Genomic DNA, 95,455 nt, shown 5'->3' on the forward strand with positions numbered 1-95,455 from the left:
AGAAGATATTCAAAGCGTTTTCCACCGTGACCCGGCGGCGCGCAATGCCTTCGAGGTTCTGACCTGCTACCCCGGCATGCATGCCATCTGGCTGCATCGTGGGGCGCACAAGCTGTGGCGTGCTGACTGCAAGCTGCTGGCGCGCATGGTTTCCAACTTCAGTCGCTGGCTGACCGGCATCGAGATTCACCCGGGGGCGAAGATCGGTCGGCGTTTCTTCATCGATCATGGGATGGGCATCGTGATTGGCGAAACGGCCGAGATTGGCGATGACGTGACCCTGTATCAAGGGGTTACTCTGGGCGGCACCAGCTGGAATGCCGGCAAGCGTCATCCGACGCTGGAAAATGGTGTGGTGGTCGGTGCCGGTGCCAAGGTGCTGGGGCCGTTTACGGTCGGGGCAGGGGCCAAAATCGGTTCCAATGCGGTGGTCACCAAGGCGGTGCCGGCCGGCGCGACGGCGGTGGGTATTCCGGGGCGGGTCATCGCCAAGCCAGACGATGAGACAGAGGCCAAGCGCAAGGCCATGGCTGAAAAGCTCGGCTTCGATGCTTATGGTGTCAGCCAGGATATGCCGGACCCGGTGGCGCGAGCGATCGGTCAGTTGCTCGATCACTTGCAGGCGGTCGACGTGCGCCTTGAGGGCATGTGTGGTGCGCTGAACAAGCTGGGCAGCGACTACTGCGCCGGTGAATTGCCGGAGTTGCGCGATGAGGTGTTCGACTGCGTCAAGGACAATCCGGCAAAGGCCAGCGCTTGAAATGTGTCATTGCAGTGCCATGTTTGCTATCATCCCGCCCGCTATTTCGCTGTAAGTCCGACTATTTTGCTCGGTTTTATAGTTGACTCAAATACTCGGGAATAGCATACTTGCACCTATTCTGAACCACCGCGGTACATGTCATGCGTCTGACTACCAAAGGCCGATACGCTGTCACAGCCATGCTGGATCTGGCATTGCATGCGCAGCACGGGCCAGTGTCACTGGCTGATATTTCTGAGCGTCAAGGCATTTCTCTGTCTTATCTCGAGCAGCTGTTCGCCAAACTGCGTCGCGGCAACCTGGTTTCCAGTGTGCGCGGGCCGGGTGGCGGCTACCAGCTCTCACGCGACATGCAGGGTATCCAGGTCGCTCAGGTGGTCGACGCGGTCAACGAATCGGTCGATGCCACCCGTTGCCAGGGGCTGGGTGACTGCCACGCCGGCGACACCTGTCTGACTCACCATTTGTGGTGCGACCTCAGTCAGCAGATCCACGAGTTTTTAAGCGGTATCAGCCTGGCGGATCTTGTCACTCGCCGTGAGGTACAAGAAGTCGCTCAGCGCCAGGATCAGCGTCGCTGCTCGAACACGAGCAACGTGTCGCAACTGGGTAAGATTGAAACGTCCGCCGTTGAATGAACGCAGATGAATGAGCGGTGCGCCTGCCTGATAGGAGATATGCAATGAAGTTGCCGATTTACCTCGATTATTCCGCGACGACCCCGGTCGATCCGCGTGTCGCCCAGAAAATGATGGATTGCCTGACGCTGGACGGCAACTTCGGTAACCCGGCTTCGCGCTCCCACGTGTTCGGCTGGAAAGCCGAAGAAGCGGTCGAGAACGCCCGCCGTCAGGTCGCCGATCTGGTTGGTGCCGACCCGCGTGAAATCGTCTGGACTTCCGGTGCCACCGAGTCCGACAACCTGGCACTCAAAGGTGTTGCGCACTTCTATCACACCAAAGGCAAGCACATCATTACCTCCAAGATCGAGCACAAGGCGATCCTGGACACCGCTCGCCAGCTGGAGCGCGAAGGCTTCGAAGTCACTTATCTGGAACCGGGCGAAGACGGCATCGTTACCCCGGCCATGATCGAAGCCGCACTGCGTGAAGACACCATTCTGGTTTCGATCATGCACGTCAACAACGAAGTCGGCACCATCACCGACATCGCCGCCATTGGTGAGCTGACCCGCTCGCGCGGCGTACTGTTCCACGTTGACGCCGCCCAGTCGCCAGGCAAGGTCGAGATCGACCTGTCGAAGCTGAAGGTCGACCTGATGTCGTTTTCGGCTCACAAGGCCTACGGTCCAAAAGGTATTGGCGCGCTGTACGTCAGCCGCAAACCGCGTGTGCGCCTCGAAGCGGCCATGCACGGTGGCGGTCACGAGCGCGGTATGCGTTCGGGCACCCTGCCAACCCACCAGATCGTCGGCATGGGTGAAGCCTTCCGCATCGCCAAAGAAGAGATGGCCGCCGAGAACGTGCGCATCAAGGCTTTGAGCGATCGCTTCTACAAACAGGTCGAGGACCTCGAAGAGCTGTACGTCAATGGCAGCCTGACCGCCCGTATCCCGCACAACCTGAACCTGAGCTTCAACTACGTTGAAGGCGAGTCGCTGATCATGGCGCTCAAGGATCTGGCGGTGTCGTCCGGTTCGGCCTGTACTTCGGCCTCGCTGGAGCCTTCCTACGTGTTGCGTGCCCTGGGCCGTAACGATGAGCTGGCGCACAGTTCGATCCGTTTCACCTTCGGTCGCTTCAGCACCGAAGAAGAAGTCGATTACGCGGCACAAAAAGTTCGTGAAGCGGTCACCAAGCTGCGTGCGCTTTCGCCGCTGTGGGACATGTACAAAGACGGTGTCGACATCTCCAAGATCGAGTGGGCGGCGCACTAATTTAAAGTCGCCCCCGGACAGGCCGCCATGCTGCGGCCTGTAGAGCGACTCCCTGATGTGAGAGGAACAGAATCATGGCTTACAGCGAAAAGGTCATCGACCACTACGAAAACCCACGCAACGTCGGCAAGATGGACGCTGAAGACCCGGACGTAGGCACCGGCATGGTCGGCGCTCCGGCGTGCGGCGACGTGATGCGTCTGCAGATCAAGGTCAACGAGCAAGGCGTGATCGAAGACGCCAAATTCAAGACCTACGGTTGCGGTTCTGCCATCGCTTCCAGCTCCCTGGCCACCGAGTGGATGAAGGGCAAGACGCTGGACGAAGCTGAAACCATCAAGAACACCCAGCTGGCCGAAGAGCTGGCCTTGCCACCTGTCAAGATCCACTGCTCGGTTCTGGCCGAAGACGCGATCAAGGCTGCAGTGCGTGACTACAAGCAGAAGAAAGGTCTGCTGTAAGTCGTCGCGGTCTATCGCTGGCGAAAACCAACCGGGACAATCCAAGGAGCTCCGATGTCTATCAGCATGACAGAAGCCGCGGCCAAACACGTGCGTCGCTCCCTCGACGGGCGTGGCAAGGGTGAGGGCATTCGCCTGGGTGTGCGTACCACGGGCTGTTCGGGTCTGGCCTATGTGCTGGAATTCGTCGATGCGACCGAGCCTGACGACACCGTGTTCGAATCCCATGGCGTGAAGGTCATCATCGACCCGAAGAGCCTGGTCTATCTCGACGGTACCGAGCTGGACTTCGTCCGCGAAGGGTTGAACGAAGGCTTCAAGTTCACCAACCCCAATTCGCGCGGTGAGTGCGGCTGTGGCGAAAGCTTCAACGTCTAAGGCGGGTGATCGTGGGTACTCCTTGTCATTTCGCGCTGTTTGATCTCAAACCGGATTTCGTCATCGATTCCGAGCAACTGGCGGGCCGCTACCGTGAGCTGGCGCGCAGTGTGCATCCGGACCGTTTTGCTGACGCTTCCGAGCAGGAGCAGCGCCAGGCGCTGGAGCGGTCGGCCAACCTCAACGAGGCCTACCAGACCCTAAAGAGTTCGCCGCGCCGTGCACGTTACCTGCTGACTCTGCAAGGCAACGAAGTGCCGCTGGAAGTCACGGTGCATGACCCGGATTTCCTGCTGCAGCAAATGGCGTTGCGTGAAGAGCTCGAAGACCTGCAGGACGATGCCGATGTGGCAGGCGTCGCGGTCTTCAAAAAGCGCCTCAAGACTGCCCAGGATGCCCTCAACGACAGCTTCGCCGCTTGTTGGAATGATGCTGCACAACGCGAGCAGGCTGAACGCCTGATGCGCCGTATGCAGTTTCTCGACAAGCTCTCCCAAGAAGTGCGCCAGCTCGAAGAGCGCCTCGACGATTAACCCCGTGCGGCCCTGGTCGCACGCCTGTGATTATTCTTAAAAGCATGGCCTTACTGCAGATCGCCGAACCTGGCCAGAGTCCACAACCGCATCAGCGCCGTCTGGCTGTCGGTATTGACCTGGGCACTACCAATTCGCTGGTCGCTGCACTGCGCAGCGGTCTTTCCGAGCCACTGCCCGATGAAAACGGCCAGGTCATCCTGCCGTCCGCGGTGCGTTATCACGCTGACCGTGTTGAAGTCGGGCAGGCTGCCAAGGCAGCGGCGCCACAGGACCCGCTCAACACCGTGCTGTCGGTCAAGCGCCTGATGGGCCGCGGCCTGGCTGACGTCAAGCAGCTGGGTGAGCAACTGCCGTACCGCTTTGTCGGTGGTGAGTCGCACATGCCGTTCATCGACACCGTGCAGGGCGCCAAGAGCCCGGTGCAGGTCTCGGCTGACATCCTTAAAGTTCTGCGCCTGCGCGCTGAAGCGACGCTGGGCGGCGAACTGGTGGGGGCGGTGATCACCGTGCCGGCCTACTTCGACGATGCCCAGCGCCAGGCTACCAAAGATGCTGCGCGGCTGGCCGGTCTGAACGTACTGCGTCTGCTCAACGAGCCGACCGCTGCTGCCGTTGCCTATGGTCTGGATCAGAACGCCGAAGGCGTAGTAGCTATCTACGACCTGGGTGGCGGCACTTTCGATATTTCCATCCTGCGCCTGACCGGCGGTGTCTTTGAAGTGCTGGCCACTGGCGGTGATACTGCGCTGGGCGGCGACGATTTCGACCACGCCATCGCGCAGTGGATCATCAGCGGTGCAGGGCTGTCGTCCGACCTGGCCCCAGCCGACCAGCGCAGCTTGCTGCAAGTCGCCTGCGCTGCCAAAGAAGCACTCACCGACGCTGATGTTGTGCCGGTGGTCTATGGTGACTGGCGCGCTGAGCTGACCCGCGATGCGTTCAACGCCCTGATCGAGCCGATGATTGCCCGCAGCCTCAAGGCGTGCCGGCGCGCCCTGCGCGACTCGGATCTCGAAGTCGGCGAGGTGAGTGCCGTGGTGATGGTCGGTGGCTCGACCCGCGTGCCGCGTGTTCGCGAAGCGGTCGGCGAGTTGTTTGCTCGTCAGCCGTTGACCGATATCGACCCGGATCAGGTGGTGGCCATCGGGGCTGCGATCCAGGCTGATACGCTGGCTGGCAACAAGCGAGACGGTGGCGAGCTGCTGTTGCTCGATGTGATCCCGTTGTCGCTGGGGCTTGAGACCATGGGCGGGTTGATGGAGAAGGTCATTGCCCGTAACACCACCATCCCGGTGGCGCGTGGCCAGGAATTCACCACCTACAAAGACGGCCAGACCGCCATGATGATTCATGTGCTGCAGGGCGAGCGTGAGCTGATCAGTGATTGCCGTTCGCTGGCGCGCTTTGAACTGCGGGGCATTCCGCCGATGGTCGCTGGTGCGGCAAAGATCCGCGTGACGTTTCAGGTGGACGCCGACGGTCTGCTCGATGTCTCCGCCCGTGAGCTGGGGTCGGGGGTTGAGGCCAGTATCCAGGTCAAGCCGTCTTACGGCCTCACCGATGGCGAAATCGCCCGGATGCTCAAGGACTCCTTCCAGAACGCCGGCCAAGACAAAGAGGCCCGCGTACTGCGCGAGCAGCAGGTCGATGCCGAGCGCCTGCTCGAAGCGGTTGAAGGTGCGCTTGAAGTCGACGGTGAGCGCTTGCTCGACGAAGAAGAGCGGCTGGTGATCCGGCTGCAGATGGACGAATTACGTGAATTGATGCAAGGCACCGATGGGCTGGCCATCGAGCAGCAGACCAAGCGTCTGTCGCAGGTGACCGATGCATTTGCTGCCCGCCGCCTGGATTCGACGGTCAAAGCCGCACTGGCGGGGCGCAACCTGAATGATATTGAGGAATAACTGATGCCGAAGGTGACTTTTCTGCCCCATGCGGAGCATTGTCCGGAGGGGATGGTCGTCGAGGCCGCGCCTGGTACGACGATTCTGGATCTGGCCCACGAGCATCACATCGAGATCGAGAGCGCCTGCGGTGGTGTGTGTGCCTGCACCACCTGCCATTGCGTGATTCGCAAAGGTTTCAATTCGACCGGCGAGCTTGATGAGCTTGAAGAAGACATGCTCGACAAGGCCTGGGGCCTGGAAGCGCAGTCGCGCCTTGCCTGTCAGGCCACTGTCGGTGATGAAGACATCACGGTCGAGATTCCCAAATACTCGCTCAACCACGCCGCCGAAGCGCCGCACTGATTCCTGAGGGGGATATTCATGAGTCTTAAGTGGGTTGATGTGCAGGAAATCGCGATCCAGTTGGCCGAGAGCAAGCCGGACGTCGATCCGCGTTACGTTAACTTCGTCGATCTGCGCAACTGGGTGACCCAGTTGCCCGGGTTCGAAGACGACCGTGATCGTGGCGGCGAGAAGGTCCTTGAGGCCATCCAGGCGTTGTGGATCGAAGAGGCTGACTGATCCTGCAACGGATCTTGTTAGGCAATACTCCATAACCCGCGTATAATTCGCGGGTTTAATTTTTCGCTTTAATTTCTGTTTCTGGAGTTTCACCATGGCTGTTCAACGTACTTTCTCCATCATCAAGCCAGACGCCGTTGCCAAGAACGTGATCGGCAAGATCACCACTCGCTTCGAAGACGCCGGTCTGCGCATCGTTGCCTCGAAAATCAAGCAACTGTCCAAAGCCGAAGCCGAAGGCTTCTACGCTGAGCACAGCGAGCGCGGTTTCTTCGGTGACCTGGTTGCCTTCATGACTTCCGGTCCTGTTGTTGTTCAGGTTCTGGAAGGTGAAAACGCTATCGCTCGCAACCGTGAGCTGATGGGCGCTACCAACCCTAAAGAAGCTGCTGCCGGCACTATCCGTGCTGACTTCGCCGAGTCCATCGACGCCAACGCCGTTCACGGTTCGGACTCCGAAGCTGCTGCTGCTCGCGAAATCGCTTACTTCTTCGCAGCTACCGAGGTAACCGCTCGCTAAGCCTTCGGGTTTACAGAGCGCAGGGTGAATCCATGATCGCGACCACTGGTAAAACCAACTTGCTGGGTCTGACCCAACAGGAAATGGAAAAATTCTTCGAGTCAATCGGGGAGAAACGCTTCCGTGCCGGGCAGGTCATGAAGTGGATTCACCACTTTGGCGTCGATGATTTCGACGCCATGACGAACGTCAGCAAGGCCTTGCGTGAAAAACTCAAGAGCTGTGCCGAGATTCGTGGTCCTGAAGTCGTCAGCGAGGACATCTCCAGCGACGGCACCCGTAAATGGGTGGTGCGCGTGGCGTCCGGCAGCTGCGTCGAGACGGTCTTCATTCCCCAGGGCAAACGCGGCACTTTGTGCGTTTCGTCCCAGGCAGGCTGTGCCCTGGATTGCAGTTTCTGCTCCACCGGCAAGCAAGGCTTCAATAGCAACCTCACCGCCGCCGAAGTGATCGGCCAGGTGTGGATTGCCAACAAATCCTTTGGCAGCGTACCCGCCACCATCGACCGTGCCATCACCAACGTGGTGATGATGGGCATGGGTGAGCCGCTGCTGAATTTCGACAATGTCATTGCTGCCATGCGTCTGATGATGGATGACCTGGGCTATGGCATTTCCAAGCGCCGGGTGACGCTGTCCACCTCCGGCGTGGTGCCGATGATCGACGAGCTGGCCAAGCACATCGATGTGTCGCTGGCCCTGTCGCTGCACGCGCCCAATGATGCGCTGCGCAACAAGCTGGTACCGATCAACAAGAAGTATCCGTTGAGCGTGCTGCTCGACTCGTGCCGCCGCTACATGTCCGCACTGGGCGAGAAGCGCGTACTGACCGTCGAGTACACCTTGCTCAAGGACGTCAACGACCAGCCCGAGCATGCGGCTGAAATGATCGAGCTGCTGCGCGACACACCGTGCAAGATCAACCTGATCCCGTTCAACCCGTTCCCGCACTCCGGTTACGAGCGCCCGAGCAACAACGCGATTCGCCGTTTCCAGGACATGCTGCATCAGGCTGGCTACAACGTCACCGTACGCACCACTCGTGGTGAAGACATCGACGCGGCCTGCGGCCAGCTGGTGGGCCAGGTCATGGACCGGACCCGGCGCAGCGAGCGTCATATCGCCGTTCGTGAGCTGGCTGCCGAAGCCCGGCAGGGGCAATCCGCCGCTTCTTGAACCTGACTGCGAAGAGAGACTCCATGTCTGTGCGTGCCTCGTTGCTGTTATGTATCGCCATCCTGCTGGCCGGTTGTGTTTCATCGGGTGATGTCAACCCGCTGTCGACCAGCAAAGGGCGTGACGAGGCGCTTCAGGCTTATGTCCATCTGGGCATTGGTTATCTCCAGGAAGGGCAGACCGAGCGGGCCAAGGTGCCCTTGAAAAAGGCCCTGGAGCTCAACGCCAGGGATCCTGACGCCAACGCGGCACTCGCTCTGGTCTTCCAGGCCGAGATGGAGTACGCCCTGGCCGATCAGTATTACCTCAAGGCGATTTCCGCCAGCAGTAACAACTCGCGAATCGTCAACAACTACGGCAGTTTCCTTTATGAGCAGCGCCGCTTTGACGAAGCGTACGCGCGTTTTGAGCAGGCCGCTGCTGATAACCTGTATCCTGAGCGCTCGCGGGTATTTGAAAGCCTGGGTATGACTGCGCTGCAACTGGGCAAGCGCGAACTGGCGCGTGAGCATTTCACCCGTGCCTTGCGGCTGGACCGTCGCCAGCCACGTGCCTTGCTGGAAATGGCTGAGTTGAACTACGAGCAAGGGCACTATGTGCCGTCGCGTGATTTCTACGAGCAGTTCAGCCAGCTCAGCGAGCAGAATGCCCGCAGCCTGTTATTGGGGCTGCGCCTGGCGAAGATCTACGAAGACCGTAACAAGGCAGCCAGTTATGGGCTGCAGTTGAAAAGACTCTATCCCGGCACGCCGGAATATCAGCAATACCTGTCGGAGCAATGATGAAAGCGGCGCATCCCGAAGTTGTAGCAGCCAGTCACCAGAATCCTGGGGAAACCCTGCGCCAGGCTCGTGAGCATCGGAACTGGTCTTTGCCTGATGTGGCGCTGAGGCTCAATCTCACTGTCGGCTCTCTGAATCACGTTGAGAACGGCGCTTTCGACAAACTTCCAGGACATACCTTCGCTCGTGGTTATGTGCGCGCCTACGCCAAGCTGCTGGAGCTGGACCAGGCTGCGCTGGTGGCGCAGTTTGATCAATATACCGGCACCAACGGCAAGGGCAGTGACGTACACGCGCTGGGCCGCATTGAAGAACCTGTGCGCCTGTCCCACAACATTCTGCGCATCGTCAGCCTGTTGTTGCTGGTGGTGCTGGTAGGTGGCGGTTTTCTCTGGTGGCAGGACCAGGCTGCGATGCGTGGCAAGGACCTGGCCGGTCTGGTGCTTGAACACGTCGAGGTCGAGAGCGCGGACGGCACCACCCAGATTCACCCGATCGACGAGCCACGGCCGCAAGCGGCGCCAGAGTCTGCCGCACCCGCCAATAGTGCGCCCTTGCCACTGATCACCGAGGCTCCGGCTACTGACAGCGCGCCAGCCCAGAACAGCGCCGCAGCACCTGCAACGGTTCCTGCCGCTCCTGTGGCGCCCGCCAGCACCGCTGTCGCGCCAGCGCCAGCCGCTACTGCGCCAGCGCCTGCCACACAGCCTGCTCCTGTGGCGTCGGCACCGGCCAGCACCGAGACCATCGCGCCGATCCTGCCGGGTTCTGGTCAGGTCAGCGTCAAGTTCACCGCCGATTGCTGGACCCAGGTCACCGACGGCAACGGCAAGGTGCTTGCCAGCGGCCTCAAGCGCAAGGGCGAAAACCTTGAAGTCAGCGGCAAACCGCCGCTTTCATTGCGTCTGGGCTATGCCCGTGGCGCTGAAGTCAGCTACAACGGACAGCCTGTAGATGTGGCTCCATTTACCAGTGGCGAGACCGCTCGCCTGAAACTAGGGCAATAAGTCATGCACGGCCAATCCCCCATCAAGCGTCGCGAATCCAGAAAGATCTGGGTTGGTTCGGTTCCTGTCGGTGGCGACGCACCGATCGCCGTACAGAGCATGACCAACAGTGATACCAACGATGTAGCGGCCACTGTCGCGCAGATCAACCGTCTGGAAGCCGCCGGCGTGGACATCGTGCGGGTGTCGGTGCCAGACATGGACGCTGCCGAGGCGTTCGGGCGTATCAAGCAACTGGTTAAAGTACCGCTGGTTGCCGATATTCACTTCGACTACCGGATTGCCCTGCGTGTGGCCGAGCTGGGTGTCGACTGTCTGCGTATCAACCCCGGCAACATCGGTCGTGAAGACCGGGTCAAGGCGGTGGTCGATGCGGCTCGTGACCGGGGTATCCCGATCCGGATTGGCGTCAACGCCGGTTCCCTGGAAAAAGACCTGCAGAAAAAATACGGCGAGCCGACCCCGGCAGCGTTGGTCGAGTCGGCGCTGCGCCATGTCGAACACCTCGATCGTCTGGATTTCCAGGACTTCAAGGTCAGTGTCAAGGCGTCGGACGTGTTCATGGCGGTCGAAGCCTATCGGCAGTTGGCCAGGCAGATCGTCCAGCCGCTGCACCTGGGTATCACCGAGGCCGGTGGCCTGCGTTCAGGCACAGTGAAATCTGCCGTAGGGCTGGGTATGCTGCTTGCCGAAGGAATTGGCGATACTATCCGCATCTCGCTGGCTGCCGATCCGGTAGAAGAGGTCAAGGTCGGCTACGACATCCTCAAGTCGTTGCACTTGCGTTCGCGTGGCATCAACTTCATCGCCTGCCCGAGTTGCTCGCGGCAGAACTTCGATGTGGTCAAGACCATGAACGAACTCGAAGGCCGCCTCGAAGACCTGCTGGTGCCGCTGGACGTGGCGGTCATCGGCTGTGTGGTCAACGGTCCGGGTGAGGCCAAGGAAGCACATATCGGCCTGACCGGTGGCAGCCCGAACCTGATCTACATCGACGGCAAGCCTGCCCAGAAGCTGGGCAACGACAACCTTGTGACCGAACTCGAGCGCCTGATTCGCGAGAAAGCGGCCGAAAAAGCAGAAGCCGACGCCGCTGTCATCGCGCGCGGTTAATCAAGATTGCTAAGGATTTTTTGTGAGTAAGTCTCTGCAAGCCATTCGTGGCATGAACGACATCCTGCCCGAGCAGACCCCGCTGTGGCGCTATTTCGAAGGCACCGTTTCGGGCCTGCTGGACAACTACGGCTATCGCCAGATCCGCATGCCGATCGTCGAGTTCACCGAGCTGTTCAAGCGCTCGATCGGTGAAGTCACCGATATCGTCGAGAAAGAGATGTACACCTTCGCCGATCGTAACGGCGACTCCCTGACCTTGCGCCCCGAAGGCACAGCGGCCTGTGTGCGTGCCGTGCTGGAGCACGGTATCACCGGTGGTGGCCAGGTCCAGAAACTGTGGTACATCGGCCCGATGTTCCGTCACGAGCGGCCACAGAAAGGCCGTTATCGCCAGTTTCATCAGATTGGCGTCGAAGTGTTCAACCTCGACGGCCCGGACGTCGATGCCGAGCTGATCGTGCTCACCTGGCGGCTGTGGGGCCAGCTGGGTATTCGTGATGCAGTCAAACTGGAACTCAACAGCCTGGGCACCAGCGAAGCCCGTGCCCGCTACCGAGATGCGCTGGTCGAGTTCCTCTCGGCGCGTCATGAGCAACTGGACGAAGACAGCCAGCGCCGCCTGACCACCAACCCGCTGCGTATTCTGGATACCAAGAACCCGGACACCCAGGCGTTGCTGGTCGATGCGCCGAAGCTGGCCGACTACCTCGACGAGGAGTCGCGGATTCACTTTGACGGCCTCAAGGCGCGTCTGGACGCCGCTGGCATTCCGTATGTCATCAATCCGAAGCTGGTGCGCGGCCTGGATTACTACAGCAAGACCGTATTCGAGTGGGTCACCGACAAGCTTGGTGCCCAGGGCACCGTATGCGCCGGTGGACGCTATGACGGCCTGGTCGAGCAGATGGGCGGCAAGCCGACTGCCGGTGTCGGGTTCGCCATGGGCATCGAGCGCCTGGTATTGCTGCTGGAAACCCTTGAGCAGATCCCGGAAGATCTCGCCCGTCAGGTCGATGTCTACCTGTGCGCCTTTGGCGAGGCCGCCGAGCTGGCAGCCTTGACCCTGACCGAGCAGGTTCGTGATCGTCTGCCGGGCCTGCGCCTGCAGGTCAATGCTGGCGCCGGCAGCTTCAAGAGCCAGTTCAAGAAGGCTGACAAGAGCGGTGCGCTGTTCGCTCTGATTCTCGGGGAAGAAGAACTGGCCAACCGGCAGATCGGCGTCAAGCCGCTGCGCGGCCAGGGTGAGCAACAGAATATTGCCTGGGATGCTCTCGCCGAGTACCTGGCGGCCAGCCTGGCACAGGCGTGAAACGGATAAACAGCAGATTAGGCTTATAGGAGTATTGGGGTGTCGCGTACCGAAGATGAAGATCTGGCAGTAATGAAGGACTGGTGGCAGCGCAACGGCAAACCCCTGGTGACTGGCGGTCTGCTGGCGTTGGTGGTGGTGTTTGGCTGGCAGTACTGGCAGAAGTATCAGGCCGCTCAGTCCTCCAACGCCTCCGTGCTCTACCAGCAACTGCTGGAAACCGCGCTGACCCCGTCGGGCGAAGCTGACCCGGCCCGAGTGGCCGAGCTGGCAGGCAAACTCAAGAACGAGTTTGGCGGTACTGCTTACGCGCAGTACGCCAGCCTGTTCGTCGCCAAGGTTGCAGTCGACACCGGTAAGCTTGATGATGCCGCAGCGGAATTGAAGCCGGTCACCGACAAACCGGCCAACGCTACGCTGGGCGAAATCGCCCGCCAGCGTCTGGCCCGTGTCCTGGCTGCGCAGAGCAAGACCGAAGAGGCTCTGAAACTGCTCACCGGCGATGCCGACAAGGCCTTCCTGGCCAGCCGCGAAGAACTCAAAGGCGACCTGCTGGTGCAACTGGGCCGTACCGATGAGGCCCATGCTGCTTATCAAAAGGCCAAGTCCGCACTGTCGCCAGACGCAGCAGTGGGTGGTCTGCAAATGAAGCTCGACGATCTGGCTAAAGGGGATGCGTGACGTGATTCGTTGGAAACATGCAGCATTGCTGGCTCTGGCCGTCATGGCCGTGGGTTGCAGCAGCAACAGCAAGAAAGAGCTGCCACCGGCCGAGCTGACCAAGTTCACCGAGGAAGTCATCCTGCAGAAGAAGTGGAGCCACTCGGTCGGCGACGGCCAGGGCAAGACTTACAACATGCTGGTGCCGGCCATCGACGGTGAGCGCATCTATGCTGCCGATGTGAACGGCGAGATCGTCGCTCTGGATCGCGAGACCGGCGCAACGCTCTGGAAGAAAGATCTCGACCTGCCGGTGTCCGGTGCTGTCGGCGTGGCTTACGGCCTGCTGACCATTGGCACCCTCAAGGGTGAGGTCGTGGCACTGGACGCCAGCAGCGGTGATGAAAAATGGCGTGCCAGGGTGACCAGCGAAGTGCTGGCGCCGCCGGCCAACAACGGTGATGTCGTGGTCGTACAGACCCAGGATGATCGCGTGATCGGCCTGGACGCCTATACTGGCTCGCAGCGCTGGATCTACGAGAGCACCCCGGCGGTACTGACCCTGCGTGGCACCAGCGCACCGCTGGTGACCAATCGCCTGGCAGTGGCCGGCCTGTCTACCGGTAAGGTCGTCGCGCTGGACATCAGCAACGGCGTACCGGTCTGGGAACAGCGTGTTGCCATTGCGCAAGGCCGTTCCGAGCTTGAGCGGGTGGTCGACATCGACGGCGGCCTGCTGCTGTCCGGTGGTACCCTGTACGTCGCCAGCTATCAGGGCCGGGTTGCCGGTCTTGATCTGGAGAGCGGCCGGGTGCTGTGGCAGCGCGATGCGTCGAGCTACGACGGTGTGGCCCAGGGCTTTGGCAGCGTTTATGTGAGCCTGGCATCCGGTACTGTCGAAGGTATCGATGAGCGCTCTTCCACGGCGCTGTGGAGCAACGAGTCGCTGGCCCGTCGTCAGCTGAGCGCGCCTGAGGTGTTCTCCAGCTACGTGGCCGTGGGTGACTTCGAAGGCTATCTGCACCTGCTCAGTCAGGTCGATGGCCGCTTCGTAGGTCGTGAGCGCATCGACAGTGATGGCCTGCGGGCACGTCCTCTGGTGGTCGGCGATACGATTTACGTGTATGGCAACAGCGGCAAGCTTGAAGCCCTGACCATCAAGCAATAAGCCCTGTTCTGCAGGGTGGCGGCACCGCGAGGTGCCCCCCTGAACTCCGGCCGCTGCCCTGCAGCGGCTTTTGTATTTTCTGAAATAACGCAGTGGAGAGCCGCATGGTTCCCGTAATCGCCCTGGTGGGTCGACCGAACGTCGGCAAGTCCACCATGTTCAACCGCCTGACCCGGACCCGCGACGCCATTGTCGGCGACCTGTCCGGTCTGACCCGTGATCGCCAATACGGAGAGGCGAAGTGGCAGGGGCACTCGTACATCCTGATCGACACCGGTGGTATTTCCGGTGACGAACACGGCATGGATGAAAAAATGGCCGAGCAATCGCTCATGGCCATCGAAGAAGCCGATGTCGTATTGTTCCTGGTCGACGCCAAGGCCGGTTACACCGCAGCCGATCAGATGATTGGCGAGCACTTGCGCAAACGCAACAAGCGCAGCTTTGTGGTGGCCAACAAGATCGACAACATCGACGAAAACCTGGCGCGCGCCGAGTTCAGCCCGATGGGCCTGGGTGACGCGATTCCGGTGGCCGGTGCCCACGGGCGCGGTATTTCGCAGATGCTGGAAATCGCGCTGCAGGGGCTGGTCTGGGACGAAGAAGAAACCGTCGACCTGGACGCCGAAGACGTCGCCGAAGGCGAGGAAGCCAAGCGCATTCCTGGCCCTAGCGAAAAAGACGGCATCAAGATCGCAATCATTGGCCGTCCGAACGTTGGCAAGTCGACCCTGGTCAACCGCATGCTCGGTGAGGACCGGGTCATCGTTTACGATCAGCCGGGCACCACCCGCGACAGCATCTACATTCCCTTCGAGCGCAACGAAGAGAAATACACCCTGATCGACACCGCCGGGGTGCGCAAGCGCGGCAAGATCCACGAGGAAGTCGAGAAGTTCTCGGTGGTCAAGACCCTGCAGGCCATCAAGGACGCCAACGTGGTGATCTTCGTGATGGACTCGCGTGAAGGCGTGGTCGATCACGATCTGAACCTGCTCGGCTTTGCCTTGGAAGCCGGTCGGGCCATTGTCATCGCGCTGAACAAGTGGGATGGCATGACCCCTGGCGAGCGCGACTACGTGAAGATCGAGCTGGAGCGCCGGTTGTTCTTCGTCGACTTTGCCGACATTCACTTCATCTCGGCGCTGCATGGCACCGGCGTGGGCAACCTGTACAAGTCGGTACAGAATGCCTTTACCTCGGCGGTCACCCGCTGGCCGACCAGCCGCCTGACCCAGATCCTCGAAGACGCGGTCAGCGATCACGCACCACCGATGGTCAACGGCCGCCGCATCAAGCTGCGCTATGCCCACCTCGGTGGCGCCAACCCGCCGATCATCGTGATTCACGGTAACCAGGTCGATGCGGTGCCCAAGTCGTACATCCGCTACCTGGAAAACACCTATCGCCGGGTGCTCAAGCTGGTCGGTACGCCGATCCGCATTGAATTCAAAGGCAGTGACAACCCGTACGAAGGCAACAAGAACACGCTCACCGACCGCCAGGTCAACAAGAAGCGTCGCTTGATGTCGCACCACAAGAAAGCCGACAAGAAACGCCGCGACAAAAAGCGCTAAAAGCAGCGGCCAGCTGCAAGCCATAAGCGGCAAGCAATAGCGGACTACGGTGTGCTTTTTCTTGTGGCTTGCAGCTTGTAGCTTGCAGCTCAAACCTGCGGTAGGGTTGGCTATTACAGCTCAACCCCAGCGCAGGCCTTCAATGATCGACAGCAAACTGCCCAACGTCGGCACCACCATCTTTACCGTCATGTCCCAGCTCGCCGCGCAAACCGGGGCGATCAATCTGTCTCAGGGTTTTCCTGATTTCGACGGCCCGCAGGCGCTGCGTGATGCGGTCGGCCGCCATGTTGCCGAAGGACGCAACCAATATTCCCCCATGACCGGCCTGCCTGCACTGCGCGAACAGGTTGCGGCCAAGATCGCCCGCAGCTACGGCGTCACGGTCAATGCTGATACCGAGATCACCATCACCCCGGGCGCTACCCAGGGGATCTTCTGCGCGGTGCAGGCGGTGATCCGGCCGGGCGATGAAGTCATCGTTTTCGACCCTTGCTACGACAGCTATGAGCCTTCTGTAGAGTTGGCCGGTGGCCGCTGTGTGCATGTGCAGCTCAATACCCGGGATTTCTCCATCGACTGGCAGCAGCTCAGCGATGCGCTAAGCCCGCGCACCCGCATGATCATCCTCAATACCCCGCACAACCCTTGTGGGGCATTGGTCAGTCGTGCCGAGCTGGACCAACTGGCAGCCTTGATCGCTGATCGCGATATTTATCTGATCAGTGATGAAGTCTACGAGCATCTGGTCTACGACGGTCTGCAGCATGTCAGCGTTCTGGCGCACGAGACGCTGTATTCCCGTGCCTTTGTGGTCAGTTCATTCGGCAAGACCTACCACGTCACCGGCTGGAAGACCGGCTACGTGGTTGCGCCACCGGCACTCACTGCTGAACTGCGCAAGGTGCATCAATATGTCAGTTTCTGTGGTGTGACCCCGTTGCAGTTTGCCCTGGCAGATTTCATGGTCGAGCACCCGGAACATGTCGAGGAGCTGCCGGCGTTCTACCAGGCCAAGCGCGATTACTTCAGTGCGCAACTGGCCGGCTCGCGTTTCAGCTTTACACCAGTGGCTGGCACCTACTTCCAGTTGGTCGATTATTCACAGATCCGTCCTGACCTGAACGATGTCGATATGGCGCTGTGGATGACCCGCGAACATGGCGTGGCGAGCATCCCTGTGTCGGTGTTCTACCAGAGCCCGCCTGAAGGGCAGCGTCTGATCCGCCTGTGTTTCGCCAAACGTGAGGAGACGCTGCGTCAGGCAGCGCAAAAGCTATGCGCGATCTGAGCAACCTGCCGCCACTGAACATCGCCCTGGTCCAGACCCGGCTGGCCTGGCATGACCCGCAGTCCAACTTCGCCCATTTCGAGGCGTTGCTCGATCAGGTGCAAAAAGCCGACCTGGTGGTGCTGCCTGAGATGTTCACCACCGGTTTCAGCATGGACTCGGCCGGCCAGGCTGAGCCGGAGCAGGGGCCTGCCGCACAGTGGTTGCTGGCCCAGGCCCGCCGCTTGCAGGCGGTGATGACCGGCAGCGTGATCGTGCGCGCCGCTGATGGCAGTCATCGCAACCGCCTGCTTTGGGCACGCCCTGACGGTGAGCTGCTGCATTACGACAAGCGCCACTTGTTCCGCATGGCGGGCGAGCATGAGCACTACACCCCCGGTGAACGGCAGGTGACCTTTGAATTGAATGGCTGGCGGATTCGTCCGCTGATCTGTTACGACCTGCGGTTTCCGGTCTGGAGCCGTGACGGTCGCGACACCGATCTGTTGCTTTACACCGCCAACTGGCCGGGCGCTCGGCGCCTGCACTGGAACCGCCTGCTGCCGGCGCGGGCTATCGAAAACCTGTGTTATGTCGCTGCAGTGAACCGGGTCGGTACGGACGGCAAGGGGCTGGCCTACACGGGCGATAGCCAAGTGCTGGACTTTCAGGGCGAATGCTTGCTGAACGCCGATGAGGGCGATGGTGTGTTTCAAGTGACCCTTGAGGGTTGTGCGCTGGCCGAGTACCGGTCCCGTTTCCCGGCTTATCTGGATGCCGACACGTTCCAGATTCAATAATTAGTTACAGTTGAGTGCATTCGCGCCGATACAGGGGCAGGGATACAGGAGCCCATCATGACCACCATCAATGCCGGTAACGTTAGCATCTACAACAGCGCCTACGCGTTGCAAAGCAAGACTCAGGCTGAAAAGATCGATTCGGCGACAGCTGAGACCTCCGAGCCCAAGAAGCTTGACGTCTCATTGGAGTCCGTCGGCACGCCTGCGTCTGGTGGTGTCTCGACTGAAAAGTTGATCCAGCAGATCAAAAAGCAGATTGAAGAGGCGCAGAAGCAACTTCAAGAGTTGCAGCAGCAACTGGCCGCCGCACAGGTAAGCAAGCAGTCCGAGGAAAACAAGGCGGTCCAGGTGGCCACGATTCAGGCCCAGATCTCGACAGTCAATTCCCAACTGAGCACTTTGCAAGGCTCGCTGCTGCAACTGGTATCTCAAGGCCTGGTCAACACCAAAGCCTGAATTGCCTGAATTGCCTGAGTGCTGCAAGAGCGGCTTCAGCTGCGAAAGATGCATGTAAAAAAGCCTCCGGCTCTTACGAGACGGAGGCTTTTTAATGAGTCTTGGCGGTTACTCGTTCACGTCCATGAACTTCTTGGCCCACTGCACATAGTCTTCCGGCTGAGTGTAGGTGTGGGTCAGTTCGGTCGCGCTCATTTCACTGGTCTTGCAGGTGATCTGGCGCTGCGCGCGCAGGCTGTCGTAGGTGGCCTTGATCGCCGCGAAATAGGCCGCGTGGCCATCGACGCACACCCGTACGCCCATCTCTGCCAGACGCTGGTTGTCGAGCAGCTCAGGGTTGCCGTAGGTGACCAGCATCAGCGGCACGCTGATGCCTTCGGAGATCTGCGCCAGATGATCGAAGTCGCGCACCCCGACGATGGTAATGCCGTCCACACCGGTCGCTTGGTACTGCTGCATGCGGTCGATGGTCTCGGCGACAGGCAGGATGCCGGCATTGGTGCGGGCGAAGATCGACAGCTCAGGATCTACCCGGGCCTCCAGTGCCGCGCGCATCTTGCCCACGCCTTCACCTACCGAGATCAAATCGGTGGACTTGCGGCCAAATTGCGCTGGCAGCAGGGTGTCTTCGATGGTCAGGGCTGCCACACCGGCACGCTCCAGTTCGATCACGGTACGCATGACATTCAGCGCATTGCCGTAGCCGTGGTCTGCGTCGGCGATGAATGGCAGTTCAGCCACGCGACCAATGCGGGTGGCTTGCTCGACGAACTCGCTCAGAGTAATCAGCGCGAAATCCGGAGCGGCCAGCACTTGCAGCGACGCGACGGAGCCGCCGAGGATGCCGACTTCAAAGCCGAGATCAGCGGCGATGCGGGCCGACATGGGGTCGAACACCGAGGCGGTGCGGTAGCAGGAACTGGAGGAGGTCAGCGCGCGGAAGCTGCGGCGCAGATCTTGATGGGAAGCCTTGGGCATAGTCGCTCCATACAGGGCAGGGTCAGCCGGGCAGCAGCGGGGCTGACGGTTTTTCTCAATGCACGGTGAGTCGCTCCGTGCAGGATTCTCGTCTGAAAATCAATGCTGGGTCGTCGTGGTAATCAGGAGTGAAGTACAGCGAAGAGGCAAGTTCAAAGCCGGAATGCTGACCGGAGTGGCCAGAGGCTTATGCCTGAATCGTTTAAGGCCGCAATGCTATCACAGCGTTTTGCCGTGTCTTATGCCGAATCTGCGGGGGGTATGCGGGAAATGCAACTTGCACAAAATAAGGGCGTAATGCCCGGCGGATTTCGCCCAAAGCACCAATGAGGTGCATTTTGGGCGAGATCCAGGGCGCTTATCAGGCTGCTACAGGCTTGGCCGGGGTCTGGCTCAGCGAGCGGTTAAGGGCGCTGAACAGGGCACGGAAGCTGGCCGTGGTGATATTTTCGTCGATGCCTACGCCGTGCACCGCGCGTTCGCCATTCACCCGCAGTTCGATGTAGGCAGCGGCCTTGGCAGTGGTGCCGGCACCGATCGAGTGCTCGTTGTAGTCCATGATCTCGACCTTGACTGGCAGGCTGGAAACCAGCGCTTCCAGAGCGCCGTTGCCTTTGCCTTTCCAGTGATGGGTCTCGTCATTGACGTTGACTTCGGCATCCACCGCGCTGGTGTTGTTCTCCTCCTGCAAGCGATGGCTGATCAGCGCGTAAGGCTTGTTGGCCTGCAGATATTCACGCTTGAACAGCGCGTAGATCTGTTGCGCCGTCATTTCCAGGCCCAGACGGTCGGTTTCACCCTGAACGACCTGGCTGAACTCGATCTGCATGCGGCGTGGCAGGGAGATGCCGTATTCCTGCTCCAGCAGGTAAGTGATGCCGCCTTTGCCGGACTGGCTGTTGACGCGGATGACAGCTTCGTAGCTGCGACCGATATCGGCCGGGTCGATTGGCAGGTACGGTACTTCCCACAGGGTGTCGTCTTTCTGCTGAGCGAAGCCCTTGCGGATGGCGTCCTGGTGCGAGCCGGAGAACGCGGTGTGAACCAGGTCACCGACGTATGGGTGGCGTGGGTGGACCGGAATCTGGTTGCACTCTTCGACCACCTTGCGGATCCCGTCGATGTCGGAGAAGTCCAGTTCAGGGTTGACGCCCTGGGTGTAGAGGTTCAGGCCCAGGGTCACCAGGTCGACGTTACCAGTGCGCTCGCCGTTACCGAACAGGCAGCCTTCGACACGATCGGCACCGGCCATCAGGCCCAGCTCGGTGGCGGCTACGCCGGTGCCACGGTCGTTGTGGGTGTGCAGGCTGATCAGCACGCTGTCGCGGCGATTGACGTTGCGGCAGAACCACTCGATCTGGTCGGCATAGACATTCGGCGTCGAGACTTCAACGGTGGCCGGCAGGTTGAGGATGATCTTGTGCTCGGGGGTCGGGTTCCAGACTTCGATGACCGCGTCGCAGACTTCTTTGGCGAATTCCAGCTCGGTGGCGCTGAAGGTCTCTGGCGAGTACTCGAAGCTCCACTGGGTTTCTGGCTGCTGGGCGGCGTATTTGACGAACAGCTTGGCGGCATTGACCGCGATGTCTTTGACGCCCTGTTTGTCCTGATTGAAGACAATCCGGCGGAACGACGGGCTGGTGGCGTTGTACAGGTGAACGATGGCCTTCTTGGCGCCGCGCAGCGACTCGAATGTCCGGGCGATCAGGTCTTCACGCGCCTGGGTCAGCACCTGAATGGTGGTGTCGTCGGGGATGTGGCCGTCTTCGATCAGGGTGCGCACGAAGTCGAAGTCGGTCTGCGAAGCGGCCGGGAAGGCGGCTTCGATTTCCTTGACGCCGACGCTGACCAGGGTCTTCCAGAAACGCAGCTTCTTGGCCGAGTCCATTGGCTCGATCAGCGACTGGTTGCCATCACGCAGGTCGGAGCTGCACCAGATCGGCGCGCTGGTGATGGACTTCGAAGGCCAGGTGCGATCAGGCAGGTCGATGGTCGGGAACGCACGGTACTTCTTCGAAGGGTCTTTGAGCATGGTCATCGGGTTAATCCTTGTACTGATATCGGCCGAAAAGAGGCGGCCAGCCATAGGTAATGCGAATGCAGGCAGGGGCGAGGTCAGGCAGTCAGGCCTGGCAGTCGTGCGCTGACCAGGTCCAGGCAGGCGTGCTGGCGCAGCAGGATGAGGGTGTGAGAGATTTTCATGCGGTCAAACGTACCCATTGGGGTAAAACTTGGCAAGCACTTGAAAAAAATTGATAGGAATCCTCGCATGCTCTCGTTGTACGAGTTTTCATGGCGAGAATTCCGCGGTTTTTGAATTTTAATTGTTGCGTCCGTTCTGGTCGCGCAACTCAGTCAGGCTCAGGGCTCGAACGCACCGATGAAGATCGCCGGATCCACCCGCGCATCATTGAGGCTGACGTTCCAGTGCATGTGTGGGCCCGTCGCACGGCCTGTGGCGCCGACCTTGCCGACCACGCCACCCCGTGCAACTGCGTCGCCGACCTTTACATCGATCTTCGACAGGTGGCAGAACATGCTGATGAAGCCTTGGCCATGGTCGACGAATACCGTCTGGCCATTAAAGAAGTAATCACCGGTCAGAATCACTTTGCCTGCCGCCGGGGACTTGATCGGTGTGCCAGCCGGCACGGCGAAGTCCAGGCCCGAGTGCGGGTTGCGTTCTTCACCGTTGAAGAAGCGGCGTACGCCAAAGCGGCTCGACAGTGGGCCGTTGACCGGCTTGTCGAGCATCAGGTTGCTCGGCGTGCCTGGGCTGAAGCTGAGGTAGGCACGCAGTTGTTCGGCCAGTTCGCGCTCATAGCGTTTGGTCTGCTCGGGGTCCGGGGTGACCTTGCTCTGGTCTTTCAGGGTAATGCGCTGTTCCTTGTATTTCTTGCTGCCCACGGTGAAGGGCAGGGTGCGACCGCCGCTGAGTATTTGCTGGCTACCGGGCTTGACCGTCAATGGGATGCCGACGATGGCCAGCCAGCGAGCGTCCTGCTCGCGCACCACCAGCACCGGTTTACCCTGATAAGTGGCTTTGGGTGCCTGGGCGGCGTTGCCCAGATCGATCACTGCCACGCCTCCGGGCACGGGTTTGTTGAGCATGCGGGCGATATAACTGTCGGCCTGGGCGGGCAGGCAGATCAGCAGGGCAAGCAGCGGTGCAATAAAACGTAGCATCGGCAGGTCAGTCCAGAAGGGAAAGGGTTACGGGCGTGAGGTGGTTGTCTTCGACACGCACTTGCAGTTCGCCCTCGCTCAGTCGCGCGGTGAGGCGCTGGCCGGTGTGGGTCTGGTCGGCTTTGCGAATCGCCTGGCCGCGCTCGTCGAGCAGGATGCTGTAGCCGCGCCCCAGGGTTGCCAGCGGGCTGACCACCTGCAGGGTCTGCACCTGGCTTTGCAACTGCAGTCGACGGGTTTTGATCTGTTCACGTATCGCCCGTGGCAGTCGCACGGCCAGGCTATCGAGGCGCTGGCGCAGAAAGCCCAGCGTGCGTCCGGGGTGCTGCGCGGCCAGCCGGCTTTGCAGGTGCGCGACCTGCAATTGCTGCTTGTGCATGTGCTGCTCGAAGGCGCGGCGCATGCGCATGTCCAGCTCGTCGAGGCGTTGCGCCTGTTGGCGCAGGCGCTCGCCGGGGTGGCGCAGGCGGCGTGACAGGCCATCAAGTTTGAGCTGCTCACGCATCAGTTTTTCCCGCATGCGGCTGAGCAGGCGGCGTTGCAGGTTTTCGACCCGGCGCAGCAAGTCGCTGGAGTCCGGGGCCAGCAGTTCGGCGGCAGCCGATGGCGTCGGTGCGCGCACATCTGCGACAAAGTCGCTGATCGACACATCGGTCTCGTGACCCACGGCGCTGACAATCGGTGTGACACAGGCAGCAATCGCTCGCGCCACCGGTTCTTCGTTGAAGCACCAGAGGTCTTCCAGCGAGCCGCCGCCACGGGCCAGGATCAAAGCGTCGAAGCCGCCCCGGTCGGCCAGTTGCAAAGCGCGGACAATCTGCCCGATGGCCTCGCGACCCTGCACGGCGGTCGGGACCAGGATCAGCTCGACCTGCGGCGCCCGGCGGCGGAACACACTGATAATGTCGCGGATCACCGCGCCGGTGGGCGAGGTGATGATGCCAATGCGCTGGGGATGCTGGGGCAGGGCGCGCTTGCGGTCGGTGCTGAACAGGCCTTCTTCGTCCAGCTTGTTTTTCAGCGCTTCGAACGCCAGGCGCAATGCTCCGTCCCCGGCTGGCTCTACGGTGTCGAGAATCAGCTGATAGTCGCCGCGGCCTTCATATAAGGAGACCTTGCCGCGCACTTTGACCTGCAGGCCGTCTTTCAGCGCCTGGCGGACCCGTGCGGCATTCTGGCGAAACAGCGCGCAACGGACTTGAGCGCTGGAATCCTTGAGGGTGAAGTAGACATGGCCCGAGGCCGGGCGCGAGAGGTTGGAAATCTCGCCTTCGACCCAGATGCCAGTGAACACGTCTTCGAGCAATACCCGGGCGCGGCCGTTGAGCTGGCTGACAGTAAGGACTTCCCGGTCCAGGCCGAGTCTTGCAAAAGGGTCTTTGATCATGGCTGGCATCATAAAGCGATTTGCCTGCTAACCACCACTGGCGGTTTCCGGGCGGGTGACGTTATATAGAAAAGAATAAGACGTAACAGGGAGTTTCATGCGGTGATGGAGCAGGTAATCGAGTGGTTCTCTGTCTTGGGCCTGACGCCGCTGGGCTGGCTGTGCATCGAACTGACGGTGGTGGGGGCCTACGTCGTGTTCGGTATCGCCGGGTTTGGCACGGCGCTGGTGGCAGGTCCGGTGCTGATTCACTTCATGCCGCTGTCGCGGATCATTCCGCTATTGGTCGTGCTGGATTTCATCGCTGCCTTGGGCAACCTGTTGCCAGCCCGGCGGTCAGTGGTCAAGAGTGAACTGCTGCGCTTGCTGCCATGCATGGCGGTGGGTTGCACGCTGGGTGTGCTGTTTCTGCTCAACCTCAAATCCGACGTGCTGCTGTTGTTGATGGGCCTGTTTGTGACCGCTTATGCGCTGTACAGCCTGATGGTCAAGGTGCGGCCCACGCAACTGGCGGCTGGCTGGGCGGTGCCGATGGGCACGGTGGGCGGGTTGTTCGGGGCGTTGTTCGGCAGTGGCGGTTTTCTTTATGCCATCTACCTCAATGCTCGGCTGACCTCCAAGGAGCAGGCCCGTGCGACTCAGGGGGCCTTGATCAGTTGCAGTACCGTGGTGCGCCTTGGCTTATTCGTGATCGCCGGGGTCTATGCCGAACTATCGCTGCTGGTGCTGGCCGTTTGTCTGCTGCCGGCCATGTTGATCGGTTCGTGGATAGGGCGCGGGATTACCATGAAACTGTCGCGTGAGGCATTTGTCAGGCTGATCACCTGGCTGGTGTTGATCAGCGGCATTGCCTTGCTGGTGCGTTACTTCAGCGGCTGATGCTTGACCTGCTGCGACGGGCGATTAAGCTGCCGCCCCCGATTGATCTTGAGTGACCGCGTGCCATGAACAGCCAGAGCATCATCGTCCCGCAAATCTCCAGCTTTCCGCTGCACGAGCTCAAGGCCCGCCAGGCACTGCGCTGGCTGGTCAAGCTGAACGTGGTCGAGCCAGAACTGAGCACCTGTGGGCGCACCGGTAACCGCATGGCCTATGCCATTGCCGCCGGGGCGCGCAACGTGGTGGACAATCCCGATGCATTGCCGTTCGGCGAGCCGGTCAACGGTCTGGAGATCGTTACCAAGCGCTGCATCTATACACCGCTGGACGGGTTTGCCGAAGAAGCCGGCTGCGCCGAGTGCCGCCAGGAGGTCGGCGAAGCGCTGTTCGAAAGCCTGGAAGACTGGATGCCGGGGCATACCGACAACTTCACCTGCCCGCTGTGTGGTCATGAAGACGACATCAATGGCTTTCTGTTTCTTGACCCCTGCGGCTTTTCCAATCTGGGCTTTATCTTCAACAACTGGCTGGCCGCCGGCTTCAAGCAAAGCTTTCTCGATGACTTTGCTGCACGGCTGGACCGCAAGGTGGCCTGGGTGAAGGTGCGTTTGTAATACCGATCGTAAAACAGGCCAAGTTTTTGCATTGAGCCTGCTTGTGTGTACAGGTATAATGGCGCGCTTCCAATTTTCCCGCTCGGGAGCCCCCGCGATGCTGCGTATCAGTCAAGAAGCCCTAACCTTTGACGACATTCTCCTTGTACCCGGTTATTCCGAGGTACTGCCCAACGAAGTCAGTCTCAAGACCCGTTTGACCCGTGGCATCGAGCTGAATATTCCGTTGGTCTCCGCAGCCATGGACACCGTCACTGAAGCCCGTCTGGCCATCGCCATGGCTCAGGAAGGCGGTATCGGCATCATCCACAAGAACATGACCATTGACCAGCAGGCTGCTGAAGTGCGCAAGGTCAAGAAATTCGAAGCCGGTGTAGTCAAGGACCCGATCACCATCGAGGCCGACGCCACTGTGCGCGATCTGTTCGACCTGACCCGCCAGCACAACATCTCCGGTGTGCCGGTACTGCACAACGGCGACCTGGTCGGTATCGTCACCTCCCGCGACGTGCGTTTCGAAACCCGTCTGGACATCCCGGTGCGTGAAGTCATGACGCCCAAAGAGCGTCTGGTCACCGTGCGTGAAGGCGCTGACAAGAACGAAGTGCGTGAGCTGCTGCACAAGCACCGTCTTGAAAAAGTCCTGATCGTCGACGGCAAGTTCGCCCTCAAGGGCATGATGACCGTCAAGGACATCGAAAAAGCCAAAGCCTACCCGCTGGCCAGCAAGGACGACCAGGGTCGTCTGCGCGTTGGCGCGGCAGTCGGCACCGGCAAAGACACCGGCGAGCGCGTAGCCGCGCTGGTGGCGGCAGGCGTTGACGTGGTTGTCGTCGACACCGCCCATGGTCACTCCAAAGGCGTGATCGACCGCGTACGCTGGGTCAAGGAAAACTACCCGCAGGTGCAGGTCATCGGTGGCAACATCGCCACTGGCACTGCCGCCAAGGCGCTGGTCGCCGCCGGCGCTGACGCGGTCAAGGTCGGCATCGGCCCGGGCTCGATCTGCACCACCCGTATCGTGGCTGGTGTCGGCGTGCCGCAAATCAGCGCCATTGCCAACGTTGCCGAAGCGCTGGAAGGCACTGGCGTGCCACTGATCGCCGACGGCGGCATCCGTTTCTCCGGTGACCTGTCCAAGGCCATCGTGGCCGGCGCCTCTGCCGTGATGATGGGTTCGATGTTCGCAGGTACTGAAGAAGCACCAGGCGAGATCGAGCTGTTCCAGGGCCGCTCCTACAAGGCCTACCGTGGTATGGGCTCGCTGGGCGCCATGTCCCAGGCCCAAGGGTCTTCGGACCGTTACTTCCAGGATTCCTCGGCCGGTGCCGAGAAGCTGGTTCCGGAAGGCATCGAAGGCCGTGTGGCCTACAAAGGTTCGCTGGCAGCCATCATCCATCAACTGATGGGCGGCCTGCGCTCCTCGATGGGCTACACCGGCAGCGCCAACATCGAAGAAATGCGCACCAAGCCTGAGTTCGTCCGCATCACCGGTGCCGGCATGGCCGAGTCCCACGTGCATGACGTACAGATCACCAAAGAAGCGCCTAACTACCGCGTTGGTTGATCGGGCAGGCAACGTGGCCAGTGCTGCGTTGCCGCCTAGCGAATTTTGTAGCCGGGGCTGTTTTCGCAGCCCCGTGTCGTTTCTGTTTTTTGACGAGAATGAGCCATGGCCCTCGACATTCACGCCCACCGTATCCTGATCCTCGACTTCGGTTCCCAGTACACCCAGCTGATTGCCCGCCGCGTGCGTGAGATCGGCGTGTACTGCGAACTGCATCCGTTCGACATGGACGACGCGGCGATTCGCGAATTCGCACCGAACGGCATCATCCTGGCCGGCGGCCCGGAATCGGTCCACGAGGCCAACAGCCCGCGTGCCCCGCAAGCGGTGTTCGACCTCAACGTGCCGCTGCTGGGCATCTGCTACGGCATGCAGACCATGGCCGAGCAACTGGGCGGTCGTGTCGAAGGTTCCGACCTGCGTGAATTCGGTTACGCCCGTGTCGACGTGGTCGGCAAGGCGCGCCTGCTCGACGGTATCGAAGACCACGTAGACGCCGACGGCGTGCTGGGTCTGGACGTGTGGATGAGCCACGGCGACAAGGTCACCGAAATCCCGGCCGGCTTCCACGTGCTGGCCAGCACTCCTAGCTGCCCGATCGCCGGCATGGCCGACGACACCCGTGGCTACTACGGCGTGCAGTTCCACCCGGAAGTGACCCACACCAAGCAGGGCGGTCGCATCCTGTCGCGCTTCATTCTCGACATCTGCGGCTGTGAAGCGCTGTGGACGGCATCGAACATCGTTGAAGACGCCATCGCTACCATTCGCGCCCAGGTCGGCACCGACAACGTCCTGCTGGGCCTGTCCGGCGGTGTTGACTCCTCCGTGGTTGCGGCCCTGCTGCACAAGGCCATCGGCGATCAGTTGACCTGCGTATTCGTCGACAACGGCCTGCTGCGCTTGCACGAAGGCGAGCAAGTGATGGCCATGTTTGCCGAAAACATGGGTGTCAAAGTGATCCGCGCCAACGCCGAAGAGCAGTTCCTGAACAACCTGGCCGGCGAAGCGGACCCGGAGAAAAAGCGCAAGATCATCGGCCGCACCTTCATCGACGTGTTCGATGCCGAGTCTGCCAAACTGCACAACATCAAGTTCCTGGCTCAGGGCACCATCTACCCCGACGTCATCGAGTCGGCTGGCGCCAAGAGCGGCAAGGCTCATGTGATCAAGTCGCACCACAACGTCGGTGGCCTGCCTGAGGAAATGAACCTCAAACTGGTCGAGCCGCTGCGCGAGCTGTTCAAGGACGAAGTCCGCCGTCTGGGTCTGGAACTGGGCCTGCCGTACGACATGGTCTACCGTCACCCGTTCCCGGGTCCGGGCCTGGGCGTACGTATCCTCGGTGAAGTGAAGAAGGAATACGCCGACCTGCTGCGTCGCGCTGACCATATCTTCATCGAAGAACTGCGCAAGGCCGACTGGTACCACAAAGTCAGCCAGGCCTTCGTCGTGTTCCAGCCGGTCAAATCGGTTGGCGTGGTCGGCGATGGCCGCCGTTACGCCTGGGTCGTGGCCCTGCGCGCAGTAGAAACCATCGACTTCATGACTGCACGTTGGGCACACCTGCCTTACGAACTGCTGGAAACCGTCAGCGGGCGAATCATCAACGAGATCGACGGTATCTCCCGCGTGACCTACGACGTGTCGAGCAAGCCGCCGGCAACGATTGAGTGGGAATGATCCCGCGTCTGGCACTGCCAGGAATGATCTAGCAAAAATGTCTTGAAGCCCGTCTTGAAGCCCGCGTAATTGCGGGCTTTTGGCTTTTTGGGTCTGGCAAATTCAGGTAGCGTTCTGCATCGCCAAGCATAGTTTTTGTGTGGCACGATATGGGGTATTGATTGCATCTAATGCCATGCATGAAGCTCAATACCATGTTCCTTGCCCCCATGCTGACATGGTATCGAGCTGGCCCAAAGGCCCGGTTTTACTGGGGATCGACCCCATTTTTCCGCGCTTTTCAGAGCATGGTATTTTTTCATGGAAATAGTGGAAGCCATGCTCACCGATACCAAGCTTCGAAATCTCAAGCCCCAGGACAAGCTCTACAAGGTGATTGACCGTGACGGCTTGTACGTGGCCGTCACCCCAGCCGGCTCAATCTCCTTTCGCTACAACTACTCCATCAACGGCCGGCAGGAGACCATCACCTTCGGTCGTTACGGCTTAGGAGGGATCACTCTGGCAGAGGCTCGCGAGCGGCTAGGGGAGGCGAAGAAGATGGTCGCCGCTGGCAAGTCTCCAGCTAAGGAAAAAGCGCGTGCGAAGGCGCGCACGAAGGGTGCTGAGACTTTTGATGCTTGGGCTGAAAAATGGCTGCGCGGTTACCAGATGGCGGACTCGACGCGAGACATGCGTCGATCAGTCTACGAGCGTGAGTTGAAGCCGAAATTTGGCAATCAGAAGCTGGTCGAAATCACCCATGAGGATCTGCGTGCGCTGACGGATGCCATAGTGGAGCGGGGTGCCCCTGCAACCGCCGTCCATTCACGGGAGATCGTGCTGCAAGTCTTCCGTTGGGCCATTGAGCGTGGCCAGAAGGTTGAAAACCCTGCCGATCTGGTACGGCCTGCCAGCATCGCGAAATTTGAGCCGCGCGACCGTGCGTTGACGCCCGATGAAATTGCGCTGATGTACCAGTACATGGACAGAATCGGCACTGCGACTTCGGTTCGCGCAGCGGCCAAACTCCTACTGCTGACAATGGTACGCAAGAGCGAACTGACCAACGCGACGTGGAGTGAGATCAATTTCAGCGAGGCGCTGTGGACGATCCCCAAAGAGCGGATGAAGCGTCGTAACCCTCATTTGGTGTTTCTGTCCCAGCAGGCATTGGATTTCTTCATCGCGTTGAAAACCTTGGCAGGAGGTTCGGACTACGTTTTGCCGTCACGCTACGACTCTGATTTGCCAATGAGTGCGGCCACGATCAACCAGGTACTCACGCTCACTTATCGCCTTGCCCAAAAGGAAGGGGTGCCGCTAGGCAAATTCGGTCCTCACGACTTGCGACGCACGGCCAGCACGCTCTTGCATGAGGCTGGCTACAACTCCGATTGGATCGAGAAGTGTCTTGCACACGAGCAGAAAGGTGTGCGTGCTGTCTACAACAAGGCCGAGTATCGGGATCAGCGTCGTGCGATGTTGCAGGATTGGGCGGATATGATTGATGAATGGACGCTTAGTAAACCTCGGAAAACAAATGGGTAGCTTCCCGCCGCCGAACACTCACTGGCACCAAGATGAAACGCTGAGGCGTGCTTCTGACCTGCAGTCGTCGCGCTAATGATGGCTTTGTGCTAGCGTGGCCATTCATAAGCTAGGAAGCTCTACTGATGGCTACATACTATCATGTTGACAATGCTGGTCTTCTAAAAACCGGCATGGAGATCAAACTTGACGGAAATAATCGATCAAGATTCGGGGAGGTTTACCAGCCCTTTTTTAAAATAATTGGCGCTGATGAAATTGGTCCAGGTTTGCCTAGATTGGTGGAAACGCTGCCACCGCCTCATTATAGAGAATTTTTCCTAGAGCTTTTTAGGTTGCATGATCCTGAACTTTTGCACTTAAAAAACAAATCTAGGCTTAATTGTTTTTTTGCTACCAAAACAATCGATGACGCTAAAAAGTATAAGTTGCGCAGTCAAAGTAGTACTCCAGAGAGGATATTTGAAATCCATACGGAAAGTGAGGTTCAAATTCTTGATATGACGTGGCTTGATCAAGAGTTTCCTAGGGACATGAATGCGTTTGCATATTATTACCGCCAGTATTGGAAAGGTGCTCGAATCGATCAGGATCCTCATTTGGCAAGCCACGAAAAGCGTGGAACATTTTTAGAAGTTCTTATCAGTGACGATTTTATTGTTGGTGAAATGGTTTCTGAAATTTAGTGTGCATGGTTAGCGCTTTGTGCGGCTGGAAGTAAAATCGATCAGCGGTCGTCTTTCAGGCGCCCGCTCATCGAGCTATCTGGAGTGTTAGGGGCAGGCTGGGACCTGCCAATTATGGACGAACAATACTTACGATGTGTCCGCTGATCTGGCAGCCATATTCATGCTGTAGCTGGTACAGTAACCTCCCAACCTTTATCCGAAGTACTTCAAGGTAAGAGAACAGACCGCTTGGATCTTTCGAGTTTTCGTTCATGACTTCCCGGAAAGCGTTAATCAAATTATTGCAGATATCTTTAAGTCGCTTGTCAAGATCAATGTCGCGCAAATGTCGCATTAGCTTTAACCTGATCTGGTCAATTGACTTGAGAGCGAACACTGTATTTTCCATGGCAGCTGGCTGAAACATCACGCCTTTATGAGCGAGAGTGTCGACGATATCCTGCGCAATTTTCTTGCTCAAGCTGAATCTTCGCACTAGCGGGAGGGGGCTGCGATGTGTCTTTAACAAAACCTCCATCAGTTCCTCGTGGCTCTGCTTCCATTTAAAAAGTTCGTCCTCGTGGTAATCTATTCCATTGTTCTTATCGATTAAGGTATGGCATGCAACGCAAAGCCAAATTCCATTTTTATCACTTTCAATAATTTCTTTGTCCATGATTTTATAGCGTGCTGCGCCGGGCTTCTCTCCCAAAATATGAGCGGCCTCTCCCTTTTTGGTTTTTAGATGTGGGTCGGAGGATGCAGGGCCGATTGTGAGCACATTGCAATCTGGATTGTTACAGATGTAACCTGAGCGATAGGCCAGAAGATCCGCAACTTTTGGTTTGAACGCCATGTAATTTCCAAGGGTTGGTTGAACTTAATTTTTTAATAATAAATCGGCGCAAGGCAGTGCCAGACGCTTAGACGTGCTCACGCTGTCGGAAGTCGAAAGCTATCAGGGATTGAGCGAAGGGCTTTAGATACTGCTTGGCGCTCGATCTCCAGTCTGCGAGCAATTTCTGACTGGTTGAAGCCGAACTCTTGCAGTACGAGGATTTGCTTTCTTCGGTCTGTCAGCTTCATGTCCACCATTAGTCGAGCGAGATTTCTTAGCTCAGCTTCGTCCGCTAGGTGCAGGGTTTGGCTAAGCATGTATCGAAAGATATACGCGTCGACGAGCTCGTCACCTGACTTTGCCTTAGGCTCTGCTCGTATAGCGCATTGTCTGCTCAATCTGGCCAGCTCTAGGTCGAACTGCGCTATAGATCTCATTGCTTGCCTGTATGCCGGGTTCCAGCGTCCATCTAGTGTCTTTGGGCGGTGGGTGGTGCAGTACAGGTTGCTCAGGCGTAGGTGTTCATCAAGGTCACGCTGACCCTCACCTTCTGCGAACGATGCCAGCTCTGCTCGCGTGCCGCAGAATCTACAGAAACCCTTCAAGCGTTGACCGTTCAAACCGCCCATATCCTTGTTAGACGGCTGCTTGCGCTTACATGCCAGCACCAATTCTATCAACGTCTCAAGCGTCGCAATGAAGCGGCGATCATCTCCCGACTGCTTGTCGTGGGTCAGAACAAAGCCTCGTAGCAGTTGACGCTGTAGGCGGACCATAGCGGCAACGCCAACCAGCTGCATAATCGTGCTGAACGCTACGTTTGTTCCTGCTCCAGGTAGATGGCCCTGATAACGCGATGGAAGCGTTTCGGCATATGCCGCCACGGCAGGGTCGATAAGCTCTTCCACCAGACGAACGATCGGATAGCGTTTAGATGCTGTGGAGTAGGGCTCCCAGCGATCAAGGAATCGGTGTAGGGCCTCTGTGAGGGAGGCGTCACACCCCTCCCAAATAGCTATGGTCGTTTGTTTTTTCATGTCAACCATTCTAGCCAATCATTCTGTCGAAGCAATAGGCACCTAAAGGCACGATCAGGCACACATTCGCTGTGACTGGTAGGACCTAGCTATGCATCCATCGAGCAAAAAACTCATCGACAAAAAGACACTCCTGGCGATGATCCCGCTATGTGAGCGCACGATCTATAACTTTGAAATGAAGGGTAAATTTCCACGTCGAATTGCGGTGAGTAGCCGCAAGGGCGTGTGGGATTTAGCCGAGGTAGAGGAGTGGATTGATACATGCAGGGAGTCCGGCCCCGCTCCTAGGCCAGGACTGGCAGTCTGAGCGGTGGGGGGCAGGCCTGAGACAAGGTCGATATCGCGTCCTTACTCAGACACTGCAAACGCTCTGGTAGAGCTGAATAGCGCAAGTTCACAGCTTGCGCTATTCAGTTCTCAGGACGAAGCGCAGATGTACCACGATAGGACGAGAGCCGGTTTTTTTTCGTTGCTCGTCGACTACCGAGGTGAAAAGCGCCAGTCTTCTCATCGCTTGGCTGATATGCCAAAAGTACTCGATTTGTTGGACAAAAAGCGTGACGCGTGGATGTCCCAAGCTGAGTTCATTCGGCCCAATAGGCGAGTCGTCAACCTCCTGCGGCTTGGCCTGCTGTTTGCCGACCTCGACACTTACCGGGTGCCTGCGCTGGCCGGGCGCACGCCTGAAGCACTGGCGGCATCTGTACTGTATTTTTGCGGCGAGGAAGGTTTGCCGTCGCCGTCCGTGCTGATTTACAGCGGCCGTGGAATACAGGCCAAGTGGCTGCTGGATGGCACGATTCCGCGTCAGGCCCTGCCGCGTTGGAACGCCTGCCAGCGCTATCTTGTTCATCGCCTCGCGCACGTCGGCGCTGACCCGATGGCCAAAGACGCCAGCCGCGTGCTGCGCACCGTGGAGACGGTCAATAGCAAGAGTGGGGAAGTCTGTCGCGTGGTTCATGTCCAGAGCGGCGCAGACGGCGAACCGATCCGCTACAACTTCGAGTATCTGGCCGAGGCGCTGCTACCGGCGGCACGCTGGACAATCGAGCAGCAGCGGCAGGAACAGGCCGAACAGCGCGAGCGGCGCGCCACGAAAAAGCCTTTCCTTCTGGTGCCCGGCGGCAAGGCTGACAATCTGCGCGGGTTCTCCGGCAGACAGCTTGCCTGGGACCGCCTCGAAGACCTGCGCAAGCTCGCTGAGCTGCGCGGCGGCGTCAGCGAAGGCAGCCGGATGCAGCACTTGTTTTGGCGGCTGAATTTCCTGCTGCTGTCAGGGGCGACCAACAGCAATCAGATGTACCACGAGGCGGCCGCGCTGGCCCGCGAGCTTGACCCGCAATGGAATAGCCGCTCGAAAGAGCTTATGACGCTGTTCAGCAAGGCCAAAGCCTATGAGGCCGGGGAAAAGATTAGCTTTGGTGGTAAGGACTACGCGCCGCTCTACACGCCGCGAAACGACACGCTTATCAACCTGTTCGGGATCACCACCGACGAACAGCGTCAGCTTAAAACCATCGTCAGCCAGGCCGAGGCCGCGGAACGGCACAGGAAGCGCGAGGAATGCCGCAGACGCGCTTCCGGTGCGGTAGACCGGGAAACCTACCTTGAAACTGCGAAATCCAAGCAGGCGAAGGCACAGTCCCTCAGGCGCGAGGGCTTGAGCGTGCGGGCCATCGCTAAGCAAATGGCTGTATCAGTCATGGCGGTTTCTAGATACATAAACGCACCGGCGAGTCAGTGTACCAAGTCCGTGCGTATTACTAATGGCGAAGCCCCCGCGCATTAGACGGTGTCCTGTCCGAGCTGATGGTCAAGGTGTTCAAAGTCCGTGCGTATTACTAATTGCAGAGTCTTCCGCACTTTTGATCAAAGCTGTCTGGGGGGCGTCGTTCTGATGGAGTACCGGTAGGGGGCTTTCCTAAAGGGTGAGCTGAGACAAGTCCGTGCGACTACTTAGATTTGGTGTCTCCGGAAAACAAACCCCCACTGTGGCGGGGGATTGTAGGGTCAGCGGTTGCCGGGAGAGTCGAGCCTTTGGGCTTCCTGCGCCGCTCGGATCGCCATCAGAATTTGCTGGGCTTGAGCTGCATTGCTCTTGCTACCAAGCAGAGGGAGGCGATTCAGGTATTGCACTCCGGAAAACATATGAAAGGAAGCCGAAAGGGCCAGCGGGCTAACTCGAAGCTGCAACGCGGTACATTGTCGATCCAGTCTATCGAGCAATGGCCCGTAGCCTTTGCTTCGTAGCCAGCGGCCGAACGCCCACATGGCAATGGCCAAGGTGGAGGCGAGTACGACGAATACAGCGAACATCAGAATGCTATTCATGGTTATTTCTCCGGCTGGTCATTGCTTGAGGTTATGCTCGAAACGTCGGTGCGACCGGAATTCGAGCTGGTGTTCGTATCTGGTCGAATGACATTGGATTCCATACCTGGGGCTTCCGCAGCCGGCGCTGCGGATTTGAGCGAACTGGAGTCACCGTGAGCTGGCTGTGGAAGACCAGCGCCAAGCGACGCTAAGTGTGCATTCTCCATGCCCGGGACTGTCATCAAGGCGATTACGCCAAGCGCTTTTGCACCACCATTGGCCGCTTGGGACAGTGCGTTGCCGGAACTAACAGCTCCCCTTTTCGGTGTTGCTTTCTGATCATTGTCATCGCCGCTCTGCGTGGCCTTCCCGGCCTGCTTAGCGGCCTGCTGGGTGCCGCTGCTGGGGGTAGCCGATTGGGTAGCTGCGCCACCGCCAGTTTTCACGCCTGCGGAGCTGGCCGTCTTGGCAACTGCACCGCCGCCAGTGTTGGCCCCGACGCCAATTGGGGTACCGCCACCTACAGACGGAGCGGCACCACCGGCGGAGCTTGCACCGGCAAAGCTGGAGTTGATCGCCCCTGCGAGACCGCCCCCGGCACCCGCCGCACCACTGCCGCCAGCGCCCCGGAGCGCGCCGGCAGCAGCAGGAGGGGCCGCCCCGGCCGTGGCGATAGTGGCGATTCCCGCCGCTGCACCGGCAGCACCGGCGCCCGCCATACCACCGATGGCTGATCCGCCACCCATCGACGTGCCGCTAATCATGCCGCCGATCAGGTCGGGAATGGTCTTTGTCAGATAGCAGCACACCAAAGCCAGACCAACCATCGTCATCAACGACGCTTCGTCATTGGTGTAGGCGGCCAACCACTGCTTCGCCGACTGAACGATCAGGCCGACGATCAGCGTTAAGACGAACAGCTTGGCTCCGATTGCGACGGTGAAACGCATTGGGGCGATTGCAAAATCACGCGTCCATTGTGACCCGCCAAAGCCAAAGAACAGCACCGAAGCATTGATGATGACGTAAGACTCTACGAGCGTTACGAACATGAATGCAGCGATGAAGGCGAAACACGCCAATACAAGGATTGCGCATACTGCGATCAGAAGTCCTTTGGCCGGAGAAAACACTGATATGCCCTTCACCATGGTGCGGCCAAAAACCAGCGCAACTGCCAGCATATCGCCGGGTTCCAGCGCACGCCCGAGGCCGCTAGCGGATGCCGCTGCATCGCGGAAACTATCGACAATGGCAGATGACCACTCCACCGAGTACTTCATAACGGCAAGGAAGAAACCGACCACCAGGACGAAGCGCAGCAGCTCGGCGACAATCTCGCCGAAGTCGGCTTGCTTCATGACCAGAGGCATGAACGTCCAGATGAACTGAATCGAGGCCAACAGCCAGAATAATCTGATCGCGTAGTCATACAGCTTTCCTGACCACTGGTGCGACTGCTGTAAAACGAGGTCGAGTAGGCCCTGCACCGATGTGTCAGCATGGGAAAGGTCGGAGGCTGCCATAGCATTTCCGCTCACGAATGCACTCGCTAAGGCGAGGAACAACAGTAGGCGAATATCCATAGCTAGTACCCCTTAACGCCGCCGCGAGTGTTCGGGCGCGCTTCAAACGAGGCATCAGCGTCATGCTGTTGCCGTTGGTGCTCAATCACAGAGGTACATTCGCAGTCGGTCTGAACCGCCACGGTGATCATCGAACCGATTAGTGCAGAGCCGGAGCAGATCAACGCGATGAGCCATTTCGAAATAGCCATTCTCAGTACCCCTTCACGCCGCCGCGTGTGTTTTTGCGCGCTTCAAACTGTTGTTCGGTAGCTTCGCTGGCTGCTGCCCTGTCGCCCTGCTGAGCCAGATAGTTGCCCTGCATGTTGATTTGCGTAGCCACAAGATCGCGCAACTTTTGCAATTGCTGTACGTTCTGTGAGGCAATTTCGTTGCCCGCCTGAAGTGCCTGCATCCGGCCGACGGCCGACTGTGAACGGGTCATCATGCGGTCAAGCTGCTCGCCCTCAGTCTCAAAGGTGCTGGTATTGAGGTTCGCCGCTTCCAGCGCAGCTTTCACGTTATCGCGGCCTTGCTCAGACCACGCCTGATAGCGGTCTTGTGCCGGTGACCCAGCCGAGTTGGCAGCTTGATTCAGGTACGAATTGAAACCGGGGAAAGCCCTGTTGAACTGCGAATCCATGTTCTGGATTTGGCGGCCCAACGCTTGCGAGCGGTCGTAGATGTTCATCACGTTTTTAAGATCAGCCGCGATACTGCCGAACATCGAATCAGGCAAGCCCGTGCCCTGCGTGATCATGCTTTGATACTGCTGCACCTGGGTTTGCAGTTGCTCGGCGGTGTTCAGAGCCGTGTTAACCGCCTCAGCATACTCAAACATTTGCTGATAGAACGTGGAGCAATTTGTGCAGTAGATGGCGTAAGCAGTGGCAGGTGCAACGTATAAGGTCCCGCCAACTAAGCTGGTTCCGGCCATAGCAATGCTCAAAGCCGCATGACGCCAGGCTTTGCGTACACGGGACGACGCTTTTAAGAGTAATTCCCTTTCCATGCCGAATACCTCATTTCTAACCTTGGTGGCTCGATTATTTACCGATATTGACCAGTTTAAAATATGCCGATAACTATGCTATCCGCATAAAGTTCTCGTGGTCTGTTCGTAAAATGTCCGGTATCTGGGTGAGAAATAATAACTATTGGTCTGATTTATAAGGCGTTAATTGTGAGGAGGGGAGGGGTTAGGTTTGTCCGGTTTTATACGTTTTACGGACACAAAAAAGTCCACCGGAGTGGACTTTTTAACGAGAGCGGCAGAGTCAATGTGCTGAATAATATGGATTCTGTGTTCGGTAGGGCGCACGCTCCGCCTTAGGTATGCGCAGCGCGTCGAGATGCCAGTCTTCGAGGGATAAAGCCAGCTCAGCCGCGATACGCTGGGCTTCCGTAACATTTTCCGTAGCCCGGTTACCGGCCCGACCGAGGCAGGCTTGCAATTCGTCAAGTCGACTGGCAAATGCGCTGATGCGGTGAGCTGTCTTCATGGTCAATTCCCCTTGGTGATCTTTTCCACTATTCGGTCGAATTCTTCCCGGACTTGATCGTCCGTAAGCTTCAGGTTAACCAATCCTGACTTTATTGCAATTCTGCCGATTCTCTCAGCGGCCTCATTGTCGAGTTTCGCCAGTCGTGCTTTAGCGGTTCCCAGTTCGGAAATAGCCTCAGAACGGCGCTCGGCGAGAGTTTTGCGTGCCATTGATTGCTCCGATATATCTGATGATTTTCTTCGGTAAAAGTGCGTACGCCTATGGATGCTCTCATTCGAGATGCGTAATTTTCAAGGCGTAGGCTTTGCAAATTAGCCGTGCTCACCACCAAATAGCCTGTTTTGGTGCTCGACGTTAAAAAATTCCAATGATCTAGTTCACTATGACGGTTTTATGCGATTCTGCGCGACTCTATGCGATTGAAATCAGTTATTAGTGCGAGGCTATGCGAATGTATGCGAATGTATGCGATTAGATGAAATACAGATGGCATCTCTGCTCCAGTTGCATAGAATCGCATAGGAATAGACGGCAAGATGTGTGTTGTACGGGTACGGGCAAGCCCGTCCCCATCCAACACCGCCCCTTATTCGCCTTCGGCTCAACGGCATCTTGCTCTGCGAGGCCCCAGCCGCTGCCGCGTCTAAGAGCTGAAAAGCAACAACAGGAGCACAAGCCATGACAGAGGGCACCAAAAGAAAGGCCCCACCTCGAAGACGCGGAAAGCCGATAGAGGTGTGGGTGACTGACGAGGAAAAGGCGACCATCACCGAGCGCGCCGAAGAAGCGGGCATGTCTCGGTCAGGCTACCTTCGGGCGCTTGGGCTGAATACGCCGATTCGGTCGGTTGTTGACCTCACTGCCGTGGCCGATCTGGCAAAGATTAATGGCGATCTGGGGCGAGTGGCCGGGCTGCTCAAATTGTGGCTTGTTGAGAAACCAGGTTTTGGAGCCAGTGCTGGCACGGTCGAAGCAATGACGACTGAGTTTCGTGAGCTACAAGCTGGAGTCCGTATAAAAATGGGCATGATTGTTAAAGCGAACGGGTAGCCTGAAAGGACTCCTGGCTGCTAGAGCTGCGTCATTTCTACATAACAATGGGATGGATGCTTAGGGGGTGGGAGGGTAAAGTACCCGGTTTGAAAGCCGTCCCTTGGAACCCGTCAATGCCGCTTCTTTCTTGGTTCAACCGTGACGCTGACCTCACGCGGGCCGCTCTCGCTCCGTATCGCCTGCTGGTGCCCAATGCGGACCTTTCGCATGGCGAGGCTGATTCACCCAATATGCTCATTCAGGGCGATAACCTTGACGCCTTGAAAGCGCTGCTACCTTACTACGCAGGGCAGGTGAAATGCGTCTTCATCGATCCGCCCTACAACACGAAATCCGCTTTCGAGCAGTATGACGACAACCTCGAGCATTCTCAGTGGCTGTCGATGATGTATCCGCGCTTGGAGCTAATCCGTGAGCTGCTGGCCCCGGATGGCTCTCTCTGGGTCACGTTGGACGACAACGAAGCGCACTATTTCAAAGTGATTTGCGACGAGATCTTCGGCAGGCCGAACTTTATAGCCTCAGTCATCTGGCAGAAAATCTATTCCCCGAAAAACTCAGCTCGTCATTTCTCAGTCGATCACGACTACGTTTTTGTTTACGCCAAGAACGCTGAGAAATGGGTGCCAAACCCGATGCCTCGGACTGAAAAACAGGACAAGGCTTATCGGAATCCTGACAACGACCCGAGAGGGCCGTGGAAGGCGGGAGACCTCTCAGCACGTAACTACTACGGTGCTGGTGTATACCCCATCACTACGCCTTCGGGTCGAGTCATTTCCGGCCCTCCTAACGGCATGTATTGGCGTGTGTCTGAGGACAAGCTTCGCCAATTGGATGAAGACAATCGAATCTGGTGGGGCAAGGATGGCGGTAACGTGCCAGCCATCAAACGCTTCCTGTCCGAAGTGAAGCAGGGCCGTGTGCCTCAGACCTTTTGGCCTTACGAAGAAGTGGGCCATACGCAGGATGCGAAGAAAGAAGTGGTTGCGCTGTTCGGTGATGAGAACTTCGCCACTCCTAAGCCGGAAGCGTTGATGAAGCGCATTCTTGAGGTGGCGACCAATCCCGGCGATCTCGTTTTGGATAGCTTCCTTGGATCGGGAACGACCATAGCCGTAGCCCACAAGATGGGACGGCAATGGATAGGGATCGAAGTGGGTGCTCATGCCGAAAGCCATTGCCAGCCTCGACTTGCGAGAGTGGTTGACGGTGAGCAGGGTGGCGTATCAAAGGTCTTGAATTGGGCCGGAGGTGCCGGGTTCAGGTATTACACGCTTGGCGTCCCTGTATTCGATGAGTCGGGGCATATACGTGAAGGTATTTCTTTCGAGCAGCTTGCGGCTCACGTCTGGTTTGCTGAAACGGGCACAGCCAGGTCTGCAAGCGCTGATAAGTCGCCATTGCTGGGTATCCACCAAGGCACCGCTTACTACCTGTTTTTCAACGGAATTCTTGGCGATTTGACCAACAGTGGTGGGAACGTGTTAACGAAACGGATTTTCAGGGCATTGCCTGAGTTTGATGGACCGAAGGTGGTTTATGGCGAAGCCTGTGCTTTGGCTCCCGAGCTGTTGCAGGAGCTGAAAATTACCTTCCGCCAAACACCTTACGACATTAAGGCGCGTTGAGAAATGGCTCATACACTCAAGCTCTACCAAAGCCGTGCGTTGGGCAGCTTAGAAAAATACCTCGATGCTTCTCGGCTGGATGGCCCTGAGAAGGCGTTTGAGGACAACGTAGATGTTGGCTTGCTCAACGAATACAAGAAAATGCCGGGCCTGCCTTTGGTTCCTTACGTGTGTCTGCGTATCCCAACGGGCGGCGGTAAGACGATTCTTGGCGCACACATCATCCGTATTTGCGGTGCTTCATACCTTGAGCGCCAATTTCCATTGGTCATGTGGATGGTGCCCACCACTCAGATCAAAACGCAGACTCTCGAAGCCTTCCAGAATCCTCGCCATCCCTACCGGCAGGAGCTGGATGATGCGTTCAATGGTCAGGTAGCGGTTTTCGACGTTGCTGATTTTGCGCAGATCCGCCCGGCTGACCTCGTAACAAAGGTCTGTGTAGTGATTTCGACTGTTGCTGCGCTTCGTGTAGACAAGGAAGAGGGCCGAAAGGTCTACGAGCATCATGAGGATCTTGAGGCACATTTCAGCGGTGTGTCGAAGGAGCTGGACTATCTTGAAAAAGGTAAGGGTGGCAAAGCCGTTGCATCGTTCGCCAACCTCCTGAAGCTTCATGGCCCACTGGTGATTATGGATGAAGCCCACAACGCTACCACACCATTGTCGTATACGGTGTATGAGCGCCTTGGGCCAAAGGCTGTTGTGGAGCTGACTGCCACGCCTGACATTTCCAGCTCGAACGTGCTGGTGAGCGTATCTGCCTTCGAGCTGAAGGCCGAGAACATGATCAAATTTCCGGTCGTGCTGAAAGAGCACAATGGGGAATGGCAGGTCGCCGTCAGCAGTGCTGTGGCAAGGCGGAGATCGCTAGCGAAGACGGCATTGGGTGAGCCTGAATACATCCGGCCTATTTTGCTGATTCAAGCAGAGAATGCGAAGAGCGAAGCCACTGTTGAGGAAGTGAAAAGGCATCTCATAAACACCGACAATGTTGAAGAGAAGGCTATCGCTATCGCCACTGGCACGCAGCGGGAGATTGATGGTGTAGACCTTTTTGCAAAGGACTGCCCTATTGAGGTCATCATCACCAAGCAAGCGCTAAAAGAGGGCTGGGACTGCTCATTCGCATACGTCTTTTGTTCCGTCGCTCAGGTGAAATCCGACAAAGATATTCAGCAATTGCTCGGTCGTGTGTTGCGCATGCCCTATGCCGTTCCAAGGCGGCAGGAAGCGATGAGCAAAGCGTATGCTCACGTAACCACAGACAGCTTTGGACGAGCTGCCGGTGAGCTTACCCAATCGCTCATCAACATCGGCTTCAACCCGATGGAGGCCGCCGCAGCGATACGGAAGGAGAAGACCCCAGAGTTAGACCTTCAAGGTGGCTCGACTGGAATGCCGGATTTGCCGGTGATTAAGTTGACCCTGCCAAAGGCGCCTGATTTTTCCAAAATCCCTGAGCGAGATCAGCAGCGTGTTCAGTTCGTGCTGAACGCTGACGGCCTTGGCGGCACCGTAGAGGTCAAGGATGAGGTCGATCAACTCACGATTGATGCGATTGTTTCTACAGTGTCCGGTAAGGCTGCAAAAGAAGCTGTCGCTGCTCAGGTCGAACGTCACCAGCAGGCAACCATTTCAGCCAAAGCCCCCAGCGAGCGGAACATGGTTTTCCAAGTCCCGCGCCTGTGTGTGATGGAGCAAGGTGAGCTTGAGCTTGTAGACCGTGGGGCTGTGTCGGCCACCTTTAGCTGGGATTTGTTATCTGCGCCGCCAGACCTATCGTCGTTCAAATTCGACGAGGCCAGCATGACGTTCGAGGTTTATCTCGACGACAAAACCGTTCAGTTCCAGAACGTCAAGGACGATGTGAACACCTATCTGCCGGGCTTTGCTCAGGATCGCACTGCTTCCGACCTGATTGGGTGGCTTGATCAGGAAATTCGTGAGCCTTCCATCAAGCAGCCCGTGCTTCGTGAGTGGTTGCGCCGTGCTGTCACCAGTTTGCTGGAGGATCGTGGCTTCTCGCTTTCCCAGCTCTTGAAAGGTCAGTTCATCCTGCGCCGAAAACTCGGAGAACAGCTCCTGCTAGTTAAGAAACAGGCTTACGACTCTGGCTTTCAGCAAGCGCTGTTCAGTGCTGACGCTGATCTGGTCACGTCCGATGGACCCGGCTGTGCCTTCACCTACCCGCAGGATATGGCACTTTACCCGGCCACCTCGTATTACCAAGGCTCCTATCGCTTTAAAAAGCACTACTACCCATTCCCTGGTGTGCTGCCTTGGAAAACACCAAAAGGCGTAATCAGTGAAGAGTTTGAATGCGCGCAGGCCATCGATTTGCTTGACGACGTGGATTTTTGGGTTCGTAACCTCGTCCACTCCACCCAGTTCTGGATGCCTACTTCGACTCAGCGGACCTACCCTGACTTCGTGGTTAAGCTCAAGGACGGCAGGCTGCTCGTTGTGGAATACAAGGGCGGCGACCGTGTGAGCAACGACGATAGCAAAGAGAAGCGCCTGATCGGTGAGCTGTGGGCCAAAAAATCAGCGGGGAAAGGACTGTATCTGATGGCTCAAAAGAAGGACGAGCAAGGCCGTGGTGTTCGTGAGCAGTTGCTTTCGGTCATTGGGATGTCTTGATTTTGACGCCCTGCCACTGAGCCGGGCTTTTCATTGTGAGGAGCAGTGATGGAGCTGGTGATAAACGAGGAGCAGGTAGCAGAGAACCTTGCTGAGCTTGAGCGTGCGAGAGTGTCAGCAGATGGGGATAGGAAGATCTACCAAGACCTCATCAGAAAAGGTACATGTTATCTGCCATACCTTACAGATGCCGGTATTGCGTTCGCCCCATCTCGGTTCATCGGCTACATTGGCAACAAGATTCAGATCCACTGCTTGAACAAAGAGAAACACGGAGGCGAGACCAACCTCGCACTGAACAAAATATATGGCTCGTATCCCGTTCAGAACGAGAGCCTACAGCTCGCTTTCGAGAGCTTCTGTGTTTCTATTGGTGTAGCCCCCAGCAGGAAGGGTAGCTTTGGCGTCACCCGAAAGTATTGGGCGACGGACGATATAGCAGAGGTCATCGCTAAGGGCCAAGAACAGCTAGTGCTGAGTGATGCAATGCTTACTGAGACCCAGAAAACTCAGATCATTCTTGCTCGGGTAGGGCAGGGCGCTTTTCGCAAGAAACTCATCAAGCATTGGGGTGAGTGCTCGGCTACTGGTTGCTCACAGATTGACGTTTTGAAAGCCTCACACATCAAACCGTGGAGTCAGGCGAGCAACACTGAACGGCTGGATGTTTACAACGGTCTTCTGTTGAGTCCGAGCCTTGATGCACTGTTCGACAAGGGTTATGTCTCCTTTGACGACGAGGGAAAAATCTTGATTTCGCCTTACGTATCGGACAGGGATCGCCAGATTTTGAACTGCTCACCGGAGCTGAGCGTCTCGTTGTCAACTCAACACCTTAAATACCTAGCTTGGCATAGAGAGCATTTGTACTGGGGAGAGGAAATTGAATTTTGACCGATCTGACATCAAAACGAGACAAGCATGCTGTGACGGACAGGACGCACGACCAGGTAATGGCAGAGTTGCTGCGCGCTGACCCGGTCTATGCGCGAGCGCTTTTCGGCGAAGTTTTGCGCGGCGGGGATAGTGAGGAGTTAGCTATCTTGGTGCGGCAAATTCAGCTGTCGGATATTAGAGTGGGGCTTTGAGTCCGAGGCGAAAAAGGAAATACTATGAAAATTAAGAAAATTCGTTGTGAAAATTTTCGCCGTTTTACTGACTTTTCAATTGAATTTGATGAGCACTTGACTGTACTTGTTGCTCGAAATGGCTCTGGTAAAAGCTCTATTCTCGATGCTTTGGCAATCTCAATGGGAGCTTTTTTAACCCGTATCCCTGGAGTCGCAGGGATATCGCAAAAAGATACCGACTTCAAGGTTTTGGAAACTGGTGCCAAGCCGCCTTACAGTAGAGTAACATGCGAAACAATTGATGGGGTAGGTTGGGATAGGACTGAACGTCGAGATAAAACGAACAAAACGTCGAAGCAGATTCCTCCGGCGCTAGGTATAAAGGCAATCAATGATTATGCGGACGCGTTGGTCGACGGATTTAATGAAAGCAGTGGCGTAATATTGCCGGTCCTGGCTTACTACGGGACGGGTCGTGGTGTTTTTGCGCTTCCCGAGAGGAAGAGAGGTTTCAAGAAAGAGTTCGCTAGGTTTGATGCATATAGCGAGTCGTTGGAGAGCAAGACTAATTTTAAGCGTTTTATTGAGTATTTTTATAATCTTGAGAGTTTAGAGCTATCAAGGCAGCGTGAGTTAAAGTCTTTCGATTATAAGTCTCCTGAGCTTAGCTGCATTCGGAGTGCTATACAGCAGTTTATGCCTGAATTTTCCAATCCCCGCATGGCACATCCTGCGGGGATAATGTTGGATTGGGCAAGAGCTGATGGTGTGTACCCTCTAAGAATTGAACAGTTAAGTGACGGGTATCGTATCGCGTTGGTTATGGTCATGGATATTGCTGCCAGAATGGCAGAGGCAAATCCTGATCTGAAGGATCCTCTCGTTTCTACAGGTCTTGTGATGATAGATGAGGTGGAGCTTCATCTACATCCAGGTTGGCAACAGACTATTCTTCCTGACCTTCGGAGGGTCTTTCCAAATATTCAATTTATAGTGTCATCTCACAGTCCTCACGTAATTTCAACAGTACGCCCTGACCAATTGAGAGTAATTGATTGGGAAGGGGCGGACGCGTGCCTGGTGCCCGTAGCCTTCTCTGAAGGCGCTGATAATGGTTATGTGCTTGATAAAATTCTTGGGGTCAATACTCGGCCTGATCGTTTAGAAATTGTTCAAAAACTAAAGCAGTACCAGCAGCTTGTTGAGTCCGGTAACTGGAAAGCGAAAGATGCGCTTGTGCTGAAGGAAGAGTTAGATGCGTGGGGCAAGGGTTTTGATCCAGAGATTGAGCGCCTTGAAATGGATGTTGCAATTCAAGAGTTGGATTCGAAAAATTGAAGAATATAAACAAACAGGGTGAACCTGATTTTGTAGTGGTTTTTAACGATGCTAACCCGTACGATGGAGTAAGTCATCGGCAGCATTGGGATAAGTTTAGGGCTGAGTCCGAGTACCAGGCTGAAGTTGTTGATCGGCTTTTGGTAGATCAGCATTATCTATGTGCATATTGTGAGATAGATATTTATCGGCGCGATGGGGTTGGCGGAATTCAGGATATTGGGGTGGAGCACTTTCATCCGAAAAGCTCTTTTGCAAATAATATTCCATGGGTGACTAAGTGGGATAACTTGTTCGCTGTGTGTCTGGGTGGTTCAAATGGTGCGGTTCACGAGCCAGAGGTAAGGTACGGTGCTCCTGATCTTACATGTGATAAAAAGAAGGACAATAAAATACTTGATGGCTTAATCTTGTTTCCGCCGGATATACCGCTGGCGCCATGCTTGTTTACAGCAAGTAGGACCACTGGTCAGTTAGGTGTAAACGAAGCTGCATGTGCGGAATCAGGTGTTGCGGTTGAAGTGGTAGGTAGGACAATTGTCGAATTAAATCTAAATTCAGATAGATTGAAGAAGGCTCGAGTTGATACCCTAAAAATAATATCTGATGCTTTAATTGCTCAGGTAAAAGTCGGAAAGAGCGCCAGCGAAGCGCGGCAGATTGTAGCTCAGGCGCGTTTGACTCCAGAAGGTGGAAGGCATTTTAGATTTTTTACCGCTGCTAGAGCGTACCTAGGCATGTGAATTTTCCCTTCGATATATTATGGCGTATACAAAGCTTTCGCCTTATCGATATCTCCACCTGCCTCGTTATGACCGCCATTCAAAGGCAGATAATGAGATATAGATGCCACGGAGAGACGGTGGTCGCTGCCCTCTTCCGTCCTGAAGCTTCACGGTGAGCGGGCGCTATGCGCTGAGCAAATTGCGAGCTGTTGAACGGCGTGGCGCCGTGCTACCTTCTCGAGGGCTGGCATGATGACATTGGTGGGGGCACATGGAAATAAGTGCGTTAAAGAAGCAGCTTCAGAAACAATTTGGCGACGGTCTCGTCTTGGTCGTTGGTTCTGGATTGTCATGCGCAGAGGGAGTGCCCGGGATGGGGTTGCTAGGCCAGCATTTGGTCACACACATCCCAGCGAGCCTTTCCCCTGAGGACAACCAACTCTGGGAGCAGATCCATCCCCTCATTGCAACTGATGGGCTGGAAGCAGCTTTGCTCAAGCATGCTCCAACACCCTCGTTGGAGGCCGCCATCGTGCAGAGCACCGGTGATTTCATCGCTAAGTCGGAGGAGGGGATCATTTCTGAGGTATTCAGTAATGCAAAAACTCTTCGTCTAACGCGACTTATTCCCCACCTGCTGAAGCCGGACACGGGGATACCAATCGTGACAACAAACTATGACCGTCTCGTTGAGCTTGCCTGCGAGGAAGCTGGGCTAGGTGTCGATACAATGTTCTCCGGCCATTTTGCCGCGCGGCTAGATCCGCAGGATAGCTACTGGAGCTTCTGCCGTAGCGTCAAGCTAGTCGGTAAAAATGTGCGGTACAAATTCGCATCCAAGGTAAACGTCTTCAAACCGCACGGTAGCCTTGACTGGTATCACCGTAAGGGTAACCCGGTACGTTACGCAGGAACACTACCGCTTCCTCGGCTCATCATTACGCCAGGGCTAAACAAATTCAGGAGCGGCTACGACAGCCCGTTCGATAAGCATCGTGAAAAAGCCAACGATGCTATCGACAAAGCCCGTTATTTTCTCATCCTCGGTTACGGTTTCAATGATGATCACTTAGAGACGCATCTGACCCCTCGGATCAAGTCAGGTGTGAGGACCGTAATTTTGACCTACTGGCTTTCTCCTAAAGCGCGAGAGTTGGCCATTGGGCATAAGAACGTGATTGCGGCAGAATTTCACCAAGAAGGTGACACTATCGGCACCCGTTTCATCATCGACGGCGCCGAGAAATTTTATCCCAATATAGATTATTGGGACCTTGACGGATTCGTGAAAGGAGTTCTATCCGCATGACTGGTGCAGCGCTCGACTTTACAGATAATGAACAAATTGGACGTGTTGCTGGTGTCGACACCAGTCGCGTTGCGATTGACGTTACTAACTCCGAAATGCTGACCCGCGTTGGTATAGGGCAGCTGATTGCGATTAGGGGGGTTACGCAGTCTGAGTTCCTTATCGCAATGGCTGATCGGGTTACCCGCTCACTCCGTGAGGAACTCCCCGACCCCGCGGATGGTGAGTTCGGAACGTTGACCGTCTCGCCTTCTGACCATATGCAGGCTTTTGTAATTGGCACCTATCGAACGGTTGATGGAGAAAAATCTGACACCTTCAAGCGAGGGGCTGATAGCTTTCCTCAGATTGACCGGGAATGCTTCGTCATCGAAGCAGCAAATCTGCAAAGGTTTATGGGCATCTTGGGTGCCGGCCTCTCGGAGAACGAGCGTCTAAAGCTTGGCACATTTGTCGCCGACCGGAGCGCTGAGGCTATAGCAAGCGGCGACAAATTTTTTCAGAGGCATGCTGCAATTCTCGGGAGTACCGGGTCGGGGAAGAGCTGGGCAGTTGCGCTTATTCTTGAACGGGCAGCCAAACTCAAGTTTCCCAATATTGTGGTTTTTGACATGCACGGTGAATACCAACCACTTGCGGCTAAAAGCAAAGGGGGATTCGCGCAGCGGTTTCGGATAGCTGGACCGGGAGATCTTGCGGCGCCAAAGGATGATGCGTTATTTCTTCCGTACTGGCTGTTGAACCGCGACGAAATGCTGTCGATGGTCTTAGACCGGAGCGATCAGAACGCACCCAACCAAGCCTCACGATTTACCCGCCATGTCCGTGAGCTCAAGGGTAACATGCTTGATGATTCGGGTAAGGCCAAAGTTAAAGAGACCTTCACAGTCGATTCGCCGATCCCATATGCCATATCGGACTTAGTCGATCGTTTAAAGTTCGACAATACGGCGAAAGGGGTCGGTGCTAAGGGCGCGGCTATTAAGGGCGAATGGGAAGATAAACTGACGCGTTTCATCTCCCGGCTTGAGGCTAAGCTTGACGACCGGCGATATGGCTTTATGTTTTCGCCACCACCAGAATCGTTGGATTACGGATGGCTTGCAAGGCAGATCGTGAAACTGCTTCGCGCGGACTCAAATAATGGCATTAAGATCATTGATTTCTCTGAAGTGCCAGCTGATGTACTTCCTGTGGTTACCGGAACACTTGCCCGACTGCTTTACGACGTTCAGTTTTGGATGACCGCCGATGCCCGCACTCCAATCACGTTGCTTTGCGATGAGGCGCATCTTTACCTACCGGTGAAGGATGACGCTGATGCCGTTCAGCGACAGGCGCTGTGGTCATTTGAGCGTATTGCAAAAGAAGGACGAAAATACGGCTTCTCGTTACTGGTGGTGAGTCAGAGGCCATCAGATGTCAGCCGGACCATTCTTTCGCAGTGCAATAATTTCCTAGCTCTCAGGCTGACGAACGAAAGCGATCAGAATGTTATCAAGAAGCTTATGCCAGATTCTCTTGTTGGTCTGACGGCTATGCTTCCGCTGCTCGACACAGGCGAAGCCCTCCTGCTGGGTGATGCTGTGCTTCTTCCGACGCGGATCAAACTGGATCAACCTCAAATGAAACCTGATAGCGCAACACGAGATTTCTGGAGGGAATGGGGTACGCTCATGCCCGACGAAAAGCTACTTGAGGGAGCTGTAGAGTCTTTGCGCAGCCAGTCGCGGGTAGGTGGCTAGTTTTCCCCTAGCTCCATTCACAGGATGTCGATGGTCATTGGAGTATGGTTTTTTTCATGGTATTGGTCTGCTCACATGACTTGCATGCCCCTATTTCATTGGCGAAAATCAGCCCATTGTTAATAGAGTGGGAATGATCCCGCGTCCGGCACTGCCGGGCACGATCTAGCAAGAAATGCCCTGAAGCCCGCGTAATTGCGGGCTTTTGGCGTTCTAGGTTTGGCAGGTTTAGGCACCGTTCTGCATCAACAGGCACCGTAGCTAAATGGCAGGGTGCGGGGCCTTCCGACAGGCATTGGCCAACCGCGAACAGTGATCCCAATAAATCTATCCGTTTTCAAAGGACGATCTTTAGGCCTCGGGCTATGGATTCTGGCAAAAGCCCCGGGCGTGCTTGGTAGGGTATTCAAGGCAAAGCCCGGCACGATATTAATGGCCGAAATGATCCCTGAACACGGAGCCTAGCGTATCTTGTACAGCACAGCAGCCCCTGGCTTGGCTTCGAAGGCGGGCACAGTGCGTTGCTCAAGTGGGGTACCCTTGGCATCCCAAACCAGAGTGTCTGATGGGTACTCGTCCTTGCGGGTCATGCCGTCGATCTGCTTGACGATCACCTCCGAACTGGCAGGTACTTCCGGGTTCCAGCCGAAGACCCCAACTCTGCCGTAGAACACTGCCGGTGCGTCGGTATCGAGGCGTCGGTCGGGACACATGACCAGGCCGCGATCCAGCATGACCCGCAATGCGCCGACGGGCACCGCCTTCACTGTCGGCGTGGTGCGTTCGCTGCTGTGGCCTGGGCAGATATTGGCCGAGCGAGTGACCATATCCTCGACCACTTGACGATCAGACTGGGCCTGCGCCGAAACGGCAACGGCAGACAGGGCGAGTACGACAAGACTTGACTTCCTGAGCACGCGAAACCTCCTATGGAAAAAATACCTCAACGTTGCGGGCTACTCCCATGTAAGAAAAGGCCGTGCCTGGGAGCACAGTGAAGACCAGCACAACACTCAGTCGGTTCCACTGGCTGGTTGACGATCAGGCGCTTGTTCCTTCGCACCAGCCCTGTGCGAGCAACCCATACAGCGCCGAGTCGGACACCACCCCGTTGATTTCCCAGCGCTGGCGGAGCAGTCCCTCACGAACAAAGCCCAGCTTCTCCAGCGCTTTGGCCGAACCTGCATTTTCCGGGTCGATCTCTGCTTCGATACGGCGCAGTCCCAAGGTCGTGAAGCTGTAATCAATGAGTGCGCGACCGGCCTCGGTAATGTAACCCTTGCCCCAATACTCGTGACCCAGACCAAAGCCGATCTCGGCACGCCTGGACTGCTGGCTGTAACTGAACAGCAGGCATTTGCCCAGCAGTTGGCCGGTGTCCTTGAGGTAGATCCCCAGCGTCAGAGATTGCTGGTCACGCATGTCGGCTTCACTCTGGTTAATGAAGTCGATGGCATCGTTCAGAGAGGTCCAGGGCGGGGTGTTCCAGTACTTCATCACCTGCGTGTTGGAGAAGATCGCCAGCAGCGCGTGGGCATCGCCCGGCTTGAGCGGTTGTAGCGTGAGCCGTTCGGTTTCGATCAGGGTGTTCAGTGCATGGGGTATCAACTGTATCCCTCCGGTTGCTGATCCAGAAGCGAGCAGGATCGCAGATGATGCTACTAAAAGAGTGCTGACTCACATCACGAAACAGATTCTTTGCTGTGTTTGTCCGGGGCGGTGCAAGGTCCGAACTTACACATTCCCATTCGCACGTGTATCGTATTGACCCCTTCGCATCTGCCCGCAGATGCCTGTCGCAGTCGTTTTCAAGGTGTCCGTTGTCATGTCCTTTACCCGTCGTCAAATTCTCGGAGGTATCGCCGGTCTTGCTGTGGTCGGTATGGGCGCCGGCGGGGCTGCGCGTTACTGGCTGGCCCAGCGTGGGCCGGGAGAAGGGCATGACTTTGAGCTGATCGCGGCGCCCTTGGATGTCGAGCTGGTGCCGGGCCACAAAACCCCGGCCTGGGCGTTTGGCGGTTCGGTGCCGGGCACCGAGTTGCGGGTTCGCCAGGGCGAGTGGCTGCGTTTGCGTTTCATCAACCAGCTGTCAGTGGAAACCACCATTCACTGGCACGGCATCCGGGTGCCGCTGGAGATGGACGGGGTGCCCTATGTGTCGCAACTGCCGGTCAAACCGGGCGAATACTTCGACTACAAGTTCCGGGTGCTGGATGCCGGCAGCTTCTGGTATCACCCGCATGTCAGCAGCAGCGAAGAGTTGGGCCGCGGTCTGGTCGGGCCATTGATCGTCGAAGAGCGTGAGCCGACCGGGTTTGCCCATGAGCGCACGCTGAGCCTGAAGAACTGGCATGTGGACGAGACCGGTGCATTTACTGAGTTCAGCGTGCTGCGTGAAGCTGCGCGCGAAGGCACTGCCGGGCGGCTTTCGACCATCAATGGCACTCATCTGGGGGTGATTGACCTGCCGGCCGGGCAGATCACTCGTGTGCGGTTGCTCAACCTCGATAACACCGTGACTTACCGCATCAACCTGCCGGATGCCGAGGCGCGGATTTATGCCATTGATGGCAACCCGGTAGCGCCACGGCCGTTGGGCAAGGAATACTGGCTGGGGCCGGGTATGCGTCTGTGTCTGGCGATCAAGGCGCCGCCGGCTGACGAGGAACTGTCGTTGCGCAATGGTCCGGTGCGCCTGGGCACGCTGCGTTCTGTGGCGGCTGAAGGGGCGCCGGGGGACTGGCCGCCTGCGTTGCCGGCCAATCCTTTGCCGGAGCCAGACCTGGACAATGCCGAGACCATCAATTTCAACTTCGAGTGGGCCGGAGCGGTGTCTACTGGCACCGATGATGGCAAGCCGCCGAGCCTGTGGCAGATCAACGGCCAGGCCTGGGACATCACCGACAAGACCTGCGCCGACCGGCCGATTGCCAAATTGCAGTTGGGCAAAAGCTATATCTTCGAGCTGAAGAACATGGCCCAGTATCAGCACCCGATTCACTTGCACGGCATGAGTTTCAAGGTGCTCAAATCCGACCGGCGCCAGATCATCCCGTATTTCACTGACACCTTTCTGCTGGGCCGCAACGAGCGCGCCTGGGTGGCGCTGGTGGCGGATAATCCGGGGGTGTGGATGTTCCACTGCCATGTGATCGATCACATGGAAACTGGCCTGATGGCCGCCATCGAGGTGTCGTGATGCGTCAGCCACTGATCATCGACCGTAGCCGCGATCAGGATTTCATGCGTGAGGCGCTTGAACTGGCAGCCCAGGGCGCGGCCTTGGGAGAAGTACCGGTGGGCGCGGTGGTGGTGGTCGATGGTCAGGTGGTGGGCCGTGGCTACAATTGCCCGATCAGCGGCAATGACCCCAGCGCCCACGCCGAGATGGTCGCCATCCGCGATGCAGCCCAGGCGCTGAGCAATTACCGGCTACCGGGCAGCACGCTGTATGTAACCCTGGAACCGTGCAGCATGTGCGCCGGCTTGATCGTGCATTCGCGCATCGCCCGGGTGGTGTATGGCGCGCTGGAGCCCAAGGCCGGGGTGGTGCAGAGCCAAGGGCAGTTCTTTACCCAAGGGTTTCTCAACCACCGGGTGCTGTATGAAGGCGGCGTGCTGGGCGAGGCATGCGGGACGATGCTCAGCGAGTTTTTCCGCATGCGCCGGGCAGCGAGCAAGGCGCAAGGGTAAGAGCGGCCGGCCGCTAAAGCTTCGCCGCTAAAGCGGCTCCTACAAGACCCCGTGTTTGTCGCGCTCAGGGCTTGCGGCCAATAATCACTGCACGCATCGGTGCCGGCAGGCCCTCGACGGTGCGGCTGTGATCGTCGGGGTCAAGGAAATGCTCCAGTGACTGGTAGCGCATCCAGTCGGTGCTGCGCTGCTCCTGAACACTGGTGGTACTCACATCCACACAGCGCACCTCGGTGAAGCCGGCACGGCGCATCCACAGCTCCAGGGCCGGGACCGACGGCAGGAACCAGACGTTGCGCATCTGCGCATAACGGTCTTCCGGCACCAGCACTTGCTGTACATCGCCAGGCACTACCAGGGTTTCCAGCACCAGTTCACCGCCTTTGAGCAGGCAGTCTTTGAGCGCCAGCAGGTGGTCGATGGGCGATTTGCGGTGATACAGCACGCCCATGGAAAACACCGTGTCGAAGCCTTCGAGCTTCTCTGGAAGGTCTTCCAGCGCGAACGGCAAGTGCCAGGCCGGCAGCTGCGGCATGTAGCGTTGCATGGCCTGGAACTGGCAGAAGAACAGCCAGTTCGGATCGACACCGATCACGCTGTCGGCACCGGCGCCGAGCATGCGCCACTGGTAATAGCCGTTGCCGCAACCGACATCCAGCACACGCTTGCCGTTGAGGTCCAGATGCGGCGCGACGCGGGTCCATTTCCAGTCCGAGCGCCATTCGGTGTCGACATGCACACCGAACACATCGAACGGACCTTTGCGCCATGGCGACAGGCCCATCAGGGCGGCGTGCAACTGAGCGCGTGTGGCCGCGTCGAGTTCGGCCTGCAGGCTGAACGTATCGAGCAGTTCAACCCGGCCGGGCTGCACGGGCGGCAACGCATCCAGCGCACTGCGCCAGCGCGCCAGGTCGCCATGGCCTTTTTCCAGTTTGGCATCAAGTTGAGCTTGCAGGCCATTGGCCCAGTTGGCCAAGGGCGTGCCCGCCAGGCGGCGGACCAGTGGAGCGAGATCGATCATGGCAGGGCAATCAATGAGGCGAAGTTAATGCACTGAAACCACGGCACGACTTTGGAAAACCCGGCTTCGCGCAGGCGCTGGCGGTGTTCTTCAAGGCTGTCGGGTTTCATCACGTGTTCGATGGCGCTGCGCTTCTGGGCAATTTCCAGGTCGCTGTAGCCGTTGGCGCGTTTGAAGTCGATGTGCAGTTCGGTGAGCAGGGCGTGCTCGTCGGCATCGGCAAAGCGCAGTTTTTCCGAGAGGATCAGCGCGCCGCCGGGCACCAGGGTCTGGCGGATACGGCTGAGCAGTTCCAGACGTTGCGCGGGGGCAATGAACTGCAGGGTGAAGTTCAGCGCCACTACCGAGGCCGGCTGCCAGGGCAGTTCGAGGATATCGGCCTCGCGAACCTCCACCGGCAGCAGTTCCTGGAACATCGAGTCTTGCGCCTTTAGGTATTCGCGGCACCGCTCGACCATGGCCGAGGAATTGTCCACGGCGATCACCTGGCAGCCGTCCTGACGCACATGGCGACGCAGCGCCTGGGTCACTGCACCCAGCGAGCAGCCGAGGTCGTAAAGCACGGTATCGGCTTTGGCGAAGTGGGCAGCGAGTACGCCGAGATTCTCGACAATGGCCGGGTAACCCGGCACCGAGCGCTTGATCATGTCCGGGAACACCCGCACCACGTCTTCATTGAAGGCGAAGTCAGGCACCTGGGACAGGGGCTGGGAGAAGAGGCGATCAGGTTCCTGGGTCACGGCGGTTCCGGCGCAAGCTAAGCAAGGGCGCGCATTTTAGCCAGTTTGTTGCGCCGATGCATGGCCCTCTACCTGTTAGCGGACAGGACGCCGGGTCAATGAACCCTGATTACGCACTCGAAGCGTTCCTGCGGCGCGCTGTCGGCATCCCAGGCTTGCTGATAGGTCAGTGACAGGTTGCCGGTGCCGGCACTGTCGGCCTTGAAGCGCCACACCGATTGACCGCCGTTGCCAACGACCAGCTCTTTGCTCTGGTCAGCGTTGTACACCTCCGGGCCCAGGCTGCGCAGCACTCCGGGGGCAGCATCGCGGACCTGCCAGCGGTAGCCGGTGGTAGGGTTGCTGGGCAGGGACAGGATCAGGGTCTGGCCAGTGCTGAGGGTCAGCGGGCAGTCATCGGCATCGTCCAGCGAGACGACATTGGCAGGCTTTTGCGCACAGGCCGCAAGCAGGGCAAGGCTCAGGGGCACGAGCAGGCGGGCAGGGGTCATGGAGAGATCCTTTCGGCAAGACAGATCAGTAGGCGCGACCTTGGTCGCGAAAGGGCCTATGAAACCACAACATGTGTTGCAGGTGTCCAGACCGCTTTCGCGATCCGCTTTAGCCGCGCAGCCTTCGCGGATAAATCCGCTCCTACAGAATGAGGTTGTCGCCACACTCCGTAGGAGCTGCTTGAGCAGCGAGCCGTTTAGAACAACACCTTGGCCACATCACTGAAGCGTTTGGCGAAGTGCACGGTCAGGCCTTCCTTGAGGTAAGCCGGCAACTCTTCGAAGTTGCCGCGGTTCGGCTCGGGCAGGATCAGTTCGTTGATCTTCTGCCGACGTGCCGCGATAACCTTCTCGCGCACACCGCCAATCGGCAGTACATGGCCGGTCAGGGTCAACTCGCCGGTCATGGCCACGCCTTTCTTTGGCGCCTGATTACGTGCCAGCGACAGCAGCGCGCTGGCCATGGTGATGCCCGCACTCGGGCCGTCCTTGGGGGTCGCGCCTTCCGGCACGTGCAGGTGGACGAAGGCCTCATCGAAGAACTTCGCATCGCCGCCAAACTTGCCCAGATTCGAGCTGACGTAACTGTAGGCGATTTCCGCCGACTCTTTCATGACCTCGCCTAACTGACCGGTGAGCTTGAAACCGCGATTGTGGGTGTGAATCCGCGTCGCTTCGATCGGCAGGGTCGCGCCGCCCATGCTGGTCCAGGCAAGGCCGGTAATCACACCGGTGCCAGACAGCACTTGCTCACTGCGAAACACCGGCATGCCGAGCAGGGCTTCCAGGTCCTTGGGGCCGATCTTGATGACGGCGTCTGGCTCGTCCAGCAGCCTGACCACCGATTTACGCACCAGCTTGCCCAGCAGTTTCTCCAGTTGGCGCACCCCGGACTCGCGGGCGTAGCCTTCGATCACACCGCGCAGGGCGGCGTCGCTGATCGACAGCCTGGCTTTATCCACGCCGGCCTTGTCCAGTTGCTTGGGCCACAGGTGACGTTTGGCGATGGCCAGTTTTTCTTCGGTGATATAGCCGGCCAGACGAATCACTTCCATCCGGTCGAGCAATGGACCGGGGATCGAATCCAGGGTGTTGGCGGTGCAGACGAACAGGACTTTCGACAGGTCCAGGCGCAAGTCCAGATAGTGGTCGAGAAATTCGACGTTCTGTTCCGGGTCGAGGGTTTCCAGCAGCGCCGAGGCCGGGTCGCCCTGGAAGCTCTGGCCCATCTTATCGATCTCGTCGAGCATGATGACCGGGTTCATCACCTCGACGTCCTTCAGCGCCTGCACCAGCTTGCCGGGCTGGGCGCCAATGTAGGTGCGGCGATGACCCTTGATCTCGGCTTCGTCGCGCATGCCGCCGACGCTCAACCGGTAGAACGGTCGGCCCAGGGATTCGGCGATGGAGCGACCGATGCTGGTCTTGCCGACGCCCGGCGGGCCCACCAGCAATACGATCGAGCCATTGATCTCGCCTTTATAGGCACCGATGGCGAGGAATTCGAGAATCCGCGCCTTGATGTCGTCCAGGCCTGCGTGATGCCGATCAAGAACCTTGCGGGCATGCTTGAGATCAAGTTTGTCGACGCCAGTGACGCCCCAGGGAATCGAACTGGCCCAGTCGAGGTAATTGCGGGTTACGGCGTATTCCGGCGAGCCGGTTTCCAGCACCTTGAGCTTGTTGAGCTCTTCGTCGATCTTTTTGCGCGCCTGAGTCGGCAGAACCTTGCCTTCCAGGCGCTGTTCGAACTGTTCGATGTCAGCGCTGCGGTCGTCTTTGCTCAGGCCCAGTTCCTGCTGGATGACCTTGAGCTGTTCCTTGAGGAAGAACTGACGCTGATGTTCACCGATCTTGCGGTTGACCTCGGCCGAGATCTCTTTTTGCAGGCGCGCGACTTCGACTTCCTTGCGCAGCATCGGCAGGACTTTTTCCATCCGCTTGAGCATCGGTACGCAATCGAGCACCTCTTGCAGGTCCACGCCGCTGGCCGAGGTCAGGGCGGCAGCGAAGTCGGTCAACGGCGACGGGTCGTTGGGACTGAAGCGGTTGAGGTAGTTTTTCAGCTCCTCGGTGTACAGCGGGTTGAGCGGCAGCAGCTCTTTAATGGCGTTGATCAGCGCCATGCCGTAGGCCTTGACCTCATCGGTGGGCTCGTTGGGCACTTGCGGGTACTCGACCTCGACCATATACGGCGGGCGATGGTGCTTGAGCCAGGTCTTGATTCGCACCCGCGACAAACCCTGGGCAACGAACTGCAAACGACCATTCTCGCGGCTGGCGTGGTGAACTTTCACCAGCGTGCCATACTCCGGCAGGGCCTTGGTATTGAAGTGGCGCGGGTCTTCCTGCGGCGTGTCCATGAAAAACAGCGCCAGCGAGTGGTGCTCCGACTTGCTGACCAGTTCCAGGGTTTCTGCCCACGGCTCTTCGTTGACGATCACCGGCAAAACCTGCGCCGGGAAGAACGGACGGTTGTGGATCGGAATGATATAGACCTTGTCCGGCAGGTTCTGGCCAGGCAGGGCGAGCGAGGTGCCGCCTGAACCGAGCGTCACTTCATGCTCGGTGGCGTCGTCGGACGAATCAAGTGGGGCGTTTTGCTGGTCGCTCATGGGGCACCTGCGAAATTGGACATGCCTCTTAGATGGGGCGAGTGGTCTCAGGTTTCAATGGCGGCGGTCGATAGCATGGCTGAGTGTTGCAAAGCTCGTGCAGGGCCGCAGGCGAGCGCCTTTCGTCGAATTTGAATGGCCGATATCAAAATGATGTCTCTGCGGCATATCCCTGCTCTGGCATGACAGCTACTCTGCTTGCCAGACACATCGTTGCCAGGGTCGGCATCACTTTCCGGCATTGCCGTTGTGGAAGGGTTCACACGTATGACCAAGTTACTGCATTCGATGGTTCTCGCGGGCCTGTACGTGTTTTCGGCGGCCAGTGTCTCGGCCGCGACACTGACGGCACAGATGTTCGATCGCCAAGGCAAGCCACTGGCCAATGCTGTGTTGACCCTCAAGGGCGCTGCTGGCCCGGCCGCACCGACGCTCAAGGCCAGCATGGACCAGCGTAACCAGGAGTTCGTGCCACGGGTGCTGGCGGTCCACACCGGCACCCAGGTCAGTTTCCCCAACAGCGATGACATTCGCCATCAGGTGTATTCATTCTCGCCCACCAAGCGCTTCGAGTTGCGCCTTTACGAAAAGACCCCGTCAGAGCCTGTGCAGTTCGATAAACCCGGTCTGGTTGTGCTGGGTTGCAACATTCATGACTGGATGGTGGGTTACGTGTACGTCACTGACGACCCCTGGTATGGGGTCAGTGATGAGCAAGGTGTGCTCAAGCTCGATCAATTGCCGCCCGGCCGTTATACCGCGACCCTCTGGCACCCGCAGGCCGAAGACATGCAGCCCCTCGCCGGTGGTGTGCTTGAGGTGCCAGCCGACGGGCTGAGCAAGCGTTTTGACCTGGCCGTCGAGGTCAAACCCGAAGATCAGCCTGCACGTCCGGCTCCTGGCGCTTTCGGTGATGCGTTCCACAAGGCTGCACACTGATGAAACTTCGTCTGAGCTTCCAGGCGCGCATCGCCGGGGTGTTGATTGCATTGGTTCTGGTTGTGATCGGAGCGGTTTTTGTCTCGGTCAAATTCGCCACCGGCGATGCAGTGCGCAGCCAGGCCCAGGCGCAACTGGAGGTTGGCAGCCGGGTGTTCGAGCGGTTGATCGACCTGCGCGGCCGGCGGTTGCGCGATGCGGTGCAGTTGCTCTCGGCGGACTTTGGCTTCCGGGATGCGGTGGCTAGCTCCGATGCCTCGACCATTCGCTCGGTGCTGCTTAACCATGGCGGGCGGATCAACGCCAGCGACATGTTTTTGCTGGGCATGGACGGCACGGTGGTTGCCAGCACCGAGGACGAGGTGGCGGAGGGCTCCAAATTCGTCTACGACCAGGCGCTGCGCAGCGCCAAGCGCAATAATCAGTCAATGCTGATCGTGCCTGGTGGCGGTACTCCGCACTTGCTGGTCGAAAGTACCGTGCTGGCGCCCTTGCCGCTTGGCCGGGTGGTCATGGGCTTTACCATCGACAGCGATATCGCTCAGGAGCTGCGTTCACTCAGTGGTCTGGAGGTGTCATTCCTGACGATCGAAAACGGCAAGCCGGGCGAGTTGATCAGCACCCAGCCAGCCGCCATGTATCCGGCGTTGGTCGAGTTCATGCGCACCTCTGCAGGCGGTCAGATGCATCTGACCGAAAGCGGCAAGCTGAAATTTCTCAGCCAGACCCTGACTCTCGCAGGCTCTGGCGACAATCAGGTTCTGGCGTTACTGCAAAGCCCGCTGGACAAAGCCTTGCAGGCGTTCGTGCCACTCGATGAAAAGATCTTCTGGATCTCTCTGGCAGCGCTGTTGGCTTCGTTGATCGGCACCCTGGCGCTGGCCCGCAGTGTCTCGCTGCCGGTCCGCGCCCTGGCAGTGGCTGCCAAGCGCATTGGCGATGGCGACTATCGCACGCCAGTGGTCATGGCTCGCAAAGACGAGCTGGGCATGTTGGCCGGGGCAATCAACAGCATGCAGCACGGCATTGCTGTGCGTGAGGATCAACTGGCGCACAACGCCCTGCACGATGCGGTGACCGGCTTGCCCAACCGGGCGCTGGTGATGGAACGGCTGGGCAGTTCGATTGCCGTTGAGCGTCAAATGGCCTTGATGTACCTGGGCATCGACAACTTCCGCGCCATTCACGAGAGCGTCGGGGTCGAGACGGTCGACCACCTGCTCCACGAGCTTGGACAGCGTCTGCAGGGTGCCCTGAGTGCAGGTGACACTGTCGCCCGGCTGACGGCCAACGAGTTTCTCATCCTGCTCGATCACGCCACGGTCGATGCGGCGGTGGCGCGCGGCGATCAGTTGCAGCGCCTGCTCAGCGAGAGCCAGCGCGTTGACGGGTACGACATCGCGCTGGAGTGCTGCATCGGCATTGCGGTCTACCCCGAACATGGTGATGCCGCCCAGGAGCTGCTCAACCGGGCACTGATCGCCCGCAAGGATGCGATCAACATGCCCGGCCGTCTGCATATCTATGAAGACGGTCGTGACCTGGCCCACCAGCGCCAGATCAGCCTGATCCGTGACCTGCGCAAGGCCGCGCAGAATGGCGAATTGCATCTGCATTACCAGCCCAAGCTGGACATTCGCCAAGGCCATGTGCGCCAGGCTGAAGCCTTGTTGCGTTGGGCGCATCCGCAGTTTGGCAACGTGTCGCCGGGGGAATTCATCATCCTTGCCGAGCGCACCGGCAGCATCCAGTTGTTGACCAACTGGGTGATCGAAGAAGCGATCCGCCAACTCGCCGAATGGGCTACCCGCGGGTTATTGGTGCAGCTTTCGGTCAACGTGTCGGCCGACGATTTGCTCGGTGGTGACCTGGTGGGCCACGTGACCCGGACCCTGACCAAGCACCATGTACCGGCTGAGCAACTGATTTTCGAGATCACTGAAAGCGCGGTGATGAGCGAGCCGGAGCAGGCACTGGTGGTGCTCAACCGCCTGCGTGAGTGTGGCATCAGTTTGTCGGTGGACGATTTCGGCACTGGCTATTCTTCATTGGCACACCTCAAGCGCTTGCCGGTTCAGGAACTGAAAATAGACCAGTCATTTGTACGCAACCTGGATGAGACCAGCGAGGACGCGGTGATTGTTCGTTCGACCATCGAAATGAGCCACAACCTGGGCTTGAAGGTGGTCGCTGAAGGGGTTGAGTACGAACACAGCCTGCAGTTGCTGCAACGCTGGCATTGCGATACGGCCCAGGGCTATCTCATCAGTCGTCCGCTGTCGGCGGCGGCCTTCGAGGCATGGATTGCCAAGAGTCATGCTCCCACTGACCTGATGGTTCACTGACATGCACTACAGAAATGCGTTGTTGTTGAGTTGCCTGTTGGGGGCCACTGCGCCTCTGGTTCAAGCCGAGAACAGCAAACTGCTTGCCACTGGCGGCGCCAGCAGTATCGAAGGCAGTGCCGGCGGAGGCATCACGCCGTGGGCGGTACTCACCGGTTACGGTGAAGAAGGTGAGTGGGGCGCCAGCGCCTTTGCAACCCGGGTCGACCTGCCCGACTACAACCTGGATGTCGCGGGGCTGGCGGTGGCCTATGGAAACCGGGTTGAGTTCTCTTACGCCCGCCAGCGCTTCGACATCAGCACGCTACAGCACAAACTGAGCTTGCCCGATGACAACTTCACCCAGGATATTTTCGGGGTAAAGGTCAGGCTGTTCGGCGACCTGATCTTCGACAACCTGCCGCAGGTGTCGCTGGGGGTGCAATACAAACATCAGAACGACTTCCTGATTCCCAGCCTGGTCGGCGCCAAGCGCAACTCTGACGTTGAGGGTTACCTGACCGCCAGTCGCCTGTTCATCGGCGGGGCGTTCGGCTACAACCTGCTGGTCAACGGCGGCGTGCGCTACAGCCGCGCCAACGAAATCGGCCTGTTGGGCTTTGGTGGTGACCGGCGTGACAGTCGTAGCGTGCTCAAGGAAGGCTCGCTGGCGGTGCTGTTCAACCCGCGCTGGGCGGTGGGTGTGGAATATCGCGAGAAGCCCGACAATCTGTCGTTCGCCGGGGAAAGCGATTGGGCCGACGTGTTCGTCGGTTACTTCCCCAACAAACATTTCTCCGTAGTGTTGGCCTACGCCCGGCTCGGTGAGATTGCGACTCTGGAAAACCAGAACGGTGCCTACCTGTCCCTGCAGGGGAGTTTCTGATGAAGCGTCTGCTCAGTGCATTGCTGCTGGTAATGCTGGTCGGCTGCGCCCAGCAGCCTCAACCGGCCAAAGATGACAGCCTGTATCAGGACCTGGGCCAGCGTGCCGGTATCCAGCGCATCGTCGAAGGAATGCTGCTCAACGTGGCCAAAGACAAGCGTATCGTCGAACGCTTTCGTCGGGTCGATATCGAGCGTCTGCGTGACAAGCTGGTCGAGTTCTTGTGTATGGAAACCGGCGGGCCCTGCACCTACACCGGCGACAACCTGCGCGAGTCACACAAAGGCCAGGACCTGACCCGTGGCAACTTCAATGCGCTGGTCGAGAATCTGATCAAGTCGATGGACGAGCAGAACATATCAGTGCCCGTACAGAACCGCCTGATCGCCCGTCTGGCCGCAATGCGTGACCAGGTGATTCACCAGTAGGAGCGACCTTGGTCGCGAAGGCGGCTGGTCGGGCAATACAGCTGTTGTGCCTGTGCCGGCCTCTTCGCGACCTTGGTCGCTCCTGTAAGTGCAGCGCTCTTTACCTCGGCAAGCGGTACGCTACTACGTAGTCGCCTTGTCGGGTGCCCAGCGAACCATGGCCGCCGGCGACCACCAGCACGTATTGTTGGCCATCCTTGCCGGTGTAGGTCATCGGCGTGGTCTGCGCGCCGGCAGGCAGGCGGCCTTGCCATAACTGTTTGCCGTTACGCAGGTCATAAGCGCGCAGGTACTGGTCCAGCGTCCCGCTCAAAAAGCCCAGGCCGCTGGCGGTGGTGATGGTGCCGCCGAGACTGGGCACGCCCATTGTCAACGGGATCGGAACCGGCGAGCTGTCACGCACGGTGCCGTTCTTGTGCATCCACAGGGTCTTGTGGGTGGTCAGGTCAACGGCGGCCACATAGCCCCAGGCCGGTGCCTGGCAAGGCAGGCCCATGGGCGACAGCAGCGCCTCGAGAATCACCCCGTACGGGGCGCCCTTGTTGGGTTGCACGCCTTCGGTCTCGCTCTTGCGGCCTGGCCCGGCCGCCACTTCAGCGGCCGGCACCAGTTTCGAGCGGAACGCCATGTAGCTGGGGTTGACGAAGGCGATCTGACGCACCGGATCGACCGAAATACCGCCCCAGTCGAACACCCCGAAGTTACCGGGGTAGACCAGCGTGCCTTGCAGTGACGGCGGGGTAAACGGGCCTTCATAGCGCAGCGACTTGAAGTCGATGCGGCACAGCAGTTGATCGAACGGGGTCACGCCCCACATGTCACGCTCGGTGAGCACCGGCGGCATGAAGTTCAGCTCCGATTTCGGCTGGGTCGGCGAAGTACGATCGCCCTCGACCGCGCCTTGCGGCACCGGCACTTCATGAATCGGCACGATAGGCTCACCGCTGCGGCGGTCCAGCACGTAGATACTGCCTTGCTTGGTCGAGGCCAGTACCGCCGGCTTCAGGCCATCGGCGGTTTTCAGGTCCATCAACGTTGGCTGACCGCCGACGTCCATGTCCCACAGATCATGATGAGTGAATTGATAGTTCCAGCGTACCTTGCCACTGGCGATCTCCAGCGCCACCAGGCCTGCACTGAATCGCTCTGACGCCGGGGTACGGTTGCCGCCCCACTGGTCGGGCATCTGGTTGCCCATCGGCAGGTAGATCAGGCCCAGCTTTTCATCGACGCTGAACATTGACCACATGTTGGGCGAGTTGCGGGTGTAGGTTTCGCCCGCCGCGAGAGGCGCGGTCTGGTCCGGGTTGCCGCTGTCCCAGTTCCAGACCAGACGGCCGGTGCGGATGTCATAGGCCCGAATCACTCCGGATGGCTCGTCGGTGGAGACGTTGTCAGTGACATGCCCGCCGATGATGACCAGGTCGCGGGTCACTGCCGGTGGCGAGGTGGAGTAATAGCCGCCGGGGGCGAAGCTGCCAATGTTGCTGGTCAGGTCGATCGCGCCCTGGTTGCCGAAGTCTTCACAGACCTTGCCGGTGTCAGCGTTCAAGGCGATCAACCGGGTGTCGGCGGTGGGCAGCAAAATGCGTTTTGGGCAGGCGCTGGCGGTCGCCGGGCTGGCTTGCTCAGCGGAGTCGGCGTAGCTGGCCTGGTCGTGATAAGCCACGCCACGGCAGGTCATGTGCGCCCAGCCCTTGAAATTTTCAGCGCTCTGGGTGCTGATCTTCGGATCATAGCGCCAGATTTGCTTGCCGCTGTCCGGGTCCAGCGCAATCACCTGGCTGTGCGGCGTGCACACATAGAGCATGCCGTTGACCTTCAGCGGTGTGTTCTCGGCGGTGGTTTCGCCTGGGTCGCCAGGGCCTGGGATATCACCGGTACGGAAGGTCCAGGCCGCTTCGAGTTGGTGAACGTTGTCAGGCGTGATCTGCTTGAGCGGAGAATAACGGTCACCAAAGGCGGTGCGCCCGTAGGACTGCCAGTCGCCGTCGGGCATTGCCGGTGCGGTGCTGGTGGTGCCGGCTGTTTCGCGGTCGAGCTGGCCTTCGATACGGCCAGGGTGGGTGAACTGGCTGGCCAGTGCCACCAGACCTGCGAGCAGCACCGCAAGGCTCAAACTGCCGGTAGCCAGAGGGGCGGGTGCAGCGCCCTGCAACGGCCGGCGCAGCCAGGGCAACAACAGGACAATGCCCAAGGCAAACCAGAGCGCCAGGCGCGGAACCAGTTGCCACCAGTCCAGACCGACTTCCCATAGCGACCAGCCGGTGCTGGCGAACAGGAACAGTGCGTAGAGGCTAAGGGCGGCGCGATGCCTTTTGAACAGCAGTATGGCGGTCAGGGTCAGCGCGACGCCGGCCAGCACGTAATAAAGCGAACCGCCCAGTTGCAGGAGTTTGATCCCGTAGCCGAGCAGGACCAGCCCCATCAGCAGTAATACCAACCCAACTATCTTCAGTGGCAAGGGATGGCTGCGTGCAACTGCATCAGTGCCCATAGTGCAAATCTCCGCGAAATGAATATTCGGCGGTGTGTGGGTCACGAGCCGCCTCTGCATGCAGAGGCTTGAAGTAACAAAACGTTTCAAAAATATGCATAGGTACAAGACCGATGGCACATCAGACTGCCTGCAGGAGCGTTCTAAACTGTTCAACCGGGCTTCCCGCTGACGCCCGGCTCGGCTATGGTGCGCTCCTTTTGCCGCAAACCCTGCCCAAGGTGCCAGATGACTACTCCTAACACCGATCCGCTGCATGGCGTGACCCTGCAGCGCATTCTCGAAGTGCTGGTCGAGCACTATCAGTGGTCGGGCCTTGCCGAGCGTATCGATATTCGCTGCTTCAAGAGCGACCCGAGCATCAAGTCGAGCCTGACGTTTTTGCGCAAGACACCTTGGGCCCGTGAGAAGGTCGAAGCCTTGTATGTGAAGCTGCAGAAAAAACGTTAAGGATGCTTGATGCTCGACAAACACCTGCCAGCGGCCCCCGGCGCACGTCGCTATGCCTTGGTTGCGGCAGTGCTGGGCTGGTCCGGACTGGCGATCCAGCAATACCTGATCTTTATCTCTCGCTGGAATGATCAGGCCAGCCTGCTGGGCGGGTTGGTGAAGTTCTTCAGCTTTTTCACCGTGCTTACCAACACCCTGGTGGCCGTGGCGCTGACCTGTGTGGTCAGTCAGCGAAACACGGCGTTGCAGCGGTTTTTCCGTCACCCGGTGGTCTGCAGCGGTATCGCCGCCAGTATTGCCCTGGTGGCGATTGCCTACAGCCTGTTGCTACGCCACCTGTGGCAACCGCAGGGCTGGCAGTGGCTGGCCGATGAACTGCTGCACGACATCATGCCGTTGCTGTTCGTGCTCTATTGGTGGCTGTACGTGCCCAAGGCCGGGTTGGGGCTGCGCCATGTGCTGCTGTGGATGCTCTACCCACTGGTGTACTTCGGCTATGTCTTGCTGCGCGGCGACCTGCTGGGTGATTACGTCTATCCCTTCGTCGACGCGGGCAACCTGGGCTATGCCCAGGCGTTCATCAATGCCGGGGGAGTGCTGGCCGGGTTTGTGCTGATTGCACTGCTGCTACTGGTGGTTGACCGGCGGCTGAAAAAGCCCTGACTAGAAGCGCTCAGTGCCCTTGCGACTCAGACTCGTCGAGGCGCCAGTAACCGGCAGCCTTGACGAATTCATCATCCAGTCCCTTTTCATCGAGCAGGATCCGCCGCGCCTTGCGCGACAGGGCCGCTTCGGTAGCGACCCAGGCATACAGCTTGCCAGTGGGGACTTGCACCTGACGGACGGCCTCCAGCAAATCCTGCTCGCCACGCACCACCCAGCTCACTTCAACCTGGGCCTGGCTGATCAGTGGCTGGCGCTCATCGAGGCTGGCGACTTCGATCAGTACGCGGGCGCTGCGACCTGCCGGCAGCTCTTCAAGGCGCCGGGCAATGGCAGGGATGGCGGTCTCGTCGCCGATCAACAGGTAGCTGTCGAAAATATCCGGGACCACCAGCGAGCCACGTGGGCCTGCGATGTACAGATATTGTCCCGCAGCCGCCTGGGCCGCCCAGGTCGCGGCCGGGCCGTCGCCGTGCAGTACGAAGTCGATGTCCAGCTCGTTACTTTGCGGGTCATAGCGGCGCGGCGTGTAGTCACGCATGGCCGGGCGCGGGCCTGCGCTGTCGGCGCCGAGCGTCATGGTTTCCAGCGCCGCCTGCTCTTGCGGGGTGCGCGGGAACAGCAATTTGACGTGGTCGTCAGCGCCCAGGCTGATGAACCCGGCCAGCTCTGGGCCGTGCAGGGTGACACGGCGCATCAGTGGCGTGAGGTCGGTGACGCGCAACACTTCGAGTTTGCGACGCTTGATTTCATGCATGACGCGGTGAATCGCTTGCGGTGAATTCATTGTGGTTCCTCGATGCGGGAATGAGCGCCATCGGCGATGGCCTTGGCGGTGCTGTTGAGCAGGTCGCGCACCCGGGCGATTTCTTCAGGTGTCCAGCGACCGTGGTGCATGTGCATGGCATGACGCAGGTTGTGCACGGCTTCGTGGATCTCCGCTGGCCGGTCATGGCCGCGCAGGGCACGTTTGCTGACGTCGATACGCTGGCGCGCGCCATCCAGCGCTACGGCCTGCTCAGCCAGCCAGGCGCGGCCGATGTCGGTCAGCGCGTAGCGCTTCTTGCCGGCGGCAGCGTCGCCGAGAATCAGCTCGCTTTCTTCCAGAAAGGTCAGGGTCGGGTAGATGACCCCAGGGCTGGGGCTGTAATTGCCGTCGAACAGGCTCTCGATCTGGCGGATCAGGTCATAACCATGGCAAGGCTGAGCAGCGATCAGGTCCAGAATCAGCAGTTTGAGGTCACCCGGTGCAAATACCCGCGGGCCCCGGCCACCGCGCTCGCGGCCGCCGCGTTTGTCTGCCGTCAATGACCCGCAGGCTTGTGAGTCTTCACCCATCTGAGCTTCTCCGTTTACGTTTAGATATACCTTAAGATATATCTTTACGATTTCGCAAGCACTTTATCCGGAGTCATTCTCATCTTGGGTGAATCATCTTGGGCGAAGTACTGAGCTATCACTGCGCTCCTGAACCGGCGACAGCGGGGCCGGCTGGCGGCGCCGCGCACATGGCCTGACCATGCTGTTCCAGGTAAGGCGTGAGGAACGGCGCCATCCCCTTGAGCACCTGCACCGGCAGTGCCGAGGTGAAGCGAAACCCTTCGGCAGCGCGGCCTGGCACGTAGGCGGTGAGGGTGCCGAAGTGGTTGTCGCCCAGATAAAACACGAAGGTGGCGGTGCGGTTGATGGCTCGTGATTGCAGCACGTGCCCGCCTGCGCTCATGCTCTGGATACGGTTGTCGCCAGTGCCGGTCTTGCCGCCCATGATCAGGTTGCTGCCGTCCTGCAGCTTGAACGAGCCCTGAATGCGTTTGGCGGTGCCGCCGTCGACCACTTCAGACAAGGCTTCGCGCATGGCCGTTGCCACCGCCGAGGGCAGCACCCTTTTACCCAGCTCCGGGTTGGTGACCAGACGGGTTTCGTAGGGCGTACCCTCGGCAAAATGCAAGCTGTCGATGCGTACGGTGGGCAGGCGAATGCCGTCGTTCTGGATGATGCCGATCAGTTCGGCCAGCGCTGCCGGGCGGTCGCCGGAACTGCCGATGGCGGTGGCCAGTGACGGCACCAGATGATCGAACGGATAACCTAGGCGCTGCCAGCGCTGCTCGATATCCAGGAAGGCTTCGACCTCCATCATGGTGCGAATCCGGCTGTCGCGTGCGCTTTTATGACGGCTCTTGAACAGCCAGCTATAGACCTCCTGGCGCTCGTGGACACTGGCCGCCACGGCGTCGCGGAACTGCGCTTCGGGGTGGTTGAGCAGATAGCCCACCAGCCACAGGTCCAGCGGGTGCACTCGGGCAATGTAGCCCTGGTCGGGCAGGTCGTAGGCACCGGGGCCATAGCTGCTATACAGCTCGTTGAGGCGTTTTTCAGTCACCTTGGCCGCCTCGCCGTCAGCCAGATGGGCTCGCACGAAGTTGTTGAAGGTGGCCTGATCCGCCGCCGGCAGCAGATAGCGGTGCACTGCTGCCAGCCGCGAGGCGGTCGGGCGCATGCCATCGAGGAAGGTTTCCAGGCGTTGCTGGGTGGTCTTGTCCTTGTAGCGCTTCCAGAAGCGCAGCAGGAACACCCGGCCTTCGCGGTCGGCAAACTGGCTCAGGTATTCCTGACGCCGAGGGTCGCTGTCATCCTTGAGCAACTCAGCGCTATTACCCGGTGCCTGATAAGTGCTGTAGCGCACCACATCGCGCATCAGGCGAATGAACGGCAGGTTGATCGACTCGCGCAGGGATTCGCGCAGGGTCGGCAGCCGGCCGTTGTCTTCACGGCGAAAATTGTTGAAGCGATGCAGGCCGCCGCCGGTGAAGAAACGCTCGCCAGGGCTGGCCGAGTAGCGTCGGTCCAGCGCGGCACTGAGCATTTTCGGCAGGTCGCGGTCCGGGTTCTGGATCAGGTAATCGACAGCCCAGCGGGTCAGCAGGTCCGGCGCTTCCACCGGGACTTTACGCAGCTCGGGCGCGCTCATGCCGGCATAGCGTTGATGCAGTTCGGCGATGATTTCAAGGTAAGTGGTCAGTACCCGCAGCTTGGCGGTAGAGCCCAGTTCCAGCTTGCTGCCTTCGTTGATGTCGAAGGGTTGGTCGGTGCTGTCGGTCTGGATACGGACCCGAAAACCGTCGGCGCTGCGCTCGAACAGGGTAAAACTGTAGCGCACCTGGGCGGTGCTGGCCGGGCTCAACAGGCGCTCGCCGATAAGACCCAGGCTGGCGGCAAATGCCGGATCGGCCAGTTGGCGCAGGTACTGGGTCACCTTGTCCTGCAACTCGCCCTGCAAGGTGGTGGTGGCCGACAGGTCGAGACGGTCCAGGTCATAGAAGGGCCGGTCGAGCATGCTCGACAGCCGACTGCGCGCGACGCTGATGCCCTTGTTACCTTCCATGGGTTGCCAGGTCGGTTGTTGCTGCCAGTCGCGGTAGGTCACCTGCGCGGCCAGGGTCGCGTCGGCCAGTTGCCGGTCGAGCACCCCGGCATTGGCCAGCAGGCGGATATGGCTGTCGGTCAGCTCGGCCAGTTCGTGGCGGCCCCTGGACAGATAATGCGAAGGACGGCGCTGGGCGATCACCAGTGACAGCACTTCACGCAACGCCAGAGCCTTGGCCGCCAGCGCCTTGGCGGTTTCGGCCGGGGCATTGAGGTGCTGGTTGCTGCTCTGGAAGTCGGCACCAAACCAGACCCGCAACCCTTCAGCCAGACCGTGGACTTCACCGTGTCCGGGTACTGCCGACAGCGGTACGCTGTTGAGATAATCGCGCACGACGTTCTGCCGTGCCTCCAGGGTGTGCTCACCGGCCTGATAGGCCCGCACGCTGGCAGAGAACATCTGGCGTAGTTTTTCGGCGCCGGTCAGGGTCAGCCCGTCGGGCGAGTGGCGGTACTTTTCCAGTTGGGTCGCCAGGGTACTGCCGCCGGCCGACTGGCCGGGCAACGACAGCAGCTTGGCAACCTGTGACCAGGCCGCCTTGACGAAACGCGGCCAGTCCACTGCCGGGTTGGCCAGCGGTTGCTGCGGGTCGAGCAGATTGCGGTTTTCGATGAACAACAGACTCTGTACCACCAGCGGCGGAATAGACGCGAAGTCGGGGTACAACTGCTGCGGATAATGGAACTGATACAGCGGCGCTGCACGGCAATCAGTGATGGTCAGCCCGGCCTGGATCTTTTCCTGGTAGGGCACGAAGAAGCCGTGTTCGGCGTAGCGCATCAACTCCGGCGAGAAGCGGGTCTGTTCGGTAATCAGGTAGTCGCGTTTGAGCAGCCGTGGCAGAAACTGGTCGAGCGCCGAATAGCCCAGACGCTTGTCGAACGGGCCTTCACCGGGATAGATGCGCTGATTGCTCGGGCCGGGTTGCATCGACCAGCTCAGGCGGGCGGCAAAGCGGCTGATTTCCTGGGCTTGCAGGCGTGAACTGCGGGTTTCGTGTTCGATCGCCACGCCAAGCGCCACCCCCCCCATCACCACCAAGACCCAGAACACTCGCCAGCCATACCGCTTGCGGCGTGGAGGGGGCTGCTGTGGCCGGTTGTCATTCGGGTCGGCCTGGGTCTTCTGGTGCCCGCTATCGGAATGCCGTAATACGCCCATAATCGATTGGCCCCGGCCCTCTCAACGCACTTGCCACAAGCTTAGACGCTGACGACGCGGTACGACGGAAATTGTCCGGCAATCGGTTCTATGCCCACAGCGCACGCAGGTTGTAAGCAAGGCCTAGCAGCGCGATCAACAACAGCGCAACGCCGGAACACAGGCTGATCAACCGGCTGTTGCCCGCTTTGCTCAGGCGCCCGGCGATCATGATCCAGGCCCCCAGTATCAGCAGGTCGATAAGCACCCACAGCAGCGACAGCACTGCCAGGCTGGTCTTCAATGAGTGGCTGACCTGAAGAAACTGCGGAAAAAACGAGACAAAGAAAATGATGTCCTTGGGGTTGCAAATGCCCACCACAAAACCTTGCAGCAAGCCGCCTTGGGTCGCCGGGCTGATCGGCTGGGTCGCCGTCTCGCATACCATCGCCTCGCGCAGGCTGCCGACCGCCAGATAACCGATCACTACACAGCCCAGCAAGCTGAGCAGGCTCAGCAGCCGGGTATCGAGTGCTGCGCTGGCGATGATGAGCCAGGCCGCCACGCCGATCAGTACCAGTGAACCCCAATTGCTGCCAAGCGCGGTGGCCATGGCGCGTTTCGGCCCACTCCGGCTTGCGGTATTGACCACCAGCGCCACCACCGGCCCAGGGGTTGCGATCAGTAGCGACACGGTAAGGACGTAGCTCAGTAGCAAGGCGGTGTTCACAGTCGGCACCCGGTGAGTTTTATTTATGAAAGGCGCGAATTGTTAAGTCAGGAACCCACGTTGTAAAACGGGTTGGCTTCTGACCTACTATGAGTTCAACTCATCATGGATGTTTGCATGAGCGAACGTATTACCGCGCTCTACGCCCTTCGCGCGTTTGAAATCGCCGCCCGACACGGCTCGTTCAGCAAAGCCGCGCAAGAACTGTCAGTGACCCAGAGCGCAGTCAGCCATCACGTCAAGAACCTTGAATCGTTGTTCGACTGCGAGCTGTTCGAGCGCCACGGCCCACGCCTGCGCCTCACCGAGCAGGGGCGCCTGTTGGCCAATGAATTGAAGGCCGGCTTCAAGATCATCGAAAACGCCTGCGCACTGCTCAAGAGCAGCCGTAACATTGTCCGTCTCAAAGCACCGTCCACCCTGACCATCCGCTGGTTGCTCAAGGCGCTTGATCGTTTCAGAAAAGCCGGCCAGCACAGCGAAGTGCAGCTCTCCAGTGTCTGGATGGACATCGACAGCGTTGACCTTTATGCCGAACCCTACGACTGCGCGATCCTGCTCGGCGCCGGGCACTTTGGCGCCGACATCGAAAGCTGCAAGCTGTTTGATGAGTGGCTGGTGCCGGTCTGCCGGCCCGACTATTTGCCTGCCGAAGGCGTCGAGCTGGCACAACTGAACAGCGTCGAACTGCTGCACCCGTCTGCCGACCGGCGTGACTGGCGCCGCTGGCTGAGCCGGGTCGGAGCCCAGGATCTGGTGAGTCTTGAGCGCGGGCAGCTGTTCGACACCCTGGACCAGGGCATCAGCGCCGCCACTCAGGGGCTGGGCGTTTCCGTGGTCGACCTGCTGCTGGCGGCTCAGGAAGTGGCTGATGGGCGATTGCACCTGCCACTGCGCCAGGTCGTGGCCACCGGCGATGCTTACTATCTGGTGTGGCTGAAGACCAGCCCCAAGGCGCGGCAGATGCGTGAGTTGCGCGATTATCTGTTGGGCGAGGCGCCGGTGATTGCCCAAGAGTTCGAAGAGTTTTTGCAGTATCTGAAGTGAAGGTATTCAGGCTTTGATATCGACATGATGCCCCCGAGGCTCCTCAGTGGCTTCACGCCTTTGGGCATGGCGTTCAACCTGATACGCCCAGGTATCCATGAAATTGCCAATGCTGTTACGGGTGAAAATTTGCCCGTAGTCGATGATCTTGTGATAGTTCTGCAGATCCACCACATAGCCAGCGCCAAATAGTTCCGCGAGGTGATCGACCAGTTCCATGACGGTACGGGCATGTTGGTGCAGGTTTTCTTTCAGTGTCTCGCGTTCGTTGAGCTTTTCGGTCAGGTAGCTCAGTTCGGCGGGTGTCAGTACCTCATCGGGATCAGTCACCTTGATTTTCAGGTCAGGGCCCAAGGTAAAGCCGAAATATTTGTCCGCCAGCTCAGGGTTCAGGAAGGCTAACTGACGGCGAAACTCATAGTAGTCATCGCACATGGCGTTCAGAGCAAGGCTGGAACGCTCAATGACACTATTGAGATAAAACGCACGGCTTGCCTCGTCAAAACTGTCCGTAAGATCGCAAGTATCCTTGTCCACGGAAGCGGTCGATCGCCAAGGCGTGGGTGTGTATTCATAAAAGCTTGATGATTTATCCGCTTTTAAGGCTGGGGCTTCTGAAAGGTTACAAGTTCGTGGCTGAACATCGACTTTCAAAAATGTTCTGCCGGGCCAGGCATTGACCATCGAGTATTGGGGCGCAGCGACTTCTTTATTGGAGGGTTCCTGCACCGTGGTGTCTTGGGCGGCCCGGTGCATTGCATCAAGAATGTTCGGAGCGAGGTTTACGGCAGGGCGAATTTTCATGGCAGTTTACTCATTGGGTGAATGTCCTGAGTAACGGCAGGGATCATGAGAACTTGTCCTGATAAAGGTGTAGGAGATTTCCGGTTGTTTTAATGCTGTGAGGTGTGTCGAATTCTGATGGTCTTGTCGTGGTCTGTTTGGGTTGTAGGAATTTTCAGCTTGTATGTTTTTGACTTGAACGGTGTCCCGAATATCGATTAGGTCCTCAATGGGTACGATAAATATCGTGCTTTAATCGATTGAGGATTGAATGATGAACTATCTAAAAAAAGAAATGATTGCGGTCATTATGTTGTCGGGTTTTATATGCTCTGCTCACACCACCTGTGCAGTCGCTGAAGGTCTGGCTCCAGAGCCTCTTGCTCAGACCGCAACCGGGCAAATCGACAATGGGGGTACTGGCGAGTCTTCCCAACCTCGCTTCACTGTTTTGCCTGACAAAATCAGTTCGATCTCTGACCATTTGAGCAAGCAAAACCCGGTTCATTACTACGGGTTCGTTGCCCTTCGCGGGCAGGATATCCTGCTATCCACGCCCGGTAACGCGATGCCGCACAAGAACCCATGGAAAATCGAGTACCGAGAAAATGACGAATGGAAACAGCTGACCTCGGAAGAGGTCGTTTTTTCAGGGCTGCAACCGGGTCACGAGATGATTGTCAGGGTCTCACCTGCGGTTCCTGGCGAGGTTCCTGCTGGTAGTTACAACCTCGCATTTGGATCGTTGCCTGTTCTGAAGTATGACCTGCATGACGAGGCAGGTGTTATCAGGATTTCGGGAGGCAGAACAGTACCGGCGTGGCTTGCTACGCAGGCTTATAAACAAGCTCTACTGGATGTTCGCTTCACTGATAGCAAAAACGTGCCGCTTGCAGGGGGTGTTGCCGCATTTTCTCTGGGGTACAAGGAGCATGTGCGGCCGGAAATCAGGTTTTCTCTGATCAGTGATGAGAAGGGGCAGGCATCCAAAATGGTCGAATTGGGACGTTGTACAGGTGGTTATGAAGCCGAGAGTTTTGTTCATAAACAGCAAGGCTTTAACACTTGGAAAAGTCATTATCTTGTGGCTGGATATTCTGCTAGCAATGCATTGCGATCGTCAAAGGCGGAGCAGCCCCATGTGTTCTTTTTAGGGCATATCTGCAGCCAGAAGTTGGTGAAAAGCGTGAGACCAAATAATTGATGATAGTCAACCCTGATCAGGGTGGCCTGATCAGGGGCGCACGCTTCAAGCCTCGATATGCAGGTTTGAAGCGTCGCGTGTTTCAGCGTTGTTATGTACTTGGCGGATCCACTCCTTATGCATTTTTCCTGGTCCTTGCTCCAGGATCTTTGCGTAATCAATCGTGTGCCTGAAGTTATCCAGTGTCAGGCTGTAACGATTGCCAAAAGTATCGGTGTCGTGGTCAAGCAGCGTCATCATGACCTTGGCGTGACGCTGTGCCAGTCCTTTCAAGTTTGCATGGTTGTTCAGGAGATTACCGAGAAAGTCTCGCTCCTGATGCGACAGGGTATTGTCGTAGTCGAGAATCATCAGGTTGGCGCTTTCATCCAGCGTAAAGCCAAACTTTTTTGCAGCCAACTCTGGATGGGTATCGTACAGTTTGTTACGAATATCTGCATAGCATACGTGCATTAAAGCCAGATCTATCATGCTGGCGGCGTGCTGATACCGCAGGTACATCGTCTTGGCGCAGATCGCGCCTTCGCCACTCTCATTCAGCCACGGTTGTTCTTCGTATTGATAGAAACTGTCGGTGGCAGACTTTGGCGACGTGGATTTGTCCACGAGGGCCTGGCTGATTTCATTGGAGCTAGATGGCGTAGGGGGCAGGGGAGGGCGCCAGACCCGTTGCTGCTGGTTCAGGTAATTGGCTGAAGTATCGATACCGTTCAAAGTGATGTCCTCTTGTGGAATGGTCACTTCCGGCATAACGGCCAGGCTCCCGGGAGCCTGACCTGATTATGCAGTAGGACTTTTCCGAAACATCACTCAGCGCGAAGCCGTCCGCAGTTTTTTGCTCGTCTGGGCTACCGGCTTGCCATTACCCAGGCGCTTGTTGAGCTCCAGACCGTTGGCCATCAGCATCATCAGGCCCAGGCCGAGCAGGGCGGTGATGATCCGCATCGACCAGGTGTCGCCGGCCAAGGCGTTGGCGGCGTCGGCCAGCGGGGCGAGCAGCACGCCCAGGCAGAAGATCTCCAGCGAGTAACGACCCATCAGGCAGGTCTGCTGCGCCGGCCAGTTGTTCAGCCAGTCGCTGTGGCGTGGCAGCAGTTTGGCGACCACATAGACCATTGCCACGAAGTGCAGCAGGCGTGGTGGTGCCAGGTCGGTTTTGCTGATCGGGTACAGGCCTTCCAGATGCAGGGCGGAGACTAGCGCCGCATGCACTGCTGGCCACTTTTCATTGAAGGTCAGTACGCCGGCGATAATCAGATAGATCGCCGCCAGGATAAACAGTGGTTGCTGGCTCAGCGGGCGCTGCTCAGGTGGCTGCGGACGCTGGTTATACAAGGCCAGGGCGCCACCGAGGACAAACACCAGTTGCCAGGCGACCGGGTTGAAGTACCACACGCCACCGCCCTCGTAGGAGCGCAGGTTCCAGCCGTACAGCGGGACCATCATGTACAGCACTACCGAGGCCGCCACCGCCAGCTCGATACGGCGCAGCATCAGCGGCAGATACAGGGGCAGCGCCAGCAGCAACAGGATGTAGAGCGGTAACGGGTCGGTGAGGTTGGGCTTGAAGCGCAGCAGCAGCTCATCGGCCAAGGCCTGTTGCGGGTTGCCGACAAAATGTTGCAGGCCCATCTGCTGGATCATGTCGCGGGTGTCGACGTAGTTGTTGGCCACGAAGACGATGCCCATCAGCAGGGTGAGCAGGAAGATATGCACCACATACAGCACCCAGGTACGCCGCAGGATGCGGATGCTCGAAACCAGCCAGCCGTCGCGCTGATAGATACGGCCATAAGCAAGGATAGAGGCGTAGCCGGCCAGGAATACGAAGATCTCTGCGGCGTCGCTGAAACCGAAGTTGCGCACCGTCAACTGGGCCAGCGGGTTGTCTGGCACGTGGTCCCAGAAAATGAAAATCAGGGCCAGGCCCCGGAAGAAGTCGATACGAAGATCGCGTCCGTTAGTCATAACGGTGTGCTCTTGGAGAAGTCGGTGAATATGAAGACCGGAGGGCGCCCTCCTTGGTTGCCTCGCGTCAATCAAAAACAGCCGGGCGGCCACGCAGAGTGGCCGGATTCTACGGCAATTGCAAAATTGCGCTATTGCAGAATGTCTCAAAGTGTCGCCATGACGTTGTCGTGGCTGGCCCTGTCGGCGCTGGAGCCGTCAGGTGTTGTCGCTCGGCTCGGCTTCGCGCACCCAGGGTTTGATATGCCGGATCCGCGTGGCCATGGCATACACATCCTCACGGCCTTCCAGGCTGATCCAGCGCAATTGCTCGATCAGATGTTGTTCCTTGGGGTTCAGCGCAACGAACCCCAGTTCATCGGCCTTGCGTATGAAGGTGTTGCGGGGCTCGGCCGGTGTGCTGGCGTTGATGACTTCCTGCAAAGCGCTTTGCAGCATCGACACATAACCAATCAGCATCGACGGGTTGCACAGGACATCGGTCTTGTTCACGTAGCTGTCGAGCAGCCGCAATGAATCGCGGGCTTCGAGCAGGCGGGTGTGGGCATGCTGCGGGAGTTCATAGTGCATTGCGGTGTCGGACATGGCGGATCCTGCTGAGAAAGTGTCGTGCGCCAGGCTCTGCGAGCCTGAATGCGGCTCGCACGTGCGGGATTGCTCAGCAGATCAAGGCAACCGATGTGCCGACACAATCCTGAACGGCTCAGCCATGACGGTTGTCTGGGCGGAGCAGGCGTCAGTGTCACTGAATGCCGGTGTCGTGCCTATCCATCGGCTGGGGGCAGGACTGAAACTGGCTGCACTCGCCGACATTTCTTACAGGTCAGGGTGAACCGTACATGGACATTAGCGATTACTGACTATTCGATCAAGCGAGGCAGCGGGAGTTCGGCGAAAAGTTGATAATCATTTCTGGATAGATTATGTTACTGTATAACATATATTGAAACCTGATCTCCGGAGCTGTCATGAAACCTGGTATCCATCCCGACTATCGTACTGTGCTGTTCCACGACACTGCGGCCGACGTGTTCTACCTGATCGGCTCCACCGTTGAGACCACCCGTACCCAGCAGCACAGCGATGGCCAGACTTACCCTTACGTGGCCCTTGATGTCTCCAGCGCCTCGCACCCGGTGTATACCGGCCAGCAACGCAAGACCACCACTGAAGGCCGTATCGCCGGCTTCAACAAGCGCTTTGCCGGCTTTGGCTCGGCCACCCGTCCGGGCGCTGACACCTGAGCAGCCCCTCATACGATCACCTCTCACTTGCAGCCGTGGCTGCAGTGGCTTGGCCGGGCGGGCAGAATTGACCGCCCGGCATCTTTTTTCCGGCTTTTGCCGCCTGCGACCGCCCGCCCTCTGGACTCCCCTCGGTATTGCTTCTATCTTCGCGGCCTGAAAAATCAGGAGTACCGCGCTTTGAAAAAATCAGTCGCCATCATGTTCGGCGGTCAGTCGAGCGAGCATGAAGTGTCGTTGCAGTCGGCACGCAACGTCATCAACGCCATCGACCGTGGCCGCTACGACCTGACCCTGATTGGCATCGACAAGCAAGGCCGCTGGCTGCGCTTCGATGAAAGCGATTATCTGGTCAACCCAGGTGACCCGGCGCGTATCGCACTGAGCACGGCCGGCCGCCCCTTGGCGTTACTGCCTGGCAGTACCGGCGGGCAATTGCTGGATGTCGAATCCGGCCAGGCCCTGGCGCGCATCGATGTGGTGTTTGCGCTGATTCACGGCGCCTTTGGTGAAGACGGCGCGTTGCAAGGCCTGTTGCGCATGCTGGCGATCCCGTTCGTGGGCCCGGATGTGCTGGGTTCGGCAGCGTGTATGGACAAGGACGTGACCAAGCGGCTGTTGCGCGATGCCGGGATCGACGTCGCGCCGTTCGTGGTTGTGCAACGTGGTGAGAGCATCGGTTTTGCCGAGGTGAGCGCGCAACTGGGCTTGCCGATGTTCATCAAGCCGGCCAGCCAGGGGTCTTCGGTTGGGGTCAGCAAGGTCACCGATGCAGCCGGCTTCCAGGCCGCGCTGGCGCTGGCCTTCGAGTACGATCACAAGGTGCTGATCGAGCAAGGCATGAGCGGCCGTGAAGTGGAATGTGCGGTGCTCGGCAATCGCGAGCCGCAGGCCAGTGTCTGTGGTGAAGTGGTCGCCAACGATGAGTTCTACGCCTACGACACCAAGTACCTCAATGACGGCCAGGCACGCACCGACATTCCTGCGCAACTGAGCGAAGAATTGGCCGGGCGGGTCCGTGAAGTGGCGCTGCGGGCTTACCGGGTACTGGGCTGTGCCGGTCTGTCGCGGGTGGATTTCTTCGTCACCGATCAGGGCGACATTGCGATCAACGAGATCAATACCATCCCGGGTTTCACCTCGATCAGCATGTATCCCAAACTGTGGCAGGCCAGCGGCCTGACCTATGCCGGGCTGATTGACCGTTTGATTGACCTGGCGCTGGAACGGGGTGCAGAGGCTGCTCTGTTGAAACGGGATATCAGCCTGTGAAGGTCATCGACATTGCCGCTGCCCTGTTGGTCGCGGCTGATGGCCGGACGCTGCTGGTGCGCAAGCGCGGCACCCGGGCTTTTATGCAGCCGGGCGGCAAGATCGAAGCCGGTGAGCCAGCGCTACGGGCATTGATGCGCGAGCTGGAAGAAGAGCTGGCCCTGCGGATCGAGCCGGACCAGGCGGTGTTTCTCGGTGAGTTCAGGGCAGCCGCCGCCAACGAGCCGGGTTTCGAGGTGCGCTGCCAGCTGTTTCGCGTGAACTGCGATCATGCCGTGCAGCCTGCGGCAGAAATCGAAGAAGTGCAGTGGGTCGATGCCCGCAGCAGTGCTGCGCTGGAGCTGGCACCGCTGACCCGCGACCAGATCCTGCCGCAGTACTGGCAGACCCTGCCGGGCTGATCAACGTACTGCGCTGACACCATCAAGGGTCGAGAACGAGGTGTCCTTGGCGGTCAGCAAGAAGTCGCGCATGTACGGTGCGTCGAGCATGTCGGTGCGCACGGCGGCGTAAAGGGTCGCAAACAGACCCTTTTCGCCCAGCCGTTTGGCCTTCACATAGCCACGCGAGCTGTACTCATGCAGCGCCCAGTGCGGCAGCCCGCACACGCCACGGCCGCTGGCCACCAGTTGCATCATCATCACGGTCAGTTCCGAAGTGCGCACCTGGGCCGGTTCGACGTCGGCCGGCTCCAGAAAACGGGTGAAGATATCCAGCCGGTCACGTTCCACCGGGTAGGTGATCAATGTCTCGTTGAGCAGGTCGTGCGCCAGGATGTACGGGCGGCTGGCCAGCGCATGCTGATTGGCGACAGCGAGCATGGCTTCATAAGTGAACAGCGGGACGTAAGTCAGGCCTGGCAGCTCCAGCGGGTCGGAGGTCACCACCAGGTCCAGGTCACCACGCGCCAGCGCGGGCAGGGGGGCGAAGGAGAACCCTGACGACAGGTCCAGCTCGACCTCCGGCCAGGCATCGCGGAACTGGTCGATGGTCGGCATCAGCCACTGGAAGCAGCTATGGCATTCGATCGCCATATGCAGGCGGCCCGCCGTGCCGCCGGCCAGACGCGACAGATCCCGCTCGGCGCCGCGCAGCTGCGGCAACACCGAGTCGGCCAGTTGCAACAGCCGCAGCCCGGCACTGGTGAAACGCACCGGTTTGGTCTTGCGCACGAACAGGGTCATGCCCAGCCGTTCCTCAAGCTCCTTGAACTGATGCGACAACGCCGACTGGGTCAGATGGAGGCGCTCAGCCGCCTCGACCAGGCTGTCGGCTTCGCGCAGGGCATGCAGCGTCTTGAGGTGACGAATCTCCAGCACCGGGGCAAGCTCCATGAAAATAATTTGATTAAAAATTCAACGGCGTGAGTTTGTCTCATGATCTGCCTGTTGTCGAGGTCAGCTTTTGCTTGAAGCCAGTCGCTTGAGGCTTGCAGATAGCTTTGCCACTCGTCCCGGTTCATCAAACTGTCACGCAAGTGTGGCAGCGCGATCCTGAAAACATCATCAGACTGGCGGCTTACTGGGGTTCTGTTTTTCGGTGTTTCTTCCAATGCGCATTTTTTTCCTTCTGGCCGCCTTGCTCTGCGGCTGGCCGTCTTTTGCTGTCGCAAAATGTGATGTCGGCACGCCGGTGCAACTGGCTCAACTCAAGGATGTACGGATCGCTTGGCAGAGCGTCGGCGAACCGACCGACCCGACCCTGCTGCTGGTCATGGGCCTGGGCGGGCAGTTGATTCACTGGCCCGACGAAGTGGTGGTTGCCCTGTGTCAGCAGGGTTTTCGGGTGATTCGCTATGACAACCGTGACGTCGGGTTGTCGAGCTGGGTCAAGCCGGTATCGGAGGTCAACCTGGCGTTCGAAGTGCTGCGTTTCAAACTCGGTTTGCCGGTGTCGGCGCCTTATTCGCTGAGCGATATGGCCGACGACGCGCTGGGCCTGATGGACCAGTTGAACGTCAGTCGTTTCCATGTGCTGGGCGCGAGCATGGGCGGGATGATTGCCCAGCATCTGGCCGATCAAGCCCCCCAGCGTGTCGAAAGCCTGACTCTGGTGATGAGCAGCTCAGGCGCCGAAGGTCTGCCCATGCCGGATGCCGCCTTGCTTCAACAACTGGCCCGCCGCAGTGCACCCAATCGCGAAGCGGCGCTGCAACAACAGGCCGACTTGCTTGCTGCGCTGGGCAGCCCGCGGGTCAAGGATGATCGTGGGCAACTGCTGCAACAGGCCGCGATCGCCTACGACCGTGCATTCAACCCCGAAGGCGTCAAACGCCAGATCGCCGCCATCCTGGCTGAACCCAGCCGGGTCGAGCTGCTCAACCGCCTGCGTGTCCCGACTCTGGTGGTACACGGCACCGCCGACCCGCTGCTACCGGTGATGCACGGCGTCCACCTGGCCGCGCACATTCGTGGCAGCCAGTTGAAACTGATCCCTGGCTTCGCCCACCGCTTCCAGGAAGCCTTCAAAGCCCCGCTGCTCGCCGCCGTGCTGCCTTACCTGCGGGCGCAACATGATCAGGGCTGGCATATGGCGAAGCTTTAACAACGCTCTGCCGCCGGCCGTCGAATCGGCTCCCGGCGGGGCGCAACCCGCAGTCCAGACAACTGCACTCATGATTTCTGCACATTACAAGAAGCCTTCGCGAGCAAGCTCGCGCCTCCAAGTGCCCGGATCAGCCCCGAGGGTGTATGGTGAGCCTTTGTCTTCAGACCAAGGCCCACCCCATGAGCACACCCCTGAAAATCGACTTCGTGTCTGACATCTCCTGCCCCTGGTGCATCATCGGCCTGCAAGCACTGGAGCAGGCCTTGGCGCAACTGGGCAGCGAAGTCAGCGCACAGATTCACTTGCAGCCTTATGAGCTGAACCCGACCATGCCTGCCGAAGGTCAGGACATCAAGGAACACATCGCCGAGAAATATGGCTCAAGCCCCGAGCAGATCGAAGCGATCCACACCACCATCCGCGAGCGCGGTGCTGAACTGGGTTTTGATTTTGCCAGCGGCGAGCGCCGCATCTACAACACCTTCGACGCCCATCGACTGCTGCACTGGGCCGAGCAAGAAGGCAAACAGCTGGCGCTGAAACACGCCTTGTTCAAGGCCTACTTCACCGACCTGAAAAACCCTTCAGACCGCGCTACCCTGGCCGATCTGGCGCAACGGGTCGGGCTCGACCGGCTGCGCGCCGAAGAGGTCCTGGCCTCGGGTCAGTTCGCCGCCGAAGTGCGTGAACTCGAACAACTGTGGATCACCCGCGGCGTCAGTTCAGTGCCGACCATCATCTTCAACGAGCAGTACGCCGTCTCGGGTGGTCAGCCGGTGGATGTGTTCGTCGGCGCGATCCGCCAGATCATCGCCGCCTGATCTTTATCGGGCAGCCGACCTGCAAGCGAAGACGACGCTGTTCCCTTGCAGCTTGCCACTGCCTTTACAACCCGTACTTTTTAACCTTGTCGAACAGCGTCGTCTTGGCCATGCCCAGCTCCTGGCTGGCCTGGCTGAGGTTGCCGCCACTGTGCTGCAAGGCTTCGCTGAGCATGTTCCGCTCAAAGGCTTCCACGGCTTCGGCAAAGCTCAGGCGCGGGCTTTCCGCATCGCGGCTGCTGCTGTTTTTGAATGCCGGCAGGCCCAGTGCATAACGTTCGGCGACATTGCGCAGTTCCCGCACATTGCCTGGCCAGTCATGGCTCATCAAACTCGACAACGTCTGGCGGTCAATGGCGCGTGGCTCGCGATCAAAGCGCAGCGCCGACAACTGCAGGAAGTGCTCGAACAGTTGCAGAATATCCTCGCGGCGCTCGCGCAGTGGCGGCAACTCCAGAGTCACCACGTTGAGCCGGTAATACAGGTCGCTGCGAAACTGCCCGGCCCTGCTCGACACATCAAGATCGAACTTGGTGGCGGCGATCACCCGGCAGTCGACCTCGACTGCCTGGTTCGAACCCAGCCGCTCCAGGGTACGTTCCTGCAAGACCCGCAGCAGCTTGATCTGCAACGGGATCGGCATGCTTTCGACTTCATCGAGAAACAGTGTGCCCTTATGCGCATGCTCGATCTTGCCGATCCGTCGTTTGCCGGCGCCAGTGAAGGCGTTGGCTTCGTGACCGAAAATCTCTGACTCGAACAGGCTCTCGGCCAGGCCGCCGCAGTTCAGCGCCACGAATTGATGGTCACGGCGCCGGCTGAAATCGTGCAGGCAACGGGCGACCAGTTCTTTGCCGGTGCCGGTCTCGCCTTCGATCAGCACGTTGGCGGAGGTATCGGCCACGTTGGCGATCAGCTCGCGCAGATTGTGCATGGCCGCTGAGCGGCCGATGATCTTGCCTTCCAGGCTGTCGCGCTCGGCCAGTTGCCGACGCAACGCCCAGACCTCGCGGGCCAGGCCGCGTTGCTCCAGTGCCCGGCGCGTGACGTCCACCAGCCGTTCGGGAGAGAAGGGCTTTTCCATGAAATCGTAGGCGCCATCGCGCATGGCATTGACCGCCATGGTGATATCGCCATGGCCGGTAATCAGCACCACCGGCAGGCTGGCGTCGATGGCCTTGAGTCGTTCCAGCAGTTCCAGGCCATTGATGCCGGGCAGGCGGATATCGCTGATGACGATACCGGCAAAGTCGCTGCCGACCCGCGCCAGGGCTTCTTCTGCGCTGCCCACGCCTTCGCTGGCAATATCTTCCAGGGCCAGTGCCTGTTGGCAGCCCAGTAGCACATGGGGGTCGTCTTCGACGATCAGCACTGTCAGGTTGTGATTGATGTTCATGGCAGTGCTCTCAGGTAGACGCGTACGGGTCGGGTTGGCCGGCCGGGTGGTCAAGCAGCGGCAGACTGAGGATAAACAGCGCGCCGCCATCGTCGGGGTGTTCGGCGCTCAGGCTGCCGCCGGCAGCGGCGGCCAGGCTGGCCGACAGGGTCAGGCCCAGGCCCAGACCCTGGTCGCCCGGTTTGGTGGTGAAAAACGGCTCGAACAGGTGCCGACGTGCCTCGGGATCGACGCCGGGGCCGTTGTCACGCACGCTCAGCCGATAGCGCTGATCGACCACCTGGCCGACCAGCCACAGTTCGGCTTGCGGCTGCGCCTGCATGGCATCCACCGCGTTACCGATCAGGTTGACCAGAATCTGCTCCAGGCGGGTCTGGTCGATACCCAGGGTGGCCTCGGCCAGGTCGCGGTGCAGTTTGACCGGGCTGGTTTCCAGGCGTCCGGCCAGCAATTGCAGGGCCGCGTCCACGGCCTTGTCCAGTTGTGCCTGGCCTTTGTCTTCGCCGCGTCGGGCGAAAGCGCGCAGGCTGGCGGTGATACGGCCCATGCGGTCGACCAGGTCATTGATGGTGCGCAGGTTGGTGGTTGCGGTGTCCAGGGCGCCACGTTCGAGGAACCGAACGGTGTTGCCCGACAGGGTGCGCAAGGCGGCCAGTGGCTGATTCAGCTCATGGGCAATGCTGGTGGACATCTGACCGATGGCTGCCAGTTTGCCGGCCTGGACCAGTTCGTCCTGGGCTTTGCGCAAGGTTTCTTCAGCCTGGCGCCGCTCCCGGATCTGCGCCTTGAGGCGTTCGTTGCTGGCGCGCAGGTGTTCGGTGCGTTCGGTGATCTTGCGTTCCAGCTCGTCGTTGGCAGCCTCCAGCGCCTCACGGGCGGCCAGCCGGGTGGCGATCACCTTGCGTCGCTCGTTCCAGGCAATCAGCAGGAAGGTCACCAGCGCGCAGGCCACCGCCACCAGCATGCCCTGGTTGGCGGCTTCGCGGCGCAGGTCTTCCAGCGGCGTGAGCAAGGTCAGGTGCCAAGGGGTATCACTCAATGGCCGGGTCTGGGCCAGGTAGCTGACCTGGGTGTGTTCGCGGTCGACACTGGCGTTGGCCGGGAAGGTCAGCTCTTCGACCCCTTCGGTCAGGCTCTGGCGTTCCAGCGGCACCAGCTCATTGAGCGGCCACCAGTAATATTGCAGGCTGCGTGCCAGGCGCTCCTTGATGGTCGGGGTCAGCGGGCGGACCGATTTGAGCCGCCGGGCCGGGTCGCTGGAGAGAATGATGATGCCGTTCTCATCGCTGACGAAGGCTTCCAGGCGGGCGCGTTGCCAGCGTTCTTCAAGGGTTTCCAGGCGTACCTTGACGACGGCCACGCCAATGATCCGGCCTTTGTCTTCCAGGCCGTGGGCCAGGTAATAACCTGACTCGCCAATCGTCGTGCCGATCCCATAGAAGCGTCCGGGCTGGCCGCGCACGGCATCCTGAAAGTAGGCGCGAAACGACAGGTCTTCACCCTGATAGCTGTCGCTGTCGCGCCAGTTGCTGGTGGCCATGACCCGTCCGGTGGTGTCCAGCACATAGATGGCGCGACTGCGGCTGCGGCGGTTCAGGCCTTCCAGGTAACTGTTGACCTGGTTCTGCAATTGAGGGGTGGGTTCGGTGAGCAACTGGCCGACGCTGTCTTCCAGTTCCAGAATGCTGGGCAGATAGGTGTACTTGCTGATTTCGCTCTCAACTGTGCGGGCATGCAGTTCCAGCTGGCGGGCGCCACTTTCGCTGAGGTTCTGGATGCCGTGATGCTCACTGACCCGATAGGCGCCATAGCCCATGGCGATGACCAGGATCAGGATCAGCGGCGGCAGAAACAGTTGACGGATCAGACGGGGTTTCACGGCGAGTGATGGCGGAGCAGCGCGATAAAGAGAGGGGTCGCATTTCATCACAGTCGTCCCAACGCGACCAGCTACCCGTAGCGTACAGGTAGCCGGTCGCTGGCTTTGCTTAGTGTTGCAGGATCTTGGCGAGGAACTGCTGAGTACGCTCGGAGCGTGCGCTCACGTCACCAAAGAACTCTTCCTTGGCGCAGTCTTCAATGATCTGGCCTTTGTCCATGAAGATCACCCGGTCGGCAACCTTGCGGGCAAAGCCCATCTCGTGGGTTACGCACATCATGGTCATGCCTTCGTGGGCCAGTTGCACCATCACGTCGAGCACTTCGTTGACCATTTCCGGGTCCAGCGCCGAGGTCGGCTCGTCGAACAGCATCACGATCGGGTCCATGGCCAGGGCACGGGCAATCGCGACACGCTGTTGCTGGCCGCCGGACAATTGCCCAGGGTGCTTGTTGGCATGTGCCGACAGGCCCACGCGCTCAAGCAGTTGCAGGCCTTTTTTGGTGGCCTCTTCCTTGCTGCGACCCAATACCTTGATCTGTGCGATGGTCAGGTTGTCGACAATCGACAGGTGCGGGAACAGTTCGAAATGCTGGAACACCATGCCGACCCGCGAACGCAGTTTCGGCAGGTTGGTCTTCGGATCGGCGATGGAGGTGCCATCGACCACGATGTCGCCTTTCTGGAATGGCTCCAGGGCGTTCACGCACTTGATCAGCGTCGATTTGCCGGAACCGGACGGGCCGCAGACCACCACCACTTCGCCCTTTTTGACGTCGGTGCTGCAATCGGTCAGAACCTGGAAATCCCCATACCACTTGTTAACATTTTTGATGGTAATCATACGGCGAACCTTTTTTGCAGACGCTTCACCAGGAACGAGGCGGCGAAGCTGATCGTGAAGTACACAAGACCGGCGAAAACCAGGAACTCATTGGCGCGGCCAATAATGTCGCCATTGGCGCGGGCAGCATTGAGGAAGTCCACCAGACCGACGGCGTAGACCAGCGAGGTGTCCTGGAACAGGATGATGCTCTGCTGCAGCAGCAGCGGGGTCATCTTGCGGAACGCCTGCGGCAGAATGATCAGGCGCATCATCTGCCCGTAGGTCATGCCCAGCGCCTTGGCAGCGCCCATCTGCCCCTTGGAGATCGACTGCACACCGGCGCGGACGATTTCACAGAAGTAAGCCGCCTCAAACATCATGAACGCGATGACGCAGGAGGTGAACGCACCGATTGGCGTGTCTTCGCCGGTGATCCAGCGCAGCACGAACGGCACCGCCAGGTAGAACCAGGTGATCACCAGCAGCAGCGGGATCGAGCGGAAGTAGTTGACGTAGGCACCGGCGATATTGGCCAGAATCTTGTTCGAGCCCAGTCGCATCAGGGCCAGCACAGTACCCAGGGCAATACCGCCGACGACACCCAGCGCCATCAGTTGCAGGGTCATGAGCATGCCGTTCCACAGGCCCGGCAGGGCAGGGATGATTCCACTGAAATCCATCATTTACCCCCTACGGAAATCAGGCCGGGCACCGCTACTTTCTTCTCGATCAGGCGCATCAGCAGCATCAGGCTCATGTTCAGAGTGAAGTAGATCAGGGTCGCCAGGGTGAAGGCTTCGAACAGGTTGGCCGAGAACTCGGCGGTCTGTTTGGTTTGCGCCAGCAGTTCCATCAGGCCGATCAGCGAGGCCACCGAAGAGTTCTTGAACACGTTCAAGAATTCCGAGGTGAGCGGCGGAATGATGATCCGGTAGGCTTGCGGCAGCAGGACGTTCCAGTAGATCTGCGACAGCCTGAAACCCATGGCCCGTGCGGCCGATTCCTGGCCACGCGGCAGCGCTTCGATACCGGTACGCACCTGTTCACAGACCCGCGCGGCGGTGAACAGACCCAGGCAGATCACCACGCTGATGAAGGCCGAGGTGGTGGGGTTGAGGTCTTGCTTGTACCACTCCTGCAGGCCTTCAGGCAGCAGGTCTGGCACCAGGAAGTACCACATGAACAGCTGCACGAGCAGCGGTACATTACGGAAAATTTCCACATAAGCTGTGGCGATGCCCGACAGGAAACGATTGGGCAGCGTACGCATGATCCCCAGCACCGATCCCAGGGTCAGTGCGATGATCCAGGCGACGAGCGCGATGCCGATGGTCCAGCCCAGACCGGAAATGAACCAGTCCAGATAGATCTCGTCACCAATGCCCGTGGACTTGAAGAACACACTCCAGTCCCAGTTGTAATTCATCAGGGTCTCCCCCTCTTGTTCGATGTCGATCGAGATGCACGCATGCGTGGTGCTCGAATCCTTTCAGGCGAATGCACGTCAACCATTGACGTTGGATCATTGCTGCTGCGTGTGAATGAGCTGTCCCGGGCGGCCATGCAGGCCGCCCGGAAGGTCAGCGACCGGTCAGGCCTTTTTTTCCGGGGCTGGCTTGTCGTTAGGCTCGGCGATCAGTTTTTTCAGCTCATCGCTCATCGGGAAGTTCAGGTTCAGGCCTTTTGGCGGGATTGGCGACTCAAACCACTTGGCGTAGATCTTGTTGATCTCGCCGGATTTGTACAGCGCGACAATGGCGTCATCGACCGCTTTCTTGAAGGCTTCGTCGCCTTTGCGGACCATGCAGCCGTAGATTTCGTAGGATTGCGCGGTACCGGTGACTTCCCAGTCAGTTGGCTTCTTGGCCTTGGCCATTTCGCCGGCCAGCAGGGCGTCGTCCATCATGAAGGCTACGGCACGACCCGATTCGAGCATCTGGAAGGACTCGCCGTGGTCCTTGGCCGAGATGACGTTCATGCCCATCTGCTTGTCGGCGTTCATGGCTTTGATGATGCGCTCGGAGGTGGTGCCGGCGGTGGTCACCACGTTCTTGCCCTTGAGGTCATCGAAGTCTTTGTAGCTGGAATCTTTCTTGGACAGCAGACGAGTACCGATCTCGAAGATGCCGACCGAGAAATCGACCTGCTGGGCGCGTTCGGCGTTGTTGGTGGTCGAACCGCATTCCAGGTCGACGGTGCCGTTCTGGACCAGCGGGATACGGGTCTGCGAGGTGACCAGGTTGTACTTGACGTTCAGGTTCGGTACGTCGAGCTGCTTCTTGACCGCTTCAACGACGGCCAGTTGCAGATCGTGGGAGTAGCCAACCGGTTTGCCAGAAGCGTCCGCGATGTAAGAGAACGGAATGGACGCGTCACGGTGACCGAGAGTGATGGTGCCGGAGTCTTTGATTTTCTTCAGTGTGCCGGTGAGTTCAGCGGCGCTGACTGGAGTACTGATCAGAGCGGCAGCAATGGCTGCGCCCAACAACTGGGGAACGATACGCATCAGTGATTCCTCGACTTCATTTTTTATTTGGACGGCTGATCTGGCGTCAGTCATATGTTCAACGAAAGCTTCAACGGCGCCTCTTGCTAGACACGCGCCTGGATGTTGAAGCGGTCGACATGGAGTGTAGAGCATGAGTCGTGCCAGACCGTGGCGAATGGCTATCCAATTGATTTTAAAGGGATTAATTTATTGTTTCGGCTTCTTGACGGTGGTTGAACGTCCGGGAAGCCGAATTCAGACAACGCGCGCGTTCGGAAATCCGAATGTTTTTCACGGCGCGTGACCCGTCGAGTCGGGGAGAGAGCGGCTGAGGGCTTGCGCTGGCAAGCCCTGGGGGGGAGGGGTCAGGCTGCGGCAGGGCTCGATGCGTAGCGCGCGTCCAGCCACGCTTTTAACGCGGCTTGTTCGCTGGCCGTGGTGAACAGGCCCAGCTTGGTGCGCCGGCGCAGAATGTCATCAGCGCAGGTCACCCATTCCTGATTGCACAGGTATTCGACTTCCCGTTCATACAGCCCGGCACCGAAGTGTTCACCCAAATCTGCCAGGCTCTGCGCGCCGTCCAGCACCTGCCAGCTACGGCTGCCGTAAGTGCGTGCCCAGCGGCGGGCAATCTGTTCGGGCAGCCAGCCAAAGCGGGCAATCAGCTGCTCGCTGCTGATCGGCTGTTCGCCTCCTGGCAGCGGGGCGTTGGCGGTCCATGCCGGTTTCATTTGAGTAAACCAGGGGGCCAGTTGCGCCATGGCCGACTCGGCCAACTTGCGGTAAGTGGTCAGCTTGCCACCGAACACCGACAGCACCGGCGCCTCGCCACTGGCGCCACTGAGCGCCAAGGTATAGTCGCGGGTGATGGCCGACGGATTGTCCGACTCGTCGTTGCACAGCGGACGCACGCCGGAATAGGTATGCAGGACATCCGCGCGGCTCAACTGGCGATTGAAATGATCATTGGCCACTTTGAGGATGTAGTCCGTTTCCTCATCGGTGATTTTCACTTTGGCCGGGTCACCCAGGTACTCGCGGTCGGTGGTGCCGACCAGGGTGAACTGATCCAGATAAGGAATGGTGAAGACGATGCGTTTGTCTTCGTTTTGCAGAATGAACGCGTTATCGCCTTCATAGAGCTTCGGTACGATCAAGTGGCTGCCCTGAATCAGCCGAATGCCGTAGGGCGATTGCACCTTGAGGTCTTCGCGCAGCAGTTTTGCCACCCAGGGGCCGGCGGCGTTGACCAGTGCCCTGGCGTGAATCGAAAAGCTCCTGCCATGCCGGTCCTGCAGGTTGACCTGCCATAGCCCGTCAATGCGTTTGGCGTCCACGCAGCGGGTGCGGGTATGGATCTGCGCACCGTTTTCCCGGGCTGCCATGGCATTGAGCACCACCAGCCGGGCATCGTCGACCCAGCAGTCAGAGTATTCGAAACCCTGTTTGATGGCCGGCTTGAGCGGGCTGTCGGCACCGAAGCGCAGGCTGCGCGAAGCCGGCAGCTTCTCGCGTTTGCCCAAGTGGTCATAGAGGAACATGCCGGCACGGATCATCCACGTCGGACGCAGATGCGGACGGTGCGGCAACACAAAGCGCATCGGCTTGACGATATGCGGCGCCTTGCCCAGCAGTACTTCGCGTTCGGCCAACGCCTCACGCACGAGGCGAAACTCATAGTGTTCCAGATACCGCAGCCCGCCGTGGATCAGCTTGCTGCTGGCCGAGGAGGTGTGGCTGGCCAGGTCGTCCTGTTCGCAAAGCAACACCGACAGGCCGCGGCCCGCGGCATCGGCGGCGATACCGACACCGTTGATGCCGCCACCGATGACGGCGATATCGTAGATCGGGGCGGGCGATGCAGTGGGCGCGTTCAGGTCGGTCATGGGTGGCCTCCGGGATACAGGACGATGGCGCTAAGTCTGAAATCGAACATTTATGTTCATTTTCGAAAATAATAGCGCAACAAAATGCCATGATCCAGTTGGGCCTGATGAAATAACCAGGTTTGAAAATAAAAAGGAACAAAAACGAACAATCAGCTCGGCCGATGGGGCAATCGTCGGCCGGCTCGAACGACAAGGCTCAGACCACTTCCAGGCGAACCTTATGCTGGTTGAGCAACTGATACAGTGCCGGCACCGGCGCCTGGTCGGTGACCAGGCAATCAATCAGGCTGATCGGCCCGAGGCGGACCATGGCGTTGCGGCCGAACTTGCTGGAGTCTGCGGCGAGGATGACCTGGCGAGCGTTGCCGATCATGGCTTGGGAGCCGCGCACCTCCTGATAGTCGAAATCCAGCAGGCTACCGTCTTCATCGATGCCACTGATGCCGATCAAGGCAAAGTCGACCTTGAACTGGCTGATGAAATCGACACTGGCCTGGCCGACTACACCGCCGTCACGGCGCACATTGCCGCCTGCGACCAGCACTTCGAAATCATCCTTGGCGCTCAGCGTCGCCGCCACATGGAGGTTGTTGGTGATGATTTTCAGGTTGTTGTGATTGAGCAGGGCACGGGCGATGCTTTCGGTGGTGGTGCCGATATTGATAAACAACGAGGCGTTATCCGGGATCAGCGCGGCCACTGCTTCGGCGATGCGCTGTTTCTCGTCACGCATCTGGTCGGCGCGCATGGCGTAGGCGGTGTTTTCGATACTCGAATCATAAGCCGCGCCGCCATGGTAGCGGCGCAGCAGGTTCAGTTCCGCCAATTGGTTGATGTCACGGCGAATGGTCTGCGGCGTGACGACGAACAGAGTGGCCAGCTCCTCGATACTGACGTAGCCACGTTCGCGGACCAGTTCGAGGGTCTGTTTCTGGCGGGGAGGCAGGTTCATTGTTTTCCTTCAGGCGCCTGGTGCAAATGGCGTCATGATGAACCAGCCGTACCCCGCCTGTCAGCCGCCTTTGTCGTGGCTTCAATCAGCTGGGTCGTGTGGCGCCCAGTCGCGGGTGCGCTCCACGGCCTTCTTCCAGCCTGCATAGTGCTGGGCGCGCTGGGCATCAGGCATGTCGGGGGTAAATACCCGCTCGATACCGGTGCGGTCGCGCAGTTCGTCCAGGTTGCTCCAGAAACCGGTGGCCAGCCCGGCAAGGAAGGCGGCGCCCAACGCAGTGCTTTCACGCATGTGCGGTCGTTCAACGTGGGTGCCGAGAATGTCCGCCTGGAACTGCATCAGGAAATTGTTGGTGACCGCGCCGCCGTCGACCCGAAGGGATTTGAGCCGTTCGCCGGCATCCTGCTGCATCGCATCGAGTACGTCGCGGGTCTGGAAGGCAATCGACTCGAGCGTGGCGCGGATGATGTGGTCGATCTTCACCCCGCGGGTCAGGCCGAACAGCGCGCCGCGTGCATAAGGGTCCCAGTACGGTGCTCCCAGCCCGGTAAAGGCCGGGACCAGATAGACCCCGTTGCTGTCCTTGACCTTGCTGGCAAAGTACTCGGTGTCCAGTGCATCGTTGACCACTTTCAGTTCGTCGCGCAGCCACTGTACGGTAGAGCCGCCGTTGAACACCGCGCCTTCCAGAGCATAGGCCACCTCGCCGCGCGGTCCGCAGCCGATGGTGGTCAGCAGGCCATGGGTCGAGCGCACCGCGGTGCTGCCGGTGTTCATCAGCAGGAAGCAACCGGTGCCGTAGGTGTTCTTGGCTTGACCCGGTTCAACGCACATCTGGCCGAACAGTGCGGCCTGCTGATCACCGGCGATGCCCGCGATGGGGATGCCGCTGCGGGTCTGACCGTAGACGTGCGATGAGCCTTTGACCTGCGCAAGCATCTGCTCGGGGATATCCAGCACTTCGAGCATGCGCGGGTCCCAGCGCAGATTATGGATATCGAACAGCATGGTCCGTGAGGCGTTGGTGTAATCGGTGACATGCACCTCGCCGCCAGTGAGCTTCCAGATCAGCCAGCTGTCAACGGTGCCGAACAGCAACTCACCCTTGCGCGCCCGCTCCCGGCTGCCTTCGACATGGTCGAGGATCCACTTGAGTTTGGTGCCGGAGAAATACGGATCGATCACCAACCCGGTGGTCTCGCGGATGTAGTCTTCCAGGCCGTCACGTTTGAGCTGCTGGCAGATCTCAGTGCTGCGTCGGCATTGCCAGACCACCGCATTGTAGATCGGCCGACCGGTGTCCTTTTCCCAGACGACAGTGGTTTCACGCTGGTTGGTGATGCCAATGGCGGCGACTTGCGAGGCCTGCAGGTTAGCCTGGGCCAGCGCTTTGGTCATGCAGGCGCTCTGGGTAGCGTAAATCTCCATCGGGTCATGCTCGACCCAGCCGGCCTGCGGATAGTGCTGGGTGAATTCGATCTGCGCGGAACTCACCACATTGGCGTTGCGATCCAGAATGATGGCCCTGGAACTGGTGGTGCCTTGATCGAGGGCAATGATGTAGTTCTTGTTCTGTACGTCAGTCATGTCGATTGCCTTGAGCAGGTGAATGGGGTCAGGAAGACGTATGGGCCTTGGCGCTGATCTTCTTGCTGGCTGGTTGTTGCTGCTCGTTGCCTGGCAGATGGCGGGCAACCAGCAACCGGTAACCGGCGGCGCCGAGGCAGGCGCCCAGAATGGGAGCGAACAACGGGACCAGAAAGTACGGAATATCACGCCCGCCGGTAAAGGCGATGTCGCCCCAGCCGGCAAAGAATGTCATCAGCTTGGGCCCCAGATCCCGGGCCGGGTTCATCGCGAAGCCGGTCAGCGGACCCATGGCGCTGCCGATCACCGCCACCAGCAGGCCGATCAGCAAAGGCGCCATCGGGCCGCGTCGCAGGCCATTGTTATCGTCGACCAGCGCCATGATGACCGCCATCAGCACACAGGTGATCACCACCTCGACCAAAAAGGCCTGGCCGGTGGAAATTGCCGGGTTCGGGTAGGTCGAGAACACCGCTGCCAGTTGCAGGCTCTCGGCGCTGCCGCGAACCATTTGCTGGGCGTTTTCGAAGTCGAAAAACAGGCTGATGTACAGCAGGTAGACCAGCCCGGCACCGCAGAAGGCACCGGCGAGCTGTGCACCGATGTAGAACGGCAGTTTCTTTTTTTCAAAACCGGCAAACAGGCTCAGGGCAATGCTGACGGCGGGATTGAGGTGAGCCCCGGAGATGCCGGCGCTCAGGTAGATCCCCATGCTGACCGCCATGCCCCAGATGATGCTGATTTCCCAAAGACCGAAGCTGGCACCCGCCACCTTGAGCGCTGCCACACAACCGGTACCGAAGAACAGCATAAGGGCAGTGCCGAGAAATTCGGCGGTGCATTGGCCGGCCAGGCTGGGTTGTTGTATCTGGACTGTCATGCAAACCTCGTTCTTGTTCTGGCTCATGAAGAGCAGTGGTTTGTCGAAAGAGTGAGTAAGTCAGGACCCCGTAAAGTCTTGTAAATGATGCGCATGCCGTAAACTGAATGTTCGACAATATTCGCAAATGAAAATATAGCCACAGTTTTGCGCTGTCAAAGGTCGAACTTGAACGATGACTGACATTTGTCGTTTATGCCCTGTGCAATATCGACTGATGTTGTAGGAAAAATCAGGGCTTCAGCCTTGCGAGATTGATTTGTAACAGCGGCTGTTTTTGTGTTTTTGGCTTAAAGTGGCGCTCGCCCTGAACCGCTCTGGAGTGACCATGACCCCTGCACTGGATTTGCTGAAAAAGAACCGCATCGAACACCGGATTCATAGCTATGAGCATGATCCGAAAGCGGCGTCTTACGGTATGGAAGCGGTTGAGAAACTGGGGCTGGAGGCCGCCCGGGTGTTCAAGACGCTATTGGCCAGCAGTGAAAAAGGTGAGCTGTTGGTGGCGGTGGTGCCGGTGGCCGGCACACTGGATTTGAAAGCCCTGGCGTCGGCCGCCGGAATCAAGAAGGCAGAGATGGCCGACCCGGCAGCCGCACAGCGTTCAACGGGATATCTGTTGGGGGGCATCAGCCCGCTGGGCCAGAAGAAGTGCCTGCGCACCTTTATCGATGACAGCGCCCGGCCGTTCGAGACGGTGTTTGTCAGTGCCGGGCGGCGGGGGCTGGAGGTCGAACTGAGTGCTGCGGCGCTGGCGGAGCAGACCCAGGCACAGTTCGCGGCCATCGGTCGCGGCTAATTTGACATCCTCCCCGCCCTAAAGGGCGGGGATTCCCACAACTGGACGCTCATGCCCGAGCGCGAGAATGTTTTTTGCGGCGTTGACGTCGCGGTCGTGGGTGGCACCGCACCCACAACAAGTCCATTCCCTTATTCCAAGCCCTGCGATACCTCTCGGCCTCGAGTCCGGCAATTGCTTGCAGCTCGAACAGGTTTGGGTGGTGTTTCTCTCGCT

At 58.7% G+C, this 95,455-nt stretch carries 92 protein-coding genes (1 of these 92 running past the window's edge); 54 read left to right on the top strand and 38 right to left on the bottom strand.

Annotation, left to right across the window (positions count from 1 at the left end; genetic code table 11):
• The 21 genes from cysE to NRB16_RS10070 all read left to right on the top strand — a co-directional run.
• On the top strand, positions 1 to 760 hold the 3' portion of the coding sequence (gene cysE, locus NRB16_RS09970) for a serine O-acetyltransferase (RefSeq protein ID WP_045482599.1). 17 nt of this gene lie to the left of the window's left edge; 760 of the gene's 777 nt are visible here — the last part of the coding sequence; its start codon lies beyond the left edge, outside the window; it ends in the stop codon at positions 758 to 760.
• A gap of 143 nt (positions 761 to 903) precedes the next feature.
• Positions 904 to 1,401 carry a Fe-S cluster assembly transcriptional regulator IscR gene (iscR, locus tag NRB16_RS09975; RefSeq protein ID WP_045482596.1) on the top strand — a complete coding sequence of 166 codons (498 nt, stop codon included), beginning with the start codon at positions 904 to 906 and terminating at the stop codon, positions 1,399 to 1,401.
• A 44-nt stretch (positions 1,402 to 1,445) separates the two neighbouring features.
• Positions 1,446 to 2,660 (top strand): IscS subfamily cysteine desulfurase, encoded by a 1,215-nt coding sequence (locus tag NRB16_RS09980; RefSeq protein ID WP_045482593.1) that lies wholly within the window; start codon positions 1,446 to 1,448, stop codon positions 2,658 to 2,660.
• Between the two features lie 74 nt (positions 2,661 to 2,734).
• Entirely contained in the window at positions 2,735 to 3,121 is a 387-nt protein-coding gene (iscU, locus tag NRB16_RS09985) for a Fe-S cluster assembly scaffold IscU (protein ID WP_040261926.1), read from the top strand.
• Between the two features lie 54 nt (positions 3,122 to 3,175).
• Positions 3,176 to 3,499 (top strand): iron-sulfur cluster assembly protein IscA, encoded by a 324-nt coding sequence (gene iscA / locus NRB16_RS09990; protein WP_045482587.1) that lies wholly within the window; start codon positions 3,176 to 3,178, stop codon positions 3,497 to 3,499.
• A gap of 11 nt (positions 3,500 to 3,510) precedes the next feature.
• Positions 3,511 to 4,032, top strand: coding sequence for a co-chaperone HscB (gene hscB, locus NRB16_RS09995; protein WP_045482584.1), 522 nt, complete (start codon positions 3,511 to 3,513; stop codon positions 4,030 to 4,032).
• 44 nt (positions 4,033 to 4,076) lie between these two features.
• Positions 4,077 to 5,939 carry a Fe-S protein assembly chaperone HscA gene (gene hscA, locus NRB16_RS10000; RefSeq protein ID WP_253142432.1) on the top strand — a complete coding sequence of 621 codons (1,863 nt, stop codon included), beginning with the start codon at positions 4,077 to 4,079 and terminating at the stop codon, positions 5,937 to 5,939.
• A 3-nt stretch (positions 5,940 to 5,942) separates the two neighbouring features.
• A complete protein-coding gene (gene fdx / locus NRB16_RS10005) occupies positions 5,943 to 6,284 on the top strand; it encodes an ISC system 2Fe-2S type ferredoxin (RefSeq protein ID WP_045482578.1) in 342 nt (113 codons plus the stop codon).
• 18 nt (positions 6,285 to 6,302) lie between these two features.
• Positions 6,303 to 6,503 carry a Fe-S cluster assembly protein IscX gene (gene iscX / locus NRB16_RS10010; RefSeq protein WP_045482575.1) on the top strand — a complete coding sequence of 67 codons (201 nt, stop codon included), beginning with the start codon at positions 6,303 to 6,305 and terminating at the stop codon, positions 6,501 to 6,503.
• Positions 6,504 to 6,597: 94 nt separating this feature from the next.
• Positions 6,598 to 7,023, top strand: coding sequence for a nucleoside-diphosphate kinase (gene ndk / locus NRB16_RS10015; RefSeq protein ID WP_045482572.1), 426 nt, complete (start codon positions 6,598 to 6,600; stop codon positions 7,021 to 7,023).
• 32 nt (positions 7,024 to 7,055) lie between these two features.
• The gene (rlmN, locus tag NRB16_RS10020; RefSeq protein ID WP_045482569.1) at positions 7,056 to 8,198 is read left to right on the top strand and encodes a 23S rRNA (adenine(2503)-C(2))-methyltransferase RlmN; all 1,143 of its coding nucleotides are present in this window, start codon (positions 7,056 to 7,058) and stop codon (positions 8,196 to 8,198) included.
• Positions 8,199 to 8,221: 23 nt separating this feature from the next.
• Complete coding sequence (gene pilW, locus NRB16_RS10025; RefSeq protein ID WP_257106060.1) at positions 8,222 to 8,980, top strand: type IV pilus biogenesis/stability protein PilW; 759 nt, start codon at positions 8,222 to 8,224, stop codon at positions 8,978 to 8,980.
• Complete coding sequence (locus NRB16_RS10030; RefSeq protein WP_257106061.1) at positions 8,980 to 9,987, top strand: RodZ family helix-turn-helix domain-containing protein; 1,008 nt, start codon at positions 8,980 to 8,982, stop codon at positions 9,985 to 9,987. Before pilW ends, NRB16_RS10030 begins: the two co-directional genes overlap by 1 nt.
• A gap of 3 nt (positions 9,988 to 9,990) precedes the next feature.
• Positions 9,991 to 11,100: a flavodoxin-dependent (E)-4-hydroxy-3-methylbut-2-enyl-diphosphate synthase gene (ispG, locus tag NRB16_RS10035; protein ID WP_045482560.1), complete on the top strand. Its 1,110-nt coding sequence runs from the start codon at positions 9,991 to 9,993 to the stop codon at positions 11,098 to 11,100.
• Between the two features lie 22 nt (positions 11,101 to 11,122).
• Positions 11,123 to 12,412, top strand: coding sequence for a histidine--tRNA ligase (gene hisS, locus NRB16_RS10040; protein WP_045482558.1), 1,290 nt, complete (start codon positions 11,123 to 11,125; stop codon positions 12,410 to 12,412).
• Positions 12,413 to 12,484: 72 nt separating this feature from the next.
• Positions 12,485 to 13,093 (top strand): tetratricopeptide repeat protein, encoded by a 609-nt coding sequence (locus NRB16_RS10045; RefSeq protein WP_173426708.1) that lies wholly within the window; start codon positions 12,485 to 12,487, stop codon positions 13,091 to 13,093.
• Positions 13,086 to 14,240 (top strand): outer membrane protein assembly factor BamB, encoded by a 1,155-nt coding sequence (gene bamB / locus NRB16_RS10050; RefSeq protein ID WP_045482552.1) that lies wholly within the window; start codon positions 13,086 to 13,088, stop codon positions 14,238 to 14,240. The genes NRB16_RS10045 and bamB overlap by 8 nt, the downstream gene beginning before the upstream one ends.
• A 104-nt stretch (positions 14,241 to 14,344) precedes the next feature.
• Positions 14,345 to 15,817, top strand: coding sequence for a ribosome biogenesis GTPase Der (gene der / locus NRB16_RS10055; RefSeq protein ID WP_253116932.1), 1,473 nt, complete (start codon positions 14,345 to 14,347; stop codon positions 15,815 to 15,817).
• A gap of 142 nt (positions 15,818 to 15,959) precedes the next feature.
• The gene (locus NRB16_RS10060) at positions 15,960 to 17,108 is read left to right on the top strand and encodes a pyridoxal phosphate-dependent aminotransferase (RefSeq protein WP_045482548.1); all 1,149 of its coding nucleotides are present in this window, start codon (positions 15,960 to 15,962) and stop codon (positions 17,106 to 17,108) included.
• Positions 17,096 to 17,887, top strand: coding sequence for an amidohydrolase (locus NRB16_RS10065; RefSeq protein ID WP_257106062.1), 792 nt, complete (start codon positions 17,096 to 17,098; stop codon positions 17,885 to 17,887). Before NRB16_RS10060 ends, NRB16_RS10065 begins: the two co-directional genes overlap by 13 nt.
• A gap of 57 nt (positions 17,888 to 17,944) precedes the next feature.
• Positions 17,945 to 18,346 (top strand): FlxA-like family protein, encoded by a 402-nt coding sequence (locus NRB16_RS10070; RefSeq protein WP_257106063.1) that lies wholly within the window; start codon positions 17,945 to 17,947, stop codon positions 18,344 to 18,346.
• A gap of 108 nt (positions 18,347 to 18,454) precedes the next feature.
• Here NRB16_RS10070 and NRB16_RS10075 read toward each other — a convergent pair whose 3' ends face one another.
• From NRB16_RS10075 to xseA, 4 genes are all read right to left on the bottom strand, one after another.
• Positions 18,455 to 19,324: an oxaloacetate decarboxylase gene (locus NRB16_RS10075; RefSeq protein WP_253142427.1), complete on the bottom strand. Its 870-nt coding sequence runs from the start codon at positions 19,322 to 19,324 to the stop codon at positions 18,455 to 18,457.
• A gap of 361 nt (positions 19,325 to 19,685) precedes the next feature.
• Positions 19,686 to 21,362, bottom strand: a complete 1,677-nt coding sequence (leuA, locus tag NRB16_RS10080) for a 2-isopropylmalate synthase (protein WP_045482541.1) — start codon at positions 21,360 to 21,362, stop codon at positions 19,686 to 19,688.
• A gap of 323 nt (positions 21,363 to 21,685) precedes the next feature.
• On the bottom strand, positions 21,686 to 22,510 hold the full coding sequence (locus NRB16_RS10085; RefSeq protein WP_373568449.1) for a peptidoglycan DD-metalloendopeptidase family protein: 825 nt from the start codon (positions 22,508 to 22,510) through the stop codon (positions 21,686 to 21,688).
• A 7-nt stretch (positions 22,511 to 22,517) separates the two neighbouring features.
• The gene (xseA, locus tag NRB16_RS10090) at positions 22,518 to 23,897 is read right to left on the bottom strand and encodes an exodeoxyribonuclease VII large subunit (protein ID WP_257106064.1); all 1,380 of its coding nucleotides are present in this window, start codon (positions 23,895 to 23,897) and stop codon (positions 22,518 to 22,520) included.
• Positions 23,898 to 24,002: 105 nt separating this feature from the next.
• Here xseA and NRB16_RS10095 point away from each other — a divergent pair, with 105 nt between their 5' ends.
• From NRB16_RS10095 to NRB16_RS10120, 6 genes are all read left to right on the top strand, one after another.
• Positions 24,003 to 24,776, top strand: a complete 774-nt coding sequence (locus NRB16_RS10095; RefSeq protein WP_257106065.1) for a sulfite exporter TauE/SafE family protein — start codon at positions 24,003 to 24,005, stop codon at positions 24,774 to 24,776.
• A 65-nt stretch (positions 24,777 to 24,841) separates the two neighbouring features.
• Positions 24,842 to 25,390 carry a sugar ABC transporter ATPase gene (locus tag NRB16_RS10100; protein ID WP_045482532.1) on the top strand — a complete coding sequence of 183 codons (549 nt, stop codon included), beginning with the start codon at positions 24,842 to 24,844 and terminating at the stop codon, positions 25,388 to 25,390.
• Between the two features lie 97 nt (positions 25,391 to 25,487).
• Entirely contained in the window at positions 25,488 to 26,957 is a 1,470-nt protein-coding gene (guaB, locus tag NRB16_RS10105) for an IMP dehydrogenase (RefSeq protein WP_257106066.1), read from the top strand.
• Between the two features lie 105 nt (positions 26,958 to 27,062).
• Positions 27,063 to 28,640 carry a glutamine-hydrolyzing GMP synthase gene (gene guaA / locus NRB16_RS10110; protein ID WP_045482526.1) on the top strand — a complete coding sequence of 526 codons (1,578 nt, stop codon included), beginning with the start codon at positions 27,063 to 27,065 and terminating at the stop codon, positions 28,638 to 28,640.
• A gap of 318 nt (positions 28,641 to 28,958) precedes the next feature.
• Positions 28,959 to 30,170 carry a site-specific integrase gene (locus NRB16_RS10115; RefSeq protein ID WP_257106116.1) on the top strand — a complete coding sequence of 404 codons (1,212 nt, stop codon included), beginning with the start codon at positions 28,959 to 28,961 and terminating at the stop codon, positions 30,168 to 30,170.
• Between the two features lie 125 nt (positions 30,171 to 30,295).
• A complete protein-coding gene (locus tag NRB16_RS10120) occupies positions 30,296 to 30,856 on the top strand; it encodes a hypothetical protein (RefSeq protein ID WP_257106067.1) in 561 nt (186 codons plus the stop codon).
• A 112-nt stretch (positions 30,857 to 30,968) separates the two neighbouring features.
• On the opposite strand, the gene NRB16_RS10125 is transcribed toward NRB16_RS10120, so the two are convergent.
• Together NRB16_RS10125 and NRB16_RS10130 are read right to left on the bottom strand one after the other, a co-directional pair.
• Complete coding sequence (locus NRB16_RS10125; protein WP_257106068.1) at positions 30,969 to 31,694, bottom strand: HNH endonuclease; 726 nt, start codon at positions 31,692 to 31,694, stop codon at positions 30,969 to 30,971.
• A gap of 77 nt (positions 31,695 to 31,771) precedes the next feature.
• Complete coding sequence (locus tag NRB16_RS10130; RefSeq protein ID WP_257106069.1) at positions 31,772 to 32,713, bottom strand: LuxR family transcriptional regulator; 942 nt, start codon at positions 32,711 to 32,713, stop codon at positions 31,772 to 31,774.
• Positions 32,714 to 32,804: 91 nt separating this feature from the next.
• Between NRB16_RS10130 and NRB16_RS10135 the strand changes: the two genes are divergently transcribed.
• Together NRB16_RS10135 and NRB16_RS10140 are read left to right on the top strand one after the other, a co-directional pair.
• On the top strand, positions 32,805 to 33,023 hold the full coding sequence (locus tag NRB16_RS10135) for an AlpA family transcriptional regulator (protein ID WP_257106070.1): 219 nt from the start codon (positions 32,805 to 32,807) through the stop codon (positions 33,021 to 33,023).
• A gap of 126 nt (positions 33,024 to 33,149) precedes the next feature.
• Positions 33,150 to 34,505 (top strand): replication protein, encoded by a 1,356-nt coding sequence (locus NRB16_RS10140; RefSeq protein WP_257106071.1) that lies wholly within the window; start codon positions 33,150 to 33,152, stop codon positions 34,503 to 34,505.
• Positions 34,506 to 34,726: 221 nt separating this feature from the next.
• On the opposite strand, the gene NRB16_RS10145 is transcribed toward NRB16_RS10140, so the two are convergent.
• From NRB16_RS10145 to NRB16_RS10165, 5 genes are all read right to left on the bottom strand, one after another.
• Positions 34,727 to 35,047, bottom strand: a complete 321-nt coding sequence (locus tag NRB16_RS10145; protein WP_257106072.1) for a hypothetical protein — start codon at positions 35,045 to 35,047, stop codon at positions 34,727 to 34,729.
• Positions 35,048 to 35,049: 2 nt separating this feature from the next.
• A complete protein-coding gene (trbL, locus tag NRB16_RS10150) occupies positions 35,050 to 36,615 on the bottom strand; it encodes a P-type conjugative transfer protein TrbL (RefSeq protein ID WP_257106073.1) in 1,566 nt (521 codons plus the stop codon).
• 193 nt (positions 36,616 to 36,808) lie between these two features.
• Complete coding sequence (trbJ, locus tag NRB16_RS10155; protein WP_257106074.1) at positions 36,809 to 37,606, bottom strand: P-type conjugative transfer protein TrbJ; 798 nt, start codon at positions 37,604 to 37,606, stop codon at positions 36,809 to 36,811.
• 265 nt (positions 37,607 to 37,871) lie between these two features.
• Positions 37,872 to 38,096, bottom strand: a complete 225-nt coding sequence (locus tag NRB16_RS10160; protein ID WP_257106075.1) for a hypothetical protein — start codon at positions 38,094 to 38,096, stop codon at positions 37,872 to 37,874.
• A 2-nt stretch (positions 38,097 to 38,098) separates the two neighbouring features.
• Positions 38,099 to 38,308 carry a TraC family protein gene (locus NRB16_RS10165; RefSeq protein WP_257106076.1) on the bottom strand — a complete coding sequence of 70 codons (210 nt, stop codon included), beginning with the start codon at positions 38,306 to 38,308 and terminating at the stop codon, positions 38,099 to 38,101.
• A 469-nt stretch (positions 38,309 to 38,777) separates the two neighbouring features.
• On the opposite strand from NRB16_RS10165, the gene NRB16_RS10170 reads away from it, so the two are divergent.
• The 9 genes from NRB16_RS10170 (at position 38,778) to NRB16_RS10210 (ending at position 49,613) form a co-directional block, all read left to right on the top strand.
• Positions 38,778 to 39,149 (top strand): CopG family transcriptional regulator, encoded by a 372-nt coding sequence (locus NRB16_RS10170; protein WP_257106077.1) that lies wholly within the window; start codon positions 38,778 to 38,780, stop codon positions 39,147 to 39,149.
• A 116-nt stretch (positions 39,150 to 39,265) separates the two neighbouring features.
• A complete protein-coding gene (locus NRB16_RS10175; RefSeq protein ID WP_257106078.1) occupies positions 39,266 to 40,783 on the top strand; it encodes a site-specific DNA-methyltransferase in 1,518 nt (505 codons plus the stop codon).
• 3 nt (positions 40,784 to 40,786) lie between these two features.
• Complete coding sequence (locus NRB16_RS10180) at positions 40,787 to 43,426, top strand: DEAD/DEAH box helicase (protein WP_257106079.1); 2,640 nt, start codon at positions 40,787 to 40,789, stop codon at positions 43,424 to 43,426.
• A 48-nt stretch (positions 43,427 to 43,474) separates the two neighbouring features.
• Positions 43,475 to 44,320, top strand: a complete 846-nt coding sequence (locus tag NRB16_RS10185) for an HNH endonuclease (RefSeq protein WP_257106080.1) — start codon at positions 43,475 to 43,477, stop codon at positions 44,318 to 44,320.
• Positions 44,317 to 44,514, top strand: coding sequence for a hypothetical protein (locus tag NRB16_RS10190; RefSeq protein ID WP_257106117.1), 198 nt, complete (start codon positions 44,317 to 44,319; stop codon positions 44,512 to 44,514). Before NRB16_RS10185 ends, NRB16_RS10190 begins: the two co-directional genes overlap by 4 nt.
• A 24-nt stretch (positions 44,515 to 44,538) precedes the next feature.
• Positions 44,539 to 45,834 carry an AAA family ATPase gene (locus NRB16_RS10195; RefSeq protein WP_257106082.1) on the top strand — a complete coding sequence of 432 codons (1,296 nt, stop codon included), beginning with the start codon at positions 44,539 to 44,541 and terminating at the stop codon, positions 45,832 to 45,834.
• Positions 45,831 to 46,577, top strand: coding sequence for a retron system putative HNH endonuclease (locus NRB16_RS10200; RefSeq protein ID WP_257106083.1), 747 nt, complete (start codon positions 45,831 to 45,833; stop codon positions 46,575 to 46,577). The genes NRB16_RS10195 and NRB16_RS10200 overlap by 4 nt, the downstream gene beginning before the upstream one ends.
• A 253-nt stretch (positions 46,578 to 46,830) precedes the next feature.
• Entirely contained in the window at positions 46,831 to 47,868 is a 1,038-nt protein-coding gene (locus NRB16_RS10205) for an SIR2 family protein (protein WP_257106084.1), read from the top strand.
• Positions 47,865 to 49,613 (top strand): ATP-binding protein, encoded by a 1,749-nt coding sequence (locus tag NRB16_RS10210; protein ID WP_257106085.1) that lies wholly within the window; start codon positions 47,865 to 47,867, stop codon positions 49,611 to 49,613. Before NRB16_RS10205 ends, NRB16_RS10210 begins: the two co-directional genes overlap by 4 nt.
• Positions 49,614 to 50,074: 461 nt before the next feature.
• Here NRB16_RS10210 and NRB16_RS10215 read toward each other — a convergent pair whose 3' ends face one another.
• Together NRB16_RS10215 and NRB16_RS10220 are read right to left on the bottom strand one after the other, a co-directional pair.
• Positions 50,075 to 50,530 carry a hypothetical protein gene (locus tag NRB16_RS10215; RefSeq protein ID WP_045482523.1) on the bottom strand — a complete coding sequence of 152 codons (456 nt, stop codon included), beginning with the start codon at positions 50,528 to 50,530 and terminating at the stop codon, positions 50,075 to 50,077.
• 124 nt (positions 50,531 to 50,654) lie between these two features.
• Entirely contained in the window at positions 50,655 to 51,221 is a 567-nt protein-coding gene (locus tag NRB16_RS10220) for a GNAT family N-acetyltransferase (protein ID WP_231906349.1), read from the bottom strand.
• A gap of 217 nt (positions 51,222 to 51,438) precedes the next feature.
• Here NRB16_RS10220 and NRB16_RS10225 point away from each other — a divergent pair, with 217 nt between their 5' ends.
• Entirely contained in the window at positions 51,439 to 52,812 is a 1,374-nt protein-coding gene (locus NRB16_RS10225) for a multicopper oxidase family protein (RefSeq protein ID WP_257106086.1), read from the top strand.
• A complete protein-coding gene (gene tadA, locus NRB16_RS10230; RefSeq protein WP_045482518.1) occupies positions 52,812 to 53,306 on the top strand; it encodes a tRNA adenosine(34) deaminase TadA in 495 nt (164 codons plus the stop codon). Before NRB16_RS10225 ends, tadA begins: the two co-directional genes overlap by 1 nt.
• 64 nt (positions 53,307 to 53,370) lie before the next feature.
• Here tadA and cmoB read toward each other — a convergent pair whose 3' ends face one another.
• The 4 genes from cmoB to lon all read right to left on the bottom strand — a co-directional run bounded on the left by cmoB (position 53,371) and on the right by lon (position 58,176).
• Complete coding sequence (gene cmoB / locus NRB16_RS10235) at positions 53,371 to 54,330, bottom strand: tRNA 5-methoxyuridine(34)/uridine 5-oxyacetic acid(34) synthase CmoB (RefSeq protein ID WP_257106087.1); 960 nt, start codon at positions 54,328 to 54,330, stop codon at positions 53,371 to 53,373.
• Positions 54,327 to 55,070 carry a carboxy-S-adenosyl-L-methionine synthase CmoA gene (gene cmoA, locus NRB16_RS10240; protein ID WP_253116921.1) on the bottom strand — a complete coding sequence of 248 codons (744 nt, stop codon included), beginning with the start codon at positions 55,068 to 55,070 and terminating at the stop codon, positions 54,327 to 54,329. The genes cmoB and cmoA overlap by 4 nt, the downstream gene beginning before the upstream one ends.
• A gap of 95 nt (positions 55,071 to 55,165) precedes the next feature.
• Positions 55,166 to 55,561, bottom strand: a complete 396-nt coding sequence (locus NRB16_RS10245; protein WP_045482512.1) for a protease inhibitor I42 family protein — start codon at positions 55,559 to 55,561, stop codon at positions 55,166 to 55,168.
• 197 nt (positions 55,562 to 55,758) lie between these two features.
• Complete coding sequence (gene lon, locus NRB16_RS10250) at positions 55,759 to 58,176, bottom strand: endopeptidase La (protein ID WP_257106088.1); 2,418 nt, start codon at positions 58,174 to 58,176, stop codon at positions 55,759 to 55,761.
• Positions 58,177 to 58,443: 267 nt separating this feature from the next.
• On the opposite strand from lon, the gene NRB16_RS10255 reads away from it, so the two are divergent.
• From NRB16_RS10255 to NRB16_RS10270, 4 genes are read left to right on the top strand one after another with little or no spacing between them, the layout of a single operon-like run.
• Complete coding sequence (locus tag NRB16_RS10255) at positions 58,444 to 59,115, top strand: methylamine utilization protein (protein WP_253116920.1); 672 nt, start codon at positions 58,444 to 58,446, stop codon at positions 59,113 to 59,115.
• Entirely contained in the window at positions 59,115 to 61,460 is a 2,346-nt protein-coding gene (locus tag NRB16_RS10260; protein ID WP_045482503.1) for an EAL domain-containing protein, read from the top strand. Before NRB16_RS10255 ends, NRB16_RS10260 begins: the two co-directional genes overlap by 1 nt.
• A 1-nt stretch (position 61,461) precedes the next feature.
• On the top strand, positions 61,462 to 62,325 hold the full coding sequence (locus tag NRB16_RS10265; protein WP_253116919.1) for a DUF3034 family protein: 864 nt from the start codon (positions 61,462 to 61,464) through the stop codon (positions 62,323 to 62,325).
• Positions 62,325 to 62,753, top strand: coding sequence for a group 1 truncated hemoglobin (locus tag NRB16_RS10270; RefSeq protein WP_253116918.1), 429 nt, complete (start codon positions 62,325 to 62,327; stop codon positions 62,751 to 62,753). Before NRB16_RS10265 ends, NRB16_RS10270 begins: the two co-directional genes overlap by 1 nt.
• 100 nt (positions 62,754 to 62,853) lie before the next feature.
• On the opposite strand, the gene NRB16_RS10275 is transcribed toward NRB16_RS10270, so the two are convergent.
• On the bottom strand, positions 62,854 to 65,250 hold the full coding sequence (locus NRB16_RS10275) for a glucose/quinate/shikimate family membrane-bound PQQ-dependent dehydrogenase (RefSeq protein ID WP_045482486.1): 2,397 nt from the start codon (positions 65,248 to 65,250) through the stop codon (positions 62,854 to 62,856).
• Between the two features lie 228 nt (positions 65,251 to 65,478).
• On the opposite strand from NRB16_RS10275, the gene NRB16_RS10280 reads away from it, so the two are divergent.
• Positions 65,479 to 65,700, top strand: a complete 222-nt coding sequence (locus NRB16_RS10280; RefSeq protein WP_045482485.1) for a VF530 family DNA-binding protein — start codon at positions 65,479 to 65,481, stop codon at positions 65,698 to 65,700.
• A 9-nt stretch (positions 65,701 to 65,709) separates the two neighbouring features.
• Positions 65,710 to 66,363: a Pr6Pr family membrane protein gene (locus tag NRB16_RS10285; protein ID WP_257106089.1), complete on the top strand. Its 654-nt coding sequence runs from the start codon at positions 65,710 to 65,712 to the stop codon at positions 66,361 to 66,363.
• A gap of 10 nt (positions 66,364 to 66,373) precedes the next feature.
• On the opposite strand, the gene NRB16_RS10290 is transcribed toward NRB16_RS10285, so the two are convergent.
• The 4 genes from NRB16_RS10290 to NRB16_RS10305 form a co-directional block, all read right to left on the bottom strand.
• Positions 66,374 to 67,150, bottom strand: coding sequence for a siderophore-interacting protein (locus tag NRB16_RS10290; RefSeq protein ID WP_257106090.1), 777 nt, complete (start codon positions 67,148 to 67,150; stop codon positions 66,374 to 66,376).
• Complete coding sequence (locus NRB16_RS10295; RefSeq protein WP_045482482.1) at positions 67,147 to 67,701, bottom strand: PadR family transcriptional regulator; 555 nt, start codon at positions 67,699 to 67,701, stop codon at positions 67,147 to 67,149. The genes NRB16_RS10290 and NRB16_RS10295 overlap by 4 nt, the downstream gene beginning before the upstream one ends.
• Positions 67,702 to 67,819: 118 nt before the next feature.
• Entirely contained in the window at positions 67,820 to 70,948 is a 3,129-nt protein-coding gene (locus NRB16_RS10300) for a transglycosylase domain-containing protein (RefSeq protein ID WP_257106092.1), read from the bottom strand.
• An 88-nt stretch (positions 70,949 to 71,036) separates the two neighbouring features.
• A complete protein-coding gene (locus tag NRB16_RS10305; RefSeq protein WP_257106093.1) occupies positions 71,037 to 71,657 on the bottom strand; it encodes a LysE family translocator in 621 nt (206 codons plus the stop codon).
• 117 nt (positions 71,658 to 71,774) lie between these two features.
• Between NRB16_RS10305 and NRB16_RS10310 the strand changes: the two genes are divergently transcribed.
• Entirely contained in the window at positions 71,775 to 72,704 is a 930-nt protein-coding gene (locus NRB16_RS10310) for a LysR substrate-binding domain-containing protein (RefSeq protein ID WP_257106094.1), read from the top strand.
• 6 nt (positions 72,705 to 72,710) lie between these two features.
• Here NRB16_RS10310 and NRB16_RS10315 read toward each other — a convergent pair whose 3' ends face one another.
• The gene (locus NRB16_RS10315) at positions 72,711 to 73,508 is read right to left on the bottom strand and encodes a hypothetical protein (RefSeq protein ID WP_257106095.1); all 798 of its coding nucleotides are present in this window, start codon (positions 73,506 to 73,508) and stop codon (positions 72,711 to 72,713) included.
• Between the two features lie 250 nt (positions 73,509 to 73,758).
• On the opposite strand from NRB16_RS10315, the gene NRB16_RS10320 reads away from it, so the two are divergent.
• The gene (locus NRB16_RS10320; protein WP_257106096.1) at positions 73,759 to 74,691 is read left to right on the top strand and encodes a hypothetical protein; all 933 of its coding nucleotides are present in this window, start codon (positions 73,759 to 73,761) and stop codon (positions 74,689 to 74,691) included.
• 45 nt (positions 74,692 to 74,736) lie between these two features.
• Here the strand turns inward: NRB16_RS10320 and NRB16_RS10325 are convergent, their stop codons facing one another.
• The 3 genes from NRB16_RS10325 to NRB16_RS10335 all read right to left on the bottom strand — a co-directional run bounded on the left by NRB16_RS10325 (position 74,737) and on the right by NRB16_RS10335 (position 77,244).
• Positions 74,737 to 75,441, bottom strand: a complete 705-nt coding sequence (locus NRB16_RS10325) for a hypothetical protein (protein WP_052483340.1) — start codon at positions 75,439 to 75,441, stop codon at positions 74,737 to 74,739.
• Positions 75,442 to 75,501: 60 nt separating this feature from the next.
• Complete coding sequence (locus NRB16_RS10330) at positions 75,502 to 76,659, bottom strand: OpgC domain-containing protein (protein ID WP_257106097.1); 1,158 nt, start codon at positions 76,657 to 76,659, stop codon at positions 75,502 to 75,504.
• A gap of 198 nt (positions 76,660 to 76,857) precedes the next feature.
• On the bottom strand, positions 76,858 to 77,244 hold the full coding sequence (locus tag NRB16_RS10335) for a hypothetical protein (RefSeq protein ID WP_045482472.1): 387 nt from the start codon (positions 77,242 to 77,244) through the stop codon (positions 76,858 to 76,860).
• Between the two features lie 383 nt (positions 77,245 to 77,627).
• On the opposite strand from NRB16_RS10335, the gene NRB16_RS10340 reads away from it, so the two are divergent.
• The 3 genes from NRB16_RS10340 to NRB16_RS10350 all read left to right on the top strand — a co-directional run bounded on the left by NRB16_RS10340 (position 77,628) and on the right by NRB16_RS10350 (position 79,576).
• Positions 77,628 to 77,903, top strand: a complete 276-nt coding sequence (locus tag NRB16_RS10340; protein WP_045482469.1) for a type B 50S ribosomal protein L31 — start codon at positions 77,628 to 77,630, stop codon at positions 77,901 to 77,903.
• Between the two features lie 180 nt (positions 77,904 to 78,083).
• The gene (gene ddlA / locus NRB16_RS10345) at positions 78,084 to 79,175 is read left to right on the top strand and encodes a D-alanine--D-alanine ligase (RefSeq protein ID WP_045482463.1); all 1,092 of its coding nucleotides are present in this window, start codon (positions 78,084 to 78,086) and stop codon (positions 79,173 to 79,175) included.
• Positions 79,172 to 79,576, top strand: coding sequence for an NUDIX domain-containing protein (locus NRB16_RS10350; RefSeq protein ID WP_257106098.1), 405 nt, complete (start codon positions 79,172 to 79,174; stop codon positions 79,574 to 79,576). Before ddlA ends, NRB16_RS10350 begins: the two co-directional genes overlap by 4 nt.
• Here NRB16_RS10350 and metR read toward each other — a convergent pair whose 3' ends face one another.
• Positions 79,577 to 80,494: a transcriptional regulator MetR gene (gene metR / locus NRB16_RS10355; RefSeq protein WP_045482457.1), complete on the bottom strand. Its 918-nt coding sequence runs from the start codon at positions 80,492 to 80,494 to the stop codon at positions 79,577 to 79,579.
• 232 nt (positions 80,495 to 80,726) lie between these two features.
• Here metR and NRB16_RS10360 point away from each other — a divergent pair, with 232 nt between their 5' ends.
• The gene (locus NRB16_RS10360; protein ID WP_257106099.1) at positions 80,727 to 81,719 is read left to right on the top strand and encodes an alpha/beta fold hydrolase; all 993 of its coding nucleotides are present in this window, start codon (positions 80,727 to 80,729) and stop codon (positions 81,717 to 81,719) included.
• Positions 81,720 to 81,901: 182 nt separating this feature from the next.
• A complete protein-coding gene (locus tag NRB16_RS10365; RefSeq protein ID WP_257106100.1) occupies positions 81,902 to 82,543 on the top strand; it encodes a DsbA family oxidoreductase in 642 nt (213 codons plus the stop codon).
• A 64-nt stretch (positions 82,544 to 82,607) separates the two neighbouring features.
• Here NRB16_RS10365 and NRB16_RS10370 read toward each other — a convergent pair whose 3' ends face one another.
• The 10 genes from NRB16_RS10370 to NRB16_RS10415 all read right to left on the bottom strand — a co-directional run bounded on the left by NRB16_RS10370 (position 82,608) and on the right by NRB16_RS10415 (position 94,440).
• A complete protein-coding gene (locus tag NRB16_RS10370; protein ID WP_257106101.1) occupies positions 82,608 to 83,939 on the bottom strand; it encodes a sigma-54 dependent transcriptional regulator in 1,332 nt (443 codons plus the stop codon).
• A 10-nt stretch (positions 83,940 to 83,949) separates the two neighbouring features.
• Entirely contained in the window at positions 83,950 to 85,866 is a 1,917-nt protein-coding gene (locus NRB16_RS10375; protein ID WP_253116903.1) for an ATP-binding protein, read from the bottom strand.
• Positions 85,867 to 85,927: 61 nt separating this feature from the next.
• Positions 85,928 to 86,662, bottom strand: coding sequence for an amino acid ABC transporter ATP-binding protein (locus NRB16_RS10380; protein WP_045482442.1), 735 nt, complete (start codon positions 86,660 to 86,662; stop codon positions 85,928 to 85,930).
• A complete protein-coding gene (locus tag NRB16_RS10385) occupies positions 86,659 to 87,327 on the bottom strand; it encodes an amino acid ABC transporter permease (RefSeq protein ID WP_253142414.1) in 669 nt (222 codons plus the stop codon). Before NRB16_RS10385 ends, NRB16_RS10380 begins: the two co-directional genes overlap by 4 nt.
• Positions 87,324 to 88,070, bottom strand: a complete 747-nt coding sequence (locus tag NRB16_RS10390; protein WP_045482436.1) for an amino acid ABC transporter permease — start codon at positions 88,068 to 88,070, stop codon at positions 87,324 to 87,326. Before NRB16_RS10390 ends, NRB16_RS10385 begins: the two co-directional genes overlap by 4 nt.
• 165 nt (positions 88,071 to 88,235) lie before the next feature.
• Positions 88,236 to 89,150, bottom strand: coding sequence for a glutamate/aspartate ABC transporter substrate-binding protein (locus tag NRB16_RS10395; RefSeq protein WP_045482434.1), 915 nt, complete (start codon positions 89,148 to 89,150; stop codon positions 88,236 to 88,238).
• 347 nt (positions 89,151 to 89,497) lie between these two features.
• A complete protein-coding gene (glpD, locus tag NRB16_RS10400; RefSeq protein ID WP_253142413.1) occupies positions 89,498 to 91,018 on the bottom strand; it encodes a glycerol-3-phosphate dehydrogenase in 1,521 nt (506 codons plus the stop codon).
• A gap of 199 nt (positions 91,019 to 91,217) precedes the next feature.
• Complete coding sequence (locus tag NRB16_RS10405; protein WP_257106103.1) at positions 91,218 to 91,973, bottom strand: DeoR/GlpR family transcriptional regulator; 756 nt, start codon at positions 91,971 to 91,973, stop codon at positions 91,218 to 91,220.
• Positions 91,974 to 92,054: 81 nt separating this feature from the next.
• A complete protein-coding gene (glpK, locus tag NRB16_RS10410) occupies positions 92,055 to 93,560 on the bottom strand; it encodes a glycerol kinase GlpK (RefSeq protein WP_045482427.1) in 1,506 nt (501 codons plus the stop codon).
• 28 nt (positions 93,561 to 93,588) lie between these two features.
• Complete coding sequence (locus NRB16_RS10415) at positions 93,589 to 94,440, bottom strand: MIP/aquaporin family protein (RefSeq protein ID WP_045482425.1); 852 nt, start codon at positions 94,438 to 94,440, stop codon at positions 93,589 to 93,591.
• A gap of 328 nt (positions 94,441 to 94,768) precedes the next feature.
• On the opposite strand from NRB16_RS10415, the gene ybaK reads away from it, so the two are divergent.
• Entirely contained in the window at positions 94,769 to 95,239 is a 471-nt protein-coding gene (gene ybaK / locus NRB16_RS10420) for a Cys-tRNA(Pro) deacylase (RefSeq protein WP_257106104.1), read from the top strand.
• An 18-nt stretch (positions 95,240 to 95,257) separates the two neighbouring features.
• On the opposite strand, the gene NRB16_RS10425 is transcribed toward ybaK, so the two are convergent.
• On the bottom strand, positions 95,258 to 95,455 hold a 198-nt coding region (locus NRB16_RS10425), incomplete at its 5' end, for a transposase (RefSeq protein ID WP_257106105.1).

This window comes from Pseudomonas sp. LJDD11, assembly GCF_024584215.1.
Taxonomy (GTDB): Bacteria; Pseudomonadota; Gammaproteobacteria; order Pseudomonadales; family Pseudomonadaceae; genus Aquipseudomonas.

What these genes read in the sequence shown, in the direction of transcription:
- NRB16_RS10290 (WP_257106090.1), bottom strand. Translation starts at nt 67,150, where the DNA reads ATGAATTCACCGCAAGCGATTCACCGCGTCATGCATGAAATCAAGCGT.
- NRB16_RS10275 (WP_045482486.1), bottom strand. Translation starts at nt 65,250, where the DNA reads ATGGGCACTGATGCAGTTGCACGCAGCCATCCCTTGCCACTGAAGATA.
- NRB16_RS10125 (WP_257106068.1), bottom strand. Translation starts at nt 31,694, where the DNA reads ATGGCGTTCAAACCAAAAGTTGCGGATCTTCTGGCCTATCGCTCAGGT.
- NRB16_RS10360 (WP_257106099.1), top strand. Translation starts at nt 80,727, where the DNA reads ATGCGCATTTTTTTCCTTCTGGCCGCCTTGCTCTGCGGCTGGCCGTCT.
- NRB16_RS10340 (WP_045482469.1), top strand. Translation starts at nt 77,628, where the DNA reads ATGAAACCTGGTATCCATCCCGACTATCGTACTGTGCTGTTCCACGAC.
- NRB16_RS10135 (WP_257106070.1), top strand. Translation starts at nt 32,805, where the DNA reads ATGCATCCATCGAGCAAAAAACTCATCGACAAAAAGACACTCCTGGCG.
- cmoB (WP_257106087.1), bottom strand. Translation starts at nt 54,330, where the DNA reads ATGATCGATCTCGCTCCACTGGTCCGCCGCCTGGCGGGCACGCCCTTG.
- NRB16_RS10095 (WP_257106065.1), top strand. Translation starts at nt 24,003, where the DNA reads ATGGAGCAGGTAATCGAGTGGTTCTCTGTCTTGGGCCTGACGCCGCTG.
- NRB16_RS10380 (WP_045482442.1), bottom strand. Translation starts at nt 86,662, where the DNA reads ATGATTACCATCAAAAATGTTAACAAGTGGTATGGGGATTTCCAGGTT.
- ybaK (WP_257106104.1), top strand. Translation starts at nt 94,769, where the DNA reads ATGACCCCTGCACTGGATTTGCTGAAAAAGAACCGCATCGAACACCGG.
- NRB16_RS10130 (WP_257106069.1), bottom strand. Translation starts at nt 32,713, where the DNA reads ATGAAAAAACAAACGACCATAGCTATTTGGGAGGGGTGTGACGCCTCC.
- bamB (WP_045482552.1), top strand. Translation starts at nt 13,086, where the DNA reads ATGCGTGACGTGATTCGTTGGAAACATGCAGCATTGCTGGCTCTGGCC.
- NRB16_RS10205 (WP_257106084.1), top strand. Translation starts at nt 46,831, where the DNA reads ATGGAAATAAGTGCGTTAAAGAAGCAGCTTCAGAAACAATTTGGCGAC.
- guaB (WP_257106066.1), top strand. Translation starts at nt 25,488, where the DNA reads ATGCTGCGTATCAGTCAAGAAGCCCTAACCTTTGACGACATTCTCCTT.
- ndk (WP_045482572.1), top strand. Translation starts at nt 6,598, where the DNA reads ATGGCTGTTCAACGTACTTTCTCCATCATCAAGCCAGACGCCGTTGCC.
- trbJ (WP_257106074.1), bottom strand. Translation starts at nt 37,606, where the DNA reads ATGGAAAGGGAATTACTCTTAAAAGCGTCGTCCCGTGTACGCAAAGCC.
- NRB16_RS10315 (WP_257106095.1), bottom strand. Translation starts at nt 73,508, where the DNA reads ATGAAAATTCGCCCTGCCGTAAACCTCGCTCCGAACATTCTTGATGCA.
- NRB16_RS10260 (WP_045482503.1), top strand. Translation starts at nt 59,115, where the DNA reads ATGAAACTTCGTCTGAGCTTCCAGGCGCGCATCGCCGGGGTGTTGATT.
- NRB16_RS10060 (WP_045482548.1), top strand. Translation starts at nt 15,960, where the DNA reads ATGATCGACAGCAAACTGCCCAACGTCGGCACCACCATCTTTACCGTC.
- NRB16_RS10085 (WP_373568449.1), bottom strand. Translation starts at nt 22,510, where the DNA reads ATGCTACGTTTTATTGCACCGCTGCTTGCCCTGCTGATCTGCCTGCCC.
- NRB16_RS10415 (WP_045482425.1), bottom strand. Translation starts at nt 94,440, where the DNA reads ATGACAGTCCAGATACAACAACCCAGCCTGGCCGGCCAATGCACCGCC.
- tadA (WP_045482518.1), top strand. Translation starts at nt 52,812, where the DNA reads ATGCGTCAGCCACTGATCATCGACCGTAGCCGCGATCAGGATTTCATG.
- pilW (WP_257106060.1), top strand. Translation starts at nt 8,222, where the DNA reads ATGTCTGTGCGTGCCTCGTTGCTGTTATGTATCGCCATCCTGCTGGCC.
- NRB16_RS10120 (WP_257106067.1), top strand. Translation starts at nt 30,296, where the DNA reads ATGGCTACATACTATCATGTTGACAATGCTGGTCTTCTAAAAACCGGC.
- der (WP_253116932.1), top strand. Translation starts at nt 14,345, where the DNA reads ATGGTTCCCGTAATCGCCCTGGTGGGTCGACCGAACGTCGGCAAGTCC.
- guaA (WP_045482526.1), top strand. Translation starts at nt 27,063, where the DNA reads ATGGCCCTCGACATTCACGCCCACCGTATCCTGATCCTCGACTTCGGT.
- NRB16_RS10375 (WP_253116903.1), bottom strand. Translation starts at nt 85,866, where the DNA reads ATGAAATGCGACCCCTCTCTTTATCGCGCTGCTCCGCCATCACTCGCC.
- NRB16_RS10065 (WP_257106062.1), top strand. Translation starts at nt 17,096, where the DNA reads ATGCGCGATCTGAGCAACCTGCCGCCACTGAACATCGCCCTGGTCCAG.
- NRB16_RS10115 (WP_257106116.1), top strand. Translation starts at nt 28,959, where the DNA reads ATGCTCACCGATACCAAGCTTCGAAATCTCAAGCCCCAGGACAAGCTC.
- NRB16_RS10390 (WP_045482436.1), bottom strand. Translation starts at nt 88,070, where the DNA reads ATGAATTACAACTGGGACTGGAGTGTGTTCTTCAAGTCCACGGGCATT.
- NRB16_RS10185 (WP_257106080.1), top strand. Translation starts at nt 43,475, where the DNA reads ATGGAGCTGGTGATAAACGAGGAGCAGGTAGCAGAGAACCTTGCTGAG.
- NRB16_RS10070 (WP_257106063.1), top strand. Translation starts at nt 17,945, where the DNA reads ATGACCACCATCAATGCCGGTAACGTTAGCATCTACAACAGCGCCTAC.
- NRB16_RS10270 (WP_253116918.1), top strand. Translation starts at nt 62,325, where the DNA reads ATGAAGCGTCTGCTCAGTGCATTGCTGCTGGTAATGCTGGTCGGCTGC.
- NRB16_RS10370 (WP_257106101.1), bottom strand. Translation starts at nt 83,939, where the DNA reads ATGAACATCAATCACAACCTGACAGTGCTGATCGTCGAAGACGACCCC.
- glpD (WP_253142413.1), bottom strand. Translation starts at nt 91,018, where the DNA reads ATGACCGACCTGAACGCGCCCACTGCATCGCCCGCCCCGATCTACGAT.
- trbL (WP_257106073.1), bottom strand. Translation starts at nt 36,615, where the DNA reads ATGGATATTCGCCTACTGTTGTTCCTCGCCTTAGCGAGTGCATTCGTG.
- rlmN (WP_045482569.1), top strand. Translation starts at nt 7,056, where the DNA reads ATGATCGCGACCACTGGTAAAACCAACTTGCTGGGTCTGACCCAACAG.
- NRB16_RS10320 (WP_257106096.1), top strand. Translation starts at nt 73,759, where the DNA reads ATGATGAACTATCTAAAAAAAGAAATGATTGCGGTCATTATGTTGTCG.
- NRB16_RS10405 (WP_257106103.1), bottom strand. Translation starts at nt 91,973, where the DNA reads ATGAACCTGCCTCCCCGCCAGAAACAGACCCTCGAACTGGTCCGCGAA.
- iscX (WP_045482575.1), top strand. Translation starts at nt 6,303, where the DNA reads ATGAGTCTTAAGTGGGTTGATGTGCAGGAAATCGCGATCCAGTTGGCC.
- iscR (WP_045482596.1), top strand. Translation starts at nt 904, where the DNA reads ATGCGTCTGACTACCAAAGGCCGATACGCTGTCACAGCCATGCTGGAT.
- NRB16_RS10285 (WP_257106089.1), top strand. Translation starts at nt 65,710, where the DNA reads ATGCTCGACAAACACCTGCCAGCGGCCCCCGGCGCACGTCGCTATGCC.
- NRB16_RS10100 (WP_045482532.1), top strand. Translation starts at nt 24,842, where the DNA reads ATGAACAGCCAGAGCATCATCGTCCCGCAAATCTCCAGCTTTCCGCTG.
- NRB16_RS10385 (WP_253142414.1), bottom strand. Translation starts at nt 87,327, where the DNA reads ATGATGGATTTCAGTGGAATCATCCCTGCCCTGCCGGGCCTGTGGAAC.
- NRB16_RS10280 (WP_045482485.1), top strand. Translation starts at nt 65,479, where the DNA reads ATGACTACTCCTAACACCGATCCGCTGCATGGCGTGACCCTGCAGCGC.
- NRB16_RS10165 (WP_257106076.1), bottom strand. Translation starts at nt 38,308, where the DNA reads ATGGCACGCAAAACTCTCGCCGAGCGCCGTTCTGAGGCTATTTCCGAA.
- NRB16_RS10075 (WP_253142427.1), bottom strand. Translation starts at nt 19,324, where the DNA reads ATGCCCAAGGCTTCCCATCAAGATCTGCGCCGCAGCTTCCGCGCGCTG.
- NRB16_RS10300 (WP_257106092.1), bottom strand. Translation starts at nt 70,948, where the DNA reads ATGGGCGTATTACGGCATTCCGATAGCGGGCACCAGAAGACCCAGGCC.
- NRB16_RS10160 (WP_257106075.1), bottom strand. Translation starts at nt 38,096, where the DNA reads ATGAAGACAGCTCACCGCATCAGCGCATTTGCCAGTCGACTTGACGAA.
- lon (WP_257106088.1), bottom strand. Translation starts at nt 58,176, where the DNA reads ATGAGCGACCAGCAAAACGCCCCACTTGATTCGTCCGACGACGCCACC.
- NRB16_RS10195 (WP_257106082.1), top strand. Translation starts at nt 44,539, where the DNA reads ATGAAAATTAAGAAAATTCGTTGTGAAAATTTTCGCCGTTTTACTGAC.
- NRB16_RS10265 (WP_253116919.1), top strand. Translation starts at nt 61,462, where the DNA reads ATGCACTACAGAAATGCGTTGTTGTTGAGTTGCCTGTTGGGGGCCACT.
- fdx (WP_045482578.1), top strand. Translation starts at nt 5,943, where the DNA reads ATGCCGAAGGTGACTTTTCTGCCCCATGCGGAGCATTGTCCGGAGGGG.
- hscA (WP_253142432.1), top strand. Translation starts at nt 4,077, where the DNA reads ATGGCCTTACTGCAGATCGCCGAACCTGGCCAGAGTCCACAACCGCAT.
- NRB16_RS09980 (WP_045482593.1), top strand. Translation starts at nt 1,446, where the DNA reads ATGAAGTTGCCGATTTACCTCGATTATTCCGCGACGACCCCGGTCGAT.
- iscA (WP_045482587.1), top strand. Translation starts at nt 3,176, where the DNA reads ATGTCTATCAGCATGACAGAAGCCGCGGCCAAACACGTGCGTCGCTCC.
- NRB16_RS10310 (WP_257106094.1), top strand. Translation starts at nt 71,775, where the DNA reads ATGAGCGAACGTATTACCGCGCTCTACGCCCTTCGCGCGTTTGAAATC.
- NRB16_RS10395 (WP_045482434.1), bottom strand. Translation starts at nt 89,150, where the DNA reads ATGCGTATCGTTCCCCAGTTGTTGGGCGCAGCCATTGCTGCCGCTCTG.
- NRB16_RS10210 (WP_257106085.1), top strand. Translation starts at nt 47,865, where the DNA reads ATGACTGGTGCAGCGCTCGACTTTACAGATAATGAACAAATTGGACGT.
- ispG (WP_045482560.1), top strand. Translation starts at nt 9,991, where the DNA reads ATGCACGGCCAATCCCCCATCAAGCGTCGCGAATCCAGAAAGATCTGG.
- NRB16_RS10045 (WP_173426708.1), top strand. Translation starts at nt 12,485, where the DNA reads ATGAAGGACTGGTGGCAGCGCAACGGCAAACCCCTGGTGACTGGCGGT.
- NRB16_RS10335 (WP_045482472.1), bottom strand. Translation starts at nt 77,244, where the DNA reads ATGTCCGACACCGCAATGCACTATGAACTCCCGCAGCATGCCCACACC.
- NRB16_RS10030 (WP_257106061.1), top strand. Translation starts at nt 8,980, where the DNA reads ATGAAAGCGGCGCATCCCGAAGTTGTAGCAGCCAGTCACCAGAATCCT.
- NRB16_RS10295 (WP_045482482.1), bottom strand. Translation starts at nt 67,701, where the DNA reads ATGGGTGAAGACTCACAAGCCTGCGGGTCATTGACGGCAGACAAACGC.
- NRB16_RS10180 (WP_257106079.1), top strand. Translation starts at nt 40,787, where the DNA reads ATGGCTCATACACTCAAGCTCTACCAAAGCCGTGCGTTGGGCAGCTTA.
- NRB16_RS10330 (WP_257106097.1), bottom strand. Translation starts at nt 76,659, where the DNA reads ATGACTAACGGACGCGATCTTCGTATCGACTTCTTCCGGGGCCTGGCC.
- NRB16_RS10140 (WP_257106071.1), top strand. Translation starts at nt 33,150, where the DNA reads ATGTACCACGATAGGACGAGAGCCGGTTTTTTTTCGTTGCTCGTCGAC.
- iscU (WP_040261926.1), top strand. Translation starts at nt 2,735, where the DNA reads ATGGCTTACAGCGAAAAGGTCATCGACCACTACGAAAACCCACGCAAC.
- xseA (WP_257106064.1), bottom strand. Translation starts at nt 23,897, where the DNA reads ATGATCAAAGACCCTTTTGCAAGACTCGGCCTGGACCGGGAAGTCCTT.
- NRB16_RS10325 (WP_052483340.1), bottom strand. Translation starts at nt 75,441, where the DNA reads ATGCCGGAAGTGACCATTCCACAAGAGGACATCACTTTGAACGGTATC.
- glpK (WP_045482427.1), bottom strand. Translation starts at nt 93,560, where the DNA reads ATGACTGACGTACAGAACAAGAACTACATCATTGCCCTCGATCAAGGC.
- leuA (WP_045482541.1), bottom strand. Translation starts at nt 21,362, where the DNA reads ATGACCATGCTCAAAGACCCTTCGAAGAAGTACCGTGCGTTCCCGACC.
- NRB16_RS10175 (WP_257106078.1), top strand. Translation starts at nt 39,266, where the DNA reads ATGCCGCTTCTTTCTTGGTTCAACCGTGACGCTGACCTCACGCGGGCC.
- NRB16_RS10225 (WP_257106086.1), top strand. Translation starts at nt 51,439, where the DNA reads ATGTCCTTTACCCGTCGTCAAATTCTCGGAGGTATCGCCGGTCTTGCT.
- NRB16_RS10365 (WP_257106100.1), top strand. Translation starts at nt 81,902, where the DNA reads ATGAGCACACCCCTGAAAATCGACTTCGTGTCTGACATCTCCTGCCCC.
- NRB16_RS10170 (WP_257106077.1), top strand. Translation starts at nt 38,778, where the DNA reads ATGACAGAGGGCACCAAAAGAAAGGCCCCACCTCGAAGACGCGGAAAG.
- NRB16_RS10145 (WP_257106072.1), bottom strand. Translation starts at nt 35,047, where the DNA reads ATGAATAGCATTCTGATGTTCGCTGTATTCGTCGTACTCGCCTCCACC.
- NRB16_RS10245 (WP_045482512.1), bottom strand. Translation starts at nt 55,561, where the DNA reads ATGACCCCTGCCCGCCTGCTCGTGCCCCTGAGCCTTGCCCTGCTTGCG.
- NRB16_RS10255 (WP_253116920.1), top strand. Translation starts at nt 58,444, where the DNA reads ATGACCAAGTTACTGCATTCGATGGTTCTCGCGGGCCTGTACGTGTTT.